107 protein-coding genes, 1 tRNA gene, 1 other RNA gene and 1 pseudogene (2 of these 110 running past the window's edge) are annotated in these 112,648 nt (G+C 63.4%); 68 read left to right on the forward strand and 42 right to left on the reverse strand.

What is annotated here, in order from left to right; all coding sequences use genetic code 11:
• The 6 genes from PSV38_RS04370 to PSV38_RS04395 form a co-directional block, all read right to left on the reverse strand.
• A protein-coding gene (locus PSV38_RS04370) for a multidrug efflux RND transporter permease subunit (RefSeq protein WP_300545276.1) crosses the window boundary here: on the reverse strand, nt 1-1,540 show its 5' end (the start). 1,553 nt of this gene lie to the left of the window's left edge; only the first 1,540 of its 3,093 coding nucleotides appear in the window; the start codon lies at nt 1,538-1,540; the stop codon falls past the left edge of the window.
• A gap of 3 nt (nt 1,541-1,543) precedes the next feature.
• Entirely contained in the window at nt 1,544-2,551 is a 1,008-nt protein-coding gene (locus PSV38_RS04375; RefSeq protein ID WP_300545278.1) for an efflux RND transporter periplasmic adaptor subunit, read from the reverse strand.
• A 203-nt stretch (nt 2,552-2,754) separates the two neighbouring features.
• The gene (gene lspA / locus PSV38_RS04380) at nt 2,755-3,273 is read right to left on the reverse strand and encodes a signal peptidase II (RefSeq protein ID WP_300545280.1); all 519 of its coding nucleotides are present in this window, start codon (nt 3,271-3,273) and stop codon (nt 2,755-2,757) included.
• Nucleotides 3,274-3,275: 2 nt separating this feature from the next.
• Entirely contained in the window at nt 3,276-6,152 is a 2,877-nt protein-coding gene (ileS, locus tag PSV38_RS04385; RefSeq protein WP_300545282.1) for an isoleucine--tRNA ligase, read from the reverse strand.
• A 94-nt stretch (nt 6,153-6,246) separates the two neighbouring features.
• Nucleotides 6,247-7,233, reverse strand: a complete 987-nt coding sequence (locus tag PSV38_RS04390; RefSeq protein ID WP_300545284.1) for a bifunctional riboflavin kinase/FAD synthetase — start codon at nt 7,231-7,233, stop codon at nt 6,247-6,249.
• A gap of 13 nt (nt 7,234-7,246) precedes the next feature.
• Nucleotides 7,247-7,975 carry a 16S rRNA pseudouridine(516) synthase gene (locus PSV38_RS04395; protein WP_300545286.1) on the reverse strand — a complete coding sequence of 243 codons (729 nt, stop codon included), beginning with the start codon at nt 7,973-7,975 and terminating at the stop codon, nt 7,247-7,249.
• A gap of 223 nt (nt 7,976-8,198) precedes the next feature.
• Here PSV38_RS04395 and PSV38_RS04400 point away from each other — a divergent pair, with 223 nt between their 5' ends.
• The 5 genes from PSV38_RS04400 to PSV38_RS04420 are packed head-to-tail and all read left to right on the forward strand — an operon-like array spanning nt 8,199 to nt 12,346.
• Nucleotides 8,199-9,041, forward strand: coding sequence for a glutamate/aspartate ABC transporter substrate-binding protein (locus PSV38_RS04400; RefSeq protein ID WP_300545560.1), 843 nt, complete (start codon nt 8,199-8,201; stop codon nt 9,039-9,041).
• Between the two features lie 27 nt (nt 9,042-9,068).
• The gene (locus PSV38_RS04405) at nt 9,069-10,154 is read left to right on the forward strand and encodes a type II asparaginase (protein WP_300545288.1); all 1,086 of its coding nucleotides are present in this window, start codon (nt 9,069-9,071) and stop codon (nt 10,152-10,154) included.
• 2 nt (nt 10,155-10,156) lie between these two features.
• A complete protein-coding gene (locus PSV38_RS04410; RefSeq protein WP_300545290.1) occupies nt 10,157-10,894 on the forward strand; it encodes an amino acid ABC transporter permease in 738 nt (245 codons plus the stop codon).
• Nucleotides 10,895-10,911: 17 nt separating this feature from the next.
• A complete protein-coding gene (gene gltK / locus PSV38_RS04415; RefSeq protein WP_300545292.1) occupies nt 10,912-11,595 on the forward strand; it encodes a glutamate/aspartate ABC transporter permease GltK in 684 nt (227 codons plus the stop codon).
• 22 nt (nt 11,596-11,617) lie between these two features.
• Nucleotides 11,618-12,346, forward strand: coding sequence for an amino acid ABC transporter ATP-binding protein (locus tag PSV38_RS04420; RefSeq protein ID WP_300545562.1), 729 nt, complete (start codon nt 11,618-11,620; stop codon nt 12,344-12,346).
• A gap of 15 nt (nt 12,347-12,361) precedes the next feature.
• On the opposite strand, the gene PSV38_RS04425 is transcribed toward PSV38_RS04420, so the two are convergent.
• The 4 genes from PSV38_RS04425 to PSV38_RS04440 are packed head-to-tail and all read right to left on the reverse strand — an operon-like array spanning nt 12,362 to nt 16,005.
• Nucleotides 12,362-13,549: an acyl-CoA dehydrogenase family protein gene (locus PSV38_RS04425; RefSeq protein ID WP_300545295.1), complete on the reverse strand. Its 1,188-nt coding sequence runs from the start codon at nt 13,547-13,549 to the stop codon at nt 12,362-12,364.
• Between the two features lie 30 nt (nt 13,550-13,579).
• On the reverse strand, nt 13,580-14,779 hold the full coding sequence (locus tag PSV38_RS04430; RefSeq protein ID WP_300545297.1) for an acyl-CoA dehydrogenase family protein: 1,200 nt from the start codon (nt 14,777-14,779) through the stop codon (nt 13,580-13,582).
• A 23-nt stretch (nt 14,780-14,802) separates the two neighbouring features.
• Nucleotides 14,803-15,477, reverse strand: coding sequence for a retropepsin-like aspartic protease (locus PSV38_RS04435; RefSeq protein WP_366526638.1), 675 nt, complete (start codon nt 15,475-15,477; stop codon nt 14,803-14,805).
• Nucleotides 15,478-15,519: 42 nt separating this feature from the next.
• Nucleotides 15,520-16,005, reverse strand: coding sequence for a YajQ family cyclic di-GMP-binding protein (locus PSV38_RS04440; protein ID WP_300545299.1), 486 nt, complete (start codon nt 16,003-16,005; stop codon nt 15,520-15,522).
• A gap of 45 nt (nt 16,006-16,050) precedes the next feature.
• On the opposite strand from PSV38_RS04440, the gene murB reads away from it, so the two are divergent.
• From murB to PSV38_RS04465, 5 genes are all read left to right on the forward strand, one after another.
• Nucleotides 16,051-17,067: a UDP-N-acetylmuramate dehydrogenase gene (gene murB, locus PSV38_RS04445; protein WP_300545567.1), complete on the forward strand. Its 1,017-nt coding sequence runs from the start codon at nt 16,051-16,053 to the stop codon at nt 17,065-17,067.
• Between the two features lie 79 nt (nt 17,068-17,146).
• Complete coding sequence (locus PSV38_RS04450; protein ID WP_300545301.1) at nt 17,147-18,820, forward strand: FecR domain-containing protein; 1,674 nt, start codon at nt 17,147-17,149, stop codon at nt 18,818-18,820.
• Entirely contained in the window at nt 18,817-21,141 is a 2,325-nt protein-coding gene (locus PSV38_RS04455) for a CHASE2 domain-containing protein (protein WP_300545303.1), read from the forward strand. The genes PSV38_RS04450 and PSV38_RS04455 overlap by 4 nt, the downstream gene beginning before the upstream one ends.
• 119 nt (nt 21,142-21,260) lie before the next feature.
• Nucleotides 21,261-22,109: a CsgG/HfaB family protein gene (locus PSV38_RS04460; RefSeq protein ID WP_300545305.1), complete on the forward strand. Its 849-nt coding sequence runs from the start codon at nt 21,261-21,263 to the stop codon at nt 22,107-22,109.
• Nucleotides 22,106-22,582 (forward strand): hypothetical protein, encoded by a 477-nt coding sequence (locus tag PSV38_RS04465; RefSeq protein ID WP_300545307.1) that lies wholly within the window; start codon nt 22,106-22,108, stop codon nt 22,580-22,582. Before PSV38_RS04460 ends, PSV38_RS04465 begins: the two co-directional genes overlap by 4 nt.
• Nucleotides 22,583-22,612: 30 nt before the next feature.
• On the opposite strand, the gene PSV38_RS04470 is transcribed toward PSV38_RS04465, so the two are convergent.
• Complete coding sequence (locus tag PSV38_RS04470; protein ID WP_300545309.1) at nt 22,613-22,930, reverse strand: pyrimidine/purine nucleoside phosphorylase; 318 nt, start codon at nt 22,928-22,930, stop codon at nt 22,613-22,615.
• Between the two features lie 71 nt (nt 22,931-23,001).
• The gene (locus tag PSV38_RS04475) at nt 23,002-24,408 is read right to left on the reverse strand and encodes an argininosuccinate synthase (RefSeq protein WP_300545311.1); all 1,407 of its coding nucleotides are present in this window, start codon (nt 24,406-24,408) and stop codon (nt 23,002-23,004) included.
• A gap of 166 nt (nt 24,409-24,574) precedes the next feature.
• On the opposite strand from PSV38_RS04475, the gene PSV38_RS04480 reads away from it, so the two are divergent.
• Nucleotides 24,575-25,285, forward strand: a complete 711-nt coding sequence (locus tag PSV38_RS04480; protein ID WP_300545313.1) for a glycine zipper 2TM domain-containing protein — start codon at nt 24,575-24,577, stop codon at nt 25,283-25,285.
• A gap of 25 nt (nt 25,286-25,310) precedes the next feature.
• On the opposite strand, the gene dnaE is transcribed toward PSV38_RS04480, so the two are convergent.
• Nucleotides 25,311-28,856 carry a DNA polymerase III subunit alpha gene (gene dnaE, locus PSV38_RS04485; protein ID WP_300545315.1) on the reverse strand — a complete coding sequence of 1,182 codons (3,546 nt, stop codon included), beginning with the start codon at nt 28,854-28,856 and terminating at the stop codon, nt 25,311-25,313.
• A gap of 38 nt (nt 28,857-28,894) precedes the next feature.
• Nucleotides 28,895-29,929, reverse strand: a complete 1,035-nt coding sequence (locus PSV38_RS04490; protein WP_300545318.1) for an AraC family transcriptional regulator — start codon at nt 29,927-29,929, stop codon at nt 28,895-28,897.
• A gap of 124 nt (nt 29,930-30,053) precedes the next feature.
• Between PSV38_RS04490 and PSV38_RS04495 the strand changes: the two genes are divergently transcribed.
• Together PSV38_RS04495 and PSV38_RS04500 are read left to right on the forward strand one after the other, a co-directional pair.
• Nucleotides 30,054-31,262, forward strand: coding sequence for an alkane 1-monooxygenase (locus tag PSV38_RS04495; protein WP_300545321.1), 1,209 nt, complete (start codon nt 30,054-30,056; stop codon nt 31,260-31,262).
• A gap of 33 nt (nt 31,263-31,295) precedes the next feature.
• Nucleotides 31,296-32,045, forward strand: a complete 750-nt coding sequence (locus PSV38_RS04500; protein WP_300545323.1) for a sulfurtransferase — start codon at nt 31,296-31,298, stop codon at nt 32,043-32,045.
• Nucleotides 32,046-32,067: 22 nt separating this feature from the next.
• Here PSV38_RS04500 and PSV38_RS04505 read toward each other — a convergent pair whose 3' ends face one another.
• The 4 genes from PSV38_RS04505 to PSV38_RS04520 form a co-directional block, all read right to left on the reverse strand.
• Nucleotides 32,068-32,196 carry a hypothetical protein gene (locus tag PSV38_RS04505; protein ID WP_300545326.1) on the reverse strand — a complete coding sequence of 43 codons (129 nt, stop codon included), beginning with the start codon at nt 32,194-32,196 and terminating at the stop codon, nt 32,068-32,070.
• Nucleotides 32,197-32,217: 21 nt separating this feature from the next.
• Complete coding sequence (locus PSV38_RS04510) at nt 32,218-32,823, reverse strand: HNH endonuclease signature motif containing protein (RefSeq protein ID WP_300545328.1); 606 nt, start codon at nt 32,821-32,823, stop codon at nt 32,218-32,220.
• Nucleotides 32,820-33,785, reverse strand: a complete 966-nt coding sequence (locus PSV38_RS04515) for a DNA cytosine methyltransferase (RefSeq protein ID WP_300545330.1) — start codon at nt 33,783-33,785, stop codon at nt 32,820-32,822. Before PSV38_RS04515 ends, PSV38_RS04510 begins: the two co-directional genes overlap by 4 nt.
• Nucleotides 33,786-33,857: 72 nt before the next feature.
• Nucleotides 33,858-34,520 (reverse strand): helix-turn-helix domain-containing protein, encoded by a 663-nt coding sequence (locus PSV38_RS04520; RefSeq protein ID WP_300545332.1) that lies wholly within the window; start codon nt 34,518-34,520, stop codon nt 33,858-33,860.
• Nucleotides 34,521-34,602: 82 nt separating this feature from the next.
• Between PSV38_RS04520 and PSV38_RS04525 the strand changes: the two genes are divergently transcribed.
• From PSV38_RS04525 to PSV38_RS04540, 4 genes are read left to right on the forward strand one after another with little or no spacing between them, the layout of a single operon-like run.
• Nucleotides 34,603-36,117 (forward strand): NAD(P)/FAD-dependent oxidoreductase, encoded by a 1,515-nt coding sequence (locus PSV38_RS04525; protein WP_300545334.1) that lies wholly within the window; start codon nt 34,603-34,605, stop codon nt 36,115-36,117.
• Nucleotides 36,114-37,022 carry an alpha/beta hydrolase gene (locus tag PSV38_RS04530; protein ID WP_300545336.1) on the forward strand — a complete coding sequence of 303 codons (909 nt, stop codon included), beginning with the start codon at nt 36,114-36,116 and terminating at the stop codon, nt 37,020-37,022. The genes PSV38_RS04525 and PSV38_RS04530 overlap by 4 nt, the downstream gene beginning before the upstream one ends.
• Before the next feature lie 5 nt (nt 37,023-37,027).
• Nucleotides 37,028-37,891, forward strand: a complete 864-nt coding sequence (locus PSV38_RS04535; RefSeq protein ID WP_300545338.1) for an SDR family NAD(P)-dependent oxidoreductase — start codon at nt 37,028-37,030, stop codon at nt 37,889-37,891.
• Between the two features lie 7 nt (nt 37,892-37,898).
• Entirely contained in the window at nt 37,899-38,867 is a 969-nt protein-coding gene (locus tag PSV38_RS04540) for an alpha/beta hydrolase (protein ID WP_300545341.1), read from the forward strand.
• Nucleotide 38,868: 1 nt separating this feature from the next.
• On the opposite strand, the gene PSV38_RS04545 is transcribed toward PSV38_RS04540, so the two are convergent.
• Complete coding sequence (locus PSV38_RS04545; RefSeq protein WP_300545344.1) at nt 38,869-39,474, reverse strand: NAD(P)H-dependent oxidoreductase; 606 nt, start codon at nt 39,472-39,474, stop codon at nt 38,869-38,871.
• A gap of 86 nt (nt 39,475-39,560) precedes the next feature.
• On the opposite strand from PSV38_RS04545, the gene rlmJ reads away from it, so the two are divergent.
• On the forward strand, nt 39,561-40,424 hold the full coding sequence (gene rlmJ / locus PSV38_RS04550) for a 23S rRNA (adenine(2030)-N(6))-methyltransferase RlmJ (protein ID WP_300545346.1): 864 nt from the start codon (nt 39,561-39,563) through the stop codon (nt 40,422-40,424).
• 16 nt (nt 40,425-40,440) lie between these two features.
• On the opposite strand, the gene PSV38_RS04555 is transcribed toward rlmJ, so the two are convergent.
• A complete protein-coding gene (locus tag PSV38_RS04555; RefSeq protein WP_300545348.1) occupies nt 40,441-41,142 on the reverse strand; it encodes a pirin family protein in 702 nt (233 codons plus the stop codon).
• 116 nt (nt 41,143-41,258) lie between these two features.
• Here PSV38_RS04555 and PSV38_RS04560 point away from each other — a divergent pair, with 116 nt between their 5' ends.
• The 3 genes from PSV38_RS04560 (at nt 41,259) to PSV38_RS04570 (ending at nt 43,975) form a co-directional block, all read left to right on the forward strand.
• The gene (locus tag PSV38_RS04560; RefSeq protein WP_300545350.1) at nt 41,259-42,203 is read left to right on the forward strand and encodes a LysR substrate-binding domain-containing protein; all 945 of its coding nucleotides are present in this window, start codon (nt 41,259-41,261) and stop codon (nt 42,201-42,203) included.
• A complete protein-coding gene (gene gluQRS, locus PSV38_RS04565) occupies nt 42,200-43,096 on the forward strand; it encodes a tRNA glutamyl-Q(34) synthetase GluQRS (protein WP_300545352.1) in 897 nt (298 codons plus the stop codon). Before PSV38_RS04560 ends, gluQRS begins: the two co-directional genes overlap by 4 nt.
• 117 nt (nt 43,097-43,213) lie before the next feature.
• Entirely contained in the window at nt 43,214-43,975 is a 762-nt protein-coding gene (locus tag PSV38_RS04570) for a PEP-CTERM sorting domain-containing protein (protein ID WP_300545353.1), read from the forward strand.
• A 77-nt stretch (nt 43,976-44,052) separates the two neighbouring features.
• On the opposite strand, the gene orn is transcribed toward PSV38_RS04570, so the two are convergent.
• A complete protein-coding gene (gene orn, locus PSV38_RS04575) occupies nt 44,053-44,634 on the reverse strand; it encodes an oligoribonuclease (RefSeq protein WP_300545356.1) in 582 nt (193 codons plus the stop codon).
• A gap of 59 nt (nt 44,635-44,693) precedes the next feature.
• Between orn and PSV38_RS04580 the strand changes: the two genes are divergently transcribed.
• From PSV38_RS04580 to PSV38_RS04595, 4 genes are read left to right on the forward strand one after another with little or no spacing between them, the layout of a single operon-like run.
• Nucleotides 44,694-45,956, forward strand: coding sequence for a M48 family metallopeptidase (locus tag PSV38_RS04580; RefSeq protein ID WP_300545358.1), 1,263 nt, complete (start codon nt 44,694-44,696; stop codon nt 45,954-45,956).
• A 2-nt stretch (nt 45,957-45,958) separates the two neighbouring features.
• Nucleotides 45,959-46,312, forward strand: a complete 354-nt coding sequence (locus PSV38_RS04585; RefSeq protein ID WP_300545360.1) for a 4a-hydroxytetrahydrobiopterin dehydratase — start codon at nt 45,959-45,961, stop codon at nt 46,310-46,312.
• 5 nt (nt 46,313-46,317) lie between these two features.
• Nucleotides 46,318-47,307, forward strand: coding sequence for a ribosome small subunit-dependent GTPase A (rsgA, locus tag PSV38_RS04590; protein ID WP_300545363.1), 990 nt, complete (start codon nt 46,318-46,320; stop codon nt 47,305-47,307).
• Nucleotides 47,308-47,329: 22 nt separating this feature from the next.
• Nucleotides 47,330-47,596, forward strand: coding sequence for a hypothetical protein (locus tag PSV38_RS04595; protein WP_300545365.1), 267 nt, complete (start codon nt 47,330-47,332; stop codon nt 47,594-47,596).
• A gap of 40 nt (nt 47,597-47,636) precedes the next feature.
• Here the strand turns inward: PSV38_RS04595 and PSV38_RS04600 are convergent, their stop codons facing one another.
• The 6 genes from PSV38_RS04600 to rpsP all read right to left on the reverse strand — a co-directional run bounded on the left by PSV38_RS04600 (nt 47,637) and on the right by rpsP (nt 51,556).
• Entirely contained in the window at nt 47,637-48,632 is a 996-nt protein-coding gene (locus PSV38_RS04600) for a CobD/CbiB family protein (RefSeq protein ID WP_300545368.1), read from the reverse strand.
• Nucleotides 48,633-48,686: 54 nt separating this feature from the next.
• Nucleotides 48,687-49,379: a CoA pyrophosphatase gene (locus PSV38_RS04605; protein WP_300545370.1), complete on the reverse strand. Its 693-nt coding sequence runs from the start codon at nt 49,377-49,379 to the stop codon at nt 48,687-48,689.
• Between the two features lie 68 nt (nt 49,380-49,447).
• Complete coding sequence (gene rplS / locus PSV38_RS04610; RefSeq protein WP_300545372.1) at nt 49,448-49,801, reverse strand: 50S ribosomal protein L19; 354 nt, start codon at nt 49,799-49,801, stop codon at nt 49,448-49,450.
• A gap of 78 nt (nt 49,802-49,879) precedes the next feature.
• The gene (trmD, locus tag PSV38_RS04615) at nt 49,880-50,647 is read right to left on the reverse strand and encodes a tRNA (guanosine(37)-N1)-methyltransferase TrmD (RefSeq protein ID WP_300545374.1); all 768 of its coding nucleotides are present in this window, start codon (nt 50,645-50,647) and stop codon (nt 49,880-49,882) included.
• Nucleotides 50,648-50,663: 16 nt separating this feature from the next.
• Complete coding sequence (rimM, locus tag PSV38_RS04620; RefSeq protein WP_300545377.1) at nt 50,664-51,290, reverse strand: ribosome maturation factor RimM; 627 nt, start codon at nt 51,288-51,290, stop codon at nt 50,664-50,666.
• A gap of 5 nt (nt 51,291-51,295) precedes the next feature.
• Nucleotides 51,296-51,556: a 30S ribosomal protein S16 gene (gene rpsP / locus PSV38_RS04625; protein ID WP_230181851.1), complete on the reverse strand. Its 261-nt coding sequence runs from the start codon at nt 51,554-51,556 to the stop codon at nt 51,296-51,298.
• A gap of 228 nt (nt 51,557-51,784) precedes the next feature.
• Here rpsP and PSV38_RS04630 point away from each other — a divergent pair, with 228 nt between their 5' ends.
• From PSV38_RS04630 to PSV38_RS04675, 10 genes are all read left to right on the forward strand, one after another.
• Nucleotides 51,785-52,261, forward strand: a complete 477-nt coding sequence (locus PSV38_RS04630; protein ID WP_300545383.1) for a hypothetical protein — start codon at nt 51,785-51,787, stop codon at nt 52,259-52,261.
• 73 nt (nt 52,262-52,334) lie between these two features.
• On the forward strand, nt 52,335-53,453 hold the full coding sequence (locus PSV38_RS04635; RefSeq protein ID WP_300545385.1) for an AIR synthase-related protein: 1,119 nt from the start codon (nt 52,335-52,337) through the stop codon (nt 53,451-53,453).
• Between the two features lie 162 nt (nt 53,454-53,615).
• Entirely contained in the window at nt 53,616-54,302 is a 687-nt protein-coding gene (locus PSV38_RS04640; RefSeq protein WP_300545387.1) for a response regulator transcription factor, read from the forward strand.
• Between the two features lie 14 nt (nt 54,303-54,316).
• The gene (locus tag PSV38_RS04645) at nt 54,317-56,089 is read left to right on the forward strand and encodes a hybrid sensor histidine kinase/response regulator (protein WP_300545389.1); all 1,773 of its coding nucleotides are present in this window, start codon (nt 54,317-54,319) and stop codon (nt 56,087-56,089) included.
• 2 nt (nt 56,090-56,091) lie between these two features.
• Nucleotides 56,092-57,210, forward strand: a complete 1,119-nt coding sequence (locus PSV38_RS04650; RefSeq protein WP_300545391.1) for a GMC family oxidoreductase N-terminal domain-containing protein — start codon at nt 56,092-56,094, stop codon at nt 57,208-57,210.
• A gap of 401 nt (nt 57,211-57,611) precedes the next feature.
• The gene (locus PSV38_RS04655; RefSeq protein WP_366526640.1) at nt 57,612-60,020 is read left to right on the forward strand and encodes an alpha/beta fold hydrolase; all 2,409 of its coding nucleotides are present in this window, start codon (nt 57,612-57,614) and stop codon (nt 60,018-60,020) included.
• A 105-nt stretch (nt 60,021-60,125) separates the two neighbouring features.
• Entirely contained in the window at nt 60,126-61,652 is a 1,527-nt protein-coding gene (locus PSV38_RS04660; RefSeq protein ID WP_300545394.1) for an alkaline phosphatase D family protein, read from the forward strand.
• A gap of 22 nt (nt 61,653-61,674) precedes the next feature.
• Nucleotides 61,675-61,772, forward strand: an RNA gene (ffs, locus tag PSV38_RS04665) — signal recognition particle sRNA small type.
• A 102-nt stretch (nt 61,773-61,874) separates the two neighbouring features.
• Nucleotides 61,875-62,996: a 3-dehydroquinate synthase gene (aroB, locus tag PSV38_RS04670; RefSeq protein ID WP_300545397.1), complete on the forward strand. Its 1,122-nt coding sequence runs from the start codon at nt 61,875-61,877 to the stop codon at nt 62,994-62,996.
• Nucleotides 62,997-63,003: 7 nt separating this feature from the next.
• Nucleotides 63,004-64,131: a deoxyguanosinetriphosphate triphosphohydrolase gene (locus PSV38_RS04675; protein WP_300545399.1), complete on the forward strand. Its 1,128-nt coding sequence runs from the start codon at nt 63,004-63,006 to the stop codon at nt 64,129-64,131.
• A 4-nt stretch (nt 64,132-64,135) separates the two neighbouring features.
• Here the strand turns inward: PSV38_RS04675 and PSV38_RS04680 are convergent, their stop codons facing one another.
• Entirely contained in the window at nt 64,136-66,274 is a 2,139-nt protein-coding gene (locus PSV38_RS04680; protein WP_300545402.1) for a methyltransferase domain-containing protein, read from the reverse strand.
• Nucleotides 66,271-68,148, reverse strand: a complete 1,878-nt coding sequence (locus PSV38_RS04685) for a tetratricopeptide repeat protein (protein WP_300545404.1) — start codon at nt 68,146-68,148, stop codon at nt 66,271-66,273. Before PSV38_RS04685 ends, PSV38_RS04680 begins: the two co-directional genes overlap by 4 nt.
• A gap of 425 nt (nt 68,149-68,573) precedes the next feature.
• Between PSV38_RS04685 and PSV38_RS04690 the strand changes: the two genes are divergently transcribed.
• From PSV38_RS04690 to PSV38_RS04750, 13 genes are all read left to right on the forward strand, one after another.
• Nucleotides 68,574-69,419 (forward strand): flagellin, encoded by an 846-nt coding sequence (locus PSV38_RS04690; RefSeq protein ID WP_300545407.1) that lies wholly within the window; start codon nt 68,574-68,576, stop codon nt 69,417-69,419.
• Nucleotides 69,420-69,645: 226 nt separating this feature from the next.
• Nucleotides 69,646-70,491: a flagellin gene (locus PSV38_RS04695; RefSeq protein ID WP_300545410.1), complete on the forward strand. Its 846-nt coding sequence runs from the start codon at nt 69,646-69,648 to the stop codon at nt 70,489-70,491.
• A gap of 101 nt (nt 70,492-70,592) precedes the next feature.
• Nucleotides 70,593-72,053: a flagellar filament capping protein FliD gene (gene fliD, locus PSV38_RS04700; RefSeq protein WP_300545412.1), complete on the forward strand. Its 1,461-nt coding sequence runs from the start codon at nt 70,593-70,595 to the stop codon at nt 72,051-72,053.
• A 126-nt stretch (nt 72,054-72,179) separates the two neighbouring features.
• Entirely contained in the window at nt 72,180-73,373 is a 1,194-nt protein-coding gene (fliD, locus tag PSV38_RS04705) for a flagellar filament capping protein FliD (RefSeq protein WP_300545414.1), read from the forward strand.
• Nucleotides 73,374-73,510: 137 nt separating this feature from the next.
• Nucleotides 73,511-73,978 carry a flagellar export chaperone FliS gene (fliS, locus tag PSV38_RS04710; protein WP_300545416.1) on the forward strand — a complete coding sequence of 156 codons (468 nt, stop codon included), beginning with the start codon at nt 73,511-73,513 and terminating at the stop codon, nt 73,976-73,978.
• Nucleotides 73,975-74,322, forward strand: a complete 348-nt coding sequence (locus tag PSV38_RS04715) for a flagellar protein FliT (protein WP_300545418.1) — start codon at nt 73,975-73,977, stop codon at nt 74,320-74,322. Before fliS ends, PSV38_RS04715 begins: the two co-directional genes overlap by 4 nt.
• A gap of 12 nt (nt 74,323-74,334) precedes the next feature.
• Nucleotides 74,335-75,048, forward strand: coding sequence for a flagellar brake protein (locus PSV38_RS04720; RefSeq protein ID WP_300545422.1), 714 nt, complete (start codon nt 74,335-74,337; stop codon nt 75,046-75,048).
• 47 nt (nt 75,049-75,095) lie between these two features.
• Nucleotides 75,096-76,061, forward strand: a complete 966-nt coding sequence (gene hemC / locus PSV38_RS04725) for a hydroxymethylbilane synthase (protein WP_300545424.1) — start codon at nt 75,096-75,098, stop codon at nt 76,059-76,061.
• 6 nt (nt 76,062-76,067) lie between these two features.
• On the forward strand, nt 76,068-76,889 hold the full coding sequence (locus tag PSV38_RS04730; RefSeq protein ID WP_300545426.1) for a uroporphyrinogen-III synthase: 822 nt from the start codon (nt 76,068-76,070) through the stop codon (nt 76,887-76,889).
• Entirely contained in the window at nt 76,886-78,016 is a 1,131-nt protein-coding gene (locus tag PSV38_RS04735) for a uroporphyrinogen-III C-methyltransferase (protein ID WP_300545428.1), read from the forward strand. The genes PSV38_RS04730 and PSV38_RS04735 overlap by 4 nt, the downstream gene beginning before the upstream one ends.
• 26 nt (nt 78,017-78,042) lie before the next feature.
• Nucleotides 78,043-79,296 carry a heme biosynthesis HemY N-terminal domain-containing protein gene (locus tag PSV38_RS04740; protein ID WP_300545430.1) on the forward strand — a complete coding sequence of 418 codons (1,254 nt, stop codon included), beginning with the start codon at nt 78,043-78,045 and terminating at the stop codon, nt 79,294-79,296.
• Nucleotides 79,297-79,358: 62 nt separating this feature from the next.
• A tRNA-Arg gene (locus tag PSV38_RS04745) sits at nt 79,359-79,435 on the forward strand.
• A 189-nt stretch (nt 79,436-79,624) separates the two neighbouring features.
• Nucleotides 79,625-81,346 (forward strand): diguanylate cyclase, encoded by a 1,722-nt coding sequence (locus PSV38_RS04750; protein ID WP_300545432.1) that lies wholly within the window; start codon nt 79,625-79,627, stop codon nt 81,344-81,346.
• 9 nt (nt 81,347-81,355) lie between these two features.
• Here PSV38_RS04750 and PSV38_RS04755 read toward each other — a convergent pair whose 3' ends face one another.
• Complete coding sequence (locus tag PSV38_RS04755) at nt 81,356-81,859, reverse strand: DUF1993 family protein (protein ID WP_300545434.1); 504 nt, start codon at nt 81,857-81,859, stop codon at nt 81,356-81,358.
• Between the two features lie 137 nt (nt 81,860-81,996).
• Here PSV38_RS04755 and ylqF point away from each other — a divergent pair, with 137 nt between their 5' ends.
• Together ylqF and PSV38_RS04765 are read left to right on the forward strand one after the other, a co-directional pair.
• Nucleotides 81,997-82,965 carry a ribosome biogenesis GTPase YlqF gene (gene ylqF / locus PSV38_RS04760; RefSeq protein WP_300545436.1) on the forward strand — a complete coding sequence of 323 codons (969 nt, stop codon included), beginning with the start codon at nt 81,997-81,999 and terminating at the stop codon, nt 82,963-82,965.
• Nucleotides 82,962-84,917 carry an ATP-dependent helicase gene (locus tag PSV38_RS04765; RefSeq protein ID WP_300545438.1) on the forward strand — a complete coding sequence of 652 codons (1,956 nt, stop codon included), beginning with the start codon at nt 82,962-82,964 and terminating at the stop codon, nt 84,915-84,917. The genes ylqF and PSV38_RS04765 overlap by 4 nt, the downstream gene beginning before the upstream one ends.
• A gap of 27 nt (nt 84,918-84,944) precedes the next feature.
• On the opposite strand, the gene PSV38_RS04770 is transcribed toward PSV38_RS04765, so the two are convergent.
• Nucleotides 84,945-85,451, reverse strand: coding sequence for a hypothetical protein (locus PSV38_RS04770; RefSeq protein WP_300545440.1), 507 nt, complete (start codon nt 85,449-85,451; stop codon nt 84,945-84,947).
• 15 nt (nt 85,452-85,466) lie between these two features.
• Nucleotides 85,467-86,174: a hypothetical protein gene (locus PSV38_RS04775; RefSeq protein WP_300545443.1), complete on the reverse strand. Its 708-nt coding sequence runs from the start codon at nt 86,172-86,174 to the stop codon at nt 85,467-85,469.
• Here PSV38_RS04775 and PSV38_RS04780 point away from each other — a divergent pair.
• Both PSV38_RS04780 and PSV38_RS04785 read left to right on the forward strand, forming a co-directional pair.
• Nucleotides 86,146-87,573: an NYN domain-containing protein gene (locus PSV38_RS04780; protein ID WP_300545445.1), complete on the forward strand. Its 1,428-nt coding sequence runs from the start codon at nt 86,146-86,148 to the stop codon at nt 87,571-87,573. The genes PSV38_RS04775 and PSV38_RS04780 overlap by 29 nt on opposite strands.
• A 55-nt stretch (nt 87,574-87,628) precedes the next feature.
• The gene (locus PSV38_RS04785) at nt 87,629-87,877 is read left to right on the forward strand and encodes a DUF3297 family protein (RefSeq protein ID WP_300545447.1); all 249 of its coding nucleotides are present in this window, start codon (nt 87,629-87,631) and stop codon (nt 87,875-87,877) included.
• A 66-nt stretch (nt 87,878-87,943) separates the two neighbouring features.
• Here the strand turns inward: PSV38_RS04785 and PSV38_RS04790 are convergent, their stop codons facing one another.
• The gene (locus PSV38_RS04790; protein WP_300545450.1) at nt 87,944-89,440 is read right to left on the reverse strand and encodes an NYN domain-containing protein; all 1,497 of its coding nucleotides are present in this window, start codon (nt 89,438-89,440) and stop codon (nt 87,944-87,946) included.
• Nucleotides 89,441-89,579: 139 nt separating this feature from the next.
• Between PSV38_RS04790 and PSV38_RS04795 the strand changes: the two genes are divergently transcribed.
• From PSV38_RS04795 to PSV38_RS04810, 4 genes are all read left to right on the forward strand, one after another.
• Entirely contained in the window at nt 89,580-90,269 is a 690-nt protein-coding gene (locus tag PSV38_RS04795) for a lamin tail domain-containing protein (RefSeq protein WP_300545452.1), read from the forward strand.
• A gap of 21 nt (nt 90,270-90,290) precedes the next feature.
• Nucleotides 90,291-91,292, forward strand: a complete 1,002-nt coding sequence (locus PSV38_RS04800) for an SdiA-regulated domain-containing protein (protein ID WP_300545454.1) — start codon at nt 90,291-90,293, stop codon at nt 91,290-91,292.
• Nucleotides 91,293-91,397: 105 nt separating this feature from the next.
• The gene (locus tag PSV38_RS04805; RefSeq protein WP_300545456.1) at nt 91,398-91,613 is read left to right on the forward strand and encodes a hypothetical protein; all 216 of its coding nucleotides are present in this window, start codon (nt 91,398-91,400) and stop codon (nt 91,611-91,613) included.
• Entirely contained in the window at nt 91,606-91,761 is a 156-nt protein-coding gene (locus tag PSV38_RS04810) for a hypothetical protein (RefSeq protein ID WP_300545458.1), read from the forward strand. The genes PSV38_RS04805 and PSV38_RS04810 overlap by 8 nt, the downstream gene beginning before the upstream one ends.
• A gap of 27 nt (nt 91,762-91,788) precedes the next feature.
• Here the strand turns inward: PSV38_RS04810 and PSV38_RS04815 are convergent, their stop codons facing one another.
• On the reverse strand, nt 91,789-93,585 hold the full coding sequence (locus PSV38_RS04815) for a glutamine--tRNA ligase/YqeY domain fusion protein (protein ID WP_300545461.1): 1,797 nt from the start codon (nt 93,583-93,585) through the stop codon (nt 91,789-91,791).
• Nucleotides 93,586-93,602: 17 nt separating this feature from the next.
• A complete protein-coding gene (locus PSV38_RS04820; RefSeq protein WP_300545463.1) occupies nt 93,603-94,088 on the reverse strand; it encodes a MarR family winged helix-turn-helix transcriptional regulator in 486 nt (161 codons plus the stop codon).
• 236 nt (nt 94,089-94,324) lie between these two features.
• Here PSV38_RS04820 and PSV38_RS04825 point away from each other — a divergent pair, with 236 nt between their 5' ends.
• Complete coding sequence (locus tag PSV38_RS04825; protein WP_300545465.1) at nt 94,325-95,098, forward strand: hypothetical protein; 774 nt, start codon at nt 94,325-94,327, stop codon at nt 95,096-95,098.
• Here PSV38_RS04825 and PSV38_RS04830 read toward each other — a convergent pair.
• A complete protein-coding gene (locus PSV38_RS04830; RefSeq protein WP_300545468.1) occupies nt 95,086-95,532 on the reverse strand; it encodes a DUF3717 domain-containing protein in 447 nt (148 codons plus the stop codon). The two genes, PSV38_RS04825 and PSV38_RS04830, sit on opposite strands and share 13 nt — an antisense overlap.
• An 8-nt stretch (nt 95,533-95,540) precedes the next feature.
• The gene (locus PSV38_RS04835) at nt 95,541-96,848 is read right to left on the reverse strand and encodes a tryptophan--tRNA ligase (protein WP_300545470.1); all 1,308 of its coding nucleotides are present in this window, start codon (nt 96,846-96,848) and stop codon (nt 95,541-95,543) included.
• A gap of 93 nt (nt 96,849-96,941) precedes the next feature.
• Here PSV38_RS04835 and purN point away from each other — a divergent pair, with 93 nt between their 5' ends.
• Nucleotides 96,942-97,592, forward strand: coding sequence for a phosphoribosylglycinamide formyltransferase (gene purN / locus PSV38_RS04840; RefSeq protein WP_300545472.1), 651 nt, complete (start codon nt 96,942-96,944; stop codon nt 97,590-97,592).
• Nucleotides 97,589-98,308, forward strand: coding sequence for a site-2 protease family protein (locus PSV38_RS04845; protein ID WP_300545474.1), 720 nt, complete (start codon nt 97,589-97,591; stop codon nt 98,306-98,308). The genes purN and PSV38_RS04845 overlap by 4 nt, the downstream gene beginning before the upstream one ends.
• 80 nt (nt 98,309-98,388) lie before the next feature.
• Here the strand turns inward: PSV38_RS04845 and PSV38_RS04850 are convergent, their stop codons facing one another.
• The 3 genes from PSV38_RS04850 to PSV38_RS04860 form a co-directional block, all read right to left on the reverse strand.
• Nucleotides 98,389-98,694 carry an addiction module antidote protein gene (locus PSV38_RS04850; protein WP_300545477.1) on the reverse strand — a complete coding sequence of 102 codons (306 nt, stop codon included), beginning with the start codon at nt 98,692-98,694 and terminating at the stop codon, nt 98,389-98,391.
• Nucleotides 98,695-98,799: 105 nt separating this feature from the next.
• Entirely contained in the window at nt 98,800-99,408 is a 609-nt protein-coding gene (locus tag PSV38_RS04855; protein ID WP_300545505.1) for a DNA-binding response regulator, read from the reverse strand.
• Nucleotides 99,392-102,859 (reverse strand): ATP-binding protein, encoded by a 3,468-nt coding sequence (locus PSV38_RS04860; RefSeq protein WP_300545507.1) that lies wholly within the window; start codon nt 102,857-102,859, stop codon nt 99,392-99,394. The genes PSV38_RS04855 and PSV38_RS04860 overlap by 17 nt, the downstream gene beginning before the upstream one ends.
• 202 nt (nt 102,860-103,061) lie before the next feature.
• On the opposite strand from PSV38_RS04860, the gene urtA reads away from it, so the two are divergent.
• From urtA to PSV38_RS04900, 8 genes are all read left to right on the forward strand, one after another.
• On the forward strand, nt 103,062-104,318 hold the full coding sequence (gene urtA / locus PSV38_RS04865; RefSeq protein WP_300545510.1) for an urea ABC transporter substrate-binding protein: 1,257 nt from the start codon (nt 103,062-103,064) through the stop codon (nt 104,316-104,318).
• A 91-nt stretch (nt 104,319-104,409) separates the two neighbouring features.
• A complete protein-coding gene (gene urtB / locus PSV38_RS04870; RefSeq protein WP_300545513.1) occupies nt 104,410-105,324 on the forward strand; it encodes an urea ABC transporter permease subunit UrtB in 915 nt (304 codons plus the stop codon).
• Nucleotides 105,325-105,371: 47 nt separating this feature from the next.
• The gene (urtC, locus tag PSV38_RS04875) at nt 105,372-106,589 is read left to right on the forward strand and encodes an urea ABC transporter permease subunit UrtC (protein WP_300545515.1); all 1,218 of its coding nucleotides are present in this window, start codon (nt 105,372-105,374) and stop codon (nt 106,587-106,589) included.
• A 23-nt stretch (nt 106,590-106,612) separates the two neighbouring features.
• A complete protein-coding gene (urtD, locus tag PSV38_RS04880; RefSeq protein ID WP_300545517.1) occupies nt 106,613-107,356 on the forward strand; it encodes an urea ABC transporter ATP-binding protein UrtD in 744 nt (247 codons plus the stop codon).
• Between the two features lie 29 nt (nt 107,357-107,385).
• Nucleotides 107,386-108,075: an urea ABC transporter ATP-binding subunit UrtE gene (gene urtE, locus PSV38_RS04885; protein WP_300545520.1), complete on the forward strand. Its 690-nt coding sequence runs from the start codon at nt 107,386-107,388 to the stop codon at nt 108,073-108,075.
• An 18-nt stretch (nt 108,076-108,093) separates the two neighbouring features.
• On the forward strand, nt 108,094-109,323 hold the full coding sequence (gene fmdA / locus PSV38_RS04890) for a formamidase (protein WP_300545523.1): 1,230 nt from the start codon (nt 108,094-108,096) through the stop codon (nt 109,321-109,323).
• Nucleotides 109,324-109,325: 2 nt separating this feature from the next.
• Nucleotides 109,326-109,688, forward strand: coding sequence for a zinc ribbon domain-containing protein (locus tag PSV38_RS04895; protein WP_300545526.1), 363 nt, complete (start codon nt 109,326-109,328; stop codon nt 109,686-109,688).
• 180 nt (nt 109,689-109,868) lie between these two features.
• A complete protein-coding gene (locus tag PSV38_RS04900; protein ID WP_300545529.1) occupies nt 109,869-111,629 on the forward strand; it encodes a methyl-accepting chemotaxis protein in 1,761 nt (586 codons plus the stop codon).
• Here PSV38_RS04900 and PSV38_RS04905 read toward each other — a convergent pair.
• A complete protein-coding gene (locus PSV38_RS04905; RefSeq protein WP_300545531.1) occupies nt 111,562-111,999 on the reverse strand; it encodes a hypothetical protein in 438 nt (145 codons plus the stop codon). The two genes, PSV38_RS04900 and PSV38_RS04905, sit on opposite strands and share 68 nt — an antisense overlap.
• A 220-nt stretch (nt 112,000-112,219) precedes the next feature.
• Between PSV38_RS04905 and PSV38_RS04910 the strand changes: the two are divergent.
• Nucleotides 112,220-112,350, forward strand: a pseudogene (locus PSV38_RS04910) (zinc ribbon domain-containing protein); the annotation flags it as partial.
• Nucleotides 112,351-112,379: 29 nt separating this feature from the next.
• On the opposite strand, the gene PSV38_RS04915 reads toward PSV38_RS04910, so the two are convergent.
• A protein-coding gene (locus tag PSV38_RS04915; protein ID WP_300545534.1) for a DUF4435 domain-containing protein crosses the window boundary here: on the reverse strand, nt 112,380-112,648 show its final stretch. Its footprint extends 646 nt past the window's final position; the window shows 269 of its 915 coding nt (coding positions 647-915); its start codon lies beyond the right edge, outside the window — the gene reads right to left on this strand; it ends in the stop codon at nt 112,380-112,382.

The following is a 112,648-nucleotide window of genomic DNA, read 5'->3' on the forward strand; positions in this document are numbered from 1 at the left end:
AATCATCTTCATTGTGGGCCGGGGCGCTCTTCATGAAACGCGAGGCCATCATGGGCGCCAGCGTGAGCGAAGCCAGCACCGACACGAGGATGGCCAACGTGACGGTGACCGCGAACTCACTGAACAGGCGCCCCACCACGCCCCCCATGAACAGCAGCGGGATGAAGGCCGCGATCAACGAGATGCTGATGGACACCACCGTGAAGCCGATCTCGGCCGAGCCCTTGAGCGCGGCCTCTCGCATGGGCACGCCCATTTCCAGGTGACGGTGGATGTTCTCGACCACCACGATGGCGTCATCGACCACGAAGCCCACCGCGATGATCAGCGCCACCAAAGTCAGGTTGTTCAGGCTGAAGCCCAGCGCGTGCATGCCGGCGATGGTGGCCACCAGGGCCACGCCCAACACCGCCGTCACGATGAGGGTGGCGGACAACTGCCGCAGGAACAAACCCATCACGACCACCACCAGCACCACCGTCAGGCCCAGGGTGATCTCGACCTCGTGCAAGGACGAACGGATGGTGCGGGTGCGGTCGTTCAGCACGCTGACCTCGACGCTGGCGGGCAGGCGCTCTTGCAAACGCGGCAAGGCCGCCAGCACGCGATCGACCGTGTCCACGATGTTGGCATCCGGTTGGCGGCGAACAATGATGTTCAGGCCCTCGCGGCCGTTTTGCCAGGCTTTCACATAGTCGTTCTCGGCGCCCTCACTCACCTTGGCCACGTCAGCGATGCGCACGGGCACGCCGTCCCGGTCGGCCACCACCACGTCGGCATAGTCGTTCGGCTTGAAGAGTTGGTCGTTGGTGGCCAAGGTGGCGTTGCGCTCGGCGCCCACCAGCGAGCCCTTGGGCTGGTTGACGCTGGCCTTCTGCACGGCGGCGCGGATGTCGGCCAGCGTGAGCCCCTGGGCGGCTAGCTGCGCGGGCGAAGCCTGGATGCGGATGGCGGGCTTTTGCTGGCCCACAATGCCCACGTCGGACACGCCCTGGATCTGGCTCATCTGGCGCGTGAGCACCGTTTCGGTCAGGTCACTGAGCTCGGTCATCGACAGCACGTCCGAGTTCACGCCCAGCACCAGGATCGGGCTGTCAGCCGGGTTCACCTTGCGCCAGGTGGGCTGCGAAGGCATGTCGGACGGCAGCCGACCAGCCACCGCGTTGAGCGCCGACTGCACCTCTTGCGCGGCGGCGGTGATGTCCTTGTCGAGCGTGAACTGCAGCGTGATGCTGGTGGCGCCCAGCGAGCTGGTGGACGTCATCTCGGTGATGCCGGCAATGCCGCTGAGTTCGACCTCCAGGGGGGTGGCCACGGCCGCGGCCATGGTGTCTGGGCTGGCACCCGGCAAGCGCGCCGAGATCTGGATGGTGGGGAACTCGGCCTGCGGCAGCGGCGCCACCGGCAGCTTGGGGAAAGCAAAGAGGCCCAACAGCACCAGGGCCAGGGTCAGCAGTGTGGTGGCCACTGGGTGGTCGATGAACCACGCCGAGGGGTTGAATCGGGATCGGTCATCCTGGGGCGGGAGGGCAGCTGACATGCGTCAACTCTTCGCGTCGGCGAGCACGCGCACCGTCTGCGCCGGTTTGAGGCGAGACTGCCCATCCACCACCAAGCGGTCACCCGGCTGGATGGCACCGGCGGCCAGCACCGCGCGCTCGTCGTTCTGCCAGCGCACCGCCACGGGCACCATGTCGGCCTTGTCGCCCGTCACGCGCCACACGAAGCTGCCTTTGAGACCGCGCTGCACGGCATTGGCGGGCACCACCAGGGCTTGCGGCATCTGGCCGGTCACCAGGGTCACGGCCACGAACTGGCCTGGCCAGAGGTTCTCAGCCACGTTGGGCACCTGGGCTTTCAAACGCAGGGAACCGTTGCCAGGATCGACCACGTTGTCGGCCGTCAACAGGCGACCCTGTGTCAAGGCAGTGCCGCGTTCACGGTCGGACACGCGAACGGTGGCGCCCCCGTTGACCTTCAAAGCTTCACGAACATCGGCCAGGCGGGTTTGCGGAGCCGAAAACACGATGCCCATGGGCTGGGTCTGGACCACGGTGACCAGCCCCGCCACATCGCTGGGCCTCACGAAATTGCCAGCATCGACCACCCGCAAGCCCACCCGGCCAGTCACCGGGGACGTGATGGTGGTGAACGACAACTGCACCCGGGCCGCGCTCAAAGCCGCGTCCTGGGCGCGGATCTGCGACTGCAGCTGCACCACGGCGGCCGCCTGCTGATCTCGTTGCTGCACTGGCACGGCAGACTGCGCCGCCAGGCCTTCATAGCGTCTCAAGTCAGCGCTGGCGAGCTGCAGCTGAGATTGAAGGCGTGTCAACTCCGCTTCGGCCTGAGCCAGTTGGGCTTTCAGCGCACGGTCATCCAGCCTGGCCAGCACGTCGCCCCGGGCCACGCGTTGGCCTTCGGTGAAACGCACCTCGGTGAGGACGCCCTCGATCTGGGGTCGCACCAGCACTTGGTGCAAGGACTGCACGCGGCCGATCATCCGCAACTCCATCGGCACATCTTGCTGAGCTGCCTGCGCGACCCTCACGGGCACACCTGGCGCCGACTTCGGCGCGGGCGCTGCCTGCAGACGCGGCGACCCAGGCATTGTCAAAGCGACCAAGCCTGCGCCAACAAGCAGACAGACCGCCCACCAGAATCTGGACATAGACATGCGCTTTCCGTGTGAACAACCAGCGCATGTTAAAGGAGCGCCTCGGGCACCTTGTTAAGGGCAGGTAAAGCCCTTTGTCAGGATTTTCGAACCCGGCGCAACTCATCGAGGATCAGCAAAGCTGCCCCGATGGTGATGCTGCAGTCGGCCACGTTGAACGCTGGAAAGTGCCCCCCCGGGAACAGCGGCGACATCCAGGACCAGTGGAAATCCAGGAAATCAACCACGTAACCGTAGACGAGGCGATCCACCACGTTGCCCACCGCACCGGCCAGGATCAGGGACAGGGCCCAGGCAAACATCTTTTGCTGCCCGTGCTGGCGCAGCATGTAGATGATGAACCCAGCGGCCAACGCCCCCAAGCCTACAAAGAACCAGCGCTGCCAGCCTCCCGCGTTGGCCAGGAAAGAGAACGCCGCACCGGAGTTGTGCGCACGCACCAGGTTGAAAAAGCCGGTGACGTGGCGGCTGTCGCCATGCTGGAAAAAACCCACGATCAAGGTCTTGGTGACCTGGTCCAGCAAGAAGATGATGAGGGCGATGCCCAGCCAAGGCCAAAGGCCGCCAGTGGCGCCGCTTGATTTGCGCGTGGCCATCGTCAAGCCACCTGGCGGGTTTCACCCTCGCCGTACAAGTTACTGACACAGCGGCCGCAAATGGTGGCGTACTGGGGATCGCTGCCCACGTCATCGCGGTAATGCCAGCAACGCTCGCACTTGGCCTGGGGGGAGGGCGTGACCGACACGGACAGGGCATCACCCTCGGCCAGGCTGGCCTTGGACGTGATCAGCACGAACTTCAGATCCTCGCCCAACGAGGCCAGCAAGACATGGTCGGCGGCACCAACTGTGACCGTGACATCGGCCTGCAAGGAAGCACCGACCAGACCTTGCGTGCGCACGGCTTCGATGTCCTTGTTGACCAATTCTCGGATCTCTTTGACGCGCGCCCACTTGCTCAGCAGCGCCGCGTCGGTGTCGCCAAACGCCCAATAGGTTTCGGTGAAGATGGTCTCGCCTTGCTTGAGCACTTGCCAGGCTTCCTCGGCCGTGAAGCTGAGGAAAGGCGCCATCCAGCGCAGCATGGCTTGCGTGATCTGGTAGAGAGCCGTTTGCGCGCTGCGGCGGGCCAGCGACTTGGGCGCCGTCGTGTAGAGGCGGTCTTTCAGCACATCGAGGTAGAAAGCGCCCAGGTCTTCGGAGCAGTAGACCTGCAGCTTGCCGACCACGGGGTGGAACTCGTAGCGCTCGTAGTGGGACAGGATGTCGGCCTGCAGCTCGGCGGCGCGCGCCAAGGCGTAGCGGTCGATTTCCAGCAACTCGCTGGCGGGCACGGCATCTTGCTTAAAGTCGAAATCGCTGGTGTTGGCCAGCAAAAAGCGCAGGGTGTTGCGGATGCGGCGGTAGCCATCGACCACGCGGGCCAAGATCTTGTCGTCGCCCGCGATGTCGCCGGAGTAATCGCTGGACGCGACCCACAGGCGGATGATCTCGGCGCCCAGCTTCTTGGACGTTTCTTGCGGATCGACACCGTTGCCGGTGGACTTGCTCATCTTTCTGCCCTGGCTGTCCACCGTGAAGCCATGGGTGAGCAGGCCCTTGTAGGGCGCGCGGCCGTACATGGCGCTGGCCACCAGCAGCGAGCTGTGGAACCAGCCGCGGTGCTGGTCGTGCCCTTCCAGGTAGAGATCGGCCTCGGGGCCTTGGGCGTGGCCGGCGTTCGGGTGGCTGCCCGACTCGGGGTTGAGCACGTGGAAGAAGGACGAGCCGGAGTCGAACCACACATCGAGGATGTCGGTGGATTTGCTGTAGTGCTCGGCCGAATGTTCGCCCGAGGCGCCCAACCAGTCGGCCGGGTCGAGCTTGGCCCAGGCTTCAACGCCGCCCTGCTGGACCAGGTCCACCGCGCGGTCCACAAAGGCCATGGTGTCGGGATGCAATTCACCCGTCACCTTGTGCAGGAAGAAGGGCAGCGGCACGCCCCAGTTGCGCTGGCGGCTGATGCACCAGTCGGGCCGGTTGGCGATCATGTCGCGCAGGCGCACGCGGCCGTTCTCGGGGTAGAAAGCGGTCTGGTCGATGGCGTCGAGTGCGATCTGGCGCAGGGTTTTGTCGGCCTTGTTCGTGGTGAACACGCCCTCGCCTTCATCCATGCGCACGAACCATTGCGCGGCGGCGCGGAAGATCACCGGCTTTTTGTGGCGCCAGCAGTGCGGGTAGCTGTGGGTGATGTCGCTGGAGGCCAGCAGGCGGTGGTGCTCGCGCAGCGTCTCGCTGATGACGGGCGCGGCCTTCCAGATGTGCTGGCCGCCGAACAGGGGCAACTCGGCTTCGTAGACGCCGTGGCCTTGCACGGGGTTGAGGATGTCGTCGAAGCTCAGGCCGTGGGCCAGGCAGGATTGGAAGTCGTCCACGCCATAGGCGGGCGCGGCGTGCACGATGCCGGTGCCGTCCTCGGCGCTAACGTAGTCGGCCAGGTAGATGGGGGCTTCGCGGTCGTAACCCTTGTCCACGGCGGCCAGCGGGTGCTTGAACTTGAGGCCTTCGAGCTTGGCGCCCGTGGTGGTGGCCAGCACCTTCACTTGATCGGGCTCGAAGCCGAAGCGGGCCGTGGCCTTCTCGACCAGCGATTCGGCCAGGATCAGCAGGCCACGCGGCGTGTCGACCAGGGCGTAGCTCAGCTCAGGGTGCACGTTCAAGGCCTGGTTGGCGGGGATGGTCCAGGCGGTGGTCGTCCAGATCACGGCGAAGGCGTCCTTGCCGCTCAGCGAAGGCAGGCCGAAAGCGGCGGCCAATTCGGCAGGCTGGCTGCTCAAAAACTGCACGTCCAGCGTCTGCGACTTCTTGTCGGCGTATTCGATCTCGAACTCGGCCAACGACGAGCCGCAATCAAAACACCAGTACACAGGCTTGAGGCCCCGGTACACAAAGCCACGCTCGATGATCTTCTTGAGCGCGCGGATTTCGCCCGCCTCGTTGCCAAAGTCCATCGTGCGATAGGGATGGTCCCAATCGGCCAGCACGCCCAGGCGCTTGAAGTCGGCGCGCTGCAGGTCGACCTGCTCGCCCGCGTAGGCACGGGCCTTGGCCTGCGCATCGTCGCGGCTCAAGTTGCGGCCAAAGGTCTTCTCGATCTGGTTCTCGATGGGCAGGCCGTGGCAATCCCAGCCGGGCACGAGCATGGCGTCCATGCCCTTGAGCTGGCGCGCCTTCACGATCATGTCCTTCAGGATCTTGTTGACGGCGTGGCCCATGTGGATCTGGCCGTTGGCGTAGGGCGGGCCGTCGTGCAGCACGAATTTGGGCGCGCCACAGCGGGCGTCGCGCAGCTTCTTGTAGATGCCCTGGTCTTCCCACTGTTTCGTCCAGCCCGGCTCGCGCTTGGGCAGGTCGCCGCGCATCGGGAAGGGGGTGTCGGGCATGTTCAGCGTGGCGCGGTAGGCGCTGCCGGCTTGGCTTTTATCGTCTTGGCTCATGGGGGATTTCTGGCTGCGCGGGCGCTCTTTTCAAGGAAAGGCGAGCCCCGCGGACGGTTGTTCGGCTGGCGACAGGAAGGACGTGCAGCAACCGTCAAATTCGGTCGCGGGTGGTCTGGCGACCTTGCGACTCGAAGAACACGCGAGCGTCTGAAATGTCCTGGTGGATGGCCGCCTGCAAGGCCTCCAGCCCGTCATAGCGGGCTTCGTCTCGGAGTTTGTGCAGCAGTTCCACCCGGACGATTTTACCGTAGCCGCCCTCGGTGCCCAGATTGGCGGGCCAATCGAAGCAATGGACCTCGAGCAGGACGCGCCCGGCGTCTTCCACCGTGGGGCGCACGCCCAGGCTGGCGACGCCGTCCAGCGGGTGCGGGGCCAGGCCATGGGTGCGGACTGCGAAGATGCCCCGGGTGGCCGGTTTCTGGTGGCCGAAGCGCACATTCATGGTCCGGCAGCCCAGATCGCGGCCCAGTTTCTGGCCATGGATGACGTGGCCGCTGATGCTGTAGGGACGGCCCAGCAGGCCAGCCACCTGGTTCATGTCGCCGACGGCCAGGGCATCGCGCACGACCGAACTGGACACGCGTGTGCCGTGGACTTCGTAGCTGAGCATGCGGGCGACGTCGAAGCCGCGCTGGCCGCCAGCGGCGTCCAGGAAGTCGTAGTCACCGGCGCGCTTGGCGCCAAAGCGGAAGTCGTCGCCCACCAGCACGTATTGGGCGTGCAGGCCGTTGACCAGCACCTGGTCGATGAATTCGTCGGGCGTGAGGCTGGCCAGGCGACGGTCAAAAGGCAGCACCACGACCTGGTCGATACCGCAGCGTTCAAGCTCGGACAACTTGTCGCGCAGGGTGGCGATGCGGGCGGGGGCCAGCTCGGGCTTGCCTGCCAGCGCGGCGAAGAAGTCGCGGGGATGAGGTTCGAAAGTCATCACCGCGCTGGGCAGGCCGCGGTGCTGGGCTTCATTGCGCAGCAGGGCCAGCATGGCCTGGTGGCCCCGGTGCACACCATCGAAGTTGCCGATGGTCAGGGCGCAGGCTGGGGACAGGGCCGCATGGTGAAATCCGCGAAAGACTTGCATAAGTCCTTGATTATCAAGGCAACACCAAGGAGGCGTCTTCCAGCCAACGCCACTGGCCGGGGGCCAGGTCTTCAGGCAAGGTCAGTTGGCCGATGGAACTGCGGTGCAAAGCCTCGACCCGGTTGCCCACGGCCGCCACCATGCGCTTGACCTGATGGTATTTGCCCTGGGTCAAGGACATGCGCAGGTGGAACTCGGAGACCATCTCAGCGTGTTCGGCCAGCACGGGCGTCGGGTCGTCGTCGAGCACCACGCCCGACATCAATGACTGAATCTGCTTGTCCGTCAAGGGATGCTTGACGGTCGTTTCATAAACCTTGGGCACGTTGTGTTTGGGCGAGGTCAGCTTGTGCAGCAAGGCGCCGTCGTCGGTCATCAACAGCAAGCCAGTGGTGTCCTGGTCCAGGCGCCCCACGGGTTGCAGGCCACGGCGACGCAATGGTGGCGCCAGCAGGTTGTGCACGCCGGGCCAGGCGCCGGGCTTGAGCGAGCACTCATAACCGGCCGGCTTGTTCAGCATCACCAGGGCCTTGACGTGGGTGACCCAGGGCTGGCCGTCAACCACCAACTCCAGCCGGTCTTCCGGGAAAGCGGCATCGGGGTCATCCACCAACTCGCCGCGCACGCTGACCAGCTTGCTGACGATGAGGCCTTCGCACTCACGGCGCGCACCAAAGCCCTGCGCGAACAGAATCTGGTCAAGGGGCTGGTGACCAGCGGGCAAACGAGGACGTGGTGGCATGGAAAATGGCTTTGCTGAGGCGGGACGTGCGGGAATGACATGATGCCATCGACCCAGGCAGGGGCCGGGTGATGCTGGCACGCGACCTGCGAAGCAGAAAGTGCTTCCAAGACCGCAGTGTCTGCCTCACGATAGCAACCTTGCTCACTTCATCAAGCCACCCACCATGACGAACACGATCTTTCGGGCCACCGCCTTGGGCTTTTGCCTGACGGTGTGGGGCATGTCGGCCATGGCCCAGGCGTCGCCCACCCTGAAGAAGATCGCCGACACCGGCAGCATCAGCCTCGGTCACCGCGAGTCGTCCATCCCCTTCTCTTACTACGACGACCAGCAACGCGTGGTGGGCTATTCACACGAATTGATGCTCAAGGCGGTCGAGGCCATCAAGACCGAACTCAAAAAACCCACCTTGGCCATCAAGCTGGTGCCGGTGACCTCGCAGAACCGCATTCCCTTGTTGCTCAATGGCACGGTCGATCTGGAGTGCGGCTCGACCACCCACAACAAGGAACGCGCGCGGCAAGTGGGTTTTTCGACCACCATTTTCATCATCAGCACCCGCTTGATGACGCGCAAGGATTCGGGCATCCAGGACTTTGCCAACCTGAAGGGCAAGAACGTGGTGGTCACGGCGGGCACGACGTCCGAGAGGCTGCTGCGCAAGTTCAATGTCGACAGCAAGTCGGGCATGAGCATCATCTCGGCCAAGGACCATGGGGAATCCTTCCTGACGCTGGAGACCGGCCGGGCCGTTGCTTTCATGATGGACGACGCCTTGCTGTTCGGCGAGAAAGCCAAGGCCAAGAAGCCGGACGACTGGGTGATCGTGGGCAAGCCGATGTCCTTGGAGCCCTATGCCTGCATGATGCGCAAGGCCGACCCGGTCTTCAAGAAACTGGTCGATGGCGCCTTGACCAAGGCGATGGTGTCGGGCGAAGCAAAGAAGATTTACGACAAATGGTTTCACGCGCCCATTCCCCCCAAGGGCCTGAATCTGAACTGGTCGATCTCGGACGCGAACACCGCCCTGTTCCGCGCGCCCACCGACCAACCCCTGGACTGAACACCAGCCCTCGCCTTCACTCACATGATGAACCGCTCCCTGCTTCTGCACCGGCTTCTGGGCCTGGCCTTGACCCTGGGTTTCTTGCCTTGTTGGCAGCAGGTCCACGCGCAGACCGCGGCGAAAGCCCAGGTCGTGATCCTTGCCACGGGAGGCACCATCGCGGGGGCCGGTGCGTCCGCCTCCAACAGCGCCACGTACCAGGCCGCCAAAGTGCCGGTGGACAAACTGCTGGCCAGCGTGCCCGAGCTGTCGAACCTGGCCACGGTGCACGGCGAGCAGGTCTTCCAGATCGCCTCTGAAAGCCTGACCAACGAGCACCTGCTGACCTTGGCCAAGCGCGTGTCGGCCTTGTCCAAGCAGGCCGATGTTGATGGCATCGTCATCACGCATGGCAGCGACACGCTGGAAGAAACCGCCTACTTCCTGACCCTGACCGTGCACACCCGCAAACCCATCGTGTTGGTGGGCTCGATGCGGCCAGGCACGGCCTTGTCGGCCGATGGCGCCCTGAACCTGTACAACGCAGTGGCCACGGCGGCCTCGGCCAGCAGTGCCGACAAAGGGGTTCTGGTGGTGATGAACGACGAAGTCCACTCGGGGCGCGATGTCACCAAGTCGATCAACATCCGCACCGAGGCTTTCAAGAGCCCTTGGGGTGCGCTGGGCATGGTGGTTGAAGGCAAGACCTACTGGTTCAGGGCCCCGGTCAAACGCCATACCCTTCAGTCCGAGTTCAACATCGACCGCATCACCACGCTGCCCAAGGTCGACATCGCCTATGGCTACGGCACGGCCAACGACACCGCGCACAAGGCCTTCGCGGCGTCAGGCGCCAAGGCGCTCATCCACGCGGGCACCGGCAATGGCTCAGTGGCCGCCACGGTGGTGCCCTCCTTGCGCGAACTGCGCTTGCAAGGCATCCAGGTCATCCGTTCAGCCCGCGTGATGGGCGGCGGCTTCGTGCTGCGCAATGCCGAGCAACCCGACGACCAGTACGACTGGGTGGTGGCGCATGACCTGAACCCGCAGAAGGCCCGCATCCTGGCTTCACTGGCGCTGACCCGCACCAACGACAGCCGAGAGATCCAGCGCATGTTCATGGAATATTGACCATGGACTACCAATGGAACTGGGCGATGTTCTCGCAAGAAACCGCCATGGGCGATGGCAGCACTTACTGGAGCTGGATGTGGTCAGGCCTGCAGGTGACCCTCACCCTGGCCTTGAGCGCCTGGCTGCTGGCCTTGGTGCTCGGTAGCCTGATGGGCGTGCTGCGAACCGCACCCGTCAAATGGCTGTCGCGGGTGGCCACCGCCTACGTGGAAGTGCTGCGCAACATTCCTTTGCTGGTGCAGTTGTTCGTGTGGTATTTCATCGTGCCGGAGTTGCTGCCCCTGTCGTGGGGCAATGCCATCAAGCAGATGCCACCGTTGGTTCAGCAGTTCGGCGCGGCCTTCATCTGCCTGGGCCTGTTCACCAGTGCCCGCGTGTGCGAGCAGGTTCGCGCAGGCATCCAGAGTCTGCCGGTTGGCCAGACCCAGGCCGCGTTGGCTTTGGGCTTGAGCTTGCCGCAAACTTACCGGCATGTGCTGCTGCCCATGGCCTTCAGGCTGGTGGTGCCACCCTTGACTTCGGAGCTCCTGAACATCTTCAAAAACTCGGCCGTGTGCTCGACCATTGGCCTTCTGGAGCTGACCGCGCAAGGTCGGCAACTGGTGGACTACACCGCACAACCCTACGAATCCTTCATCGCCGTGACACTGATGTACGTGGCCATCAACATCGTGGTGATGGCCCTGATGCACCAACTGGAGCGCAAGCTCAGGGTGCCGGGCTACCTGGGCTCTTGAGCGGAGGTCGACACAGCATGGCTTACGAATTCGACTGGTCCTCCATCCCCAACGCCCTGCCCTTCCTGGCCGAGGGCATGGTGGTGTCGCTGAAAATCACCGCCACGGCCTTGGTGGTGGGCATGGTGTGGGGCACCTTGCTGGCGATGATGCGGCTGTCGGCTTCCGCACCGCTGCGCTGGTTCGCCGCGGGCTACGTGAACCTGTTCCGCGCCGTGCCCCTGGTGATGGTGCTGCTGTGGTTCTTCCTGGTGATCCCGCAATTGCTCACCGGGTTTTTCAGGCTCGACCCCGGCACCGATGTGCGCATGACCTCGGCCCTGGTGGGCTTTGCGCTCTTCGAGTCGGCCTATTACGCCGAGATCATCCGCGCGGGCATCCAGAGTGTGCCCAAGGGGCAGATGGCAGCGGCCTCGGCACTGGGCTTGAGCCATGGCCAGGCCATGCGCCTGGTGATCCTGCCTCAGGCCATGCGCAACATGCTGCCCTTGCTGCTGACCCAGGCCATCGTGCTCTTTCAGGACACCTCGCTGGTCTACGTGTCGGCATTGGCCGACTTCTTTGGCGCCGCCTACAAGGTCGGTGACCGCGATGGCCGCCTGATCGAGTTGCTGCTGTTCGCTGGCGCGGTTTACTTCGTCTTGTGCTTTGCCTTGTCAAGCCTGGTGCAGCGGCTGCAGCGCCGTCTGGCCCAGCCCTGAGCCCTGCTTTTTGAAAGCCTCAATGATCGACATCGACAACGTCTCCAAGCACTACGGCACCTTCCAAGTCCTGAACAATTGCAGCACCCAGGTGGCCAAAGGCGAGGTGGTCGTGGTGTGCGGTCCCTCCGGATCGGGCAAGTCCACCCTCATCAAATGCGTGAACGGCCTGGAGCCCTTTCAATCAGGCCGCGTCACCGTGGATGGCACCTCGGTGGGCGACCCCACAACCGACCTGCCCAAACTGCGCAGCCGGGTCGGCATGGTGTTCCAGCATTTTGAGTTGTTCCCACATTTGAGCGTCATCGACAACCTCACCCTGGCGCAGATCAAGGTGCTGGGCCGGGGTCAGGATGAGTCCGTGGCCAAAGCCCTGAGCCTGCTGGAACGCGTGGGCTTGAAAGCACAGGCAGCGAAATCACCGGGCCAGTTGTCAGGCGGCCAGCAGCAGCGCGTGGCCATTGCCCGCGCCTTGAGCATGGACCCCATCGTGATGCTGTTTGACGAACCCACCTCCGCGCTCGACCCCGAAATGGTGGGCGAGGTGCTGGACGTGATGGTGGAGCTGGCGCAGGAAGGCATGACCATGATGTGTGTCACGCACGAGATGGGCTTTGCCCGCAAGGTGGCACACCGCGTGGTCTTCATGGACGCGGGCAAAGTGGTGGAAGACCGCGCCAAGGACGCGTTCTTCGACCACCCTGAATCACCCCGGGCCCAGCAATTTCTGGCCAAGATCTTGAACCATTGATCGCCCAAGATCAGGTCAAGCGAACACCCCGGCCGTGTCTTCCATGCGGGCCGAGACCTCGCCCAGGTGGTGCAAGGTGTCGCCCAGGGTCAACTCGATGGTGGTGAGGCGTTTGACGTAATGACCCGCGCTGTACTCGTCGGTGACGCCAATGCCGCCATGCAGTTGAATGGCTTGCTGGCCCACGAAGCGCATCGACTGCCCCAATTGCACCTTGGCTTGTGACACCGCCCGGCGCCGCTCGGCCATGGGTGCGGTGAGCTTGAGCGTGGCGTAATAACTCATCGAGCGGGCCAGCTCCAACTGCATCTTCATGTCGGCCACGCGGTGGCGCAACGCCTGAAAGCTGCCGATGACCACGCCAAACTGCTTGCGCGTGTTGAGGTAATCCACCGTGGTGGCCAGCAGCTGCTCCATCGCGCCCACGGCCTCGGCGCACAGGGCCGCGATGCCGATGTCGGTGGCGTGTTCGAGCACGGCATGCCCACCCAGCGGATGCGCGCCCTGGCTGAGCGCAGGCACCAGCAGGGTCGAGGGTGACTGCGTCAGGGTCAGCTCAGCGGCGCGGCTGCCGTCTTGCAAGGGATGAGGCTGAACGCGCACGCCCGCCGCCCCGCGCTCGACCAGGAACAGGCCGATGCCTTGGTGCTCATCGACCGCCCCGCTCACCCGCGCCGGCACGATGTAGCCTTCGGCCACGCCATCGTGCTCGTCCCCCACCGGCACCAGGCTCTTGCTGCCATTCAGAACCCAGGTTTCGCCTTGCGCTTGCGCCGTGGTGGTGACGTGATCGAGCCGATAACGCGCCTGGCGCTCCTGGTAGGCCAAGGCCAGGCGTGCCCGGCCTTCGGCCATGCGCGGCAGCCATTGGGCTTGCACGGCGGCTGGCACGTGGTCACGCAACACCGCCACGCCCATCAATGCCACCGCCGCGTAAGGGGCCAGCACCAGCCCACGGCCCAACTCTTCCATCACCACCATGGCCTCGACCGGGCCCATGTCCATGCCGCCATGCTCGCCCGGCACCGCCAGGCCCAGCAGGCCTAGGTCGGCCAGCGATTGCCAGACCTCGGGCGAGTGGCCACCTTGCGTGCCGCCCGCCTTGACGATGGCACGGCGGCGCTCGAAGCCGAAATCCTTGCTCACCCATTTGCGCACCGCGTCGCGCAACTGTTCCTGGTCATCGTTGAAGTCGAAATCCATGGGGAAGGTCTCCTCGTCTTGGGTCGGCGCTCAGCCCAGCAGGGTCTGGGCCACGATGTTGCGTTGGACTTCGTTGGAGCCCCCGTAGATCGTGGTCTTGCGGTAGTTGAAATAGTTCGCAGCCAAAGGCGCCGCGTGCAGCGCCCCGCCGGGGAAGCCGCCTGCGAAATACTGATCGCCCTGCCAACCGGCCTCCATCGCCTCGAACAAAAACGGCACGGCATAGGGGCCCGCCGCCAGCATCATCAGCTCGGTGTAGCGCTGCTGGATTTCGCTGCCGCGGATCTTGAGCAGGCCAGCCACCTCCAGGGCCTTCTTGCCGCCTTTTTCGGCACCGAGCACGCGCAACACCATCATCTCCAGTGCCACGATGTCGACCTCCAGCAAGGCAATCTGGTCGCGGAAACGCAGGTCGTCGTACACGCCTTCTGTCACGGCGATGCGCTTGAGGCGTTCCAGCTCGCGCTTGGCCCGGTTCACATCGGCGATGTTGGTGCGCTCGTGCGCCAGCAAGTACTTGGCATAGGTCCAGCCCTGGTTTTCCTGGCCCACCAAGTTTTCGACGGGCACCTCGACGTTGTCGAAGAACACCTCGTTGACCTCGTGCTCACCATCAATGGTGATGATGGGCCGCACGGTGACGCCGGGGGATGTCATGTCGATCAACAGGAAGGAAATGCCAGCCTGCGGCTTGCCTTCAAAATTGGTGCGCACCAGGCAGAAGATCCAGTCGCCATGCTGGCCCAAGGTGGTCCAAGTCTTCTGGCCATTGACGATGAACTGGTCACCTTGGCGCTCGGCGCGGGTCTTGACCGAGGCCAGGTCCGAGCCCGAACCCGGTTCGCTGTAGCCCTGGCTCCACCACACATCGCCGCTCATGATGCCGGGCAAGAAGCGCTGGTGCTGCTCGGGCGTGCCAAAGGCCATGATCACGGGCGCCACCATGACGGGGCCGAAAGGCACCACGCGAGGCGCGCCAGCCAGGGCGCACTCTTCTTCAAAAATGTGACGCTGCACGGCATTCCAGCCCGGGCCGCCAAACTCTCTGGGCCAGGCCCAGCCATGCCAGCCTTTGGCGCCCAGGATACGCGCCCAGCCTTGCAGGTCGGCCTTGTCCAGGCGCAAGGCCTTGTGCACCTTGTCCGAGATGTGGGTCGGCAAATGGGCACGAACCCAGGCCCGCACCTCGCCACGAAAGGCCTGCTCTTCAGGCGTGAAATTCAGATCCATCGGATTGGCCTTTCAATCGGTGGTCAGTAGCGCTTGGTCAGGGTCAGGGTGTCGTTGTCCCGCTTCATCTGAAAGCGCGAGAGAAAACTGTTGCCCAACAAAATATAGGGCATGGACTGAGGCAACACTGCCGCGTCAACATTGAAGATTTCGACGTCCTGGATGCGCACGCTGGCCAGCTTGATGCCATAGCCCGTGACGATGCCATTGGCCGTGCTGCCCTGGAAGCGCTCACCATCCTGGTATTTGATGCCCATGCGCTGGGCTTCGGCCACGCCCATGGCGATGGTCGTGGCGCCGGTGTCCACCATGAACTGTGTCGCGCGACCATTGATCGTGCCCTGTGACATGAAATGCCCGCCCGACGCCGCCGACAGCACGATCTGATTGCCCGTGCCGCCGCCACCCGAGCCGCCCACGCTCACCGGCGCGCCGCCCATCACCACGGTGTGGCGCACGCCCTTCATCTCAACCACGGTCTTGTCGCTGTTGACGCTGATCACCTTGACGCCCTTGAAGGTGTCGCCCACGCCCACGGCTTTGGGCGGGCTGCCATCGACCACCAGCAAGGCCTTGCTGCCCATGCCACCGGTCATGGCCACGCTCTGCGCCTGGGCCGCCCCCAAGGTGAATGCGATCAAGGCGGACAAAGCCAGGACGTGGCGCAAAGACACAGGCATGGTGTGCAAAGTGGTCAAGAAGGTCTCCCTGTGGGCGGTCCGGCCGCCCTGGTCAAAAAATCAGTCGCGGAAATTGTCAAACGACAAAGGCGCCTCGGTGATCTCCTTGCGGATCAGGGCCATCGCCGTCTGCAAATCGTCGCGCTTGGTGCCTTGTACCCGAATGCTGTCACCCTGGATGCTGGAGGTGACCTTGATCTTGCTGTCTTTGAGCAGTTTGTTGATTTTCTTGGCCAATTCAGCCTCGATCCCCGCCTTGACGGTGATAACTTGCTTGACCTTGTCCCCGCCCATTTTTTCGGGCTTGCCCACGTCCAGGAAACGGGAATCGACGTTGCGTTTGCTCATCTTCAAGGTCAGCACATCGCGCACCTGGTCGAGCTGGAAATCGCTGTCGCCGAACACGGTGATCTCTTTTTCCTTGATCTCGATCTTGGCGCTGGTGCCCTTGAAATCGAAGCGCGTGACGATTTCCTTGGTGGTCTGGTCGACGGCATTGCGCACTTCAACCAGGTTGGGGTCTAAAACGGTGTCAAAACTGGGCATGAAAAGTCTCCTTTGGTCTGCGAAAATTCTGCCATGCACTTACCCCTGGTTGTCGATCGAGGCGCGAGCCTCAAACCCTACAACACCTTTGGCCTGCCCGCCGTGGCACGGACCCTGGTGCGGATCACGTCCGAGGCCGACGTGCGCAAAGTCGTCGACAGCCCCGAATTCGGCCGCGCCCACAAGTTCATCCTGGGCGGCGGCAGCAATCTGGTCCTCACGCAGGACGTCGATCAGTGCGTGCTGAAGATCGAAATCATGGGCAAGCGCCTGCTGGAAACCCGCAATGATGCCTTCATTGTCGAGGTGGGCGCCGGCGAGTCCTGGCACGACACCGTGGCCTGGACGATGGACCAGGGCTTGCCCGGCCTGGAAAACCTGGCCCTGATCCCCGGCACGGTGGGCGCCTCGCCCGTGCAGAACATTGGCGCTTATGGCGTCGAATTGCAAGACCGCCTGGAGTCCGTCGACGTGGTGGACCTGACCACCGGCCGCACCGTGACCCTGGGCGTGGACCGTTGCCACTTCGCCTACCGTGACAGCGTCTTCAAGCACGAACTGGCGGGCAAAATCGTCATCACCAAGGTTCGCCTCAGGTTGCCACGGCCCTGGAAGCCCCTGCTGGGCTACCTCGAACTGGAACGAAAGATCGCTGAGAGCGGCATCACCCAGCCCGATGCGCGCCAGATCTTTGACTGGATCTGCGACATCCGCCGCGCCAAGCTGCCCGACCCGGCCGTGATCGGCAACGCGGGCAGCTTTTTCAAGAACCCCGTGGTGACGGCAGAACAATGCCGCGACATCATCGGCCGCGACCCCGAGATCGTGCACTACGCCCTCCCCGATGGCAGCTTCAAGCTGGCCGCTGGCTGGCTGATCGACTCATGTGGCTGGAAGGGCAAGTCCATCGGCCGCGCGGGTGTCTATGAAAAACAGGCCTTGGTCCTGGTCAACCGAGGCGGCGCGATCGGGGCCGAAGTCTTGACCCTGGCACGGGCGATTCAGGAAAGCGTTTACGGCCGCTTCGGCATCCGGCTGGAGCCCGAACCCGTGGTGGTGTAAGGCCGCGTCACCCGCCTTGTGGCGCCCCGGGCTTTGACGTAAGCTTGTCCGAATATAAATACGGGGAAAGGTCTTGCCGATGCTGCACGCCAAGCGCTCAGCCCGGGCCATCATGCTGGCATGCTCTGCAGGACTTGGCGGCATTCACCATCAAGCCAGCGCCGCAGACGACGGTTCGCTCTACCACCACCAGGCCCGTGCTGGCGACACCTTGATCGGCCTTGGCCAAGCCATGCTGCTTCGCCCTGCCGACTGGCCGCGAATTGCCAGACTCAACCGAATCGACAACCCCCGGCGCATCCCCATCGGGTCCAGCATCCGCATTCCGTTGGCTTTGATGAAGTCCACACCGGTGCAGGGCGCTGTGTTGGCCGTGGTCGGAGATGCCACGCTAGCCCCAGCGCGCGGCAAAGCGATGCCCGCTCAAGTGGGGGCCCCCATCGCCCCTGGCACCGAGATCAAAACGGGCGCGAATGGCTATGTGACGGTTCAACTGGCCGATGGCTCGGTGCTGCGGATCCAGTCGGCCACCACCGCGCAAGTAGAGCGCAGCAACCACTACGAATCAGCCGGATTCTTTGCCTCCTCCTTGCGCCTGATCCAGGGTTGCCTTGAGGCCCTCGTGGCCCACATGACCGGTGGCGAGCCGCGCTTCGAGGTCAAGACACCACAAGCCTTGCTGGGCGTGCGCGGCACTTACTTTCGGATCACGGTCGATGAAGCGCAACAGGTGACCCGCAGCGAGGTGCTGGAGGGCGCCGTCTCGATCGGCACCCCATCGCGGCCCCGCCAATCCGCACAATGGTTGGCGGCTGGCTTTGGCACCCACGTGGATCAGCGCCAGGGCGCGGCTGCCCTGGTAAAGCTCCCGCCAGGCCCCGACCTGTCTGCGGTTGCGGCCCTGCACGAACGCATCGTGGTCCGCATCAACCTGCCATCGGTGCCGGGGGCCACCTTGTACCGTGCACAAGTGGCCAAAGACGACACCTTCCGGCAAGTGCAAGGTGAAGTCACCTCGCCCACGCCCGAACTCCGCTTTGCCAACCTGCCTGACGCCCACTACCACCTGCGCGTGCGCGTGGCCAATGCCCAGGGCATCGAAGGCCCAGACGCCTTTCGGCCATTTCACCTGAAAGCCCGACCTGAACCCCCCATTGCCTCCTGGCCCACCCCGGGTGGCAAAGTGCGCGCCACCGCCGTGCCCTTGGCCTGGGCCGAGCAGCCCGATGCTGCCCGCTACCACCTTCAGATCGCCCAGGACGGCAGTTTTGGACACCTGGTGCACGACAACGGCTTCATTCAAACCACCCGGCAGGAAGTGTCCCTGCCGGTGGGCGACTATGTGTGGCGCGTGGCCAGCATCCGCCCGAATGGTGACCAAGGCCCCTTTGGCGACGCCCAGTCTTTCCAGTTGAAAGCCCCGCCCCCACAACCCGAACCACCCCAGGTCGACGAGCAGTTCCTGCACTTCAACTGGTCGGCCGAACCTGGCCAGACCTTCGAGTTCCAGCTGGCCACCGATGAAGCGTTCGCGCACCAGCTGGTGACGCAAGCCGTGACCGAACCGACCATCAAAGTGGCCCGCCCCGACCAGGGCGGACGCCTGTTCATCCGCTACAAGGCCATTGACGCTGACGGCTTCGTCGGCCCGTTCACCGCCCCGCAAGTGGTCTCACTGCCTCAGTGTGTTCAAGACGGCAGTGGCCAGTGCCTGCGTGCGGGCCATGGTGGCCGGGTGGTCAGTCCGTGGTGAGCACATCCCTTGCTCGACACGCACGCTGGCGCCGAGAATGGCTGGGCGTGTCTACCGCCTTGGCGCTGCTGGCCCTGTTGCTGGGCGTCGGCTCCTGGACCTGGCGCCTGGACCAGGCCGCGTACGACACCGGGCTGTCGCTGTGGTCCCGCCCCGCGCCCAACGACATCGTTTTGGTCACCATTGACGAAGCCAGCTTGCGGCAGCTGGGCCAATGGCCGTGGCCCAGGGCCCTGCACGCCACGGTGATCCAGCAGATCAATCAGGCTCAGCCCAAAGCCATCTTGCTGGACCTGCTGCTGAGCGAACCATCGCCCGATCCCGAGCAAGACCAGGTGCTGGCGCAAGCCATTCAACAGTCGGGCAAAGTGGTCTTGCCATTGACCTTTGAAGCCCTGCCCCAGCGCCTGGTGCGCGAGTTGCAACCTGTCCCCGCCTTGCGCGAGTCTGCGCACCTGGCCCATGCCGATGCCGAACTGGACGTGGATGGCACCTTGCGCTGGGCCGCCTTGCACGCGGGCATCGCACCAGGCCGTCACCCCCACATGGCACTGGCCCTGCTTCAAGTGGCGGGAGAGCCCATGCACGCCTCGATCCAGGCCCAGCCAGCGCCATCCTCGGTCATGGGCAGCCCGGTCTGGCGGCGGGACGACCGCGTGCTGGTCCGCTACCTCGGGCCCCCCGGCACAGTCAAGCAAGTCTCCTTCGCGGCGGTGCTGCGGGGTGAGGTTCCGTCCAACGTCTTCAAGGGCAGGTACGTGTTGATCGGCGCCAGCGCCATCGGCCTGGGCGACTGGTACCAAACGCCAGTGTCAGGTTTGTCGCAAGCCATGCCCGCGGTCGAGATCACGGCCAACCTGCTGCAGATGCTTCGCACCGGGGACTGGGTGCGACCCACGCCCCCACTGGTGGTCGGCCTGGTTTCGGCAGGCTTGATCCTGGGTCTGATGTTTGCCTACATTCGCCTGTCGCCTAACCAGGCATTGCTGGCGACCGTGCTGTCGGCCCTCGGCGTGGCCCTGGCCTCCTGCGTGCTGTTGTCCGCAGGCCTGTGGTTCGCGCCCACCACCTACATGCTGACCGCGCTGCTGGCTTACCCGGTCTGGAGCTGGCGTCGGCTGGAGACCACCAAGGACTTCCTGGATGCAGAAATTCTGCGCCTGGCCGCCACGACCGAGCCGCCCAGCCCAGAACCACCAGACCAGCGCGTCCCCCGCGACCAGGTGGAACGGCGCATCGCCGCCATCCAAAGTGCCAACGTGCGCCTTCAACAAGCACGACAACTGCTGGTCAACACCCTGAAAGCCATGCCCGAGGCCGTGCTCGTGGTCGATGGCAGGGGGCAAGTGCGCCAGGCCAATCCCCAACTTGGCACCCTGCTGGACGTGGTGGACCTGGACACCGTGACCGGCCAATCCCTGGACGCCCTTCTGGCCCTGTGGATGCCCACCGATGCGCCGCGCTGGGCCATGCTGCTGGAGCGCGCCCTGGCCGAAGAGCGCGTCATCATCACCGAGGTCCACGGCCCGCAAGATCAGCACGTGCTGGCCCGCATCGCACCACTGCCGTCTGCCGTCGGCCAAGCGCCCTGGCTGGTGCTGTGCCTGGCCGACATCACCCCCATCCGCCTGATCGAACAGCAACGCGACGACCTGCTGGGATTCATCGCCCACGACATCCGCTCGCCCCAGGCTTCGCTGATCTCGCTGGTGCAGCTGCAACACATGACCAGCGCGGCCATGCCCCCTGAGGAAGTCCTGGAACACGTGGACATGCTGGCCCGCAGCACCCTGGCCCTGTGCGATGAATTGCTGCAAATCATGCGGGCAGAGAAGCACCCCATCTATCAGCAATCCACGGACGTGACGCAGGTGGCCGAACAAGCCTTGAAGGAGGTGGACCTGCAAGCCCGCGTCAAGGACATCACCCTGGTCAAGGATTGGCCCACCGAATGGACGCCCGTGCTGTCACTGGACCGTTCGCTGGTGCGCCGGGCGTTGATCAACTTGCTGAACAACGCGGTCAAATTCAGCCCCAAGGGCAGCGAAGTGCGACTGCAGTTGAGACCCCAACCAGGCTACTGGGTGATCGCCGTGATCGACCAGGGCCCAGGCATCCCGCCCGCCGAACTGAAAAAACTTTTCAGGCGCTATGAGCGACTGGAAGGCAGCACCCACGGGCGAATCACCGCGGGCGTGGGCCTGGGACTGGTGTTCATCGACACGGTCGCCAGACGCCACGGGGGCCGTGTTCAAGTCCACAGTGAAACAGGCCAGGGCTCGTGCTTTGAACTGTGGCTACCCAGCCCCACGCCTCCCTAGAGAGAGGGGTAGCCTCTTCCCAGGGGGCCCACCTATACTGCTTGCTGACCATCTCCAGTCCGCATTTTCACAGGGGTAATTTCATGCGCTTAGCCTCCCAAAAACGACTTGTCCCATCGATGGCGCTGGCCACCAGCCTGGTGCTGATGTCCGGTTGCTCAACCGGTCCAACCATGGGCGAGAACAAGGGCGTCGTGACCGGCGCCGCCGGAGGCAGCTCCGCAGAAGGCCAAAATTCAGCGCTCGAGTCCTGTGGTGAAACACTGGGCACCCTGGCGATCGAAGAAGACACCAATGCCCCCTGGTACTACCAGCTGCGCGAGCGCCAGTTGGGCTCCACCGTGCCCGTGCTGCGCATGATGATCCAGCAAAGCAATTGCTTCGTGATCGTTGAACGTGGCCGCAGCATGAACAGCCTCATGCGTGAGCGCGACCTGGCACGTGGTGAAGAAAGCCGCGCTGGCAGCAACTTCGGCAAAGGCCAGATGGTGGCCGCCGACTACACCATGGCCCCCTCCATCCAGTTCTCGGGCAAGACCGGCGGTGGCAACGCTTTCGGCATCGGTGGCACCCTGGGCATGATTGGCGCCCTGGCTGGCAGCGTGAGCCGCAATGAAGCCTCGACCACCCTGCTGTTGCTGGACAACCGCTCTGGCGTGCAGATCTCAGCCTCGGAAGGCAGCGCCAAGAATTTTGACTTTGGTGGCTTTGGCGCCCTGTTCGGCGGTGGCGGCCTGGGCGGCGGCGGTGGTTATTCGCAAACCCCGCAAGGCAAGATCGTGGTGGCGGCCTTTGCCGACTCCTACAACCAGATGGTCAAGGCCTTGCGCAACCACAAGGCGCAAACCGTCAAGGGTGGCTTGGGCACGGGTGGCCGATTGGGCGTGCAAGGTGGCGATACCGCCGCGTCCAAGGAACTCGACGCCAGACCCAAGCCCGTCGCCAAGCCCAAGAAAAAAGCCCAATGAACTGCGCCATCCGCCTTGCCAGCCTGGCTGGCGTCTTGTTGATCACCGGCCACGCCAGCGCGGCCGAGTTCAACCTGTACCTGAGCTGCGAAGGCAAATTGTCTGCGGGCCAGAAAAGCAAGGCCGCCACGCTGGACCTGGCCATGCGTGACAACAACACCACGGCCTTGATTCAAAAGTCCAATGTGTTGCCTATGGGCGAGCGCCTTCGCTACAAGGCCTCGCAAGTGGCCTACACCCTGCTGTACAAGCTGCCCTTGCCGGGCACCGAGTACTACAACGACTGGGTGCACGGTCAATGGATCGTCTGGCAGCCCAACCTCAAAAAGCTGGCCACCATCCGCTTGTCCATCGACCGCCAGAGCGGTGAGCTGGAAGGCGAATTGCTGGACCACAACGACACGTCCTTGGGCACACTCGCCATGGCCTGTGAACCTCAGTCCATGGACGAGGCCCCTGAACCGCGTTTCTGATCCGCGTTTCTGATCAGCCGCTTGGTCTGATCAGCCGAAGTGGCAGATGTAGTGGTAGGCCTCGCCTTCCACCTTGATCTCGAACGACGAATCGCCGGGCACGTTGTAGCTTTCGCCCGGGCCGTAGGTTTTCCACTCGGTCTCGCCCTTCAGCTTGATCGAGCATTGGCCGGCCACGGTTTCCATGATCTCGGGCGCGCCGGTGTTGAAGGTCAAGGCGGCGGGCAGGATCACGCCAACGCTCTTGCGCGTGCCATCGGCCAGCGTCACGGTGTGTGACACGCACTTGCCATCAAAGTAAACATTGGCCTGCGTGCTGACGGTGCCAGCCAGGGTGGTGGTGGTCATGAAGAAATCTCCGGATGAAATTCAGTGAAGGGTGACCACCACGCGGTGGTCACCCGGGTCAATCACGCCAATCAAGCGGCCTTTTTGGCGGCGGGCTTGGCCACGGATTTCTTGGCCGCAGGCTTCTTGGCAGCCGTTTTGCGGGCCGCTGATTTGTCGGCCTTGGCTTTGGCGGCGGCCGCACGCTGGGCGTTCACGTTGGCGCCAATGCGCAGGCGCAGGGCGTTCAGCTTGATGAAGCCAGCCGCGTCGGCTTGGTTGTAGGCGCCGCCGTCGTCGTCGAAGGTCGAGATCTTGGCGTCGAACAGGCTGTCGGTCTTGGATTCGCGGCCCGTGCAAAGGATGGTGCCCTTGTACAGCTTGAGCTTGACCGTGCCGTTGACGGTGACCTGGCTGGCGTCGATCAGGCCTTGCAGCAGTTCGCGCTCAGGGCTGAACCAGTAGCCGTTGTAGATCAGGCGGGCGTAACGGGGCATCAGGTCGTCCTTGAGGGACAGCACTTCGCGGTCCAGCGTGATCGACTCGATGGCGCGGTGGCCCGACAGCAGGATGGTGCCGCCCGGGGTTTCGTAGCAGCCACGGCTCTTCATGCCGACGTAGCGGTTCTCAACCTTGTCGAGGCGGCCAATGCAGTGCTTGCCGCCGATTTCGTTCAGCTTGGTCAGCACTTGCGCGGGCGACAGCTTGACGCCGTCGATGGCGACCACGTCACCCTTGGCGTAGGTCAGCTCGATGATTTGCGGCTTGTTGGGCGCCTTCTCGGGCGACACGGTCAGGCGCCACATATTGGCTTCGGGCTCGAAGTTCGGGTCTTCCAGCACGCCACCTTCGTAGCTGATGTGCAGCAGGTTGGCGTCCATCGAATAAGGGGCGCCGCCCTTGCGCTTCTTGAAATCAACCGGGATGCCGTGCTTGTCGGCGTAGGCCAACAGCTTTTCGCGGGACAGCAGGTCCCACTCGCGCCAGGGGGCGATCACCTTCACGCCGGGCATCAAGGCGTAGGCACCCAGTTCGAAGCGGACTTGGTCGTTGCCCTTGCCGGTGGCGCCGTGGCTGATGGCGTCGCCCTTGGTCTTGCGCGCGATGTCGATCAGGCGCTTGGCGATCAGGGGGCGGGCGATGGAGGTGCCCAGCAGGTATTCGCCTTCGTACAGCGCGTTGGCGCGGAACATGGGGAACACGTAGTCGCGCACGAACTCTTCGCGCAGGTCTTCGATGAAGATGTTCTCGGGCTTGATGCCCATCTTGATGGCCTTGGCGCGCGCCGGCTCGATCTCTTCACCCTGGCCGATGTCGGCCGTGAAAGTGACCACTTCGCAGTGGTACTCGTCCTGCAGCCATTTCAGGATGATGGAGGTGTCCAGACCGCCTGAATAAGCCAGGACGACTTTCTTGACTTGGGGCGCAGCGGCCACAGTGGGCGCGGCGGCTTTCACGGGTTGCGCGGGCTTGGCGGCGGGCTTGACAGTCTTGGACATGGTGATGATTGGCGATTGAGATAACCGCGCATTTTAGGCGCCCTGAGCGCCTGTGGCCTTCACCGATCTTTACGCAATTCACAAACAACCCTGTCCACCGGCCTTGAAGGCGACCCGTTGAAGGCTGTAAGGTCGGTTCAGTGCCGTCCGCAATGGAGAGCTCAACATGAACCACCGCCCCACCCTGAACACGCTGCTAGCCTTGGCCTGCGCATTGGCCACGGGCGCCGCGACCGCCGGGCCCCGCGTGGGCTCCGTGATGGGCGCACGCAGTTCGACCTCGTCCACCGTGCAGGCCAAGGTCATTTCGGCGACGCCGGTGGTGGCGCAGGTGGCCGTGCCCCGCCAGATCTGCCGTGATGAGTTGTACCAAGAGCCTGCGCGCTCATCTGGCGCGGGGGCTTTGCTGGGCGCCATTGCCGGAGGTGTGGTGGGCAATGCGCTGGGCAAGGGAGGTGGCAACGCGCTGGCCACGGGCGTCGGAGTGATCGGCGGCGCGGTGCTGGGCAACCACATCGAAAGCGACGGCCGCCAAGACATGACACGCTCGGTGCGCCGTTGCGAGCAGCAGGCCTCCTACGAAAACCAGGTGGTGGCCTACGACGTGGTCTACGAATACGCTGGCCAGCGCTACAGCACCCAGATGGATGAAGAGCCCGGCCGAACCATCCCGTTGCAAGTGACGGTGAACCCGGTGGGCTACCCCGGCCCCGTGGCGATGGCGCCGCAGCCCGAGCCCTACTACGAGCCCGGCGTGGGGTCGGCCACCTACTACCAGCCCAATCCGGGCGTGGTGATCTATGGCGGTGCGCCCGCCCGTGGCTGGCATGGGGAGCGCCGTTGGCATGACCGTGGCGGGCACCACCGCTGGGATTGAGCCGCCACGCGGTTCGCCCCGGGCCTTAGCCTTCGCCGTACACGATCTGGGCCTGGCCCAGCGGCATCAGCTCCTTGAATCGCGCCAGGGCCTGATCACTGGGGTACACGCGGGCTGATTCGCCCAGGTCCAACTCGCCCCGGGCCGTCAACTCGGCCGCCTGGCGCTCCACCACCACACGGATCGGCAGGCCTTGGATGGTCTCTGGCTGATCGGGCTGGGCCGAGGGCACACGCCGCGCCGGGAACTCGCGCAACACATCGGCCACCGGCAAATGCTGACTCTTGGCGGTCACCCGCACGAAGCGCGCAAAGCGGCAACGCGCCGCCGCCAGGCTCCACACCTGCTGCACGTTCAGGCGCAGGCCACCCGAGAAACGATCGGTCTGCACCTTGCCCTGGATGATCACCAGTTCATCGTCCTTGAGCAACTCCTTGTTGGCGTCCAGCGTGTCCTGGTTGGCCACGGCCTCGATGCTTTCGCTCTTGTCGTCCAGCTTGAACAAGCCGACGCGGCCCCGCGTGCCATTGATGACGCGCAAGTCGCTGATGATGCCGGTCACCACCTGCACCTCGCGGCTGTCCTGCAGGTCGGCGATGCGCTGCTTGGCGAAGCGGCGCACCTCAGCCTCCGCCTCGTCAAACAGGTGGCCCGACAGGTAGAAACCGATGGCGGTTTTTTCCAGCGTGAGTTGTTCCTTCAAACCCCAGGGCTCGCTGAGCACCAGGTCGGGCTCGTTGGTGGACGCCGCGTGTGAATCGCCAAAGTCGAACAGGCCGCCTTGATCGGCATTGGCCAGTTGCGTGTCGGCGTAGTCAAAAGCCAGGGCCACACTGGCGAACAGGCCCGCGCGGTGCGGCTCCAGCGCGTCGAACGCACCGGCCTTGATCAGGGCTTCGACCACGCGTTTGTTGACGCGAGAGCGGTCCACCCGCGCGCAAAAATCGAAGAAGCTGGTGAAGGGGCCGCCCTCGTTGCGGCAGGCCACGATGGCCTCGATGGCGCCTTGCCCCGTGCCCTTGATGGCCCCCAGCGCATAGCAAATCGTCTTGTGGTCGATCGGCTCGAACTTCCAGGCGCCCGCGTTGACATTGGGCGGCGTGAAGGTGATGTTGAAGTTCTGCGTGGCGTCGTCGTGGAAGATCTTGAGCTTGTCCGTGTCGTCACTCGACACGCTCATATTGCCCGCGAAGAATTCGGCCGTGTAGTGCACCTTCAGCCAGGCCGTGTGGTACGCCAGCAAGGCATACGCCGCGGCGTGCGACTTGTTGAAGCCGTAGCCCGCGAACTTCTCCATCAGGTCGAAGATTTCATCGGCCTTGGCGGGCTTGATGTCGTTCTTGGCCGCACCTTCCGCGAAGATCGTGCGGTGCTCGGCCATCTCCTCGACCTTCTTCTTGCCCATGGCCCGGCGCAGCATGTCGGCGCCGCCCAGCGAGTAGCCGCCCACCTTCTGGGCCACCTGCATCACCTGCTCCTGGTACACCATGATCCCGTAGGTTTCCTTGAGCACCTCGGCCATCAAGGGGTGGGCGTACTCCACCTCTTCGCGGCCGTGCTTGCGCGCGCAGAACGAAGGAATCAGGTCCATGGGGCCGGGGCGGTACAAGGCCACCAGGGCAATGATGTCCTCGAAGACGCTGGGCTTGGCATCCCGCAACATGCCCTGCATGCCGCGTGATTCAAGCTGGAACACGGCCACCGTCTTGCCTTCAGAAAGCAGCCGGTAAGTGGCCGCGTCCTTCAGCGGGATCTTGGCGAAGTCGAAGTCCTTCTGGTCCGGGTGCCGCGCGATGATGAAGTCTTTGGCGGTCTCCAAAATGGTCAGCGTGGCCAGGCCCAGGAAGTCGAACTTGACCAGGCCGATGGCTTCGACGTCGTCCTTGTCGTACTGGCTGACGGCGCTGTCGCTGCCCGGCTGCATGTACAGCGGGCAGAAGTCGGTGATCTTGCCCGGCGCGATCAACACACCCCCGGCGTGCATGCCGATGTTGCGCACCATGCCTTCCACGCGCATGGCCAGGGTCAGCAACTCGGCCACCTCTTCTTCGGCGGCCTCGCGCTGCTCCAGCTCGGGCGCTTCCTTGCGGGCGTAGATGACGCCGGGGTCGGGGTTGGCGGGCACCCTGGCCAGCGTCACGCTCTTGCCGGGTGGCGCGGGGATCAGCTTGGCAATGCTGTCGACGTGGCCATAGCCCATGCCGAGCACGCGGCCCACGTCGCGCAGTGCGGCCTTGGCGGCCATGGTGCCGAAGGTGGCAATTTGCGAAACCGCTTCGCGGCCGTATTTGTCCTTGACGTAGTCAATGACGCGGTCGCGGTTGCCTTGGCAAAAGTCGATGTCGAAGTCGGGCATCGAGACCCGTTCGGGGTTCAGGAAACGCTCGAACAGCAGGTTGTACTGCAGCGGGTCCAGGTCGGTGATCTTCAGCGCGTAGGCCACCAGCGAACCAGCGCCGGAACCCCGGCCCGGGCCGACGGGGCAGCCGTTGTTCTTGGCCCAGTTGATGAAGTCGGCCACGATCAGGAAGTAGCCCGGGAAGCCCATCTTCAGGATCGTGTTGATCTCGAACTCAAGCCGCGCCACGTACTCGGGCCGCCTGCCCTCGCGCACCGCTTCATCGGGGAAGAGGTGCCTCAGGCGCTCTTCCAGGCCTTCGAAGGACAGCACGCGGAAGTAGTCCGACATGGGCATGGGCTTGCCCTGGTCCGGCCCGTCTTCCAGGATGGGCGTGGGGAAGTCGGGCAGTTGCGGCTTGCCCAGCACCAAGGTCAGCCCACAGCGGCGGGCGATGGCCGAGGTGTTGGCCACGGCCGAGGGGATGTCGGCGAACAGGGCCTCCATCTGCGCTTGCGTTTTGAAGTACTGCTCGCGCGTGAACTTCTTGACCCGGCGCGGGTTGCCAAGGGTTTCGCCCTCGGCGATGCACACGCGCGCTTCATGCGCCTCGAAATCATCGGGCGTCAAAAACTGCACGGGGTGGGTGGCCACCACGGGCAGGCCCAGGCGCGAGGCCAAAGGCACGGCGACCCGGATGTAGGTCTCGTTGGCGCCATGGCCCGAGCGCTGCAGCTCGATGTAGAAGCGCCCTTCGAAAATGCCGCCCAGGCGCTGTGCCAAAGCTTCCGCACGCGCCAGATCGCCTTGCGTGAGGGCTTGACCAATGACACCCATCTCGGCGCCAGACAGGGCGATCAACCCCGCTGACTTGGCCTGCAGATTGGCCCAGCTCACGGTGGCGTGCGTGCGCTGGCCGGGGGCCGTCCAGGCGTCACCCAACAGCTCGCTCAAATGCAGGTAACCCTGGCTGTTCTGGATGAGCAGCAATAAACGCGAGGCGGGGCGCTGGGGCTCGTCGGCCTCCAGCCAGACGTCGGCGCCGATGATGGGTTGCAAGCCTTTTTTCCGCGCTGCGGAATAAAACTTGACCGCACCGAACAGGTTGCTCAGGTCGGTGATGGCCAGGGCGGGCTGGCGGTCGTCTTTGGCGGCAGCGACCAGGTCGTCGATGCGCAAGGTGCCATCGACGACAGAAAACTCGGTGTGGGTGCGCAGGTGAATGAAGGGCATGGGCGGGATTGTAGAGAGCGCCCGGGGTTGGCTGTCCGTTAACCCATGCTGTTCACATCGTCCCGGGCATCGCGGAAGGCCTTGGGCGTCATGCCCAGCCAGCGCCGGAAGGTGCGGCTGAAGTTGGAGGTGTCTTGGTAGCCCAGGCTGTCGGCGATGGCCTCGATGCTCAGCGTGGTGTGCACCAACTGCCAGCAGGCCAGCTCTTCACGCACGGAGTCCAGCAGGCGCTGGTAGCTCATGCCTTCGTCCCCGAGGTGGCGGATCAGGGTGCGCGGGGAGACGTGCTCCAGCTTGGCCATGTCGACCAGCGAGGGATACTGGCCCGCGCCATCCAGCAGGCGTTGCTGCACGCGCGAAGCCACCGTGCCCAAACGCTGCTGGGCGAGTTGGCGTTCGCAGTCGCGCAAGGCGAGGCGGTAGGCCTCGGGGTCTGACGCCAGGCCCGGGCAATGCAGCAACTGCATCGGCAAGTCGATGCGCAACTGGTCTGACCCGAACTCGCTGCGCGGAAAGAAACGGCGGTAGTGCTCGACCCCGGCAGCCTCGGCGAAGGGCCAGTGCACGGTGACATGGGCGCGCACGTCCTGACCGGTGATGGTCTCCAGCACCCGCGTCACCCCGGCGGTGAAATGGCCCATGAGGTACTCGCGCACCTCGGGGGCGGACAGCAACTCAACCATCGTCAGCGTCAGCCCGCTCGCGATGCTCACGTCGAAGCGCGCCACACGCTGGCGCACCTCAAAAAACCGTTGCATCAGTTCCAGCACCTGCGCCACATCGCTGGCGGCCATGCCCGCATAGCCCAGCGCACCGTGGGCCGACACCTGCGTGCTTTGGCCCACCAACAAGCCCAGCCAAGGCCCTCCGACCAGGGCCTGCGCCCGAACGATCAAACGGCGGGTGTGTTCGAAGCTCATGAACAGATTGCCGCCGTGCAAGGTGGCCCAGTCCAGCCGGGTGCCATGCAGGATCTCGGCCTCGCTGAAGCCCTGGCGGCGCAGTTCGGCGCAAATCAAGCGGGCGTAGACCGGGTGCAATGCCGGCTTCAGCCAATCCACAGGCGTGTGCATTGCCATTCCTTCGCTCGACCGCAGTGTCACCAAATGACGAAATTCTGCCAGCACAGGCGGTGTCGCGTCTGTAGAGGAAAACGCACAGTCGCACCACGGACCACCGCATCTGAGGAGACACCCCATGCCCGCCGCCCTGCCAATGGCACCCACCGACCCGACCACCTACCGTGACCGCAAAAAAGCCCTCTGGCTGCTGTCCGTGCTCTTTCCGCTCACGGCCATGATTGGCCCTGCCGCCTACCTGCTGGGCCACAGCCACCCGCTGTGGTTCTTCGCCGGCCCGATCATGGTGTACCTCGGCGTTCCGCTGCTGGATGCCATCTTCTACGAAGACAAGAGCAACCCACCGGAGGCCGCCGTGCCCCGGCTGGAAGCCGACCGCTATTACCGCTGGATCACCTACGCGGTGGTGCCGGTGCTGTGGGGCACCACCCTGTTCAACGTGGTCTTCCTGGCCACCCATGAGCTGCCCTGGTACGCCTGGCTGGCCACCGCCCTGTTCACAGGTTCGATGCAGGGCGCGAGCCTGACCCTCAGCCACGAACTGGGCCACAAGAAGGACTGGTTGGGCCGCAAGGTCGCTTTGTTCAACTCGGCACTGTGCGCTTATGGGCACTTCTCGATCGAGCACAACCGGGGCCACCACCGCCATGTGTCGACCCCGGAAGACCCCGCCTCGTCCAAGATGGGCGAAAGCATCTACCGCTTCGTGTTCCGCGAAATGCCCGGCGCCTACTTTCGCGCCTGGGACCTGGAAGCAGAGCGCCTGGAGCGCAAGGGGCAATCTGTCTGGAGCCTGGACAACGAGATCATTCAGGCGGGCTTGCTGACCATCGGCCTGTATGGTGGGCTGATCGCCGTGTTCGGCCCGAAGATGGTGCCCATCCTGGCCATCGTGGCGTTCTGGGGCGCTTTCCAGCTGACCTCGGCCAACTACATCGAGCACTACGGCTTGCTGCGTCAGAAACTGCCCAATGGCCGCTACGAACCTTGCCAGCCGCATCACTCGTGGAACAGCAACCACTTGGTGTCCAACCTCGTGGTCTTCCAGTTGCAGCGCCATTCGGACCACCACGCCAACCCCACGCGCAGCTACCAGTCGCTGCGCGACTTCCCGGACCTGCCCACCCTGCCCTCCGGCTACTTCGGCATGTTCCTGGTGGCCTATGTGCCGCCGCTCTGGTATGCCGTCATGGACCCCTTGCTCCTCAAGGCCACAGGCGGTGAAGTGAGCCGCATCAATTTCCTGCCCGCCAAGCGGGCCAGGCTGATGCGCCGCCATGGGCTGAGCGAGGGTGGCGCAGAAGGCGATCGGCTCGCGGCCGCTTGAGTGTGCTGCGGCCGACCTTTCTACAATGGGTCCATGCAGCACGCCATCCTGAACATCTCGTCTTACCTGTTCGTGACCCTGAATGACACGGTCGCACTGAGGGAGCGCCTTCACGAGCGCGCCCACACACTCGGCTTGAAGGGAACCGTGCTGATCGCCGAAGAGGGCATCAACCTCTTCTTGGCCGGACCGGCAGAAGCGGTGCGAGCCTGGGTGACTGACCTGCAGTCCGACCCGCGATTCACGCACATCGCGCCCAAAGAAAGCTGGTCAGAAACGACGCCGTTCAAAAGGCTGCTGGTCAAGGTTAAGAACGAGATCATCCGCATGAACCACCCCACCATCCGCCCGGATGTGGAAGGGGCAGAAGGCCGCGCGCCCGCCGTGGACGCGCCCACTCTGAAGCGCTGGCTGGACCAGGGCCATGACGACGACGGCCGCGAGGTCGTCACGCTGGACACGCGCAATGCCTTCGAGGTGGATTTCGGCACCTTCGAGGGCGCCATTGACTGGCGCCTGGGCAAATTCAGCGAGTTCCCGGACCAGGTGCTGGCCCACAAGGATGGTTTCCAAGGCAAGACCGTGGTGAGCTTTTGCACCGGCGGCATCCGCTGCGAAAAAGCGGCCCTGTTCATGGCCGAGGCCGGCGTGGACCATGTCTACCAGCTGGACGGCGGCATCCTCAAGTACTTTGAGCTGGCGGGCGGGGCGCACTACCAGGGCACTTGCTTCGTGTTCGATGAGCGAGAAGCGCTGGGGGCGGATTTGGCGCCAGGCCGCTGACAAACTGACCCACCGTCAAAGTTCAAGGCGGCGTGGGGTCAAAGTCATCGTCCAAGGCGAATTCGCCCCGCTTGTAGGCGTCGATGATGGACAGGGCTTCTTCCACGAAGGCCTGCCGCACGCGCAGCTTGGCACCACCCACCGGACTCATGGCCCTCTCCAAGCGCCTGCTTCAACCCAGTGGGTTGGATGCCTCGGCCGCCTGCTTCGGAAATTTCTTGATCAGCCACTTCAGGACCTCCAGCTGATCCTGCGATGTGGCACGGCGCACCTGGATCAACAGTTTCTGCAAATCAGGCCTCGTCAGGGTGGCGTTGGACGCGCCTTCATTGCACACAGAACAAATGGCTCGAAGATTGGAGGGGTCATCTGTGCCACCCACGCTTTTGTCAATGACGTGACCTAAATGCAGCCTGGTTTTTCTGGTGCTGTCATAAGGGTGCGTCTCACCAGCCACCGCGCCACACATCTGACAGGTGAATCCATTGCGATCTAATACAAAAGCCCGCGTTTCTTTTGAAATGCCACGTGCAAATGCCGGTTGGGGCTTCGCAATTTCCAGAAGGTATTGCCCGGGCTTCAACTCGCTGCGGTCGTTGTGCGTCAGGATCAAAAAGCCTTCCTCGGTGCGGAGTTCACGGACGCGCCGCCCCCATTCCGACTGATTGTCGGCAATCACGCGCAACTCTTCCGAATCCATGACGCGGCCAATGTTAGCCAGGAAGTGGGCACGCAATTTACCGCGTGCGCCGCCCCGAGCCACCTTTGCCTTGCTCATGCCGCGGCTCTTTTCAGTTTTGGCTTTGCCGCAGCATCGAAGGCCGCGTGGATTTGCAGACCGACTGCGCAAGCCACCGGTGGCGGAAAGGCATTGCCAATTTGGCGGTAGGCAGAAGTTTTCTTGCCGCTGAATTGCCAGCTGTCGGGAAAGCCCTGGATCCGGGCCGCCATTCGAACGGTGAGCCGAGGCATGCCCACGAAATCTTTGTCGGGCACCTCATTGGCGATGCCCATACCGTCAACACCCAGGGCAGCCCATGCTTTTTTGGCACGAGTCGGGCCAAGATCCGGACCCCCATGTTTTTTGCTGCCCCCCACCAAGGTGGGACCAATGGCACAGGCCCGCTCTCGCCAGGGCTTGGCGCCCCGCCAGCCATTGGAGGCCATGAGGTCAAAAAGTGCATCGCCCACCGTGGGCGCCGGAACAGGGTGGGCAGAAGGCCAGATGAAGTGCTCCCAGACCTTCTTCTTCAAAGCGACAAAAACCACCCTGGGGCGCAACTGAGGCACGCCAAAATCACTGGCATGCAGTAGCCGCCACTCTGCCACATACCCTAGTTTATTCAGATCATTGACGATCTTGGCGCGGTATTCATCGAAAACGGAATCCAGCAAGCCACGAACATTTTCAAGCATCACTGCCTGAGGCTTGCATTCAGACACCAAGCGAATGGCCTCGGGAAACAGATCTCTCTCGTCTTCCTGGCCAAGTTGTTTGCCTGCTTTTGAAAATGGAGGGCAAGGCACGCCGCCCGCCAAAAGCTCAACGCCCTTCCATTTTTCAGCTGAATAGTGGCGCAGATCACCTTCGGTCACATTCCAACCGATGCGGTTGATGCGCAGCGTTTGACAGGCAGCCGCCTCAAGCTCCACCAAGCTGACGTGGTCGAACCCGGCTTGCTCCAAGCCCAAGGCTTGGCCACCAGCACCCGCACAGATTTCTATAGAGCTCAAGGCCATGGCATACGATCATTCAAAATTCACCCATGAACACTGTGTAACTATACAGTGCTTATCAGCGTACCCATCAGGTCATGCTGACTGCGCCTGCAGCAGCGACACCAGCCCTTGGTAAGGCAGCAAATTGGTCCGAACCACCTTGTCAATCGGCTCGACAAACCCATCCTGCATCCAGCGCGCCGCCAGCAGCACATTCATGCCGATCATGCCCTCGGCCAGCAAATCAAGACTGAGCTCGGGCAGATCACTGGCCGGAATCATGCGCCCCAAGTGCAGCTTGAGCAGTTCGGAGTAATCGCGCGCCGTGGCGCCGCTGAAAGCCGCCACCTCGTTGTCAATGCTCAATGAATCGACCAGCATGATCCGACCCCGCCGGGGATCGTCGCGGATGAACTCCAGGAACACGCGGATGGCGGGCTCCAGCAAGCCCAGGGGCGTCTTCTCCGCCGAGGCCATCACCGCCAGGGTCTTGGCCATCAGCTCTTCGCGCAAATGCGCGTACACCGCGATGAACAACTGCGGCAGCGTCTTGAACGACTCGTAAAAGTAGCGCTCCGTCAGATGCGCGGCCACGCACACCTCGCGCACGGTCGCGGCGTGGTAGCCCTTCGTGCCGAACACCTCGATGGCGCCGTCGATGAGCTTGACCCGCCGCTGGCGCTGGCGGTCCTCGGGCAAGACACCACCGTAGCGGCGCTTGTTCGGGGGGCTGGTGTCAGAAATTAGTCCGTCCATAGGGATCACTATATTGACATGGATCATTGTCAAAGTTAATCTGACATGATTCTTTGTCACAAAAACGGATTTGACAAGTCTCATGAACCCCCATTCGAACCTGGCTTACAAGCCCCCCGCCGATGCGCAAACTGCCCCCGTGCAGCGCCACAAGATCCTGGTGATCGGCACCGGTTTTTCCGGCCTGTGCATGGGCGTGAAGCTGCGCGAAATGGGCGAAAACGACTTCGTGCTGCTGGAGCGCGCCGACGACGTGGGCGGCACCTGGCGTGACAACACCTACCCGGGCTGCGCCTGCGATGTGCCCTCGCATTTGTACTCTTTCTCGTTCGAGCCCAACCCGAACTGGTCGCGCATGTACGCGCCGCAACCCGAGATCTACGCCTACCTCAAGGGCGTGGCCACCAAATACGACCTGCTCAAGCACATCCGATTCAACGCCAACCTGAACAGCGCGCGCTTCGATGATCAGCGCAAGCTGTGGGTGGTCGAGGCCGACGATGGCCGCGTCTTTGAGGCCGACATCCTGGTGTCCGGCATGGGCGGCCTGAGCAACCCCGCCACGCCCAACATCAAGGGCCTGGACAAGTTCAAGGGCGCCACTTTCCACTCCGCCACCTGGGACCACGACTACGACCTGGTCGGCAAGCGCGTGGCCGTGATTGGCAGTGGCGCCAGCGCCATCCAGTTCGTCCCCAACATCGCACCCAAGGTTGAGCAGCTGTACTACTTCCAGCGCACGCCGCCCTGGGTCGTGCCCAAGGACGACCGCCCGCTGACGCAGCGCGAGCAGGCCGACTTCAGCGCCAACCCCTGGCGCCAAACCTGGGAGCGCACCAAGCTGTACTGGACCATGGAGCTGCGCTTCCTGGCCTTCAAGTTCAAGCCCGAGTGGATGGGCCTGGTGGCCAAGGTCGCCAAGCACAAGATCCGCCAGGCCATCAAAGACCCGGTGCTGCAAAAGAAGCTCACGCCCGACTACACCCCCGGCTGCAAACGCCTGCTGATCTCGAACGACTACTACCCGGCCCTGGCCCGCACCAACATCGATGTCATCACCGAAGGCATCCAGGAAGTGACGCCACGCGGCGTGGTCACCAGCGATGGCGTGGAGCGCCCGGTGGACGCCATCATCCTGGGCACGGGCTTCAAGGTGCAGGACCCGATCCCGCGCCAGACCATTTTCGGCAAGGGCGGCATCGACCTGGCCGACGTGTGGAAGCAAGGCCCTGAAGCCTACCTGGGCGTGGCCGTGTCGGGCTTCCCCAACTTCTTCATGCTGATGGGCCCGAACACCGGTCTGGGCCACAACTCCATGGTCTTCATGATCGAGTCGCAGGCGCATTACATCGTCAGCGCGATCAAGGCCATGAAAGAGCACCGCATCAAGGCACTCAACGTCAAACCCGAAGCGCAAGCGCAGTTCATCGACAAGGTGCAAAGCGAGTTGAAGCAAACGGTTTGGAGTTCAGGTTGCAAGAGCTGGTATGTGGACGACAAGGGGCGAAACTCCTTGCTGTGGCCAGGCTTTACATTTGCGTACCGTTTGAAGACGCGCCACTTCAATCTTTCGAAATACACCGCGGACAAAGCATGAGCATCCAAGCAGTCATCGCCAACATGATTCTTCGTTGGCAGTTCAAAAGCAAGGGCCGTGGTCCGATTGATGTGCCCAAAGTCCGCCACATGATCACCAAGGCGGCCAGTCGCTACCCCGCGCCCCCGAAGGAGATCAAACACACTCCGGTGGCGGCCAAGGGCGACTCGGGCTTGTGCGCCGCCGAATGGCTGAGCGTGGCCAACCCGCAGCGCACCGTGTTGTATTTCCACGGGGGCGGTTACTTTTTCTGTGGCCTGGACACCCACCGCCCCACCTGCTCCTACCTGGCCCGCAGTGCCCAGGCTCAGGTGCTGTCGGTCGATTACCGCATGGCCCCCGAGAACATTTTCCCGGCCGCCGTCGATGACGCCGTGGCCTGGTGGAAAGAGCTGCTGAGCCAGGGCATCTCGCCTAAGAGCGTGGTGTTCGCGGGCGACTCGGCCGGGGGTGGCCTGGCCATGGCCTGCCTGGTGGCCTCGCGCGACCAAGGCCTGCCGATGCCCTCGGGCGCGGTGCTGTTCTCACCCTGGGCCGACTTGTCTTGCTCTGGTGAAACCATGAAGACGCTGGCCGATGCCGACGTGATGTTCAACCCCGAATCCCTGCCGCAAGCCGCGACGTTTTACCTGGCAGGGCAATCGGCCACGCACCCGCTGGCCTCGCCGCTGTTCGCTGACCTGAAGGGCCTGCCGCCCCTCATGATCCACGCCAGCAAGCACGAGATCCTGCTGTCCGACTCGACCCGCCTGCACGACCGCGCGCGCCAGCAAGGCGTGCAAAGCGAGATTCACCTGAAGGCCAAGATGCCGCACGTTTGGCCCACGATGGTGATGTTGCCTGAAGGGCGCCAGAGCCTGAAAGAATCCGCCCAGTTCATCACGCGCGTCACGACCGGAGCCTGATCGCCATGAAGTCCTTCAAGAACAAGGTTGCCGCCATCACCGGCGCGGCCTCCGGCATGGGCCGCACCCTGGCCGTTGAGCTGGCCAAGCGTGGCTGCCACCTGGCCCTGAGCGATGTCAACGAGGCCGACCTGGCCAAGACGGCCCAACTGGCTGGCGTGCACGGCGTCAAGGTCACCATCGCCAAGCTGGACGTGGCCAACCGCGACGCTGTCTTCGCCTGGGCCGACCAGGTCGCCCAGGACCATGGCCGGGTCAATTTGATCTTCAACAATGCGGGCGTGGCGCTGACGGCCCCCGCCGATTCGGTCTCGATCACCGACTTCGAGTGGATCATGGGCATCAACTTCTGGGGCGTGATCCACGGCACCCAGGCCTTCATGCCGCACCTGAAAGCCTCGGGCGATGGCCACGTCATCAACACCTCCAGCCTGTTCGGGCTGATGGCCGTGCCCACGCAAGGCACCTACAACGCCAGCAAGTTCGCCGTGCGCGGCTACACCGAAGCTCTGCGCATGGAGCTTGAAATGCAAGGTTCGTGCGTCAGCGCCACTTGCGTGCACCCGGGCGGCATCGCCACCAACATCGCCATGGCTGGCAAGATCGACCCGGCGATGGAAAAACTCACGGGCGTCAGTGCCGAGGCGCAAAAGCGCCGGGCCAACAAGTTGATCAACGTCACCACCGCCGAATCGGCGGCTTTGCAGATCCTCGCTGGCGTTGAGAACAACGAGCGCCGTGTGCTGGTCGGCCCGGATGCCAAGCGGCTGGACAAGTTGGTTCGCCTGCTGGGCTCCTGGTACCAGCCGCTGGTGATGCGCCAGCTGAAGCGCATGAACAAGCCACGCACCCAGGCCACCACGAACTGACACCCGCATGACCTGGCTCAATCGCATTTGGTGGTCGTGCGTCCTGTTGGGACTCGGCCTGGCAGTCGCTGTGACCGTCTCATGGGAGCCTGATCGCCAGATCGGGCCGCTGGTGGCCAACTGGGCGAAGGAGCCATCCACTTTCGTCGAGCTGGACAGCATGCAGGCCCACATCCGCGACACCGGGCCGCGCAATGATCCCGTGCCCATCGTGCTCTTGCATGGCATGGCCTCCAGCCTGCACAGCTGGGAAGGCTGGCAGCAGGAACTGCAAAAGACGCGGCGGGTCATCTCGGTCGACCTGCCGGGCTTTGGTCTGACTGGCCCCAGTCCTCAAGGCGAATACCACATTGATGCTTACACGCGCTTCGTGCTGCGCCTGCTGGATTCCCTGGGCGTCAAGCGGGTGATGCTGGTGGGCAATGCCCTGGGGGGTGAAGTGGCCTGGCAGACTGCCATCCTGGCGCCCGAGCGCGTGCGCAAGCTGGTGCTGATCGACTCCGACGGCTATGCGCAATCAGCGCTGTCCATGCCCGTCGCCTTCCAGATCGCCAGCGCGCGCAGTTGGCGATGGATCGCAGAGCGCATCCTGCCGCGCGCCGTGGTCGAGTCCAGCGTGCGCAGCGTGTTTGGCGACCCCAGCAAAGTCACGCCGGAAAAGGTTCAACGCTATTTCGAGTTGGCTTTGCGCGTGGGCAACCGGCGTGCGCTGTTCCAGCGCATGGACCAGGCGCAATGGGGCGCCAGCTCGCACATGATTCGGCGGGTGCAGCAACCCACGCTGGTGCTGTGGGGGCTGAAAGACGGGATGGTCTCGCCCGCCAATGGGTCGCAGTTCTGCCGGGAAATCCAGCACTGCACGCTGGTCACCTTTCCCGGCCTGGGCCACATTCCGCAAGAGGAAGATCCTCAGCAGACCTTGAAGGCAGCCATGCCCTTCCTGGCCCAATCAGCCAGCACAGCCCCCCGCAAGTAATTCAGGCCGTGAGGCGCCAACGGGCCTGCTGGATGACCGAAGCCACCACTTTGCCCAGGATCTTGTCGTAGCCCGCGCTGTTGAGCGCACCGGTGTCGTCAAAAGCCTGGTCGGCCTGCGAAATGCCCAATTGCTCAGGAACGACGACCATCGCAAAATTGGTGCTGAGGAAGGTGCGCACGATGGGCAAGGCCCGGATGCCACCCAGCGCCCCGGGTGAAGCTGCCAGCAATCCCACCGGTTTGCTGGCCGTGGTGGCAGCGCCACCTGGGTGGCCCTCGCCTTCGGGCACGGTCGACAGCCAATCGAAGCTGTTGATCAGCAAGGGCGTGGGCAGCGCGTTGTATTCAGGGCAAGCCAGCAGCAGGCCGTCGTGCGAGGCGAACAGCTCGCGCAACTTCAAGGCACCGGGTGGCACGCCGTGCTGGGCATCCCAATCGGCGTGGAAGATCGGCAGCTCAAGCGCGGCGAGGTCGACCGAGGTCGTATGAGCACCCAGCGCCTGCGCCTTGCGCTCGGCCAGGTCGGCCAATTGGCGGTTGTAGGAGCCTTGGCGGGCACTGCCAGCGATCACCAGCAGGCGGACAGGAGCAGAGACTTGGGTCATGGTCATCCAGTTAATGCAAATCGTTCATCAAAGCGAATCGTTGGGATCATGCCGGGAATTTGTCGAAAAGCCGCTACCCTTGGCGGATGTTCAGTTATCGACACGGCTTCCACGCGGGCAACCACGCCGATGTGCTCAAGCACATGGTTTTGGTGCAGCTGCTTTCGCACCTGCTGCTCAAAGACAAACCTTTCTGGGTCATCGACACCCACGCCGGTGGCGGGGTCTACGACCTGACCAGCACCTACGCGGCCAAGAGTGGTGAAGCACTCGACGGCATCGTCAAGGTCTGGCAAGCGCGCAATGCGGCCGACCTGCCCCAGGGCGTGGCCGACCTGCTTGAGCAGATCCGCGCCACCAACACGGGCGACCGCCTGGACTGGTACCCGGGCTCGCCACAGATCGCCGCTCAAATGCTGCGCGAGGGCGACCACCTGCGCCTGTTCGAACTCCACCCCAGCGAAATCAAGAACCTGCAAAACCACTTCTCGTCCGTCAAACGCGGCGTGAGCATCCAGGCAGCCGATGGCTTTGGTGGCCTGAAGGGCTGCGTGCCCCCGCCCCCGCGCCGTGGCTTGGTCCACATGGACCCGTCCTACGAGATCAAAGAAGACTACCGCCGCGTGGTGCAGGCCCTGAAAGACAATGTGCCGCGCTTTTCCACGGGCGTGTACGCCATCTGGTACCCCGAAGTCGCGCGCCGCGAATCCAACCAATTGCCAGCACAGCTCAAGCGCGCCGCAAGCGAGTTGTCGGTCGATTGGCTGCACGCCACCCTGCGGATCAAGGGCGCTTCGAAAGACGGCCTGGGCCTGCATGGCAGCGGCATGTTCGTCATCAACCCGCCGCACACGCTGTACGACACCCTGGCCGAGGCGCTCCCTTGGCTCGTCGAAACCATCGGCATCGACGAGCACGCCGCCTACTCGCTGGAAGTTCAGCAGCGCTGACACCACGTCACTCGGCTCAGGCGGCCAAGTCAAACACCAGCACTTCGGCCGCCTGGCCTTGCTCCACCTTCAAGGCGGATTCTCCGTCCAGCAGCAAGGCGTCACCGGTTTCCAGCACCTCGCCATTCACCACCACCTGGCCGCGTGCCACATGCACGTAAGCCTTGCGTGATGGATCAAGCGCCAACTCGGCCTGCTCATCACCATCAAACAAGCCCACCGACAGCGTGGCGTCCGCGTGGATCGTCACCGAACCCTCGCGGCCATCGGGTGAGGCGACCAGGCGCAGGCGACCGCGCTTGTCTTCGGCGGAAAAGTTCTTCTGCTCGTAGCCCGGCTTGATGCCATCCTCGGACGGCATGATCCAGATCTGCAGCAGGTGCGTGCGCTCGCTCAAGCTCTGGTTGAACTCGCTGTGCAGGATCCCGGTGCCCGCGCTCATGCGCTGCACGTCGCCCGGCAGGATGTTTTCGCCATTGCCCAGGTTGTCCTGGTGGCGCAACACGCCCTCCAGCACATAGGTCACGATCTCCATGTCGCGGTGGCCGTGCTGGCCAAAGCCACGCCCAGGGGCGATCACATCGTCGTTGATCACGCGCAGCGGGCCAAAGCCCATGTGGGCCGGGTCGCGGTACTCGGCGAAGGAAAAACTGTGAAAGCTTTGCAGCCAACCATGGTCGGCATGGCCGCGGTCTTGGGATCTGCGAAGGGTCTTCATGGTGGGCTCCTTTCAAAGCATCTCAACGGGAGAGCCTCCAATGTAGATCGCCCGCCACCGTTCATCATTCACCCCGATCTGATGGCATCATTCGATTTATTTGAATGGCATTTTTCATGTCTGAACGCCGCCACGCCCTCACCCCCGATGCCCTGCTGATGATGGACACCATCGACCGCACCGGCAGCTTCGCGGCGGCGGCGCGTGAGCTCGGCAAGGTCCCTTCGGCCCTGACCTACAGCGTGCGTCAACTGGAAGAAGCGCTCGACGTGTTGCTGTTCGACCGCCGCTCGCGCCAGGCCAAGCTCACCGCCGCCGGCGAAGAGCTGCTGCACGAAGGCCGCCTCTTGCTCAAGCAAATGGACGCCGTCGCCAACCGCGTGCAGCGCGTGGCCTCCGGCTGGGAAACCCAGTTGACCATCGCCATCGACAACGCTGTGGCGCCCAGTGCCATTTTCGACCTGATTGAAGCCTTCTACGCCCTCAACCCGCCCACGCGGTTGAAGCTGCGCAGCGAAGTGCTCAATGGCACCTGGGAAGCGCTGGTCTCGGGCCAGGCCGACCTGGCCATCGGCGTGCCGGGCGATCGGCAGTCGTCGTCCAGCCTCCGCTTCGAACCGCTGGGCGAACTGGAGTTCGTGCTGTCCGTGGCCCCGCATCACCCCTTGGCCAATGAAACCGAGCCCCTGCCCGTCAGCACCCTGGCCCTGCACCGCATCATCGCCGTGGCTGACACCGCCCGCGACCTGCAACCCATCACCGTCGGCATCCAGCCAGGGCAGGATGTGCTCACCCTGCCGTCCATGTCGGGCAAGCTGCAGGCCATGCTGCGAGGTTTGGGCTGCGGCTTCTTGCCCGAACCCATCGTGCGGCCCCACATCGAGGCCGGTCGGCTGGTCCTGAAAACCGTGGATCAACCAAGGCGCCTGAACCAGACCTGCTACGCCTGGCGGCAGCAATCGACCCGACCCGGCCATGCCCTCGACTGGTGGCTCCAGCAACTCAGCCGGCCCGCAACGCGCACCGCCCTGTTGTCCCTGCACGGAGACATGCTGCTGTGACCTCTCCTGCGCCGAGCCCCTACGTCGGTCGCTTCGCGCCATCGCCCACGGGCCCTCTGCACGCCGGCTCGCTGGTGGCGGCCCTGGCCAGTTGGCTGGATGCCCGCGCCCAAGGCGGCCGCTGGTTGTTGCGCATTGAAGATGTGGACACGCCGCGCTGCGTGCCTGGCGCCGATCAAGTCATCCTTGCGCAACTGGCCGCCCTGGGCCTGGTGCCAGACGAGCCGCCGGTCTACCAAAGCCAGCGCGGCTTGCTTTACCAAGCGGCGCTGGACTCGCTGGTGGCCCGCAACCTGGCCTACCCCTGCGCCTGCACGCGGGCCGACATCGCGCAGGCCAATGCCGCATTGGGCCTGGTCAAACCCCGGCACGGCGAGCTGGTCTACCCCGGCACCTGCCGACCTGAAAATGGCGGGCTGCGCGGACGTGCACCCCGCGCCTGGCGCTTGAGGGTGCCCCAGGGCCAGGCGGCGCGGTGGGGCTGGCAGGACCGGCGCCTGGGCGCGCAGACGCAAGCACTGGACACCACGGTGGGCGACTTCGTGGTTCGACGCGCCGATGGACTGTGGGCCTACCAGCTGGCGGTGGTCGTGGACGACGCCGCTCAAGGGATCACCCACATCGTCCGTGGTGAAGACCTGGCCGACAACACGCCGCGCCAGCAATGGCTGCAGCAATGCTTGGCGCTGCCCACACCGGTGTATTTGCACACCCCGCTGGTGTTGGGTCCGCATGGTGAAAAGCTGTCCAAACAGCACGGCGCCAAGGCACTTCAAGCATGCGACGCCCTGACCGATATTCACGGTGCTGGCCTGGTCTTGGGTTTGGATGCGTCCGAAATTACCCTTGAAAACTGGCTGAAAACCGCTGTAAATGCCTGGCCTTGGGCCTGATGCGGGCCCATCCCCTCAGCCAAGGGGTCAGATTTTTCCCGCAGGCGACCTGGCACTGCAACAATCTGTATCAATTTGGAAGTCAAGTGGTGTTCACGCACCACGCAGGAGTTATTCATGTTGTACCGCATCACCGCCGCCAGCTTGCTGGCCCTGGCCACGGCCACCTTGGCCCAAGCCGCCCCCATCGCCGACTACTCGGTCCAGTTCAACAGCCAATTCGACGCCGCTGCCCACCCTGAATTGGGACTGGTCAATGCCGACGTGACAGCTGATGGCTTGCAGACCCACGGTTTCTACAACGACCAGGGCGTCCCCTCCCAGATCACGCTGGACACCAGCGGCATCCTCCCATCCGCAGGCGACTACACCATCAAGATGGATTTCGGCGGAGTGGCCGTCACTCGCTGGTCGGTCAAGCTGCTGGACTTTGCCAACAGGACCCAGGACATCGGCCTGTACATCGACAACCACAACATCAGTTTTTACGACTATCAAGGCGGCTGGAACATGGGTTCAAGCCCACTGATCCAGGACAACACGGCCTTCAGCGTGACCATGAGCCGCAGCAGCGCCACCAAGCTGGTGGTCGGCTACATCAATGGCGTTCAACAGTTCAGCTTCCTGGACACCCTGGGCCTGGCCGTCTTCAACCCCAGCCAGTTCTACCTTTTCACCGATGACGTGGCGACCCCCGGCAGCGGCGGAGACGCCTACGAAAGCCGTGCGGGCATCATCAAGAGCATCGACCTCTACCAGACGGCTTTGAGCGCCACCGACGTGGCCTCCATCAGCGTCGTGCCGGAACCCGAGTCCTACGTCCTGGCCCTGATCGGCCTGTTGACGGTCGGCAGCCTGATGAAACGCCGTCGTGCCTGATCAAGCCATCGGCTGACTTCTGAACCTCTCCCAAACGCCCCTTCACCGGGGCGTTTTTCATGGGCCGGGCACTTGGATCACTTCACCAGAAAGTGCTCGCGGTAGTACGCCAGCTCGTCGATCGATTCGTGGATGTCGGCCAGCGCGGTGTGCATTTGCGCTTTTTTGAAGCCCTCGGCCAAGCCGGGTTTCCAGCGCTTGGCCAGCTCCTTGAGCGTGCTCACATCCAGGTTGCGGTAGTGGAAGAACGACTCCAGCTTGGGCATGTAATTGGCCAGGAAGCGCCGGTCTTGGCAGATTGAGTTGCCGCACATCGGCGACTTGTTGGTGGGCACGTACTGCTTTAAAAAGGCGATCACGGCCTGCACGGCCTGGTCCTCGTCCACGGTAGAGGCCTTGACCCGGTCGATCAGGCCGCTGCGGCCGTGGGTGCCCTTGTTCCAGGCGTCCATGCCATTGAGCATCTCGTCCGACTGGTGCACCGCGAAGACGGGCCCCTCGATGCGCACCGTCAGGTTGGGGTCCGTCACCACCACGGCGATTTCAATGATCCGGTCGGTGTCCGGCTTGAGCCCGGTCATTTCCAGGTCGATCCAGATCAGGTTCTGATCACTGGAGACCAGTGTGGGGGCAGCGTTGGAAAGCGTCGTGTCGATCATGAGGGGCAAACAATGGGTGAGCGAGTGCGGATTGTCGGGCAACTCGTACACTTGCAGCCATGCAATCAAGCACCCTCTCTCTGGTTTTTGCCGCTTTCCTGCTGGCGTCCGTGGTCACCAAACTGTGGCTGGCCAACCGCCAGGTTCGGCACGTGGTCACCCACCGTGGCCAGGTTCCCGCTGGTTTTGACATGGCCGTGGGCCTGTACAACCACCAGCGCGCCGCCGACTACACCGTCGACAAACTGCGTTTCGACCTGGTCGGCATGGCGATTGGCACAGCGGTCTTGGTGGGCTGGACGCTGCTGGGCGGGCTGGATGCCCTCAACGGTGTTCTGCGCGATGCCCTGGTGCCGAGCCATGGCCCACTGGTCTACCAACTGGCCTTGCTGCTCAGCTTCGGCCTCATCAGCAGCCTGGTCGACCTGCCCCTGGCCGCCTGGAGCACCTTCCGCATTGAGCAGCGCCACGGGTTCAACCGCATGAGCCTCAAGATGTGGATCGGCGACCAGCTCAAGGAAGCCCTGCTGGGCTTGCTACTCGGCGCCCCGATCGCGGCCCTGATCCTTTGGCTGATGGGCGCGGCCGGGCCGCAATGGTGGTTGTGGGCCTGGGGCGCCTGGGTGGGCTTCAGCCTGCTGTTGATGATCGTGTTCCCCATCTTCATCGCGCCACTGTTCAACAAATTTGCGCCGCTCGAAGACGACACCTTGAAGAACAAGGTTGAATCGCTCATGACCCGCTGCGGCTTCGCCGCCAAAGGCCTGTTCGTGATGGACGGCAGCAAGCGCTCCGCCCACGCCAATGCCTACTTCACCGGCCTGGGATCGTCCAAGCGCGTGGTGTTCTACGACACCCTGCTCAGCCGACTGAGCCATGGCGAGATCGAAGCCGTGCTGGCCCACGAACTGGGCCACTTCAAGCACAAGCACGTGCTCAAACGCATGGTCGGCATGTTCGCCATGAGCCTGCTGGGCTTTGCCTTGCTGGGCTGGTTGTCGCGCCAGGTCTTCTTCTACCAAGGCCTGGGCGTCACGCCCAACCTCAGCGCACCCAACGATGCACTCGCTTTGCTGCTGTTCATGCTGGCCGTGCCGGTGGTGATGTTCTTCGTGGCCCCGGTGTTCGCGCACTTCTCGCGCCGTGACGAGTTCCAGGCCGATGCCTATGCGTGCGCCCACGCCCAGGCCGACGACTTGCGCCAGGCCTTGATCAAGCTGTACAAGGACAACTCGTCCACCCTGACACCCGACCCGCTGTACGTGCGCTTTTACTACTCACACCCGCCCGCGTCCGAGCGCATGGCGGCCATGGGCCTGTGACCTTGAGCCCCCAGCCGCCGTCCTCCCTGCCCTTGGCCCAGCAACACTGCGAACACCGCAGTGGCACCGCCTTGTCCGAGCGGGGCGGCCAGATGATGCTGACTCAGGTGCCCGGCTGGGCCATCGACCACTGCGTGCCCGGCGGCGTGCTACAACGCAGCTTTGCCTTCAAAAACTTCCATGCCACCATGGCTTTCGTGAACGCCGTGGCCTGGATTGCGCACCAACAAGACCACCACCCCGACCTCAACGTCGGCTACAACCGCTGCACCCTTCGCTGGTCCACCCACTCGGTGAACGGCCTGTCCCTGAATGATTTCATCTGCGCCGCCCGCGTTGATGCACTGAGCCTCTAGCGCCCATGCGATCCCATCAACGCATCTCCACCCGTTCCCCGGCCACCAACAAACGCCACGATGTGCCCGAGGGCACCGAGCTTGAAACCGGCTTGGTCGTGTCCACGCATGGCCGCCATTGCTTCGTCGAAACACCTGACGGGCGCCGCCTGATCTGCCATCCGCGCGGCAAGAAGAGCGAGGTCGTCGTGGGCGACCGCGTCACCTGGCACCTCACCCAAGAGGGCGCCAATGAGGGCGTCATCGTGCAGATCGAAGAGCGCAGCAACCTGCTCTACCGCCAGGACGAATGGCGCAGCAAATCATTCGCCGCCAACCTTGATCTGTTGCTGATGTGGATCGCGGTGGAGCCCGTGTTCAGCGAAGCGCAAGTCACCCGCGCGCTGATCGCCGCCGAAGTGGCGGGCATCAAACCCTGCATCGTGCTGAACAAGACCGACCTGCCCGGCACCGACGTGGCCCGCGAGCGCTTGCTGCCCTACCGAGCCATGGGCTACGAGGTGATCGAGCTGTCGCTGACGCACCAGGGCGAAGCCGCCAAAGAGATCATCCTGCCCATGTTGCGCGGCAAAGCCACGCTGGTCTTGGGCCCCTCGGGCGCGGGCAAAAGCACCCTGATCAACACCCTGGCGCCGCACGCACGCGCCGAGGTCGGTGAGATCTCGCAGGCGCTCAATTCAGGCAAGCACACCACCACGCACTCGACCTGGTACTGGGTCGAAGGCGAAGCCACCAGCGCCGCCGAAAGCCGCGCTGCCGTGATCGACTCGCCGGGTTTTCAAGAGTTCGGCCTGCACCACGTCACACCGGTGCAACTGGCCCACCTGATGCCCGACATCGCCAAACACGCCACCGACTGCCGCTTCGCCAACTGCACGCACCGCCAGGAGCCGGGCTGCGGCGTGCAGGCCGCCGTGCAAAAGGGCGAAATCAGCGCCATGCGCATCAGCCTCTACACCGCCTTGTTCGACGAACTCAGCGAGACCCGCTGGTGACCTCAGCACCACACCAATTGCCATGTCAGACCAGCTCAGCCCCCTGCCCGCCACCCTGGACGCATTTCGCCAAGGCACCTTGCCCTTGAACACGCTGGTCCAAAAGTGGCGCTGCGCAGCCGCAGAGCATCAACCCGCCTTGCCCCAACGCTACCAGGACGTGTTGGAACGCATCCTGACGCAGCTTGAATCCAGCGCTTTGTTCTCGGAAGAAAGCTGCTCGTTCAGCCAGACCGACATCGTCAATGCCTTGGGCGACTGGCTGGCCAAGGCCCGAGCGCTGGGCTGAGCAAACTCAGGCGAAGGCCACAAACCCCTTGCTTGCTTGATCAGCCAATCAGGTTGGCCAGGGACAGCAGTGCCAGCAGCAACATCCACAGCACCACCGACCGCCAGATCAGGGCCACGACGCTGCGCAGGTGGGCCATCTGGGGTGGCGCACCTGAGGTGCTGCCGGCGGACGATGTGTGGTCGGGGTCGTCACCACTGCTGAGCGTGCGGCTCACGTCCAGTGACTCCGACGCAGCGGGTGGCGCCTTGCCGCCCAGACGCACGCCCACGGCGCCCGAAGCCGCCGCCAGGATCGTGCCTTCGTTGCCGCTGACCCACAACTTGGCATGACGGCGCCAGGCCTCGACCGCCTCTTCGAAATTGCCAACCACCGCAAAACCAAAGGCCGTGAGCCGGGCCGGCACGTGGTCTAACCAGGAAAACAGCTTTTGCGACAGGTTCATCAACCCATCATGGGTGGGCGCACCGGTGACGTGGCTCTTGTAGGCCCAATAGCGGCTGGTGAACTCGGCCATGCGGTACAGCACCGCGCCCATCGGGCCCAAGCCCAGCGTGGACAAAGCGACGAACCAGAAAAACACGCCAAACACATGGCGATGGGCCGCCAGCAGCGAATGCTCGATCACATGGCGCAGCAGTTCGGCACGGGGCAGATCACTGGCATCCACGTGACGCCACTCGGCCAGCAACTCCCGCGCGCGATCTTCGCGGCCGTTGTCCAGGGCATCGCGGATGTGGGTGAAATGGTGACTGAACTGGCGAAAGCCGAGAGTGGTGTACAGCACGGCCACATCCCACACCAGCGCCAGCACCGTGCTGTAACGGTTCAGCAGCACATAGACCAGGCCCAACGCCAGGGCTGGCCCCAGCACCGTGATCGCCCAGACCACCTTGGAGTGCGAAGGCGCCCCGGCGTCAAAATTGCGCCCAGTCCAGAGCACCCAGCGCGTCAGGCTGTGGTGAATGGGATTGCGGGTCGACAAGGGCTTGAGCTGCTCAATCAACAAGGCGAACAGCACGGCGAAGAAACTCATGCGGCGATCATAGCGGTGCGCCCGTGCACCGATGTAAAAAAGCCCAGCCGCGCGTCATGCGGCCAGGAATCGGTACAAATTTCGCAACATCGCGGCGGTGGCGCCCCAGATGAAATACGGCTCTTCTGCCAGCGTTGACGACCAGGGCATGGCCAGGAACTCGACGGGGGCACCCGCGATGATGATCATGCGCCGCTGGTGGTGCGCGGGGTTCATCAAGAACCCCAGCGGCACCTCAAAGATGTCATCCACCTCGCCGGGCTGGCGCTCCAGCTTGAGCAGATCGTCGTCCAGGTCCCAGGGCTGCAAGAGGCCCACCACTGGCGTCACCACGAAGCCCGAGTTGGTGGTGTAGGTGGGCAAGCTGCCCAGCACCTCGACCCGCTCGGGGTGGAGGCCCACTTCTTCGTGGGCCTCACGCAAAGCCGTGTTCACCGGCGTGATGTCGGCGGGCTCGTGCCGCCCTCCGGGAAAGCTGATCTGCCCCCCATGCGCTTTCAAGTGCATGGAGCGCTGCGTCAACAGCACAGTGGGTTCCGGGCGCATCACCAAGGGGATGAGCACCGCCGCCGGCCGTGGACTGGCGGGACTGAACCAGCGCTCGATTTCCACATCCGGCGTCCACTCCGGCGGGTGCTTGAAGCGCTGGCGCAAGGCGTGCGCGGTGAGGCTCGCGGCGGTCACGGCCGGCAAATGCTGGTCGTATCCGAGCACTTCAGTGGCTTGAGGGTCAAACGGCAGGACCATGACGAGAGTTTGAAAAGCAAAAAACCGCCTGAGCGTGAGCAACAGGCGGTTGATGGGAGTTGCTGCGATTAAGCGAGCTTCTCTTTGATCCGAGCCGACTTGCCGCTGCGTTGACGCAGGTAGTACAGCTTGGCACGGCGGACATCGCCGCGGCGCTTGACTTCGATCGTCGCAATCAGGGGGCTGTACAGCTGGAACGTGCGCTCCACGCCTTCGCCGCTGGAGATCTTGCGCACGATGAAGCTGCTGTTCAGGCCGCGGTTGCGCTTGGCAATCACGACGCCTTCGTAAGCCTGCACGCGCTTGCGGGTGCCTTCAACGACGTTCACGCTGACCACCACGGTGTCGCCAGGGGCGAACACGGGGATGGTCTTGTTCAGGCGAGCAATTTCTTCTTGCTCAAGCTGCTGAATCAGATTCATGGATAACTCCTAAGTGATCTTGTCTGCGCTCAGTACGCCATTATGGCGGGCCAGATAGAGGATCGGAAAAGACCGCGATTATAGCAGTAAAGTTTTGAGAAAGCGCTCATCTTCTTTGCTGAGCGCGCCAGACTGGCGGGCAATCTCGATCAATTCGGGCCTTCTGCGCGCCGTGATCGTCAATTGCTGCTCGCGCCGCCACTTGGCGATGTGGGCGTGGTGACCCGACATCAGTGTTGGCGGCACGGCCATTTCAATGCCCTCCACCGTCAGCACTTCGGGGCGGCTGTAGTGCGGGCAATCGAGCAAGCCGTCCGAAAAACTGTCTTGCTGGTGCGAGGCTGCGTCGTTCAGCACGCCGGGCTGCAAACGCGCCACGGCGTCGATCAGCGTCAAGGCGGGCAACTCGCCACCCGATAGCACGTAGTCGCCCAGGCTGATTTCTTCATCCACGTGAGCATCGATGAAGCGCTGGTCAATGCCTTCGTAGCGACCGCACAGCAGCACAGCGCCAGGGCTTTGCGCCAGCGATTGCACGCGCGCCTGAGTCAGGGGCTGGCCGGTCGGGCTGAACAGAATCACGGGCAAGGCCTTTTGCAGGCCACTCGCAGCGTGATCGGCCTGGATGGCAGCCAGTGCCTTGCAAAGGGGCTCGACCAACATGACCATGCCGGGGCCGCCGCCATAAGCGCGGTCGTCCACCCGCCGGTAGGTGTCCTCCGCGAAATCACGAAGTTGCCACAGGCGCAGCTCGATCGCCTTGCTGTCAAAAGCACGGCGGTTCACGCCCACCGACTGGAAGGGCGCGAACAATTCGGGAAACAGGGTGATGACGTCAAAGCGCACGAACGTGCCGCCTTGTTCAGTAGTCCAGACCCCAATCGGCCACGATGCGCCGATCTTGCAGGCTGACGCTGTCGATGTAGGCCCCGACAAAGGGGATCAGGCGCTCGGTATTGGCTTCATCGACGCAACGCAGCACGCTGTGAGCGCCGGTATCGATCAGATCGGCCACGGTGCCCAGGACTTCGTCTTGGCGGTTCACCACGGTCAGGCCCAGGAGGTCGATCCAGTAGAACTCGTCGGAATCAGGCGTGGGGAATGCGGAGCGCGACACGAACACGCGGGCGCCGCGCAAAGTCTCGGCACCATTGCGATCGGTGATGCCATCGGCGGTGGCGACGATGGTGTCGCCCTGCTCACGGGCATTTTTGATCTTCAGGGTGCGGGGCGCGCTCAGGCGGGCCACGGCCGGAGCCGCAGGCTTGGCACCAGGAGGACGCACGGCCACGCCCGGCTGAACCTCAGCAGGACGCAAAAACCAGCGTTTGGTGCAGAACAGGGCCTGGGGGTCACCCGAAAAAGGCTGGACTTTGAATCCACCCTGGATGCCCCAGGCCTCGCCGATGCGCGCGACTTCTACCGCGTCCTCGGGCCAGGCGACATCATCGTCCAGCCCCAAGGAGGGCACAGTCACGCGATCGTTCATGCCAATCAAGCAGCCGCGACGGCCTTGGTCTTGGCTTCGCGGAACAGGCGTTCCACGGTGGGCGACACTTGTGCGCCGTGGCTCACCCAGTGTTCCACGCGGTCAAAAGCGACGCGCAGCGATTCGGCTTGGCCAGAAGCCACGGGGTTGTAGAAACCCACGCGCTCCAGGAAGCGGCCGTCACGGCGGTTGCGCTTTTCAGCGGCAACGATGTTGAAAAAGGGGCGCTTCTTGGAGCCACCGCGAGCAAGTCGAATCACGACCATGATGTGTCCTTCAAATGAATGGGGCGGCTGCCATTCCCGGGAGACACTCGGGGTCCGGCGACCTGTCGGCCGGCTTGGGGCTTTTTGCCTTGGGCCGACACCTGATCGTTCCAGCACATTTAGATACGCGCCCTGCCTGGCAGCAAACCGCCGGGCAAAACACATGCTGGAAAACCGAGCATTATAGTCCGAGCAATTCGTTTTGTGCGCATTCAATGGCGCCGCCCCATGAGCAACACCACCGCCAACGTCCAAAATTACAAGTCCAAGACCCTGGCCACCTGGGTCACCCTGATCGGCGGGCCGCTGGGATTGCACCGGTTTTACCTCTACGGGTTTGGTGACGTCTGGGGCTGGTTACACCCGATTCCAACCTTGTTGGGCGTGCTGGGCCTTCAGCGTGTCGAAGAACTGGGCCAGGATGACAAGCTCGCCTGGTTGCTCATTCCCATCCTGGGTTTCATGGTGGCCTACACGATGTTGCAAGCCATCTACTACGGGCTGATGGCCGATGAGAAATGGCATGCGCGCTTCAACCCGTCCTTGCGCGCAGACCCGAACGCCCCTGCCAGTGGCTGGGCGGCTGTGATCGGCGTGGTGCTGGCGCTGCTGCTGGGCGCCACCGTGCTGATGGCCACCATCGCGTTCTCAGGCCAGCGTTACTTCGAGTACCAGGTCGATGAAGCGCTGAAGATCAGTCAGTGACCGGATTGAGTTCATGCCGCAAGTGCAGGCAAGTGCCGGATAATCGCGCTTTTGCCTTTCCCCACGCTGCGCCATGACTGCTGAAAATCCGTCCACCCCCCTCACCTACGACCAGGCCGGCGTCAATTACGACCTGATCGACCCGCTGAAGGTGGCCGCGCAACGTGCCGCCGCCCAGACCGGCGCGCACCTGGCCAGCCATGGTTTCAGCGAAGTGGGCGCCTCGCGCGGCGAATCGGCCTACGTGGTCGATGTGGGCCCGATGTACCTGGCCAGCATCGTCGAATGCCTGGGCACCAAGCCCCTGGTGGCCGACGACATGGCCAAGCTCACCGGCAAAAGCTACTACGACGGCATCGCCCAGGACACCATCGCGATGGCGGTGAACGACCTGATCACGGTGGGCGCCACGCCTTTGGTGGTGCAAGCTTACTGGGCCGCAGGCGGCTCGGATTGGTTTGCCGACAAGGTGCGTGCCAATGCCCTGGTGGCAGGCTGGAAAAAGGCCTGCGACATCTGCAATGTGGCCTGGGGCGGTGGCGAAACGCCCGCACTGGCTGGCATCGTGGCCGATGGCCGGGTCGACCTGGCCGCGTCCTGCACCGGCATCATCAGCCCCAAGACCCGCCTGTCGGTGGGCGACAAGATGGGCCCCGGCGATACGATCGTGCTGCTGGCTTCCAGCGGCATCCACGCCAACGGCCTGTCGCTGGCGCGCAAGCTGGCCGAGCGCTTGCCCCAGGGCTACCTGACCGACATCGGCAACGGCGAAAGCTATGGCGAGGCCTTGCTGGCACCCACCACGCTCTACTCGCCCGTGACCGAGGCCCTGGCCGCCGCAGGCATCAACCCACATTACTGCGCCAACATCACTGGCCACGGCTGGCGCAAGCTGTTGCGCCACCCCAAGCAACTGACCTACCGCATCACGCAGGTGCCCACCGTGACGCCCGTGCTGGCTTTCATGCAGCGCGAATGCCAGCTGGACGACCAAGAGGCCTATGGCACCCTGAACATGGGCGCGGGCTTTGCGTTGTACGTGGCAGCGGGCGATGCCCAACGCGTCGTCGAGATCTCGAAAACGCTGGGCATTGAGGCGATCATCGCGGGCCGGGTCGAAGAGGGCCCCAAGCAGGTCGTGATCGAACCCTTGAACGTGGTTTACGGCGCGGATGAGCTGCAACTGCGCTGATCAGGCCCCCAGCTAAACTGAGGTTTAGGCCCCGGTTTTGTGTGATCAACCTCGTTACCATTTGCCCAACGGATTGTTCAAACGCTGTCCGTTCATGACAATAAAGGCATTTGCTCAGGGAACGTCAGGGGTCTCCGCTAGCCGGTTGGAGAAGTTGCAGCCGTGCGTGTATTGATCATTGACGACCATCCTCTCTTCCGAGAGGGTTTGCAGAGTCTGCTGCTCTCGCTGGATGCCAACAACCATGTGGTCCAGGCAGCGAGGGTGGCAGATGCTTGCAAACACCCCACCGATGGATTTGACCTGATCCTGCTGGACCTGAACCTGCCCGGTCAGACAAGGCTGGACGCCTTGCGCGAAGTGCGCCAATGGTTTGACTGTGCGTCGGTGGTCATCATCTCTGCCGACGATGAACTGGACACCATCCAGGCTTGCATCCAAGCGGGAGCTTCCGGCTTCATCCCCAAAGACACCGACTCCGACGTGACCATCGAGGCCCTGCGAATCGTGCTGGCCCAGGGCATATACCTGCCGCCCAAGGCGGTGGCCGCGCCACCCTCCAGTCACGACGCAAGCGCGCAGCCGGGTGCGTCCGTACCGCCCACGGTCACCTTCAGCGACCGGCAACTGGCCGTGCTTCGCAGCCTGCTGCAAGGCAAGTCCAACAAGATCATCGCCCGCGACATCGGCATCGCCGAAGGCACGGTCAAGGCGCACCTGTGGGCCGTCTACCAAACGCTGGGCGTGAGCAGCCGTGCCCAGGCCATGTACAAGGCCCATGAATTGGGCCTCATGCGGCAACTGGACACCTTGCAACGCCCCGCCCCCCGTAAAAAGCGCGACTGGTGATGATGAACGCGGGTGTGCAAACTCCCACCAATGCGCCCCTGAGCCCACCCCATTCAGCGGTGCACGAGGTGCTCAGCCTGGTGGCCCGCCAGGTAGGCTTGATACCCTGGCCCGTGTTCCTGGTTGCCGCCCTGATCGCGTCCATTGCCATGCGCAGCTACCCGGGCTGGCTGGTGAGTGGATGGCTGCTGATGGTTGGGTGCGTGCTGACCCTGCGCTGGCGGCTGTTGACGTTTCCCGCTGATGATGCCGACGACGAAGCCTTGGCCCCCGAGTTGCGCAAGGCCATCGTTCTGAGTGGTGTCAACGGCCTCACACACGCGATGTGCGTGCTCTTCTTTCCGCTCATGACCGAGCTGGAAAGGTCGGTGCTGACCATGCTGCTCGCAGGCTTGTCCAGCGGCGCGGTCGGCAGCACGGCCGGGCACCCCGCGATCTATTCTGCCTATGCTGGGCCGGTCATGGGCGGACTGGCGTTGGCGTGGCTCATCGTGCCATCCAATGCGCAACAGGGCTGGCTGGGCACCTCGATGTCGGTGCTGATCGTGATGTACTTGCTGGTCCTGATGTCACTGGCGCGGGGCAACCACCAATCCCTGCAACGGGCCGTGGGCCTTCGCCAGAAGGCCTTCCAGCTCAACCGTGAACTGCGTGACGCGTTGGAGGCGGCCGAGCATGCCAACATCGCCAAGACACGCTTCCTGGCCTCGGCCAGCCACGACTTGCGCCAACCACTGCACACCCTGACGCTGTTCAGCGCCGCCCTGAACACCGAGAATTTGTCCGATCGCGCCCATGAGATCGTGGGCCACATGAACACCGCCATCCGGGCGCTGGGCGAACAACTCTCAGGCTTGCTCGACCTGTCAAAGCTGGATGCCGGCATCATCCAGACCCAGGCCTGTGCGATGCACCTGGCGCCCTTGCTCAGGCAGCTGCACCACGAGTTCACCCCACTGGCCCACAGCAAAGGCCTGCGCCTGGCGCTGACCTGCCCCGAATCGCTCGGCGTTCACTCTGACGGCGTGCACCTCAGCCGGGTGGTGCGCAACCTGCTGGACAACGCCATCAAATACTGCGATGCCGGCACGGTCTGGCTGGGCGCCGAAACCTTGCCCGGGCAAGACGGCTTGCCTGGCCGGGTATTGATCAAGGTGCGGGACACTGGCCGTGGCATCCCAGCTGAACACCACCGCCAGGTGTTCGAAGAGTTTTTCCAACTCGACAATCCGGAACGCGACCGCACCAAGGGCCTGGGCCTGGGCCTGTCGATCGTGCAAAGGCTGTCTCAACTGCTGGACATCCGGGTCTCACTGGAATCAGAAATCGGCGTGGGCACCCAGGTGACCTTGAGCTTGGGCGTGGCCACGTCGGCGCTGCCCCCAAAACCGGCGCATGAAGAGCCGGAAGCCTCCATGCCGATGTGCCACATGCTGGTCATTGACGACGAGACCGAAGTGCGCGCGGCCATGAAAGCCTTGCTGACCTCGCGAGGTTGCCGCGTCACCCTGGCGGCCAGCACGGACGAGGCCATCCGCCTGATCGCCGAGGACCCGCCGGACATCGCCCTGGTGGACTTCCGCCTGCGCGCCGAAGAAAACGGCATCAGGGCCATCCGCAAGCTCAGGCAACTGCAGCCCAGCCTGCCCGCCCTGCTGGTGAGCGGCGACACCGCGCCCGATCGCTTGCGGGAAGCCCAAGAAGAAGGCCTGCTTTTGTTGCACAAACCGGTGTCTGCCGACACCTTGCTTCAGGCCATTCGGCTGGCGCTTGAGGAAGAAAACTGACCATGCCCCCAGACGCCGCCGAACATCTTTTTTCCATGGGATTGGAATCACTGATGGCCCGGCATGAGGGCATCAGGGTTGAAGGGGCCAAATCCTCGGCGGAACGATTTGACTGCGATGTTCTGATCGTGGGCAGTGGCTATGGCGCCGCCGTGACCGCAGATGCCCTGGCCGGCGTGCTCGATGGCCGCACCGGCCAAGCCAGCCGGGTGTGGGTGCTGGAGCGCGGCCAGCACTACGTGCAAGGCAGCTTTCCCGCTCGGCTGGCCGAACTGCCAGGCCACGTGCGCTTCACCACACCCGACAACACAACAGCGCAAGGGGTGCGCACGGGCCTGTTCGACGTGCGGGTGGGGCCCGATGTGTGCGCCGTGGTGGCCAACGGCCTGGGTGGCGGCTCGCTGATCAATGCCGGGGTGATGGCCATGCCCGAGCCTCAGGTGTTCGAGCAAGCTGCCTGGCCGGATGCCTTGCGTCAAGACGCAGCGTTGCTGCGCGAACTGGCACAAGGCTTGTCCACACGGCTGGGCGCACAAACCTGCCCTCCGGACCAGCCAAGACTGGCCAAGCACGCCGCGCTTGAAGAACTCGCCGGTGCATTGCCCGGGCATGGCGGCACGTTCAAATCGTTGCCCATCACCGTGGACTGGTCAAGCTGCCAACGCTGCGGTGACTGCGCCACCGGCTGCAACCACAACGCCAAACGATCGCTGGACAAGACCTTGCTGGCCTCGGCGCGGCGGCGAGGCGCGAGCTTGGTCACCGGTGCCAGCGTGCAACGTTTGGAGGCGCTGTCGGGTGGTCGGTGGCGGGTCTGGATCGAACACACCAACCCCTTGCTCGCGGCGCAAACCGACCAGGCGTTCACCGTTCGGGCCAGGCGGGTGGTGCTGGCCGCGGGCACTTTCGGTTCCACCGAAATCCTCATGCGCTCACGGGCCCACGGGCTGCCAACCTCGGGCCGCCTGGGCGAGCACTTTTCAAGCAATGGGATGTGCTCGCCGCCGTGTACGGGCAGGCCTCGCCGGTCAATGCGGTGGCCGATGAGCACCAGGCCTCTGGCGAACGCGAGGTGGGCCCCACCATCACGGCGATGGTCGATCTGCGCCAGGCCAACCTAGCCGGTCAAGCCACGGCGCCCGGCCTGGGCCACGTGGTTCAGGAGCTGGCCGTGCCCGGGCCCCTCAAGCAGCTTTTCGCAGAGCTGTTCACCACCGCCAAGGCCCTGCACGATCTGGCCCGCTTCGACCTGACCCGCCACCAGCCACACGACGACGACCCCCTGGTGTTGCGGGAGCAGCAACTCCGGCACACCCAGGTTCTGGCGATCATTGGTCACGACAGTGCCAACGGCCACCTTCGCCCGCCCGACCTCATCGACTGGAAAGACCCGAGCCGTGGCGAAGGGCTGCTCACCGTGTCCTGGCCAGAGCTGAAGGAAGACCCGCGCCCCGATCAGCAACTGGCGGCGCTGCGCCAATGGTGCGAGGCCTCTGACCACCCCCTCGGCCAGGTGCTCCCCATGCCGTTGTGGCAACCCCTGCCCGCCAGCATGCGCGCCTTGACCGGCGATCAAAAAGGCCCGGCCGTGAGCACCCACCCGCTGGGCGGCTGTGCCATGGGCGCTTCGGGCACCCATGGCGCGGTCAACCACCTGGGTCAGGTTTTTCAGGGGCAGGGCACCGACGTGCACCCGGACCTCGTCGTGCTAGACGGCTCGATCATCCCCACCTCACTGGGCATCAACCCGGCCTTGACGATCGCCACCGTGGCTCAACGGGCCATCGATCGGCTTCGCGTTTTGTGGCGACTCACCGACGCAGACCCCACCCCTCCTACCCCCGTGACCGCGCCGCGCGTCTACCGTCAGCCATCGACCTTGTACGCCACCGCCGCGCGCCAACGCATCCCCACGACCATTGAAGTCACCGAGCAGCTGCATGCTTGGGTGAACCCCGACGACTGGACACACGCCCTATGGCCCGAAGGACACCGCTTGGCTTTGCGGCTGACCTTGCGCTTTCAGCCGGTGGAGGCCCTTGCCCTGCTGAAGCCGAACCCCGATGCCCGCACCCTGCGCCTGGACCCGCAGCACAGCCGACTGGAATTTGCCCTGATCAACGGCCAGGAGTCGCGCGTGGGATCGGCTTTCGAACGGGGCGAGGTGGTGTTGACGGCACCCTTGTCGGGCCAATTGCGCTTCATGTACCGCGAGGCCTCGACAGCCTGGCAGCGCGCCACGCGCGCGGGCTGGGCCTGGCTCATCAACCGGGGCCTGCGGGACACCGTGCTTCACCTGTTGGGCCGGGATTCGCCATCTTCATCGTCCGCCCATCTGAGCACGGCTGAACGGCTCCGCGGGCTGCTTCAACTGGCCACCCGGGCCGGTGAGGTGCGCCGCTTTGACTACAGCTTGCGCACACTCAACGCCACAGCGCAAAGCCAGGCCCCCTGGGTCCTGCAGCTCCAGCAAGCTTGGCAAGGCCAGGACCTGGCGGGCCACAAACGCCTCACCTATGCACGGCGTGGCAACCCCTGGACACAGCTGATGAGCATGCGCCTGACCCAGCACCCGGGGCGCCCCGCCTGGTCCAACGCCGACATCCCGATGCAGGTGAACCTGTCGTACTTCGCAGAGCAAGGCGTGCCTTTGCTGCGATTGCTGCGCTTTGACACCATGCCCGACGCCCTGGCCGACCTGGGCAGCCTGGCGGCCTGGGTCTCGCGCGTGCTGCTGCACACCCATGTGTGGACCTTCCGCAAGCCCGACACACCGCCATCGCGCCCGGTCCACCGGCTGCCCGGTCCCATCCCCGACCTCCCAGCGCCGGAGATCATCGACCTGGACGTGGGACCAGCTGCGGTGCGCATCCGGCTCACACGGTACGCCCGGCACCACAGCCGTCCGGTGCTGATGATCCACGGCTACAGCGCCAGCGGCACCACCTTTGCCCACCCTGCGGTGCGCCCCAACCTGGCCGAGACCCTGTGGAAGCAAGGTCATGACGTGTGGATCCTGGACATGCGCACCAGCCCCGGCCTGCCCACGTCGAGCCAGCCCTGGACCTTCGAGGAAGTTGCCTACAACGACATCCCCGAAGCGGTGGACCACATCGCGCGCGCCACGGGCCACGCCCAGATCGACATCGTGGCCCACTGCATGGGCTCGGCGATGCTGTGGATGGCTTTGCTCGGCGACCTGCCGACGCAAGCCACACCCACCGATGCCCGGCCCGCCTTGCGCGCCGCCCTCAAGGGCCGCATCCGCCGCCTGGTCATCTCGCAGGTTGCCCCCAAGGTGGCTTTCAGCCCCGCCAACGTCATGCGGGCTTACCTGGCCCGCTACCTGCGCCAGTTCATGCCCCTGGGCCGTTTCGACTTCCGCCCGGAGCACCCTACCCTGGCCGACACCTTGCTGGACCGCCTGCTGGCCTCGCAGACCTACCCCGACGCTGAATTCAGCATGGAGAACCCGTTCTGGCCACCCTGGCGTCAAGCCAGCTGGATCGGCACACGGCACCGCATGGACGCGCTGTATGGCCGGGACTTCAATGCCCTGAACCTGTCGGTGGGCATGCTGGACGCCATTGACGACCACTTCGGCCCCATGAACCTGGCCTCGGTCAGCCAGGCCATCCACTTCGCCCGCTGGCGTTGCCTGACCGACCATCAGGGCAACCCCGTCTACGTGACGCCCGCCCGGATGGCCGCCGCGTTCACCTTCCCGTGCCTGTACGTGCATGGCGAGGAAAACGGCCTGTCCGACATCAGCGGCATGCACTTGTTCCGCGATTTCGTGGACAGCCTGGGGCCGCAATTTTCCGAACGCTTGGTCTGCGCCCCCATTCCTGGCTACGGGCATCAGGACTGCCTGATCGGAAAGCGGGCCCATCACGACGTTTTTCCACACATCACACGCTTCTTGCAATGAGCAAGCTCAAGGACTTGTTGTCGTCGTTGTGATGTTGGTATGCAAAAAATCACCCCTCGGGGTTCGGGGGGGCTGGTCTGCACATCGCCTGGCCATGGTCCGTTCATGGTGTTGCACCAAGGGTCGGACGATGTCGTGCGGGTGGGCGTGGGGCCGTCACCGGGTGAATGCCCCCCCACTTTTGCGGTGCTGGTGGCCCCCGCACTGCCCGGCTCGGACCGTTGGCACCTCCAAGCCTGGTGCTGGCCAGCCACCCACGCTACCGTGCATTTTTTCGACATCCCCGACGGCTGGCTGCAGGCCCATGACCGCTGTGCCGCCCTGCTGCTGACCGATCCATCGAGCACACCGGACTGCGTGCCCGGGCTGGATCATCCCGGCATCGCCGAAGAGATTCAACGCCACCTGGAAGGCAGGCGCTTCCAAGACCTGGCACCGCTGAACCTGCTCTCGGCCCGCCAAACCCGGTGGCCCAACCAACACCGCGACCCCGACGCACAAGGCATCCAAATCGCCGTGGCCAGTTGCCAATACGCCAGCGGCATGATCGATGGCCAACCACGTGTCGGTCAGTGGGCGCCCGGACCGGCCGACCTGTCTTACCACCGCCTGGGCCAATGGCAAAAGCACAGCCCTCTGGACGCCATTCTGCTGGTCGGCGACCAGGTCTACAGCGACGCCACGGCGGGCCTGTTCGACCCGACTGCGGTGGATGACCGCTACCACGGGCCCTATCGGCACTGGTTGTCCCGCCCGGTGGTGCGTCAGGCGCTGGCGGGCCCCATGGTGCACACCCTCCCGGACGACCACGAGTTCCACGACAACTGGTCACCCATCGGGGCCCTGCACGCCCGCTTCGGCGACAACAACCGGGTTCGGCGAAGCGGCCTGGCTGCCTACTTTGCCCATTTGAGGGGCCACACCGCTGACCATCACGCACCGCCGGTCTGGTACCACTTCCAGCAAGGCCCCCTGGCCTGCTTCATGATGGACACCCGCACCGAGCGGGAACGCCGACAGGCGCGCACCTTGGGGCAGGCTCGCATCATGTCCAGCGCACAAAAGCAGGCCCTGAATGACTGGCTGGCGACTCACGCCAGCACCTGGACGCCCAAGGTGTTGGCTGGCCCCTCGATGCTGCTGCCCCGCAGGCACACCAGCCTGGCCGACGAGGCCGGCGCCCTCCAATCCGATGCCTGGGACGGCTACCCCGCCGCCCTGCACGGCCTGCTCGCCCGGCTGTGGCATCACCAGGCCAGGCACGTGGTGTTCGTGTCGGGCGACGAACACCTGGGCTGCGTGTGCCAGATCACCATCAGTTGCCCAGAAGCCCCCGAACGGGACGTCACTGCCTGGTCCGTGCATTGCCCGGCCCTGTATGCGCCCTTTCCTTTCGCCAACTCGCGGCGCGAAGACTTCGTGCCACGTGAATCCTTTCGCTTGCTCGCGCCTCAAAACGACGCCAACCTGGTTTGCCACGTCGACACCTGGTACCCACGCTCGGGCGATGGGTTTAGCGTGTTGGACTTCCAATGCCAGCAGGGCCGCTGGCAAGGGCAAGTGAGCTTCGTCCAGGATGATCTGACGACAGGACTGCCCCAGTCGCCAGAGGTCTGCCGCACTCTGTTCTAAGACCTCGTTTACAATGGTCGGTGACGGGCCTCCCCGCATGGGGGCGCGGCCAACCGGGTCAGATTGGGAACGAAGCAGCCCTAACCGTTTGCCTCCAGTGCCGGGGTAAGGCTCGTCACCTTTTTCTTTTGATTGATGCCCCCTGCGTCGCGGCCGGGACCGCTGGGAACCCCACCCACTCTTGCGCGGGCTTGGGGCCCTTGTTGGGACCTCCAAGCGCTCATGGCATCGACTTCCTCCAGCACATCCCCCACGAGCACGGCCACCACCACGGTCGCCATCGACCTGGGTGACCGCAGCTACGACATCCTGATCGGCGAAGGCCTGCTCGGCCAGCCCGGCACCTACGCCGGTTTGCCCAAATCGGCCACGGCCCTGATCGTCACCAACACCACCGTGGGGCCGCTTTACACGGCCAAGCTGACCCAGGCCCTGCAGGCCCACCACCGGCGCGTGCTGTCGGTCGAGTTGCCCGATGGCGAGGCGTTCAAGGACTGGCCTTCGCTGAACCAGGTGTTCACCACCTTGCTCGAACAAGCCTGCGACCGCAAAACGGTGCTGTACGCCCTGGGTGGCGGCGTGGTGGGCGACATGACGGGTTTTGCGGCCGCCTGCTACATGCGCGGTGTGCCCTTCGTGCAGGTGCCCACCACTTTGCTGGCGCAGGTCGATTCCAGCGTGGGTGGCAAAACCGCCATCAACCACCCGGTGGGCAAAAACATGATCGGGGCTTTTTACCAGCCCCAGCGCGTGATCTGCGACATCGACACGCTCGACACCCTGGCGCAAAGCGAGTTGCTGGCCGGCCTGGCCGAGGTCATCAAATACGGCCCCATCGCGGATGCCGAATTTTTGACCTGGCTGGAAGACAACCTGGACGCGCTGCTGGCGCGCGACCGCACCGCCCTGCGCCACGCCATCCGCCGCTCGTGCGAGATCAAAGCCTGGGTGGTGGGCCAGGATGAGAAAGAAGCCGGCCTGCGCGCCATCCTCAATTTTGGCCACACCTTTGGTCATGCCATCGAAGCGGGCATGGGCTATGGCGAATGGCTGCACGGCGAAGCCGTGGGTTGCGGCATGGTGATGGCGGCGGACCTGTCGCACCGCCTGGGCTTGATCGACCAGGCCACCTCGTTGCGCATCAAAGACTTGATCGAGCGCACCGGCTTGCCAGTCGTCGGCCCGGCCCTGGGCTTTGAGCGCTACTTGGAGCTGATGAGCGTGGACAAGAAGGCCGAAGACGGCGAGATCCGCTTCGTGGTGATCGACCAGTTGGGCAAAGCCAGCATGCGACCCGCGCCCGATGCCATCGTGCGCGAAGTCATCGCGGCACACACCGCCTGACATCGCGATGTGGCTCGCCCATTACGCCAGCGACCCGGCGCACACCAAAGGCCGCCTGCACGCCGAGGCGCCAGCGCCCACGCGCAACGATTTTCAGCGCGACCGCGACCGCATCGTGCACAGCACGGCTTTTCGGCGCCTGGTCTACAAGACCCAGGTGTTCTTGAACCACGAAGGTGACCTGTTCCGCACCCGGCTGACGCATTCACTGGAGGTGGCGCAACTGGGCCGCTCCATCGCGCGGGCATTGGGTTTGAACGAAGACCTGGTCGAGGCCATCGCCCTGGCGCATGACCTGGGCCACACACCCTTTGGCCACGCGGGTCAGGACACGCTCAACGAGTGCATGAGCACCTATGGTGGCTTCGAGCACAACCTGCAATCGCTGCGCGTGATCGACGAGCTGGAAGAACGCTACCCCGCCTTCAACGGCCTGAACCTGAGCTTTGAAACGCGCGAAGGCGTGCTCAAGCATTGCTCACGCAAGAATGCCGAGTTGATGGAAGCGCGCGAGCCGGGCGGCGTAGGACACCGCTTCCTGCAAGGCACGCAACCCAGCCTGGAAGCGCAGCTGTGCAACCTGGCCGACGAGATCGCCTACAACGCCCACGACATCGACGATGGCGTGCGCTCGGGCCTGATCACGATGGAGCAGTTGGAAAGCGTACCCCTGTTCACGCGCTTTCGGGATGAGACCTTGTCGGAATTCCCGGACGTGAAAGGACGGCGCCTGTTGTTCGACACCATCCGCCGCATGCTGTCGCAGCAGGTCTACGACGTGATCGACGCCACGCGCGATGCCCTCACTGAGCATGCACCCAGCTCCGCGGACGCGGCGCGCCTGTGCCCGTCCCTGGTGCGTTTCAGCCAACCAATGCGGGAAGCCAGCACGCAGCTCAAGCGCTTCCTGTTCAAAGAGTTGTACCGGCATCCCCAGGTCAACGAGACCACGGCGCGGGCCAAGCAGGTGATTGCCGAGCTGTTCGCGGCCTATGTGGACAAGCCAGGTGAGATGCCTTTGGAGCATGCGCAGCGCGAAGACGCGCACCGCGCGGTGGCGGACTACATCGCCGGCATGACCGATCGCTTTGCCATCCGCGAACACGAACGGCTCACGGGGCGGCGGCTGTTCTGAGCTCTCAAGCGTGAGTTGCTTCGAGCACTGGCGCCACGATGCGGAACCTCTGGACCAACGCTTCAATCGCGGCCAGTGTGGGCTGTGCACTGAGGATCTCGGCGATCTGAAGAATGTCTTCCTCAGGCAGCGCCCACCATTGCAACCTGGACAAGGCTCCTCGAACATCTTCATCGAATCGGAACTTGAGGTGCTTGGCCGGATTGCCGCCCACGATTTCGTAGGGAGCCACATCCTTGACCACCTGGGCATTGGCCGCGATGACCGCGCCATCTCCGATGGTGACGCCCGACATGATGGTTGCCCCATGGCCAATCCACACGTCATGGCCAATGACGACATCCCCGTTCGTGGCGGGATGTCCCTTGATGCCCTGGCCACCGAGTTCATCGGCGTACAGGTGCCCGAAGGGATAGGTGCTCACCCAATCGACCCGGTGATTTCCGCCCAGAAAGATGGTCACGGAAGATGCAATCGAGCAGAAGCTTCCAATGTTCAGCGTGGCGCCTTCGCCCCACTCCCGGACGCTGAGGTGCTCCATGCCATAGGTGAAACGGCCAATGGTCACGTCACTGCGCCCCACTTTATCGCGCACACCCGACTTGTTGACCACGTGCTTCTTGCCCGGCTTGTGCAGGACCATGCCCGGCCGCACCTCGTCCGCCCCGACATCGGCAGCGGGCAAATCATCGGGCAGCGCAAAGTCAGCACGCATGACCCGCGCAGTCGTGCGCTCCTTCATGGTGGTCACCACCTTGGTCAGCACTACGCGCATGAAGGCGGCCTTGTCCTTGGCGCACTCTTTCAGCTTGTCATCAAGGTAGCCGAACTGCTCCACCGTGAAGCGGTGCTCGAACCAACCCAGGTACCAGAACCAGTCTGTGTAGTAAAGCCATGATTTTTCGTTCAGGGCCCGAAGGTGGGTGGGATCCTGCCAGGCGGTTGCGGCATGTTCGTAAGGCACCTCAAGCAGAAATTTGCCACCCGTCTTCAGCAGCTTCAGGCAATTGCCCATCAACTCCGGCAGGTCCGGCACATGCTCCAGCACATTGTTGGCGTAGATCAGTTCGGCACCGCCCTCCTCAAGGCACACGTGGCCACCGTAGGGTGTTTTGACCTTCACAGGCCATGACACCGGCCGCCCCAAGTCCAGAACCAGATCGGGCTGAGCGCGGTCAAGCACATCGATGTTCAACCAGCCAGGCTTGTAGTCCTTGCCCGACCCCAGGTTGATCCGGGCAGGTCGCCAATCATCGCTGGGTCTCGCCAACTGGTGCGCGCGCCCAAAACCAACCGCGAATGCCATCAGGTCGGCATAGGCCTCGATCGGATCGGCATCCTGGAAATTCACCAGGCTCTGGATCGCCATCTCGTAAAAATATGGCGAGCCGAACTGCTCAGCAAAATAGGTGTCCAGGTTCGACTCATCCACCCAGATCACGCTGTTCTCGAACGCGGCATGCGGCATGCTCTGCGGGGCCCGCTCAGAAATGACCGGCGTGCCCACCGAAAGGCAATGCGACACGCGCGCCTGCTCGAAACGACTGGTGGGATAAAAGTGCGCATTGAACACGGCTTTGGACTGCACGATCATCTGATCGCGCTCGGGGCCGTACAAGGGGCTGTCAAACAGACTGACCTTCACGCCCTGGGCTTCGATGCGGTTGATCATCGCGCGGCGGCGATCATTCATGCTGCCAATGAACAGGAGGTCGATCGGACGGTCTTCCAGAGGCAGAAACTCAAGCTGAGACAGATAGGGCGCGTACAAGAAGGGCACGATGGGTACTTCTGCGGGCACGGCTGCATAGGCCGCGACGTTGTCGGCGTCATAGTCCACCACGGCCGAAGTGGCCAGCAACTGCAAGTAATCGCGCGAGACCGCCGCTCCACCTTGGCCCAGTTGCTCCAGATTCACGAAGACGCAGCTGTAGCGTTGGCGAAGCGCCGCGTCGAAGCCCAGGTGCGCGCCGAAAACGAAGTTCACAGCGTCATGGCGCAGGCGGTTTTTTGCCAAGCTGACCTGCGCGCCCATGCGGCGGAACTGGTGGCGGAAGTACCGTGCCTGGTCCAGGAAGCCCAGCGAGTGCACATAACCACTCGGCTGCACGATGCACAGGTGGACATGGGGGAGCTGGGTCATGATGAAGGTCCGTCAATGAGGGAGATGTGATCGCACGGTTGGCCTTGCGACCAACGCTCTGCCATGGCCCACAGCAAGCGGCCGAAGTCACGCGTGTAGCTCTGGCTGTCGAACAGGGGCGCGGTCTCGCGGGCATGAGCCAGGTGGTCCCGGATGGCCTGACGCCGGGCAGGGTCGCTGGCCAGTTGCATGACTTGCGCCTCGTAGTCCGCCAGCGTGGTGGTGGCCAGCTCGGGCAGACCCACGTCGGTCAGCAAACTGGCAGCCACCCGCGAAGCGAAGGTCGTGCCCGCATAGGTGACCAGGGGCACCCCCGCCCACAAGGCATCGCTGGCGGTGGTGTGCGCATTGCAAGGCCAGGTGTCGATGAAGACATCTGCCAGCGCGAGGCGGCTCATGTGCTCCTTGGCCCCCACCCTGGGCGCGAAGAACAGCCGGGCAGGGTCCACCCCTCGGGCTTCGGCCTCGGCGCGCAAGGGAGCCGAAGATTGATCGTTCCATTGCAACAGCCAGAGCACCGAACCAGGCAGTTGGCGCAGAAGGCGGCACCAAACATCGAACACCTCGGGCGAGAGTTTGAAGGGTTGATTGAAGCCGCACAGCACCAGGGCATCGCGCGGCAGCCCCACTTCTTCACGCGTGCAAGGTTGAGGTTTGGAACGCTGGCGATCATTGGGCTGATAGCAGCGCGGCATCAAGGCCAGCTTCTCGCTGTAGTTGTTGGCGTGATCCAGGGGCGACGCGATGGCGTCACCAATGAAGTAGTCCATGTAGTCGGCGCCCGTCGTGCCGGGAAAGCCCAGGAAGCTGGCTTGCACTGGGGCGGCCCGGTGGCCAAAGATGCCCAAGCGGCTGCCGCGTGTGTGACCTTTCAGGTCCACCAACACCTCGATACTGTCCTGGCGAACCATCTGCGCCACCTGCAGATCGCTGAATGCATCGATCTTGACGAACTTGGCACAAGCCCGCTTGAGCCGCTCGCGCATGGGGCTGCCATCCTCCGGACCATGCGAGTACATGGTGACTTCAAAGCGAGGATCGGCGTTCAGCTGCTCGAACACCTCGGCCATCAGGATGGCGGTAGCGTGCTGGTGAAAATCGGCGGACACAAAACCCACACGAAGACGTTCGCCCAACGCTCGGGGTGCCAAAGGCGCGAATGGCTCAACCAGTCGCGCCTGGAAGCGCGCGCACGAACGGGCAACACGCAGATGCTCCTGCGCATCATCCGTGACCGTGACATGGGCAAACACCGAGGCCCAGGCGATGGCATGGGCTGGCAGCTTGGCGGCCAATCCACGCAGGACCACCAGGTCGGTCTTGGCATGCTGCCAAGAGCAAATCTCTCGCTCGATGAACGTCAGCATGCCTTGTGCAGCCAGATCGCCAGGCCCCATGCCCAAGGCCAGCGCTGTGCGAAAGCATTCGATGGCTTCGTTCTTGAGCCCCAGTGCGTTGAACGACAGACCCAGTCGGTAGTGAGACAGGACATGGTCCATCTCCAGCGCCAACCCTTCGAACAAGGCACTGATGGCCTTCTCATACTGGCTGGAGTTGAACAGTGACTCGCCCAGCAACTGCCAATACTGAGCAGAGCGCGTCACATGCTGCGGTAGGCGCTCCAGCAACCCGACGCTTTCGACATGGCGGTTTTGCCGATTCAGGCACTCACAGGCAACCTCCACCGCGATGGCGTTGTCGGGCTGAAGTGCGATCACCTTCATCGCTGTGAGGTGAGCCTGATTGACCGTGCCATTCTTCATCTGGGCACGGGCCAGGTTCAAAAGGTACAGCGCATCCTGTGGTTGGACTTTCACCGCCTTGTCGAAAGCGGCCTGCGCCTTGGGCCAGTCGCCAGACTTGGCGTATTTCACACCCGACTCCCAATTTTGATGGGCCACCCTCAAGACTTCGGCCCCCGGGCCGTTATGAGTCTTGTGAGGAGTTTTGACGGGTTTTTGGTGAATAGCCATGAACCGCAGTCTAGAGAGAGGTCCTGGGAAGCGGGTTCGGAAGTAGGCGGCCACAAAGCGCTTTTTTCACTGGATCTAAAACTTCCTAGTCCCTTTCAAAAAAAAACTCAAGTCCCTGCAAGCACGTTCCGATAAGTAAACCAACGGCCTTCACATCATTAAGTAAGTAGGCACGTGGTCCGGTTAGCCGGCCGATGGTTCTGGTGGCCAAGCCACTTGGGCAATGCGGTTGACTAGCGTCGGGCAGGCGAGCTGCAGTAGCTGTATCGCTGCACCAATCTTGTTAGGCGCTTTCCGCCGTCTTTTTTTACCATTAGGAGTACACCATGGCTTCCATCATCAACACCAACCTGAACTCGCTGAACGCTCAGCGCAACACCTCGACATCGCAAATGTCGCTGGCCACCTCCATGCAGCGTTTGTCGTCGGGTCTGCGCGTCAACTCCGCCAAGGACGACGCCGCCGGTCTGGCCATCGCCGAACGCATGTCGGCACAAATCAAGGGCATGAACGTCGCGGCGCGCAATGCCAACGACGGCATCTCGCTGGCTCAAACGGCTGAAGGCGCGTTGGGCAAGGTGGGGGAATCGCTGCAACGCATGCGTGAATTGGCTGTTCAAGCCCGTAACGCCACCAACAGCGACGGCGACAAGGACTCGCTGGACAAGGAATTCCAGCAACTGTCCAAGGAAATCCAGCGCGTTCTGGGCGGTACCACCTTCAACGGCAAGGCCATCATCGGCAGCGATGCAGACACCCTGACCTTCCAGGTTGGCGCCAACACCACGGACAATGACATCATTGAGGTTACGACCACCGACATGACCGGAGACGCCAGCATCACCGCCGTGACCGACGCCACGGTGGTGATTGACAGCACGACCGATGTCGCTGGCCTGGCAACCGTGATCGACGACATCGATGCCGCGATTGACCGCGTCAACACGGAGCGCGCTGTCTTCGGTGCCACGCAAAACCGTTTTGACTCGGTGATCTCGAACCTGCAAGTCTCGGTTGAAAACCAGACCGCCGCCAAGAGCCGGATCATGGACGCCGACTTCGCCACAGAAACGGCCAACCTGTCTCGTGCGCAGATCCTGCAGCAGGCTGGTAACGCGATGATTGCTCAGGCCAACCAGTTGCCTCAGCAAGTGCTGTCGCTGCTGCGCTGATCAGCCAGGAAAAGGGGCCTCACCGCCCCGGTTCTTCCAAGAGCCACCTTCGGGTGGCTTTTTCTTTTGATTAAGGCCGTTTTCACTCCTCACATCCCACGATTGCGCCTCGCAGAAGTCTCAAACAATTGGGGCACAGGTCAAAGCTTTCAAACAGTCCCTTTGACCAGCTTTCTAGCAGGCCGGCGTGCGCGCCGGAAGTCATCGGATTTCTCAGGAGTGCCCCATGGCCCAAACGATCAACACCAATCTGAATTCGCTGAACGCACAGCGGAATCTGAACATGTCTCAGACCGCCCTGTCTGTGTCGATGCAGCGTTTGTCTTCGGGCTTGCGAGTCAACTCCGCCAAGGACGATGCTGCCGGCCTGGCCATCGCCGAGCGGATGAACTCGCAAATCAAGGGCATGAATGTCGCAGCGCGAAATGCCAATGACGGCATTTCGCTGGCGCAGACGGCTGAAGGCGCCTTGGGCAAGGTCAGTGATGCGCTGCAACGCATGCGGGAATTGACGGTTCAGTCACGCAACGCCTCGAACAGCGACAGCGACCGCGACTCGTTGAACAAGGAATTCCAGCAGTTGTCCGCAGAAATCGTGCGGGTCACGGCGGGCACCACCTTCAACGGCAAGCCCATCCTGGCCACCGATGCCGCGCAAGATTTCCAGATCGGGGCCAACACCACGGCCAACGACATCATCACGATCAGCACCACCGACATGACGGCGGATCCCAGCATCGCGCTCGTGACGGATGCCCTGACCGTGATCGACAGCACATCGACCACCACCACCCTGGGCGACGTGATCAACGCGATCGACGGAGCCCTGGACCGGATCAACAGTGAACGTGCCGTCTACGGTGCCACGCAAAGCCGTTTCGACGCCATCATTTCGAACCTGCAGGTATCGGCCGAAAACCAGACCGCCGCCCGCAGCCGCATCATGGACGCCGATTTCGCCTCAGAAACCGCGGCCATGTCGCGCGCCCAGATCCTGCAACAGGCCGGCAACGCCATGGTCGCCCAGGCGAATGCCCTGCCGCAGCAGGTGCTCAAGCTGCTGCAAGGTTGATGGTTGAGGGCTCAAGTTCCTGGCAGCTTGTGCCGATACAACCTGTGTCGAGCCTTGTCGTGTGACGGGTCAAGACGTTTCGCAGGCTGAAGGAGCAACACATGGCCAGTAGCATCACATCCTTGGGTATCGGCAGCGGCCTGGATGCCAACACGATCGTGACCAAACTGGTCGCGCTGGAAAGCCAGCCGATCACCAACCTGCAAGCCGCGTCCGACAAGCTGCAGACCAAGATCTCGGCCTATGGCCAGGTCCAGTCTGCCGTGTCTGGCGTGCGCGATGCCGCGCGAAAACTGACTTCGGCCGATCTATGGGGCGCCACAGCCGCTGCCTCCGCCGACGCCACCGCCGTGAACGCCACCACCTCTGCAGGCGCCCAGGTGGGCACCTACGCCGTGGATGTGACTGTTCTGGCCAAGACCCAATCGGTGGTGACCAAGACCTCACTGGCTTCCGGTGCCAGCACCCTGGGATCGGGCACCTTGACCATCGACCTGGGCACGTGGACCGGCAACAGCTTTGCCGCCAAATCAGGCACCACCCCCGTGACGATCAACGTGGAAGCCACCGACACCCTGGCCAACATCCGCGACAAGATCAACGGCAGCAACTCAGGTGTCAAAGCCTCGATCATCACGGACTCATCGGGTTCGCGGCTGGTCATGCAGTCGGCCGCCACCGGCGAGGCCAATGGCTTTCGCATCACCGCCGCCGACGCTGGCGATGGGAACAACATTGACGATGCGGGACTGTCTGCCCTGGCCTATGACCCCGGCAGCACGACGGCCGGCACAAACTTGAGCCAGGCGGCGACTGACGCGGAAGCGACGATCAACAACGTCCCCATCAAATCGGCCACCAACACCTTGAGTGAGGTGATCTCAGGCCTGACCATGACCCTGAGCAAGGTCACCACCGGCCCGGGCATCACCACCGGCCCGATCAACATCACCGTCAGCCAGGACACGGCCGCCATCACCAAAGCGATCACCGACTTCGCCACGGCGTATTCGTCAATGGCGACCTTGCTGAAAACCAACACCAAGTACGACGAGAGCACCAAGACCGCCGGCAACTTGCAAGGCGACAGTGGCGCCTTGAGCGTTCAGAACCAGTTCCGATCCATCCTGGGCAGCAGCTCGGACGCGTCCAGTACCTTTGGCACCCTGTCGTCGATCGGCCTGGAAATCCAGACCGATGGGACTGTCAAAGTCAACAGCAGCAAGCTGACCAGCTCGCTGGGCAATCTGGCAGAGGTGAAAAAGCTGTTCTCGAACTCGGATTCGGTGGATGCCAACAAGGACGGCATCATGACCCGCTTGCGGGTACTGAGCGACAACCTGTTGAGCACCGACGGCATCTTGACCGTGCGCACCAGCGGCCTCAAACAGACGATCACCGACAACCAGGCTCGACAGGAGTCCTTGCAGAACCGCGTCGATTTGTACGAGAAGCGCCTGAAGGCGCAGTACACCGCGCTCGACACCATCATGGCCGGGCTGAGCAGCCAGGGCAATTACGTGACCCAAATGATCAACTCGCTGAACAACAGCAGCAATTGATCAGGGCCTGCCACGGCAGGAATTCACGAGTGACTCACGATTGCACTCAAGACTGAGCAAAGCCTGCCGAAACCCATGGTGAATGGGTTTTTTGTGCAGGTTTTTTGCAGTACCGGGAGCAATATCATGGCTTCAATCTCCATCGCGGGGACGGGCAGTGGCATTGATGTCAGTTCGTTCGTCACACAGCAGCAACTGTCGGTTGAGAGACCGTCGGCTGATCCACCACGAGCGCTCCAGGTCGAACCTGCACAGACCAATCTGTCGCCTCAAGGCAAGCTGCAAAGCGCGCAATCAACCTACGTGAATGCCGCCCAGAAGCTGGCCGATGACATCAGCTGGGCCAACACCATCGCCAACTCCAGCCAGCCATCGGCCGTCTCGGCCGCCAGCGACAGCACCGCCGCGGCAGGCAACTACAGCGTTGAAGTGAACTCCCTGGCCACGGCGCAGGCCACCACCTCCGCATCGTTCTCCGGCGTGGGCACTGTGATCGGCCTGGGTACCCTGCACATTGAACTGGGCAGCATCAACAGCTCGCAAACCGCCTTCTCCACCAACCCCAACTGGCCCAAGTCGGACGTGCGCCTTGGGCCCCACGACAACTCGCTGGAGAAGATCCGCGACAAGATCAACGCCGCTGGCGTGGGCGTCGTGGCCTCGGTCATCAGTGACGCCACAGGCTCCCGCCTGGTGCTGCGCTCGACTGGTACCGGCGCCGAGAATGGATTCAAGGTGTCTGCCTCGGGCGAGGAGGGCAAGCCCCCCAGCCCCGACCTGGCGGCACTGGGATTTGACCCCATGCTTGCTCAGCAAAGCACCCAGCAAACGCAAGCGGCGGCAGATGCCAAAGCCAAGATCGATGGCCTGGACGTTCAATCGCCCACCAACACCGTGTCCGATGCCGTGCAGGGCGTCAGCTTCAAACTGGGCAAGGTCACCGATGGCCCGGTCAACGTGTCGATCGGCATGGACCAGGAGGGCTTGAAGAAATCCATCAACGAGTTCACCCAGTCTTACAACGAACTGAACGCCCAGGGACAGGCCCCCAAGGTGCCAAGCCAGCGCCTGGCCGACATTGGGATCGCCCAGGATGCCGATGGCGCCATGAAGATCGACAGCGCCCGGCTGGACAAAGCCCTGGCCACCCAGCCAGAGAAGGTGCGGGACGTGTTCGCAGAGGCCCGGGACGAGGCCTCTGCCACCAAGACCAGGGAGCAGCAGCCCGAGCGCAGCTCAGAGCAACCAGCGGCCGCCTACGCCCAGAAGCTGCTGGACCAGTACAAGTCGCTTGAGTCCAGCGAAACCGCCGCGCATTGATTTTTCGTGTTGGAAAACAGAGGCCAAAACACCCTCCATTTCGTGCATTCAGGATGGCGTTTGAGGTTCAAGCTGATCAGGGAAGTGTCGATAAATAGCTCAACGCTGATTGCAGCATCTTCCGAGAGTATTTTCAGATGTACGCCACCATCACAGCCTCCTCTGCCAACGTCTTTGGTCCCCGGACCTCAGGCAACATGTACCGCCAGGTCGGCCTCGAAACCGGGGTCAGCGGCGCCTCGCCACATCAACTGATTGGCATGCTGCTCAATGGCGCACTCGAAGCCATTGCCCAAGCGCGCGGCGCCATCAAATCCAAACAGATCGAAGCCAAGTGCAAGGCCATCAGCAAGGCCGTGAGCATCGTCGACGAAGGCCTGAAGGCCAGCCTTGACCTGAAGACCGGCGGCCCCCTGGCCGCCAACCTGAACGACCTGTACGCCTACGTGACCACCCGTTTGACGCAGGCCAATCTGCATTCGGATGACGCGGCCCTGGAGGAATGCGCCAACCTCCTGAGCCCCTTGCGTGATGCCTGGAGCACCATCGGCTCCAGCAACGCTGAACAAGCGCGCAACACCTACCTTGAAGGGGTTCGCCCATGAACGCCCCAGAACTGATCACCGCCCCTGACGAAGACATCCAAGCAGGAAGCCTTTTGAGTTACTACGAAGCCATCGAAACCGCCAGCCATGACATGCTGGAAGCCGCCCGCACGGGCGATTGGGACACCGTGGTTCGCCTGGAAGGCGCCTGCGCCGTGCTGATCTCTCAGCTCAAGCACGCAGCCGACCAGTACCCACTGGGCGCTGATGAGCGGGCCCTCAAGAGCCGCATCATGCAGCGCATCCTGATCAACGATGCTGAGATCCGCCACCTGGCCGAACCCTGGATCAATGACCTGAGCAAGATGATGGGCAGCAAGTCGGACCCTTCCCAAATGCATTGACCACGGCGGCCCATGGACGACTACCGAATCACCTCGCCGGTTGAAGTCGATGACTTCCTCAAGCGCTTGCTCAATGCCAATGCCTTGATGACGCTGAGCGGCCCGGGCGGGACCAGCTACACCACCATGCTGTGGGCGGTTGACTCAACGCGCGGCATCGTGTGCTTCAGCGCCGAGACGGGTGACACCCGCCTGCAAGCCCTGCTGGAAACCGAAGAGGTGGTGGCCGTGGGCTACCTGGACAGCATCAAGCTCCAGTTCGATCTGGACGGCGTGGTGCAGGTTCATGGCAATGGCACCGTCGCCCTCAATGCGCAATACCCGCGCACGCTGTACCGCTTTCAACGGCGCTCCAGCTTCCGGGTCAAACCCCTGGTCAGCAGCACGCCAGTTGCGCACATGCGCCACCCTGCCCTGCCCGACATGAAACTCGACCTGCGCGTGCTGGACATCAGCCTGGGCGGTGTAGCGCTGTTCTTGCCGCACAACGTGCCCATGGTGTCGCCTGGTGTCAAGATCGGCCAGTGCTTCCTCGACCTGGACTCCGACACGCGCCTGGAGATCGGTCTGATCATCCACCACGTCAGCGTGATCAACCCCGAATCCCAAGGCGCCCGCCTGGGCTGCGAGTTGATCAACATGAACGGGGCCACCGAACGCGCCCTGCAGCAGTACGTCAACCAGACCGAAAAAAGGCGCCTGGCACTGGCCATGAGCCCGGACTGAGCCCGGCGGTATGCCACTGGCGCTCCGAGCGCTGATAGCATCGCCGGATGACTGCTCCTGACACGACCCCCTCGGCGTGGGTGATCGCCACCCGCGAAAGCCGCCTGGCCCTCTGGCAGGCCGAACACGTTCGTGACCTGCTCCACACCCGTTTCAACCGCCCCGTCACCCTGCTGGGCATGACCACGCGCGGTGACCAGATCCTGGACCGATCCCTCTCCAAAGTGGGCGGCAAAGGCCTGTTCGTGAAAGAACTGGAAGTGGCCCTGGAAGAAGGCCGCGCCGACCTGGCCGTGCACTCGCTCAAAGACGTGCCCATGGAGCTGCCCGAGGGCTTCGCGCTGGCCTGCGTGCTGGAGCGTGAAGACCCCCGTGACGCTTTTGTCTCCAATGACTTCGCCAGCCTGGACGCCCTGCCCCAGGGCGCCGTGGTGGGCACCTCCAGCCTGCGCCGCCTCACGCAATTGCGCGCCCTGCGCCCAGACCTGCAGATCGACCCCCTGCGCGGCAACCTGGACACCCGCTTGCGCAAGCTGGACGACGGCCACTACGCCGCCATCATCCTGGCCGCCGCCGGCCTCAAACGCTTGGGCCTGGCCGAGCGCATTCGCCAAGTCATCGACACCGACGTGATGCTGCCCGCCGCCGGGCAAGGCGCCCTGGGCATCGAGGTTCGACTGGACCACCCCGACCTGCTGCCCTCGCTGGCCACGCTCACGCACACCCCCACCTGGCTGGCCACGCTGGCCGAACGCGCCGTGTCACGCACCCTGGGTGGCAGCTGCTCCATGCCCTTGGCCGCTCACGCGCAATGGTCGTCCACCGAGGCCCAGGCGTCAGGCACCATGACGCTGCGCGCCCTGCTGGGCCACCCCACGCAAAACGTGCAAGTGCGTGCTCAAACGCAAGGCTCACCTGCCACGCCCGCCGAGGCCGAAACTCTGGGCCAGCAAGTGGCGCGGCAGCTCCAGGCCCAAGCCGGCCCCGAGTGGCTGGCCGCATTGGTGGCCTGAGCCCGCATGAGGCTGCTGGTCACCCGGCCCGAACCCCAAGCCAGCGCCTGGGTTGAGCAACTGCGAACCCTGGGCCTGGATGCCCAGGCATTGCCTTTGATCGCCATTCAGGGTCCCGCCAACCCCGAGCCCGTGCAGGCCTTGTGGCGCCAGCTGCACCAGGCCCGGCTGCTGATGCTCGTCAGCCCCAGCGCGGTTGAATGGTTCTTCCGCCTGCGCCCAGCTGCTTGCCTTTGGTCAGAGCACACCCTGGCGGCCGCCCCCGGCCCCGGCACGGCACGAGCCTTGGTGCAAACCGCCCTGGAAGCCGGGCTGATCCTGCCCCAGGTCATCTGCCCCGATGAGGATGCCGCCCAGTTCGACTCCGAAACCTTGTGGCCACTTTTGCAGGCCTTGGATTGGCAAGACCAGACCGTCTGGACCATCAGTGGCGGTGACCGGCAGGATGCCAAAGGCCGCGCCTGGCTCAGCGAGCAACTGCGTTCGCGCGGCGCCCAGGTCACCTCATTGCTGACCTACCAACGCAGCGCGGCGCATTGGTCGCCCGAGCAACAGGCCCTGGCCCACGTCGCCGCTCAGAACCCGCCAGACCACCGCTGGCTGTTCAGCAGCTCCGAAGCCATCGACCACCTCACCGACACCCTGATGCCCGGCCAATCCTGGCAGGCCGCCACGGCCTTGGCGACCCACCCGCGCATCGCTGAGCGGGCCAGGCTGGCCGGCTTTGGCCAGGTCATCGCCACGCGCCCCACCCCCGAGGCAGTGGTGGCCACACTACGACCGGCAAAATCAGGCCCGGCCCACGTCGATACAATGAATCCATCGTGAGCGAAACCGACGTCATCCTTCCGCCTGAACCCGACTACCAACCCGTGGCCACCTCGGACTGGATGCGTTGGGCCGTCCTGGTCCTCAGCGCGGTCTGCGTGGGCGGGGCCTGGCTGGCCTGGACCACCCAGAAAAAGGTCGACACCCTGGAGCAGGAGCTGGTGCGCCGCCAGCAAGACAGCCAGGGCCAGGCGACCGAAGCACGCCTGCTGGCCAAACAAGCGCAAGAAATCTCGCGTGAAGCAGCAGCCCGCACCACTTTGCTTGAAACCCGGCTGAACGAAGTCACCTTGCAGCGCAGCCAGGTTGAAGACCTCATCAAGTCGATGTCCCTGTCGCGCGATGAAAACCTGGTGGTGGACATCGAAGCCGCACTGCGCGTGGCCGTGCAGCAATCGGCCCTGACCGGCAGCGCCGAGCCCCTGATCATGGCCATGAAATCGGCGGAAGATCGCCTGAGCCGCGCCAGACAACCGCGCCTGGACGGCGTGCGCCGCTCGCTGGCCAAAGACCTGGACCGCCTCAAATCCACCCGCGTGGCCGACCTGTCGTCCCTCACCATCCGACTGGACGAGGCCATCCGCTTGGTCGATGAGTTGCCGCTGATCAGCCAACCCGTGGACCAATCCGGGCGCGCACTGGCACGGCCCACGGCACCGGCGCCCAAGGTCAACAAGGCCGCACAGCGTGCCAGGCAAGCCGCCAGCAGCGCCTCCAGTGCCGACACAGCTCCCTTGGATGTCCCGCTGGGCGATCAGTTCATGCAATGGGGCCAAAGCACCGCGCGCACGGCCTGGCAGGAAGCACAGGCACTGGTGCGCATCACCCGCATCCGCCAGCCCGAGGCCATCCTGATCACGCCCGAGCAATCGTTCTTCCTGCGCGAGAACCTCAAGTTGCGCCTGCTGAACGCCCGATTGGCCTTGCTGAGTCGGCAATCGGCCTCCGCCGTGGCCGACGTGAACGTGGCCCAGGCCGCCTTGACCAAATACTTTGACACCCAATCGCGCAAAACCCAGTTGCTGCAAAGCCTGCTGACCGACGTGGCCACGCAAAGCCCGCAGACCCTGGTGCCCCGCCCGGACGACACGCTGGCCACCCTGGCCGCCATCGCCGGCGGGCGCTGAACCGCCGCTGAAAGACACCGCCCTCCATGCGCACCATCGTCTGGCTCCTGTTGCTCGCGGTCGTGGCGGTTGTCGCCGCCTCCGGCCTGGGCGGCAACGACGGCCTGGTCAGCATTTACTGGCTGGGCTGGCGCACCGACCTGTCCTTCAACCTGTTCGTGATCAGCATGGTGCTGCTGTTCCTGGCCATCTATTCCACGATCCGTGGTCTGGATTCGCTGATTGGACTGCCCCAGCGTGCCAAGCGCTGGCGCCTGACGCAGCGTGACCGTGCCGCCCAGACCGCTTTGCGCGAAGCACTGGCCCTTTACCTGGCGGCCCGCTACACCCGCGCCCACCGCGAAGCCCAGCGCGCCATTGCCATCCAGGCCGACACCCCCGACCTGACGCTGGACGCCGAGTTCACTGCCTTGGCGCACCTGCTGTCCGCCGGTAGCCTGCACCGGCTGCAAGACCGCAAGCACCGCGACGAACACCTGCAGCGCGCCCTCGACCTGTCCCTGCTGACCCGTCGGCCGCGCGCCACGGAAGAAGGCGCCCGCCTGCTTGCCGCAGAGTGCGCCATCGACGACCGCGATCCCACCCGAGCCTTGCGCGACCTGGGCGAATTGGCCCCGGGCGTGGCCCGCCGTACACAAGCCCTGCGCTTGAAGCTGCAGGCCGCCCGCCTGGCCCGTCAGCCCCTGGAGGCGCTTAAAACCGCTCGCCTGCTGGCCAAGCACCAGGGTTTCACCGAAGGCGCCGCAGAAGGCCTGTTGCGCACCCTGGCGACCGAAACGCTGGAAACCGCCCGCGACGCCGAACAATTGCGCAAGATCTGGCAGCAACTCGACCCCGCCGACCGACGCGATCCCATCGTGGTGGCGCGGGGCGCCACACGCATGTCCGAGTTGGGCGCCCACAAGGAAGCCCGTCAATGGTTGGCGCCCTTGTGGGACCAGATCAGCCGCCAAAGGCCAGAAGCCAGCGAGGCCCTTGCCCAGGCCTTGTCGAACAGCCTGCTGGGCCTGGAGCCCGAATGGCTGCCCCGCCTGGACGCCGCCACGCCCGCGGCCTTGCGCAGCGCGGGGCTGGCCCTGGCCGTGGGACTGGCGCTGGCAGAGCGGCAACTGTGGGGCAAGGCCCGCAGCCTGTTGCTGTCAGCCGCCAATGACCTGCAACTGGACAGCCACCGCCGCCGCCGAGCCTGGACACGCCTGGCACAGTTGGCCGAACAAGAGCACCGTGCCGATGAAGCCGCGCGTTTTTACCGCTTGGCGGCCTTGGCCGACGCCGCGTGATTTCAAATATTTTGCGCCTGGCTTTACAAGGCACCTAAATCAATGCTACATTATTGGTCTTGGCGGCTGTAGCTCAGTTGGATAGAGTACTTGGCTACGAACCAAGGGGTCGTGGGTTCGAATCCTGCCAGCCGCACCAGAAATGACGAGGGTCAGCAAGTTAACTTGCTGACCCTTTTGTCATTTCGGGCGCCTCACCCAGGCAGGTCAAAATCGTTTCGAACCCTGGCAACGATTTTTTGCCACGGCCGTCACCGCTCAACTGGCCTCATTCAAGTGCTGCCCCCTTGCGCCGATAACCATGCATCAAGTCATGCAGACGGCGCACATGAGGTCTAAACTTTTCCCGCTTCTGAGCTTCAGAACGCACATCGCGATTGTCTTCGGGGGGCTGGTCATCGTGCTGGCTGGCGCGCTCACTTTCGCCCTGGGCCAGATGCTGACGTCCCAGATCCAACGGGACAAAGGCGGCGCGCTGAACGTCGTGGCCAACAACGCCTCCAAGATGCTGGCCGACGGCCTGTTTGACCGCAGCCGCGAAGTGCAGGTGCTGACCGAATCGGCCGCCGTGTGGTCCCAGGGTCTGGACTCTCCCGAGGTGGCCCAGAATCTGGCGCGCAGCCAGGCCATGCGGCCCAACAGCCTGTGGATTGGCGTGGCCGACACCGCCGGTGTGGTTCGCTCGGCCACTGGCGGCCTGTTGCTGGGTCAGAACGTGAAGAACCGCCCCTGGTTCACTGCCGGCATCCAACGCAATTTCGTGGGCGATGTGCACCCTGCCAAGCTGCTGGCTTCCTTGCTGCCTCGCGCCAGCACCGAAGAGCCCCTGCGTTTCGTTGATTTTTCAGCCCCCATCCGCGTGGGCGGCAAAGTGGTCGGGGTGCTGGGCCTCCACGGCAGTTGGGACTGGACGCGTGAGGTGGTGGAATCGCTGCACCCGGCCAACGCCAAGGCCTTGCGCATGGAAGTATTCATTTTTGACCGCACAGGCGCCGTCATCTACGCCCCCGACGGCAAGACCGCTGTCCATGTCGCGGCGGGCCTGCATTTGCCCTCCACCATCTCGCTATCCTCCAGCAATGACAACGCCGCCCAACGCGCCGCGGTCATCCAGTGGCAGGATGGCAAGGACTACCTGACCGCCGCCGCCAAGCTCAAGGCCCTCAGCGTGGCCAGCGATCTGGGCTGGACCATCGTGGTTCGCGAGCCCGTCGAGATCGCCTTTGCCGACAGCCACGCCGCCATGGTGCAGGCGATGGGCATTGGCTTACTGGCTGCCGGCTTTGCTGGCTTGATCGCCTGGTTCGCCGCCGGGCGCATCAGCGGCCACTTGTCCACCATTGCCACGGCCGCCCACGACGTTGAATCGGGCATGCCCGGAGCGTCGATTCCCTTGCTGGAAAGCAGCTCCGAAGTGCTGTCACTGGCCACCGCCTTGAACCGCATGACTCGGCGCCTGATCACGCTCAACGAGCAGATGGAAGACAAAGTGAAGCTGCGCACACAAGAGCTGGAAGCGGCCAATCGCGAGCTGGACCGACAGTCGCGCAGCGATCACCTGACCGGCGTGCTGAACCGCCGCGGCTTTGAAGCTCAGCTCAAAATTGCCTTGTCCTCGGCGCGACGCCGCAACAGCCCCGTCAGCGTCATCATGGTCGATCTGGACCACTTCAAACAGGTCAATGACACCCATGGACACGAGGCGGGTGACCAAGTGATCCGGCACCTGTCGGACACCCTTCGCCAACGCGTTCGTGACTCCGACATCGTGGCCCGAATGGGTGGCGAAGAGTTCATTGTGATGCTGCCGGACACCGACGCCAAAGGCGCGCAGATCCTGGCGGAAGAACTGGTCAAGGTGGTGGCCCTGCGCCCGGCCCCGGTCGCAGGCAAGGTCACCATCAGCGCCGGCGTGTCGCAACTGGACATGAAGCAGGAAGACCTGGCCGAGATGCTCAAAGGCGCCGACGAGGCGCTGTACGTGGCCAAACGCTCTGGCCGCAACCAGGCCGTGGTACACGATGCCAGCGCCATGGCATCGATGGCCTGATCTTCAAACTCAAGTGCCCAAGTAATCGCGCTTGCCGATTTCAACCCCGCCATGGCGCAACAGGTTGTAAGCCGTCGTCACGTGGAAAAAGAAATTGGGCAGCACGGCTTCCGTCAGGTATTGCTGGCCCTTTGACTCGACCACCCGGTCACGCATCTTGATCGAGATGTCGCGCCCCTCGCTGCCATCAATCTGCTCCGGCTTGAAGGTGGACAGGTAATCCACCGTCTTGGCGATGCGGGCCTGCAGTTCGGCAAAGCTGGCTTCAGTGTCTTCAAAGCGTGGAATCTCCACACCGGCCAGGCGCGAGGCGCCGCCCTTGATCATGTCGCAGGCAATCTGCACCTGGCGCGTCAACGGGAACATGTCGGGAAAAATGCGCGAGTTCAGCAGCGCCGCTTCGTCGATCTTGCGGGTCTCGCAATGCGCGGCGGCCTTGCCCAGGATGACCGACAGGTTGTTCAGGATGCGGATGGCCACGGGCACGCTGGCCGAGTACATGGAGAGGGACATGTGGTGCTTTCGAAAGGGATGGGGAGTCGCATTACACCCCAAGCGCAAAAGGCCTGCCTGAACAGGGGCCCTCTTGAAATCCAAGAGGAGTGGGACAATGGTGGGCCTCGTCCACCCCAGCCCTGAAAGTCAAAAAGATGCCCATTCAATGGTTTCCCGGTCACATGAACCTGACCAAAAAAGCCATCAGCGAACGCATCAAGGAAATTGACGTTGTGATCGAGTTGCTGGATGCCCGCCTGCCGGGCTCCAGCGCCAACCCCATGTTGCAGCAGTTGACGGGGCACAAACCCAAACTGAAGCTGCTCAACAAACAGGACCTGGCCGACCCGGTTCGCACCGAGGAATGGCTGGCGCACTACAACAGCCAATCCGACACCCGCGCCCTGGGCCTGGACGCTTCAGTGACGGCCCCAGCGCAGCGCCTCATCCAGGCCTGCCGTGCGCTGGCCCCGTTGCGCGGCGGCATGGCCAAGCCCATGCGCGTGCTGATTTGCGGCATTCCCAATGTGGGCAAGTCCACGCTGATCAACACCCTGACCGGCAAAAAGGCCACCAAAACGGGCGACGAGGCGGGCATCACCAAGATGGAGCAGCGCATCGCGCTGGCCAACGACTTTTACCTGTTCGACACGCCCGGCATGCTCTGGCCCAAGATCATTGTGGACAAGAGTGGCTACAACCTGGCCGCCAGCGGTGCCGTGGGCCGCAATGCCTACGATGAAGAAGAAGTGGCGCTGGAGCTGATCAACTACCTGCGCCAACACTACGCGCCTCAGTTGGAGGCACGCTTCAAGCTGAACGACACCAGCGCCCTGCACGACGACGAGTTGCTGACCGAGATCGGCCGCAAGCGCGGCGCGGTGCTGGGCGGTGGCCGCATCAACCTGCAAAAGGCCGGCGAGTTGGTGCTGACGGACTTCAGGGCCGCCACCATGGGCCGCATCACCCTGGAAACCGTTGACGAGTTCCAGGCCTGGTGGGCGGCTGGCATGGCGGTGGAGGCGGAAAAGGCCGAGAAGAAAAACAAGCGCAAAAAGGGCACCCGCGAGGCGCAAGCCGAGATCGACGCTGGTGAGGCCGACAACGAACCGGTCGGTGAATGACGGACGCCGTCTTCCAGCCCAAGGGCCTCACGCCCACCGCCGAGCAACGGGCGATCCAGCTTGAGCGCCACCGGCACGTGGTCGTCGAGGCCAATGCTGGCGCGGCCAAGACCACCACCCTGGCCCTGCGATTGGCCCAAGCTTTGGAGCGCGGCGCCAACCTCGACCACCTCCAGACCCTGACCTACACCGACGCTGCCGTGGCTTCACTGCGCCGGGCGCTGGACCGCATTGGCATCCCCGCCGCCGTGCGCAATCGCCTGCGCATCCAGACCTTCGACCAGTTCTGTGCCGAACGCCTGGCCAGCATCGAGGGGCCGGGCGTGACGCGCTACAACGCGCCCGAACAGCTCAAACCTCACGTGCTGTTGGCCATCGACCGGGTCTTGTCCAACGAAGACGAACGCCACCGAGATGAGTTCGCCATTGAAGGCTCTGGCGAAGGCGCCGTGGAAGGCCTGCTGGCCTCGTTTGCCCGCCTGAAGGGCACGATGCAGTTGACGCTGGAGGCGGCGGACCGCCCTTTGACACCGGCCTTGGCCGATGAACTGGGCCACGACTACCTCACGCTGCGCACCTTCTGGGCCTACGAACACCTGCGCCGGGGCGGCCACCCGGATCGCCACGCTTTCAGGGCGCCCGACGACGCCACGCACGACCTGGCCAAGCTGCTGATGACCGAGGATGCCCTGCTGGAAGGCGAGCACCCGATGGCCCTGGGCCTGCACCTGGTCCTGCTGGACGAAATGCACGACACCAACCGGGCCATGTTCACGGTGCTGCAACACCTGCTGGCGCAGAACCCCGCCGCCTTCATCGGCTTTGGCGACCGCGACCAAGTGATCCACGCCATGGCGGGCGCCGACGCCAGCTTCATGGGCAGCGGCTTTGACCGAGAGATCGGCCCGGCGCAGCGCTTGCCGCTGACCAGCTCCTACCGCTTTGGCCGAACCTTGGCGCACCATGTGGGTCGGCTGGCAGTGAAGGACTACTTGTCCCAGAGCCTGCACGACACCCCCGTGAACGTGGTGAGGTACGACAGCCTGAAAGACGCCCACCGGCACATCGCCCAGGTGCTTAAGAACCGCGAAGGCCTGGCCCCCAAATCACTGGCCTCTGAGATGGCCATCCTGCTGCGCCAACCGCACCAATCGGTCGAGCTGGAAAACCACCTGCTGGACCAGGGCGTGGACTACCGCACCGCTGGCTTCGACCCTTACCTGGTGCGGCCCGAAGTGCTGTTCGTGCGGGGCCTGATCGCCCATGCGCGCGACGAGTTCGCGGCCATCGAAGACGTGGACACGCGTGTGCGCATCCTCAAGTCCTTGCTGCTGTTTTGCGGCTCCTTCGTGGAAGCCGACACCACCGACCAAGCCCAGCAGCAACAGGCCGAGCAACTGGCCATCAAGGAAGTGGCCGCGCAGCCCGCGCTGGTGCCCCATTTCGTGCAAAACCAGGTGCTGCGCAACGCCCCACCCCACATCCGGGGCCTGATCTACGCCGCGCTGGATGTGATCCGATCCAACGCCACCGATGTGCTGATGGAGCGGTTCATCCAGGCCCTGGCACCCCAGCAACTGGCCGCGCGCGTGATGGTGCGCGCCGACGACATCGCGCAGGTGAGCGCCAACATCCAGGGCCTGATCCAGTCGGCCGCCACTTTTGACAACGTCGAATCGTTCTTCAGGGCCATGAACGGCCGCGAAGTGCGGCAAAAAGCCATGCGCAGCAAGCACTGCGTGGTGCTGTCCAGCATCGAAGCCGCCAAAGGCCTGGAGTTCGAACACGTCATCATGCCGGGCCTGAACAAGGGCGAATTCGCCGTGGGCGGCAACACCGCCGACAACCGCAATTTGCTGTACGTGGGCATGACCCGCGCCAAGCACCGGCTGACCATCCTGTACGACGCCGCCAAGCCCAGCAAGTACCTCATGGACGCCGGGCTGATCTAGCCAAGCGGTTGACCGGCAGACGATCGCTCACCTGGGCAAAGGTGTCAGCAGGTAGGCCCGCCCATGGTAGTAATCGTAGGCCACGACTTGCCCCTTGTCATTGACATCGTAGGCGTGCGTCAGGTATCCCTTGGGCAACTTCACCTCGAGCGTCAGATCACGCATTCCGATGCCATGAGGGCCTGTGATGAAGGCATGCATGCCGTCACCGTTCGTGGGGGAATCGAGAATGCCCACCACTTGACCGCGCCGGTTGATGCCAAGCGCGTCGCTGCTTTGAGCACCCAGCTGGCCCAGCTCCCTGACGCCCTTGCCCTGGGGGCCAGTGATGAAAGCACGCGGCAGGTTGTCGCCCTGGCGGCGCAGCTCTCCCACCACTTGGCCGTGGTCGTTCATGGCGACGGACGACATGTAATCCACCTGGCCTGCAGGCTTGACCTGGCGGGAACCGATGCCATTGGCCCCGGTGATGAAAACGCCTCCGGCCTGATCATCAAAAAGAATCTGGCCCTTGGCGTTGATGTCCTCTGGCAAGGCATTGGGCTGCGCCTACTGAACATGGCTCAGCCCCTGCCCGTTCGGCCCGGTGATGAACATCGATGATGCGGCCATGTCGTAGCCCAGCACCTGACCGCGGTCATTGATGCCGCCTTTGCCGTACAGGTAGAACTTGGGAACCAAGGCCTGAAGTTGAAGCTGACCAGCAACAGTGATCGCGTAGACGTAATCTGCTCGACCGGTCTCATCCGTGAGGCTGCTTTGAGCCACCACACGACCGGCATTGTTGATGCGGATCGCACTGGTCTCATGTCCCCCCAAAGGGCTCAAGTCAACGCGGTTGAGACCATTGGGCCCCGTCACGAAGCCCGTGCTCCTGCCATCGCCGTTGATGTAGTTTCCGATGACCTGACCCGCGTTGTTCAAGTGCAGGAACGATTGGTTGGAGGCCGGCCCCAGATCAACGACGGTCCATTTTCCGGCATGGGCCGACAGGGAAAAAACGCCCGTCAGAAGGGTGGCCAAAACCATTTTTTGAAAGTAACGCTTCATTCCATGTTCCTGTGAAGATGTCGACATGGCCCTCCCCTTGAAAGCCTGCGCCACTTTAGTTTTCAACTGTCCATGGCCGGAAAGTACATTCCCCAAGGCAATTGGGCGAAACTGGCAATACCGTGCATTTCGCACACCCGTGTGATGATGTCGGGCTGGATCCACCTGAGAAGACACCATGGCCACACCCCAAGACCACATCAGCATGGCGCTGTTCTGCGACTTCGAAAACGTCGCCCTCGGCGTGCGCGATGCACAGTACGACAAGTTCGACATCAAGCGCGTGCTGGAACGCCTGCTGCTCAAGGGCAGCATCGTCGTCAAGAAAGCCTATTGCGACTGGGAGCGCTACAAGGGTTTCAAGGCCACCATGCACGAGGCCAATTTCGAGCTGATCGAAATCCCGCACGTGCGCCAGTCTGGCAAAAACTCGGCCGACATCCGCCTGGTGGTCGATGCGCTGGACCTTTGCTACACCAAGTCGCACGTCAACACCTTCGTCATCATCTCGGGTGATTCCGACTTTTCACCCCTGGTGTCCAAGCTGCGCGAGAACGCCAAGTACGTGATCGGCGTGGGCGTCAAGCAGTCCACCTCCGACCTGCTGATCGCCAATTGCGACGAGTTCATCTTCTATGACGACCTGGTGCGCGAAAGCCAGCGCCAGGCCGCCCGCCGCGACACGCGCGACAACCGCGAGCCGCAACAGGCTCGCCGCACACCCGAAGAAGAAAACCGCCGCCGCGAAGAACTCCACGCGCACCGCACCAAGGCCGTGGAAATGGCCGCCGAGACCTACGAAGCGATGGTCACCGACCGGGACGAAGGCGGCCGAATCTGGGCCTCGGTGCTGAAAGAGGCCATCAAGCGCCGCAACCCCGGTTTCAACGAAAACTACTATGGCTTTCGCACCTTCGGCAACCTGCTGGAGGAAGCGCGTGCGCGCGGCCTGCTCGAGTTTGGCCGTGATGAGAAATCCAGCGCCTACGTGTACCGCAGCAGCGGCGCGGTGCCACGTACTGAAGACACCAGTGCCACCGAAGCCGGCGTAGCAGAACAGACCCGCGCCCAAACGCAGCAGAGCGAATCCGAGGCACCTCAAAGCGAGACCTCACCCCGCGAGGAGCGGGGCGAGGGGCGCCGCCGAGGCCGTGGGGGCCGTTCGGCTTCGGGCCGTGGGCAACAACCGCAAGGTGAACGCAGCGAGCGTGGTGAAGCACGCCGCCCACACAACGAGGCCGAGCCAGGAGGTCGGAGCCGCGATGGTCGCGAGGGCCCTCAAGCCGAGCGTTCGCCCTTCTACCCGGATCGCACCGCCCCCCTGACACCGGCCGCCCCGGCTCAGGCAAGCGCGCCCCCCGCCACTCCACACCAAGCGCAAGCCGAATCAGCCCCACCCGCCGCCAAGAAGGCCCCACGCGCCGCCGCCAAGAAGGCACCGGCTCGCAAAAGCGCGGCCAACAAGGCCAGCCCCCTGAGCGGTGACGCCGCCCCCCCGGAGCCGACCAAGGCACCCGCGCCAGCAGCCAGCGAAGCGGCCCCTGCCGCCCGCAAGGCGGCACCGCGCGCGCGCCGCCCCCGCAAGGCGGCCGACGGCACGGCGTGATCAAAGGGCAAAATCGCGGGCAGTTTGTCCGCATCAACCGAACCAGAAAACAACCATGAGCGAAGCCCCCCAAACCCCGGCCCTGCCCGACCGCCTGTCCATTGATCCACGCAGCGCCCACTACAACGCGGCCGTGTTCGAACACGACATCGGCATCCGCTTCAATGAGAAAGAGCGCTTCGATGTGGAGGAATACTGCGTCAGCGAAGGCTGGGTGAAAGTGCCCGCCGGCAAGAAAGTGGACCGCAAAGGCAAGCCGCTGCTGATCACTTTGAAGGGCAAGGTCGAAGCGTTTTACAAGTGATCGCGTGAACAAGCACAGCCGGACACGTGATGCCAGCTCGGGCCTCAGCGGGCTTGCAGATAGGCCTTAATGTTGCCCCTGAGGGACGGCGCTCAACACCCAGCTCAAGAGCGCCTCGCGGTCGGCCTCCACCAGGCTCATGCCCTCGCGCTCACACGCCGCCAGGGCCACGCCGCACGTGGCAGCCACCAAGTCATCGAACGATGAACCTGCCGTGGTCGGGTCAAAGCCATTGAACAGCAAGGCCCGCAGCAAAGCGTTGATGTCAGCCCGGGTCATGGGCACGCTGCGGTCCTGGCAGATGTCTCGCACGCGCTTGCTGGTGGCGGCCAGGGCATAAGGGCCTTCGCCCAAGGCCTGCGACAAGGCCTCCAGAAACGCCCGGTACTGGGGGCCCGACATCGATGGGAAATTGGCCACCTGCAAGATGGGCGCAACCCGGGGCCAACGCTCGTCGTGCTCGGGCAGGTCGTTGCCCATCTCGACAGACTGCGAGATGAAGTCGAGCGAATGCCGCTCGGGGTCAAAGGCATAGCCGCCCAGGTGCGACCACGATATCTGCACGCCAGCGGGGTGCACCGTGTCCAGCAACTTCTTGAAAGTGCCACAGCCGTTCCAATCGGTCTCGATGCCTGGGCAGCTTTGCCGAACCTGGTGCGCCAGGCGCGCCACGGCCACCGGACGGGCTGAGGCCGCCACTTCGTCGATCAGGATTTTTTCAAGCTGCTGGCGGATGTCCAGCGCGGGCTTGGGTTTGGGCTCCTCGACCGGATCGGCCTTCAGGCGGCGCGGGTCCAGCAGCCAGTTGTTCTCGCGGTCGATGCGCAAGGGGCTGAGCTTAAGCTCTCGCAGCAGAGCGGTGAAGGTGCCGCGACCAGCCCAGTTGCTGATGGCCAGGCCCGGCACCTGCGTGGCCAGGATCTTGGTCAGCGCGGGCAGCATCACGGGCGCCGAGGCCTTGTCCACCGTTTCCCAGGTCAAGGCCTCGGCTTGCGCGAGCATGCCTTCAAAGTCGGGCGTTGGTTCGCCAGTGGGCTCGTCGTCGCCAAAGCCCAACGCGTCGCTGATGAAGGCTTCAGGATCAATGATCAGGTCGGACGACGCGTCGTAAGACGCTGAGGTGGCGCCCGCCGCAAAGATCGTGGTGCGGCGGTCATCGCGGCGCAGCTTGCGCAAGACCGGGGTGAAGTCGGCATCGGCCGAGAACACGATGAACTCGTCGTAGCGGGTGTCGCTTTGCAAGACGTCCACGATGTCCAGCACCATGTGGATGTCGGTACTGGTTTTGCCCGCGGCGGTCATGGGTGGGCAATCCACAATCTCGAAACCAGCCTTGCTGAAACCGAACCGAAAGCGCTGATACATCACGGGGTTGAGGTAGCAGCGGCGCACGAGGATGCGTCGCTTGACGGGGGCCTCCGGATCGAGCGGCATGCGCAAACGTGTGGTGATCCAGTCCATCCAACGGAGAGGGTCGCTGGCGAAGCGCTCGGCATAGGCCACATCCAGGCGCCGCAAACCGGAATACACGTTGTCGAAGTCGACGAAAAGGGCAGATTTCATGGGGGTGCGAGAGCCGGTCAATCCGCAGCATAGCCCAGGCCTGCCGTCATAAGGCGGTCACACGAAGCACGCAAGCTGCCGGACTTACCTGTCTGCAGCGCCTGCCTTGGCGCGCTCGTTCAAATCGGAGTAGTACAAGATGACATCGTTCAAGAAAACCATGCTCGCCTCGGTGGCCCTGGCACTGACCCTGGGCACCAGCCTGGCGCAGGCCGCCGTGAGGATCACGGAAGTGGCCCCTTGGGGCAGCAGCGGCAACAACCCCGCCATTCCCTATGCCACTGACTGGTTCGAGCTGACCAACACCGGCGCTTCGGCCCTGAACCTCACCGGCTGGAAGATGGACGACAACTCCAATGGCAGCGAGAAGGTGGCCTTGGTGGGCATCACGACCATCGCAGCAGGCGAGTCGGTGATCTTCACCGAGACGGCCGCCTCGGCGAGCTTCCTCAGCACCTGGTTTGGTGGCGCAATCCCGCCCGGCTTGCAGATTGGCACCTACACAGGCATGCGCGTGGGGCTGAGCCAGTCAGGCGATGCGGTCAATGTGTTTGACGCCAGTGGCGTCCTGCAGGCCAACGTCAGCTTTGGCACATCCGACGGCACCTCGCCTTACCAGACCTTCGACAACGCCGCAGGCCTGAACAACACCGTCATCTCGCAACTGAGTGTGGTGGGTGTCAATGGCGCCTTCGCCGCGGCCAACCACCCGATCGAAATCGGATCGCCCGGCACCATCGCCGCCGTCCCTGAACCCGAGAGCTACGTGCTGGCACTGGCCGCACTGGGCCTGTTCGGGGTCATCGCGCGCAAGCGTCAGCAACGTTGATTGAGCGGCAAGGCATTCACCATGAACATCCAACAACTGACCATCGCCCTGGCAGCTTCAGCAGCCTGCTTCTGCGCACAAGCGGCCAACTCCATCAACCTCGCCAACTACCAGGTGACGGGCACGTACGCGCTCAGCACACTGGCGGGCACCGGCAACGGCGTCTCGGGCCTGGAGGCATCAGCAGTCACGTATGCGCGTGATCGCGGCACGCTGTTTTACGTGGGCGATGAAGGCACGGGCGTGGTCGAGATCTCACTCACCGGCCAGACCCTGGGCAGCATGGCCTTCAACTGGGCCAACACCGGCAGTTCCAACCATGACACCGAAGGCCTGACCTACCTGGGCAACGGCGTTCTGGTGGTGTCCGAAGAGCGCCTGTACGACGCCTACCGCTTCAACTACACCGCAGGTGGCACTGCCAATCTGGCCGCCAGTGGCGTGTCCATCAGCAATGCCACCGTGGGCAACAACGGCCTGGAGGGCATCAGCTACGACCCGAGCAACGGCGGCTTCGTGACGGTCAAGCAAGCGGGCCCGCAAGACGTCCGGGCGGGCACGCTGACTTTTGCGAACAACACCGGCGGCGTGGCCACGACATCGACCTTGTTCAACCCCACGCTGATGGGCCTGTCGACCTTGTCCGACGTGCAAACACTGTCACCAGTGGACACGCTCGCCGGCACGGCCGCCGCCAACAACCTGCTGATCCTGAGCCTGGGCTCGCGCAAGCTGATCGAGGTGAACCGCCTCGGCCAGACCTTGAGCACCTTCGATTTGTCGAACATCCTGCCCAACAACGGCATCGAGGGTGTGACGGTGGATGAGCACGGAACCATCTACCTGGTGGCTGAGCAACTCCAGGACGGCTCAGGCCCCGCGAACCCCATGTCGCAGCTGATCGTGTTGTCCGCCTCGCCCGTGCCAGAGCCCGAGTCATGGGCGATTGCCTTGACGGGTCTTGGCTTTTTGGGCTTGCTGGCGCGTCGCAAGAGAAAAGCCGTCATCACGCCCACTTCGTGATCTAGGGATGTGAGTTCTCAAGCGTGAGGCTTAGGATGAAACCACCCTGAGCACAATGAACGCTGGAGACTCTCGATGACTGCATGGGATCGACGGGATGCCGCAATGGCCATCGCTATCAAGGCGCAGTACGACGCCGAGCAGCACAACATCTGCCTGGCCCTGGTCCGCTTCAGCGATGGCAGCACCGATGCGCTGGCCGCCATTGAGCCCTCACAACGGTTTGGTTGCCAAGGCATGGGGCAATTCCACACCGAGCCCAAGCTGCTCAACTACCTGTGTGCAGCGCCGAATGTTCGTAAAACAGCGGTGGGTGCCTGACTACCCACCCTGCACCAAGTACGCGGTCAACCGGTTCCGGAGCAGGTTCCCCAACACCCCGCTGGAATTGATCGAGCTGGGCAAGGAAACGCAAGCCAAGGTGGCGCCCCAGTATCAAACCGTGACCGTCAGCACCATCAAGAAGTGAGCCGCCGCCAGAGGCACACTTACTCGCTCACTTGGCCCAGCTGTCCTTCAAGCCAGTCACCCGGTTGAACACGGGCTTGCCCGCCGCATGGTCCTTGCGATCGGCCACGAAGTAGCCATGGCGCTCGAACTGGAACTTCTGGTCCGCCACCGCTGCCGCCAATGAAGGTTCCACGAACGCGGTGACCACCTTCTTGCTGTCCGGGTTCAGGCTGGCCAAAAAGTCTTTGCCACCGGCATCGGGCTGCGCCTCGGTGAACAGGCGGTCGTACAGGCGCACTTCGGCGGCCACGCCTTCGTGCACGCTCACCCAGGTGATCACACCCTTGACCTTGACGCTGTCGGCGCCGGGCGTGCCGCTCTTGGTGTCGGGCACGACCACAGCCTGCACCTCCACCACGCGGCCATCAGCGTCCTTGGTGCAACCCGTGCACTCGATGACGTAGCCGGCCTTCAGGCGCGCCTTGTTGCCCGGGAACAGGCGGCGGTAGCCCTTGGGGGGCACCTCTTCAAAGTCTTCGCGCTCAATCCACACCTCGCGGCCCAGTGTGAAGTGGCGGGGTGCGGGCTCGGGCGTGCCTTCGGGTGGGTGCGGCAAGGCCGGTGCGCTGCAAGGCTCAAGGTGGCCAGCGCCCATGATCTCTTCCCAGTTGGTGAGCACCAGCTTGATGGGGTCGAGCACGGCCATGCCACGGTGGGCCTTGTTCTCCAGGTCCTCGCGCAGGGCGATGTCCAGGGTGCTGTAGTCGATCCAGCTGTCGGCCTTGGTCACGCCAATGCGCTCGCAGAACAGCTGGATGGCCTCGGGCGTGTAGCCACGGCGGCGCAGGCCCACGATGGTGGGCATGCGTGGGTCGTCCCAGCCCTCAACCGTGCCTTCGTCCACCAGTTGCTTGAGCTTGCGCTTGCTGGTGATGACGTAGGTGAGGTTCAGCCGCGCGAACTCGTATTGCTGGGGCGTGGGCTGTTGCAGTAGGCCCAACTCGGCCAGGCGATCGAGCAACCAATCGTAGAAGGGGCGTTGGTCTTCGAACTCCAGCGTGCAGATCGAATGCGTGATCTGTTCCAGCGCGTCTTCAATCGGGTGCGCGAAGGTGTACATCGGGTAGATGCACCACTTGTCGCCCGTGTTGTGGTGGGTGGCGCGGCGGATGCGGTAAATGGCCGGGTCACGCAAGTTGATGTTGGGCGCGGCCATGTCGATCTTGGCGCGCAAGACCATGCTGCCGTCGGCATGCTGGCCATCGCGCATTTCACGGAAGCGGGCCAGGTTCTGCTCGGGCGTGCGCGAACGGAAGGGGCTGTCCTTGCCGGGTGTGGTGAAGTCGCCCCGGTTGGCGCGCATCTCTTCGGGCGTTTGCTCGTCCACGTAGGCCAGGCCCGCGCCGATCAGGCTTTCTGCCGCGCGGTACATGAAGTCGAAATAGTTGCTGGCGTAATACAAGTGATCGGTGCCGTTGGCTTTCCAGCCAAAGCCCAACCACTTCACCGAATCCAGGATGCTGTCGACGTATTCCTGTTCTTCTTTTTCAGGGTTGGTGTCGTCGAAGCGCATGTGGCAGACGCCGCCGTAGTCGCGCGCCAGGCCGAAGTTCAGGCAGATGCTCTTGGCATGGCCCACGTGCAGGTAGCCATTGGGTTCGGGCGGGAAACGGGTGCGGATGCGGGCCGGATCGGCCTGGCCTGCCTGATGGTGGACCGCGTCGCCGGGGGTGCCTGCCCAGTGGCGGCTGGCATAGGTGCCCTGCTCCAGATCGCGGTCGATGATGCCGCGCAGGAAGTTGCTGGGTTTGTGAGGGGTCGAATCTTCAAGGGGAGCGTTCATCCCCCGATTCTATTCACTCACCGGTTCGGGTTGGCCAGCTGCTGGAGCATGGCCAGCAACTGCTCCGACCCCGCCGCCCCCAACGGCCGCGCGGCCAACTGGTCTTGCTGAACCACGGCCTGGGTGATCGCGACCAGGTCGGTCTGGCCCTTGGCGGTCAGGGCCAGGCCAAAGGCGCGGCGGTCTTCGGGCACGTCCAGGCGCTCAACGTAGCCGAGGTCTTCCAACGCATCTACCAGCATCACCGCACCAGAGCGGGCAATGCCCAGCACTTTGGCCAATTGGGTCAGTTTCAGGCCGGGGTTGCGCGAAATGACGATGAGCGCCGAAAACCTGGGCGGGGTGATGTTCCAGGGTGCCAGGGACTGGATGAACAGGTCGTTCAGGGCCAACTGAGCACGTCGCACGCCGTAGCCCACCAGGGAATCAAGCACGCCGTAATCAATGCCCGGCACGTGGGGATTGAAAAACACATCGATGGAGACTTCGTTCTTGTTGTTCATGGGGACCCGGATGACGTTTGCGGCGGATTTTAGTCGCTGCGCAGAGTCACCAGTTTCAAACATCACTCATACAAACACTTATAGATAAATGAAGCTTGTTTCAAACAAATACCCCTCAAACAAGGGGGTGAACGCCCAAGCCGAGGGTTCGCCCTCGAAGGTGATCCAGGGGTGACTTCGAGAATAGGCCAAGACGCGAAATACATCACACAAAATTGCCCGAGACCGGCCCCCCAATGCTCAGCACCCATTACCAAAAAGTCCGATCACTCAGCGTGTTCGACATCATGCGCATGCACGCCATCTTCGAGGCCAACTACGCCAACGGCCCCATCGGCACCTTCATGACCGATCTGAGCAAGAAGGACGGCGTGTTCCTGGTCCGCAAAAAATCAACGGATGAGATCGTGGGGTTCTCAACGCTCGGCATCCACGAGTTCCAGCACCAGGGGCGCACGGTGCGGGGCTTGTTCAGCGGCGACACGATCATCGAAAAGGCCTACTGGGGCTCGCGCACCTTGCAAACGGCTTTTGCGCTGAAGCTGTTCACCGAGGCCCTCAAACGCCCCTTCTCGCGCCAGTACTGGCTGCTGATTTCCAAGGGCTACAAAACCTATTTGCTGCTGTCCAAGAACTTCCCGGAGCACTACCCCCGGCGCGGGCAAGACGACAACCCGCACCTGAAAGCCTTGGTGATCAACTACTGTGAGGCCCTGTTCCCGGGCAAGCTGGACCGCGCCTTGATGACGCTGGACTTCGGCGACCACGCCAATTGCCTGAAGCAGGACGTGGCGGGCATTGACGAAGCCCTGCGGGCGCGCGAGCCCGACGTGGCCTTCTTTGAAGAGCTCAACCCGAACTGGCAGCGTGGCACCGAATTGCCTTGTATTGGCCGCGCCGACCTGGCGATCTTCTTGTGGGCGATCTGGCCCTTCTTGTGGAAGGCCCTGGTCAAGCCCGCCAAGAGGAAAACAGCCGCCTCGGCGGCCGGCGTCAATCAGGTCGTTTGACCGCCCTCATCAGACGCCAACGCGGTCACACCCTCCCGGGCCCGCTCTGAATAACGGTTGAAGCGCCAGGCGTTGGACTCCAGGGTGATGCGGCGCCAGGTGCCGCGCTTTTCACTGGGGGTCATCTCGGGCCACAGCTGGACCTCGTCAAAAGTGCGGCCACAGCCCTTGCAGATGTCGTCGCCCTGGCTGGTGGAGCAGATGGCAATGCAGGGCGTGTCGGGCGTCGTCTCATACCAATCCAGCCAGGCTTGTTTGGCCTTGGGGGGCATGGTGGCCTCGTCGCACGAGGGCTCGCGGTAATAGACCATGAGGGCGTAGACCTCGGCCAGGGCGCCCACCTGCGGACACGACTGGATGCCATCGACCGAGGGGCTGCGCTCGCGCCACCAGTTGATGGCCGATTCGATGTCCGTGATGTGGATGCCGGCCATGGTGGCGCTTATGACTGTGCCGCGACCAGCGCGCTCAAAGCCGCTTCCACGTCGGCTTTGGCCACACCCGAAGCCAACTCGACGGGGGCGCCGGACAGCGCCTGCGCACCTTCCTGCTTGAAGCGTTTGACCCAACTACCCGCCTCGCGACCCTCGGCGAAGGCCTGGCTTTGCAGCAGCAGCCCGCCATCGGCCGTGGTCAGCTTGAAATAGAACTGGCCATCGGCCTCGCGGTATTGCTTGAACACGGGCAAGGCTGATTTGCTGGCCTGCTCGGCCTGGGCTTTGGGCGCGGCCACTGCCACCATCTTGCGCAGGCCCACGGCATCGCGCAACTCGTTCAGGAAAGGCGTGGCCACGGCCCGCGCCTTGCGGGCGCCCAGCAGCAGGATCTCTTCGATCTGCTCCGGGTGGGCCATCAGGTGCTCGTACTTTTCGCGCATCGGGCCCACGTGGGCCTCGATCAGATCGACCACGCGTTGCTTGGCCTCGCCCCAAGCCAGGCCTGCGCGCAGGTCGGCGTGGAAAGCGGCGCGCGTGGCGGCGTCGGCAAAGGCATCGTGGATGGTGACCAGGTGCGCGCCCTCAGGCTCCTTCGCCTCGCCCGGCAGCTTCGAATCGGTGACGATGCGTGCAATGGCGTCCTTCAGGGCCTTGGGGCCCCCTTCGAACAAGGGCACGGTGTTGTCGTAGCTCTTGGACATCTTGCGGCCATCCAAGCCCGGCAAGGTGGCCACGGTCTCTTCGATCTCGGCCTGGGGCAGCACGAACAACTCCTTGCCGGCGCCAAAGACGTGGTTGAAGCGCTGGGCCACGTCTCGGGCCATCTCGATGTGCTGCACCTGGTCGCGGCCCACGGGCACGCGGTGGGCGTTGAACAGCAAGATATCGGCCGCCATCAGGATGGGGTAGCTGAACAGACCCATGTTGATGCCCGCGTCGGGCTCTTCACCCGCCGCCTCGTTAGCATCCACTGACGCCTTGTAAGCGTGGGCGCGGTTCATCTGGCCCTTGGCGGTCACGCAAGTCAGCAGCCAGGTCAGCTCGGTGGTTTCGGGGATGTCGCTCTGGCGGTAGAAGGTCACGCGCTCCGGGTCCAGGCCCGCCGCGATCCAGCTGGCCGCGATTTCGATGCGCGAGCGCTCGATCCGAGCCGGATCGGCGCACTTGATGAGGGCGTGGAAGTCGGCCAGGAAAAAGAAGCTTTCAACGCCGGACTCACGGCTGGCCGCGATGGCAGGCCGGATGGCCCCGACGTAGTTGCCAAGGTGCGGGGTGCCGGTGGTGGTGATGCCGGTGAGAACGCGTTCGGTCATGGCTGGCTCGGGTGGGCGGTTGCGTGGTGGCGGGAAAGAGGCGCATTGTAGAAGGGGCCCCCAAAAAAGCGCCCCCGGTACACTCTACGCCGCATGAAAAACATCGTCATCCTGATTTCCGGACGCGGCTCCAACATGGAAGCCATCGTCGAGGCCTGCGCCTCGCAGCACTGGCCGGCGCGCATCGCCGCCGTCATCAGCAACAAGGCCGAGGCCACGGGCCTGCGCTTTGCGGCCGACCGGGGCATTGCCACAGCGTCGGTGGACCACCGCCAGTTCGACACCCGCGAGGCCTTCGACGCCGAGCTGGCACGCACCATTGATGGCTTCAAGCCTGACCTGGTGGTGCTGGCCGGTTTCATGCGCATCCTGACCGAAGGCTTTGTGCGGCACTTTGAGGGGCGCATGCTGAACATCCACCCCTCTCTGTTGCCCGCGTTTCCGGGCTTGCACACGCACCAGCGCGCAATTGACGCAGGCTGCAAGTTGGCCGGTGCCACGGTGCATTTCGTGACGCCGGAGCTGGACCACGGCCCGATCGTGGCGCAGGCTGCGGTGCCGGTGTTGGCTGGCGACACGCCCGCCAGCTTGTCGGCGCGGGTGCTGAAACAGGAGCACGCGGTCTACCCACGCGCCGTGCGCTGGTTCGTGGAAGGCAGCTTGAAGGTCGATGGCCACCAGGTGGTGCAGACCGAGGGCGAAGCGCAATTGGTGGTGGCCGCCGGGACAACGACGGCGCCATGATCAAGTGGTTGCTGCTGCTGTTCGGCGCGCTGAAGTTCAGCAAGCTGTTGACGACGGGCGGCACCATGCTGCTGTCGGTGGGGGTGTACGCCTGGATCTACGGCTGGCGCTATGCCGTCGGCTTTGTGGGCCTGCTGTTCGTGCACGAGATGGGGCACTTCATTGCTGCGCGCCAGCGGGGCTTGAAGGTCGGCGCGCCCACCTTCATCCCATTTCTGGGCGCGTGGATCGAGATGAAAGACCTGCCGCACAACGCCGAGACCGAGGCCTACGTGGGCCTGGGCGGCCCCCTGGTCGGCACCCTGGGCGCCCTGGCCTGCTATGCCGTGGCGCGCGATGGTGGGCCGGAGTTGATGTGGTTGCTGGCGGTGTCGTACGCGGGTTTCTTCTTGAACCTGTTCAACCTGATCCCGCTGTCGCCGCTGGATGGTGGGCGCATCACCGCCGTGCTGTCACCCAAGCTGTGGTTGCTGGGCGCGCCCATCCTGGTCGGCCTGTTTTGGCTGAACCCCAACCCGGTGCTGCTGATCGTGGCCTTGCTGGCGGCACCTCAGGTGTTCAAGGCCTGGAAGTTCCGGGCTGCAGACCCTGCCCACGGCGATTACTACGTTGCGTCACCCCAAACACGTTGGGTCTATGGCCTGGCCTACCTGGGCCTGCTAGTGTTCCTGGCGGTGATGACGCACGATGTGCATGAGGTGCTGAAGGCGGGTTAGGCGAGCACTAAACCAAACCGGACCGTGGTCATCGAGAAGCAAGTGGCCGACGAAGAACTCCCCATCTGCTCGTTTCAGATTCAACCGTGAACCGGTTGCACTACCAAACGAACGCCCAGCGCGGCGCAAACGCGACTGATGGTGTCAAAACGTGGTTGGGCATCCGCGCGCAGTGCTTTGTAAAGCGCCTCGCGCGTGATTCCAGATGCTTTGGCGATTTCACTCATGCCTCGCGCACGCGCAATGTCGCCCAATGCTGCGGCAAGCAACGCAGGATCATTCGCTTCAAGGATGTCGGTCAGGTAGGCCGCAATGGCGGCCTCGCTGTCGAGGTAGGGTGCAGCGTCGAATTCGGACAGCTCGTCAACTTTGATGCGTGCGGTCATTATCTTTTCCTTGCGTCAGTCCAAACATTGAGCCATCGACAGCATGTCAAACTGTAATCATTCGATTACGAACCGTCAAGTGCACCTGCTTCATTGACCCGACGCTTAAGCCAGCACCGCCCGGCTGGCCAAGGCCGCCGCCGCAGCGCGCGTCTCCACCCCCAACTTTTCAAAGATGTGCTCCAGGTGCTTGTTCACCGTGCGGTGGCTCAGGCCCAGGATCTCAGCGATGTCGCGGTTGGTCTTGCCTTTGGCCAGCCACGACAGCACCTCGGTTTCGCGCGGCGTGAGCGCGGCCAGGTCCAGGCGGGGCCGCGTGCCCCAGGCGTTGCGCAAGTGCGTGGCCAGGCGCGCCAGCACTTCTTCGATGCGCACGGGCTTGACCACGTAGTCCACACCGCCCGCGTCAAAACCGGCCACCACGTCAGCGGTTTCAGACAGGCCGGTCATGAAGATCACCGGGATCTTGCACCAGACCTCGTGGGCCTTGATCTGCTTGCAAGTCTCGAAGCCCGACAGGCCCGGCATCACCGCGTCCAGCAAGATGGCGTCGGGCAGGATCAGCGACAAGCGCTCCAGCGCCTGCAATCCATCGCGGGCCACCAGCACGGTGTAGCCCTCGTTGGCCAGCGCATCGCACAGCATGCGCAAGGTGTCGACGGCATCGTCCACCACCAGCACGGTGCCCAGGTGGGGTTCAGGCTTGGGGCTCATCCAGCACATCCTCAGAAATCACAGGGTTCAAACGCTCGATCAAGGTGTCAAACTCGAATTGGTCGGCCAGGTGGGACAGGTTCACCCACTCGCTTTGCCATTGCGGGTAACGCTCGCCCAGTTGCGTCAGTTTTTGGCGCAAAGCGCGCAGGTGGCCGATGCGGGCCAGGCGGCACAGCTCTTCAACGATTTCGGCGGGCAGGTCGCTGACGGTCAGGCGGGGTGCGCCGATGGCCTCGGCATCGTTGCTGAGCTGGGTCAACAGGTGAAGCGGCAAGGCGGCGGGCTCGGTGCTCCATTCAAGCGCCAAGTGTTCGCCCAAAGTGTCCAACAGCTCTGATTCGATCACCGGTTTGGCCACGAAGGCCTGGCATTGCGCGGCCTGCAGGTTCTCGGGCCGGTTCTCGAACACATTGGCCGAGACCATGATGATGGGCACATCGGTGAAACCGGCCGCTCGGATCTGCCGGGCCACTTGCCAGCCATCGACATCGTCCATGGTGATGTCCAGCAGCACCGCATCGGGGCAGGCTTCGCGCACGCTTTCAAGGCACTCCTGGCCGCTGGCCGCCTCGCGCAGCACAAAACCCAGTGGCAGCAACATGCCGGCCAGCATCTGGCGCTGGATGGGTTGGTCATCCACCACCAACAAGGTGCGCCGTGGGCCGATGTAGCCCGTGATGGGCAGGTGACGCGGGCGCGCGGCCAGGGCCGATTGCGGCGGCATGGCGGGCTCGGCGATCTCGCGCAGGTACATGCGCACGGTGAAGGTGCTGCCCTGCCCCAACTCGCTCTTCACGCTGAGTTCGCCGCCCATCAGCTCGGTCAACAGGTGGGTGATCGTCAGGCCCAGGCCGGTGCCAGGCTCACTGCTGCGGCGGCCCGCGCTGCCGCGCTCAAAGGGCAGGAAGATGCGGTCCAGATCCTGAGGCGCGATGCCGATGCCCGTGTCGATGACCTCGAAGCGCAGCACCTCGCGGCGCGCATCGACCATTAGCGTGATGCGGCCTTTGTAGGTGAAGCGCGCGGCGTTGCTCAGCAGGTTGAGCAGGATCTGGCGCAGGCGCTTGGCATCGGCGTAGACCCAGGCGGGTACGCGGCCGCGCGTTTCCAGCGCAAAGTCCAGGCCCTTGGCTTCGGTCTGCGTTTGCACCATGCGGACCACGTCGTCCACGAACTCACGCAAAGGCAGTGGCACCGGGTCAAGCCGCAGGCGGCCAGCCTCAATCCGCGCCAGGTCCAGCAGGCCATCGATCAGGCCCATCAGGTGTTCGCCGCTGCGCTGGATGGTGTTCAAAGCCTCGCGGCCCGAGCCTTGTCGCTGCTCATCCTTCAGCAGGATCTGCGCATAACCCATGATGCTGTTGAGCGGCGTGCGCAGCTCGTGCGTCATGCCAGTCACGTAGCGCGTCTTGGCCTGGTTGGCGGCCTCGGCCAGGTCTTTGGCGGCTTGCAAGGCGGCATCGGTGCGGCGGTGGGCATCGATCTCCAGCTGCAGCAACTGGTTGTGCCGGTTGCTTTCATCTTGCGCCAAATGCCTGCTCTCAGACGCCAGCACCACCCACCAGGAGCACACCGCCGCGGCCAGCAGCAACAGGGCATAGACCTTGATGAAGGGCCCTTCCAGCATGGCCAAGGCGGGCCCGTTCACGGCATCGACCACGTGGTTGACCACCCCCTCCTGGTAATAGACCACGCCCAGCACCATCGCCAACAGCGCGGCCAGCGACAGGAACACCACGAGGTAATGGCCCACGCGAAAATTGATGCGGCTGGACAGCTGCAGCGGTAGCACCGCCGTCAGCGCATCCGACACCTGCTCGGCCGCACTCGATCGGCTCTTGCAACGATCATGACAACGCGATTCCAGCGTGCAGCACAGCGAGCAGATGGGCGCATCGTAGGCGGGGCAGGTGGCCATGTCTTCAGATTCGAACTGGTTCTCGCACACCGAACAAGCCACCATCTGGCCAGGTGCCCAGGGCGTCTTGTTGGGCCGGGCCAGGTAATAGCGGCCCTTGGTGGTCCAGGCCAGCAAAGGTGAGGCGATCAGGGCGGTGATCAAAGCGATGAAGGGCGATCCCGCCTGGGCCAGCTCGCCGAACATGCCCGCGTGCGCCGCGAAGGCCATCACCGTGGCCAGCAAGGTGGCGCCCAGGCCCACGGGGTTCAGGTCATACAGGTAAGCGCGCTTGAACTCGATGTGCTTGGGGCTCCAGCCCAGCGGCTTGTTGATGACCAGATCAGCCACCAGTGCCCCCACCCAGCCGATGGCCACGTTGCCATACAGGCCCAGCACGCGCTCCAGCGCGCCGAACACGCCCAGCGTCATCAGCATGACCGCGATCAACACATTGAAGACCAGCCACACCACGCGGCCCGGGTGGCTGTGCGTGAGCCGCGCGAAGAAGTTGGACCAGGCCAGCGAACCCGCATAGGCATTGGTCACGTTGATCTTGACCTGCGAGACGATGACGAAGAGCACCATGCTGCCCAGCGCCCAGGTGGGGGAGGTGAAGACTTCGCTGAACCCGGCCAGGTACATCTGCGTGGGCTCCATGGCCTTGTGGGCGGGCACGTGGTGCTGCAAGGCCAGAAAAGCAAGGAAGCCGCCGCCCACCATCTTCAGCATGCCGGGCACCACCCAGCCGGGCCCGGCCACCAGCACGGCGGCCCACCAACGCACGCGGTTCTCTTTGGTCTTCTCGGGCAGAAATCGCAAGAAATCAACCTGCTCGCCCACCTGCACGATCAGCGAGAACACCACCGTGGCCGCCATGCCAAAGGCCATCAGGTTGAAATCACTGCTACCCGAACTGCGGCCCACCATGCCCGTGAACTCGACATAGGCCTCAGGCCGCTTGATGGCCACGAACACGAAGGGGCACACGAACATCAACGCCCACAAAGGCTGCGTCCACAACTGCAAGCGCGAGATCAAGGTGATGCCGTGCGTGACCAGCGGCACGATCACCAGCGAAGAGACCAGGTAGCACACGGGGAGAGACCAGTCGAACACCATCTGCAAGGCGAGCGCCATGATGGCCGCCTCCAGCGCAAAGAAGATGAAAGTGAAGCTGGCGTAGATCAGCGAGGTGAGCGTGGAGCCCAGGTAGCCAAAGCCCGCGCCACGCGTGAGCAGGTCCAGGTCGAGCCCGTACTTGGCCGCGTAGTAGCTGATGGGCAGGCCCGTCATGAAGATGATCAGGCCCACCACCAGCGTGGCCCACAGCATGTTCGAGAAGCCGTAGTTCAGCGCGATGGCGCCGCCAATCGCCTCCAGGGCCAGGAAGGACACCGCGCCAAACGCCGTGTTGGCCACGCGGAACTCCGACCACTTGCGGAAGGTGCGTGGCGTGTAGCGAAGGGCGTAGTCCTCCAGGGTTTCGTTGGCCACCCAGGAGTTGTAGTCACGACGAATGCGAAAGATCTTCTGCGGGGCAACGGACACAGACAGGCTCCGTGGAATGAAGACTCTAGGGCAATTGCAAGAAGCGATCCACCAGCCCATCTACGTTGAATGACGTATTCAAGGAAGCCCGACTCTTGCTTACTGTGAAGGCCATGGTCACACCGGCAGCGCATGCACGAATTCATGCACGCACCAAGGTGTGGCATCCGTAGTCCCTTTTTTGTGCGCAAGGAGCTTTTCCATGTCGAATGACCGTGACGATTCCAATCAGCAAAACCGCCGCCGCCTGTTGCAGGGCATTGGTGCCCTTCCCCTCGTGGGCATGACGGGGCTGAGCCACGGAGCCGCCCCCGCCACTGCTGCGATCAACACGACGAAGCTGGCCATCACCGACACCGAAGTCACCGTGGGCCAGTTGCACTCCGCAACCGGCACCATGGCGATTTCGGAAACCGGCTCCATCCAGGCCGAGCAATTGGCCATTGACCAGATCAACGCCATGGGCGGCATCCTGGGCCGCAAGATCAAGGTCATCAAGGAAGACGGCGCCTCTGATTGGCCTACGTTTGCCGAGAAGTCCAAGAAGCTGCTCGTCAACGACCACGTGGCCGCCGTGTTCGGTTGCTGGACCTCGGCCTCGCGCAAAGCCGTGCTGCCGATCTTTGAAAAGGAAAACGGCCTGCTGTACTACCCCACCTTCTACGAAGGCCTGGAGCAGTCCAAGAACGTGATCTACACGGGGCAAGAAGCCACGCAGCAAATCATCTGGGGCCTGGACTGGGCCTCGAAAGAGAAGAAGGCCAAGACCTACTTCCTGGTCGGCTCCGACTACATCTGGCCCCGCACCTCGATGAAGATTGCGCGCAAGCACATCGAGTCCGTCGCCAAGCTGGGCAAGGTCGTGGGTGAAGAGTACTACCCGCTGGGCAACACCAACTTCAACTCCCTGATCAACAAGATCAAGGTGGCCAAGCCAGACTGCATCTTCGCCGCCGTGGTGGGTGGCTCCAACGTGGCCTTCTACAAGCAGCTCAAGGCCGCCGGCATCACGGGCGCCAAGCAGTTCCTGCTGACCCTGTCGGTGACCGAGGACGAAATGCTCGGCGTGGGTGGCGAAAACTTCGCGGGCTTCTACTCGTCGATGAAGTACTTCCAATCGCTCGACAACGACAACAACAAGAAGTTCGTGGCCGCGTTCAAGGCCAAGTACGGCCCCAAATCGGTGATCGGCGACGTGACGCAAGCCGGTTACCTCGGCCCCTGGTTGTGGAAGGCCGCCGTTGAAAAGGCGGGCAGCTTCGACGTGGACAAGGTCGTGGCCGCATCCCCGGGCATCGAGCTGAAGATCGCACCAGAAGGGTACGTGAAGCTGCACGACAACCACCACTTGTGGAGCAAGGCCCGCATCGCCCAAGGCCAGCCTGACGGCACCTTCAAGGTGGTGGCCGAATCCAAGGACTTGATCGAACCCAATCCTTTCCCCAAGGGCTATCAGTAAGGCAGTACCCCCTCGCCATTGGTCCAGCAGTAAGGACCAACCCGGCGAGGGGTTTTTTCATTCGATCAGTGAGTTTGGTCAGGAGCGCGTGATGACTCTTTCAGAAATACTCAACATCAGCGTGATGCAGGGGTTCGCAGGCTTGAGCCTGTTTTCCGTGTTGCTGCTCATGGGCCTCGGCCTGGCCATCATCTTTGGCCAGATGGGGGTGATCAACCTGGCCCATGGCGAGTTCATGACCATTGGCGCCTACACCATCTACATGGTGTCCAGCTATGTTGAAGTCAAGTACCCCGGCTTCATGCCCTACTACTTTCCCTGTGCCATCGTCCTGGCCTTCTTCATCGCCTTCGCGGCAGGCTACCTGGCCGAATGGGCTTTGATCCGCCACCTGTACAAGCGCCCGCTCGACACCCTGCTCGCCACCTGGGGCTTGAGCCTGGGCATGCAGCAATGCTTTCGCACCTTCATCGGCCCCAAAGAAGTGAGCCCCACCCTGCCTGAATGGCTGATGGGTTCGTGGGCCCCCAAAGAAGGCCTGGACATCCCCATCAACGGCATGTTCGTGATGGGCTTGACCGCCTTGGTCACCGCTGGCGTGATGCTCGCGCTCTACAAATCGCGCTGGGGCTTGCGGGTTCGCGCCTCGGTGTCCAACCGCATGATGGCCAACGCCATCGGCATCAACACCAGCCGCACCGACCGCCTCACCTTTGCCATCGGTTGCGGCATCGCAGGCATCGCGGGTGCGGCCTTCACCACCATCGGCTCCACGGGCCCCACCTCCGGCTCGCTCTACATCGTGGACGCCTTCCTGGTGGTCACCTTCGGTGGTGCGGCCAGCCTGCTGGGCACCGTGGCCTCGGCCTTCGGCATCGCCCAAACGCAGTCCATCGCGGAGTTCTTCATCACGGGCTCGATGGCCAAGGTGCTGACGCTGTCGCTGATCGTGCTGATCCTGATGGTCCGTCCGCAAGGCCTGTTCGCCTCCAAGGTGCGTCGCTGAGCTTGTCAACGCGCACCCGACTTGACTGATACACGGAGTACTTACTCATGAAGAGTCTATTGAACTGGTTGAAAACGTCGAGTCTGGGCAGCATCCTGTTGCTGGCCCTGGTGATCCTGGTGGTGTTCCCGCTGTCGATGGACATCTTCCGCCTGAACCTGGTGGGCAAGTACCTGACCTATGGTTTCGTGGCCATCGGCCTGGTGATGCTGTGGGGCTGGAGCGGCACCCTGAGCCTGGGCCAGGGGGTGTTCTTCGGCTTGGGCGGTTATTGCATGGCCATGTTCCTGAAGCTGGAAGCATCTGATCCGGAGACCACCAAGATCCAGTCCACGCCAGGCATCCCTGACTTCATGGACTGGAACCAGATCACCGAGCTGCCCATGCTGTGGAAGCCTTTCCAAAGCCTGCCACTGACCCTGATCGCCGTGATCGCGGTGCCCACCTTGCTGGCCTTCATCATCAGCTACGCCATGTTCAAGCGGCGCGTGGGTGGCGTGTACTTCGCCATCATCACGCAGGCGGTCGCCCTGATCCTGACGGTGCTGATCATTGGCCAACAGGGCTACACCGGCGGCGTCAACGGCATGACCGACCTGAAGACCGTGCTGGGTTGGGACACCCGCACCGACAGCGCCAAGCTGATCCTGTACTTCGTGAACGCGGGCTTGCTGCTGGCTTGCATCCTGTTGTGCAAATGGGTGCAGACCAGCAAGCTGGGCACCCTGCTGCTGGCCATGCGAGACAAGGAAGACCGCGTGCGCTTCTCGGGCTACGACGTGTCGATGTTCAAGGTCTTCACCTTCTGCCTGGCGGCTGGCATCTCGGGCATTGGTGGCGCCATGTTCGCCTTGCAAGTGGGCTTCATGTCGCCGTCCTTCGTGGGCATCGTGCCGTCGATCGAGATGGTGATCTTTGCTGCCGTGGGTGGGCGCATGAGCCTGGTCGGCGCGGTGTACGGCACCTTGTTGGTGAACGCGGGCAAGACCTACTTCTCGGAGACCGCCCCTGACCTGTGGCTCTTCCTGATGGCCGCGCTGTTCATCGGTGTGGTGATGGCCTTCCCCAACGGCCTGGCCGGTTTGTACGAAGAGAAGATCAAGCCCTGGGCCGCCAAGCGCCGTGTTGATCTGGCCGCCGAGAAGGCACGCCGCAAGGCCCGCGATGCGGAGGATGCCAAGCCGGTTGCGGCGGTCCCTGCACCAGCAGTCGCTTCTTCGCCCACCCCGCAAATGCCCAACGGCATGAGCAACCAGCAAGCCTGATCGCCACAAGGAACGACTGAATCATGAGCAACACTGACTTCGTCCTCGCGGTGGAAGACCTCACCGTGTCCTTCGATGGTTTCAAGGCCATCGATGCCCTGACCTTGTACGTGGACCGTGGCGAGCTGCGCGTCATCATCGGCCCCAACGGCGCGGGCAAGACCACCTTGCTGGACCTGATCTGCGGCAAGACCCGCGCCTCGGGTGGCAGCATCAAGTTCAAAAACAAAGAGATGACCAAGATGCAGGAGCACAAGATCGTGCGCGCTGGCATCGGCCGCAAGTTCCAAACGCCCTCCATCTACGAAAACCTCAGCGTCTTCAAGAACCTGGAAGTGTCCTTTCCACGCGGTCGCAGCGTGTTCGGCGCCCTGTCATTCAGCTGCACCGACGAGGTCAAGGCCCGCATCCAATCGGTCGTTGAAGAGATCGGCCTGAAAGATCAACTGCACACCGAATCCGGCCTGCTCTCGCACGGCCAGAAGCAATGGCTGGAGATCGGCATGCTGCTGATGCAAGACCCCGAACTGCTGATGCTGGACGAGCCCATCGCCGGAATGAGCGTGCGCGAGCGCGAGCTGACCGCCGAGCTGCTGCAACGCATCGCCAAGAACCGCTCGCTCATCGTGATTGAGCACGACATGGAGTTCGTCAAGCGCATCGCCGACAAGGTGACCGTGATGCACCAGGGAAAGATCCTGGCGGAAGGGTCGATGGACAAGGTCCAGAACGATCCCAAGGTCATCGACGTGTATCTGGGCCATTGAGCCAAGCACTGAACAAGGAAACACACACCATGTTGTCAGTCAACGATCTGTTTGTCGCTTATGGCCAAAGCGAGGCGCTGCACGGCATCTCGTTCGAGGCCAAGTCCAAGGAAACCGTGGCCATCATGGGCCGCAACGGCATGGGCAAGACCACGCTGTTCAAGAGCCTGATGGGCGTGCTGCCCACCAAGTCGGGCAAGGTTGAAGTGGGCGGGCTTGATGTGACCAAAGATGAGAGCTATCGGCGCGTGGCCAAGGGCATCGCCTATGTGCCGCAAGGCCGCATGATCTTCCCCACGCTGACGGTGGAAGAGAACATCCAGACCGGCCTGGAGAACGCCAAGCACAAGCGCATCCCCGATGAGATCTACGCGCTCTTCCCCGTGCTGTTCGACATGCGCGCGCGCAAGGGCGGCAACCTGTCGGGCGGCCAGCAACAACAGTTGGCCATTGCGCGCGCGCTGGTCACCAACCCCAAGGTGCTGCTGCTCGATGAGCCCACCGAGGGCATCCAGCCTTCCATCATCAAGGACATCGCCAAGGCCCTGAACGAGATCAGAAAGATGCGCGACATCACGATCATCGTCTCCGAGCAAGTGCTGTCTTTTGCGCTGGACGTGGCCGACCGCCTCTTCGTGATCGAAGGCGGCCGCCTGGTCCATGAAACCAACCGCGCCGACACCGATGTCGCGCGCATCAAGCAATACCTTTCCGTGTAAGCCCAAAGGAGCCAAGCCATGCCTGATACCCTGATCAAAGTCGACCTCAAAGAATCCCCTTACGCCAACGAGAACATCCACAACCGCTGGCACCCCGATGTGCCGATGGCCTGCTGGGTCAACCCCGGCGATGACTTCGTGCTGGAAACCTACGACTGGACCGGCGGCTTCATCAAGAACGACAACAGCGCCGACGACATCCGCGACATTGACCTGTCAATCGTCCACTTCCTGTCCGGCCCCGTGGGCGTCAAAGGCGCCGAGCCGGGCGACCTGCTGGTGGTTGATCTGCTGGACATCGGTGCCAAGCCCGAGAGCCTGTGGGGCTTCAACGGCTTCTTCAGCAAGAAGAACGGCGGCGGCTTTTTGACCGACCACTTCCCGCTGGCCCAGAAATCCATCTGGGACTTCAACGGCATGTTCACCAAGAGCCGCCACATCCCCGGCGTTGAGTTTGCCGGCCTGATCCACCCCGGCTTGATCGGCTGCCTGCCCGACCAGAAGATGCTGGACATGTGGAACGAGCGCGAGATCGACTTCATCGCCACCGAACCCAACCGCGTGCCCCCTTTGGCCAACGCCCCCTTCGCGCCCACCGCCCACATGGGCAAGCTGACCGGCCCGGCGCGCGACAAAGCCGCCGCCGAAGGCGCCCGCACCGTGCCCCCGCGTGAACACGGCGGCAACTGCGACATCAAGGATTTGTCGCGCGGCTCCAAGGTCTTCTTCCCGGTGTATGTGGACGGCGCCGGCCTGAGCGTGGGCGACCTGCACTTCAGCCAGGGCGACGGCGAAATCACCTTCTGCGGCGCCATCGAGATGGCCGGCTGGGTGCACATGCGCGTCAGCCTCATCAAGGGCGGCATGGCCAAGTACGGCATCAAGAACCCCGTGTTCAAGCCCAGCACCATCACGCCCAACTACAAGGATTACCTGATCTTTGAAGGCATCTCGGTGGACGAGCAAGGCAAGCAGCACTACCTGGACGTGAACGTGGCCTACCGCCAGGCCTGCCTGAACGCCATCGAGTACCTGAAGAAGTTTGGCTACAGCGGCGCGCAGGCTTACTCCATCCTGGGCACGGCCCCCGTGCAAGGCCACATCAGCGGTGTGGTCGACATCCCCAACGCGTGTGCCACCTTGTGGTTGCCGACCGAGATCTTCGAGTTCGACATCAACCCCAATGCCTCGGGGCCCATCAAGATGCTGGATGGCAGCATCGACATGCCTTTGTCACAGGACCTCTGACCATGCCGACCTACGAATACGACTGCCCCGGTTGCGGGGGTTTCGACGCCCTGCGCAGCATCTCGCAACGCAACGAGCCGTGCGCCTGCCCGGAATGCGGCAGCGCCTCGGGCCGCGTGTTCGCCACGGCCCCGAGCCTGGCGTGTGTCAGCAGTGACACACGCACGGCGATGGACCGCAATGAGAAGGCGCGGCATGAGCCGCGTTCTTCAAAGGACAAGGATGGGAGCTATGGCCGGTTGAGCCACCCGTCGGGGTGCGGGTGTTGCTCGACTTCTTCCAAGGGAATTCGCAGCGCGACAGTGACAGGGGCGAATGGAAACAAGATGTTTCCATCGAAAAGGCCTTGGATGATCAGCCACTGAGTTGCTCTGGGCTCCAAGACCGGAAATGCGCGACAGAACTGCCTCAACTTCCACCATGAAGTGCCGAAAAGCAACGCACCATTAGAGTGCTCCGCTCACCGCTTCCACCACGGTGCTGCATCGATGAGTCGCATGTGGACCGGAAGCTCCGGTCGAAACCCGGTGGACGGAGAAACAATGATGGAATTCTTTCGCAAAGCGCGCATCAGCAGCCGCATGCTGGCGCTCGCCCTTCTGAGTGGCTTATTGACCCTGGCCGTCGGCGTCGTCGGTCTGACGCAGTCGTCGAGGATCAACGGCATGCTCAACAGCATGTATGACGAGAACCTCGTGCCCGTTGCCGACATCGCCAATGCCAACATGGAGGCGATTTACCACCACCGCGCCACGATCACGTACGTGGCGCAGCCCGACCGGGAAGTGATGAAACGCATCGCGGCCGGTGCGGACAAGAACCTGGTCAAGATGAAGGAGTTGCTGGACAAGTACCGCAAAACGCAGCTGACGCCTGCGGAGACCAGCTTGCTGGCCAAGCTGGACGACGTGTGGCAACCCTACTTGGCCGCCGCAAGCAAGGCCGCCAAAACCTCGCTGGACGGTGACGACGCTGCCGCGATGAAGCTGATGCTTGACGAGGTGCAGCCCCTGTTCCAAAAAGCAGACGATGTGCTGACTGACCTCGTCGACTTGAACATGGCTCTTGGAAAGAAGGCTTACGACGACAGCGACGTGGTCGTGGCGGAGGTGCGCTGGCTCCTGGGCTGCGTGATGCTGGGCGCCGTGTTGCTCTCGGTCGGTGGGGCCTTGCTGATCAGCCGCAGCATCACCCGGCCGCTGGGTGGTGAGCCCGACGACCTGGTCCGGGCGGCCGACGCCGTCGCCAGTGGTGACCTGAGCGTGGCGCTCGAGGTTCCTTCCGGCGACACGAGCAGTGCCATGGCGCGCATGTCAGCCATGCAGTCGGCGCTGGCCAGTGTGGTGGCCAACGTCCGCGCAAACTCTGAGAGCGTGGCGACGGCCAGTGCTCAGATCGCCCAAGGCAATCAGGACCTGAGCCAGCGCACCGAAGAGCAGGCCAGCGCGCTGCAGCAGACGGCTGCCACCATGGAGCAGCTGAGTACCACGGTGAGCAACAACACGGACAGTGCCAAGCAGGCAAATCAACTGGCCCAGGGCGCCTCAGCCGTCGCAGCCCAAGGCGGTGAGGTGGTGGGCCAGGTCGTCACCACGATGCAGGGCATCAGCGACAGCAGCCGCAAGATCGGCGACATCATCGGCGTCATTGATGGCATTGCGTTTCAGACGAACATCCTGGCGCTGAACGCCGCCGTGGAAGCCGCCCGCGCTGGCGAACAAGGCCGTGGCTTCGCGGTGGTGGCCAGCGAGGTGCGCAGCCTCGCCCAGCGCAGCGCAGAAGCCGCCAAGGAAATCAAGACGCTCATCGGCCGCAGTGTCGAGCAGGTCGAACAAGGCACGGTGCTGGTCGACCAGGCTGGCAAGACCATGAACGAGATCGTGGGCTCCATCAGGCGCGTGAGCGACATCGTGGCCGAGATCACCTCGGCCAGCGTCGAACAGAGTTCGGGCATCGCTCAAGTCGGCAATGCGGTGAGCCAGATGGACCAGGTGACGCAGCAGAACGCGGCCTTGGTGGAAGAGAGTGCCGCGGCGGCCGAGAGCCTGAAGGGCCAGGCGCAGCAACTGGTGCAGGCGGTGGCGGTGTTCAAGCTGTCCGCAGACGCGCACATGGTTCCGTCTTACGCGGCTTCGCCTCCAGCGAACGCGCCCACCGGCGAGCGCAGGGGCCCCGACCGCGCCAAGAATGTCAGCCGACCGGCGTTCAAGGCCAAGGCCAAGGCGCCTGAGGCGTCTGTCAAGGCTGCTGCAGAGCCAGCCTCAGCCAGCGCCAGCACGGGGACCGACGATTGGACTTCGTTCTGACTACCTTGCCGTTTTTCAACCGCCACGAGCCGTATGCCTGACCTGAGTGAGAAGCGACACGCAAGGATCGGTGTAAATCGGCCAAGGTGGCTTCCTTGGCCGGCCCGTCGCCGCTTTGCAAGACCTTGAGGTATTTTGCAAAGCGCGAGTTCATGTAGTCGGCGTCGATCTTGCCCGTGTCGATCTCGGTGATGTGGCTGTGATGTTGGCTGATGCCCAGCGTGACTTGCGCCTTGGGGTCTTCGCCGAACTCATACACCGTTTTGTCCCAGGTGAAGCCCTGGATCTTCGCGGCCTCCAACACGGCGCTGAACTGGTTGAAGTGCTTGGCAAAGGCCGCACTTGCCGCGAGGTCGTCCGGCAGCTTCACGAAATCCGCGATGCTGGCTGCGCTGAAGGCTCAGTTTTCGGTCGGCGTCAACAAGCCGACCGGCGTTCAAGGCCAAGGCCAAGGCGCCTGAGGCGTCTGAGGCGTCTGTCAAGGCTGCTGCAGAACCAGCCTCAGCCAGCGCCAAAACGGGTACCGACGACTGGACTTCGTTCTGAATCTACAAACCGCGGCATGGGCTGCGGTCTTCAAAGGTGATGGGCGATTGCGCCCCCCTTCGGGGTGCGGGTGTTGCTCGACTTCTTCCAAGGGGATCAGAAGTGCGGCGGTGACGGGGCCAATGGGAACAAGGCGTTTCCGCCGAAGAGGCCTTGGATGATTAGGGGGTTTTAAAAACTTGTAGGCGTGACCCTAAAAAACTGTCATAAAGCAGCAGTTCCGGCAACCAGCTTTAACTTATCTCTTATATATTCGAATTCAGGCATTTCAAAAAAATCCTGGAGAATTGTATATAGAGATTTTTTATTTAACCCATCCCTCATTTGAAATAGGCATGGCGCTCTATTGTCATATTTACAGACGCGACACTGCAAAATAGCGGAGTTTTTGCATTTACTCACAAGTTGCTCAATTTCAAAAAAAAGCTCTTCCGCATAAACGGTTAGCAACCACTTACCTTTGACAAACAATC

This window comes from Aquabacterium sp. (genome assembly GCF_029946005.1).
Lineage (GTDB): Bacteria > Pseudomonadota > Gammaproteobacteria > Burkholderiales > Burkholderiaceae_C > Aquabacterium.

What these genes read in the sequence shown, in the direction of transcription:
- PSV38_RS04465 (WP_300545307.1), top strand. Translation starts at nt 22,106, where the DNA reads ATGAACTGCGCCATCCGCCTTGCCAGCCTGGCTGGCGTCTTGTTGATC.
- fmdA (WP_300545523.1), top strand. Translation starts at nt 108,094, where the DNA reads ATGCCTGATACCCTGATCAAAGTCGACCTCAAAGAATCCCCTTACGCC.
- PSV38_RS04790 (WP_300545450.1), bottom strand. Translation starts at nt 89,440, where the DNA reads ATGAAATCTGCCCTTTTCGTCGACTTCGACAACGTGTATTCCGGTTTG.
- PSV38_RS04525 (WP_300545334.1), top strand. Translation starts at nt 34,603, where the DNA reads ATGAACCCCCATTCGAACCTGGCTTACAAGCCCCCCGCCGATGCGCAA.
- PSV38_RS04765 (WP_300545438.1), top strand. Translation starts at nt 82,962, where the DNA reads ATGACGGACGCCGTCTTCCAGCCCAAGGGCCTCACGCCCACCGCCGAG.
- PSV38_RS04595 (WP_300545365.1), top strand. Translation starts at nt 47,330, where the DNA reads ATGTCAGACCAGCTCAGCCCCCTGCCCGCCACCCTGGACGCATTTCGC.
- PSV38_RS04530 (WP_300545336.1), top strand. Translation starts at nt 36,114, where the DNA reads ATGAGCATCCAAGCAGTCATCGCCAACATGATTCTTCGTTGGCAGTTC.
- PSV38_RS04520 (WP_300545332.1), bottom strand. Translation starts at nt 34,520, where the DNA reads ATGGACGGACTAATTTCTGACACCAGCCCCCCGAACAAGCGCCGCTAC.
- PSV38_RS04780 (WP_300545445.1), top strand. Translation starts at nt 86,146, where the DNA reads ATGGCCACACCCCAAGACCACATCAGCATGGCGCTGTTCTGCGACTTC.
- urtC (WP_300545515.1), top strand. Translation starts at nt 105,372, where the DNA reads ATGAAGAGTCTATTGAACTGGTTGAAAACGTCGAGTCTGGGCAGCATC.
- PSV38_RS04480 (WP_300545313.1), top strand. Translation starts at nt 24,575, where the DNA reads ATGAACCACCGCCCCACCCTGAACACGCTGCTAGCCTTGGCCTGCGCA.
- PSV38_RS04410 (WP_300545290.1), top strand. Translation starts at nt 10,157, where the DNA reads ATGGACTACCAATGGAACTGGGCGATGTTCTCGCAAGAAACCGCCATG.
- PSV38_RS04430 (WP_300545297.1), bottom strand. Translation starts at nt 14,779, where the DNA reads ATGGATCTGAATTTCACGCCTGAAGAGCAGGCCTTTCGTGGCGAGGTG.
- PSV38_RS04495 (WP_300545321.1), top strand. Translation starts at nt 30,054, where the DNA reads ATGCCCGCCGCCCTGCCAATGGCACCCACCGACCCGACCACCTACCGT.
- PSV38_RS04720 (WP_300545422.1), top strand. Translation starts at nt 74,335, where the DNA reads ATGGACGACTACCGAATCACCTCGCCGGTTGAAGTCGATGACTTCCTC.
- PSV38_RS04655 (WP_366526640.1), top strand. Translation starts at nt 57,612, where the DNA reads ATGCCGTTGTGGCAACCCCTGCCCGCCAGCATGCGCGCCTTGACCGGC.
- PSV38_RS04545 (WP_300545344.1), bottom strand. Translation starts at nt 39,474, where the DNA reads ATGACCCAAGTCTCTGCTCCTGTCCGCCTGCTGGTGATCGCTGGCAGT.
- PSV38_RS04390 (WP_300545284.1), bottom strand. Translation starts at nt 7,233, where the DNA reads ATGCAAGTCTTTCGCGGATTTCACCATGCGGCCCTGTCCCCAGCCTGC.
- PSV38_RS04795 (WP_300545452.1), top strand. Translation starts at nt 89,580, where the DNA reads ATGACATCGTTCAAGAAAACCATGCTCGCCTCGGTGGCCCTGGCACTG.
- PSV38_RS04690 (WP_300545407.1), top strand. Translation starts at nt 68,574, where the DNA reads ATGGCTTCCATCATCAACACCAACCTGAACTCGCTGAACGCTCAGCGC.
- PSV38_RS04450 (WP_300545301.1), top strand. Translation starts at nt 17,147, where the DNA reads ATGCTGCACGCCAAGCGCTCAGCCCGGGCCATCATGCTGGCATGCTCT.
- PSV38_RS04405 (WP_300545288.1), top strand. Translation starts at nt 9,069, where the DNA reads ATGAACCGCTCCCTGCTTCTGCACCGGCTTCTGGGCCTGGCCTTGACC.
- urtA (WP_300545510.1), top strand. Translation starts at nt 103,062, where the DNA reads ATGTCGAATGACCGTGACGATTCCAATCAGCAAAACCGCCGCCGCCTG.
- PSV38_RS04515 (WP_300545330.1), bottom strand. Translation starts at nt 33,785, where the DNA reads ATGGCCTTGAGCTCTATAGAAATCTGTGCGGGTGCTGGTGGCCAAGCC.
- dnaE (WP_300545315.1), bottom strand. Translation starts at nt 28,856, where the DNA reads ATGCCCTTCATTCACCTGCGCACCCACACCGAGTTTTCTGTCGTCGAT.
- PSV38_RS04845 (WP_300545474.1), top strand. Translation starts at nt 97,589, where the DNA reads ATGATCAAGTGGTTGCTGCTGCTGTTCGGCGCGCTGAAGTTCAGCAAG.
- rsgA (WP_300545363.1), top strand. Translation starts at nt 46,318, where the DNA reads ATGCGATCCCATCAACGCATCTCCACCCGTTCCCCGGCCACCAACAAA.
- orn (WP_300545356.1), bottom strand. Translation starts at nt 44,634, where the DNA reads ATGATCGACACGACGCTTTCCAACGCTGCCCCCACACTGGTCTCCAGT.
- PSV38_RS04605 (WP_300545370.1), bottom strand. Translation starts at nt 49,379, where the DNA reads ATGGTCCTGCCGTTTGACCCTCAAGCCACTGAAGTGCTCGGATACGAC.
- PSV38_RS04630 (WP_300545383.1), top strand. Translation starts at nt 51,785, where the DNA reads ATGAGCAACACCACCGCCAACGTCCAAAATTACAAGTCCAAGACCCTG.
- rpsP (WP_230181851.1), bottom strand. Translation starts at nt 51,556, where the DNA reads ATGGTCGTGATTCGACTTGCTCGCGGTGGCTCCAAGAAGCGCCCCTTT.
- lspA (WP_300545280.1), bottom strand. Translation starts at nt 3,273, where the DNA reads ATGGCCACGCGCAAATCAAGCGGCGCCACTGGCGGCCTTTGGCCTTGG.
- PSV38_RS04580 (WP_300545358.1), top strand. Translation starts at nt 44,694, where the DNA reads ATGCAATCAAGCACCCTCTCTCTGGTTTTTGCCGCTTTCCTGCTGGCG.
- PSV38_RS04400 (WP_300545560.1), top strand. Translation starts at nt 8,199, where the DNA reads ATGTCGGCCATGGCCCAGGCGTCGCCCACCCTGAAGAAGATCGCCGAC.
- PSV38_RS04570 (WP_300545353.1), top strand. Translation starts at nt 43,214, where the DNA reads ATGTTGTACCGCATCACCGCCGCCAGCTTGCTGGCCCTGGCCACGGCC.
- PSV38_RS04680 (WP_300545402.1), bottom strand. Translation starts at nt 66,274, where the DNA reads ATGACCCAGCTCCCCCATGTCCACCTGTGCATCGTGCAGCCGAGTGGT.
- fliD (WP_300545412.1), top strand. Translation starts at nt 70,593, where the DNA reads ATGGCCAGTAGCATCACATCCTTGGGTATCGGCAGCGGCCTGGATGCC.
- PSV38_RS04650 (WP_300545391.1), top strand. Translation starts at nt 56,092, where the DNA reads ATGCCCCCAGACGCCGCCGAACATCTTTTTTCCATGGGATTGGAATCA.
- PSV38_RS04600 (WP_300545368.1), bottom strand. Translation starts at nt 48,632, where the DNA reads ATGAGTTTCTTCGCCGTGCTGTTCGCCTTGTTGATTGAGCAGCTCAAG.
- PSV38_RS04540 (WP_300545341.1), top strand. Translation starts at nt 37,899, where the DNA reads ATGACCTGGCTCAATCGCATTTGGTGGTCGTGCGTCCTGTTGGGACTC.
- PSV38_RS04820 (WP_300545463.1), bottom strand. Translation starts at nt 94,088, where the DNA reads ATGAACAACAAGAACGAAGTCTCCATCGATGTGTTTTTCAATCCCCAC.
- PSV38_RS04505 (WP_300545326.1), bottom strand. Translation starts at nt 32,196, where the DNA reads ATGAGTCCGGTGGGTGGTGCCAAGCTGCGCGTGCGGCAGGCCTTCGTG.
- PSV38_RS04660 (WP_300545394.1), top strand. Translation starts at nt 60,126, where the DNA reads ATGGTGTTGCACCAAGGGTCGGACGATGTCGTGCGGGTGGGCGTGGGG.
- PSV38_RS04715 (WP_300545418.1), top strand. Translation starts at nt 73,975, where the DNA reads ATGAACGCCCCAGAACTGATCACCGCCCCTGACGAAGACATCCAAGCA.
- gltK (WP_300545292.1), top strand. Translation starts at nt 10,912, where the DNA reads ATGGCTTACGAATTCGACTGGTCCTCCATCCCCAACGCCCTGCCCTTC.
- rlmJ (WP_300545346.1), top strand. Translation starts at nt 39,561, where the DNA reads ATGTTCAGTTATCGACACGGCTTCCACGCGGGCAACCACGCCGATGTG.
- PSV38_RS04395 (WP_300545286.1), bottom strand. Translation starts at nt 7,975, where the DNA reads ATGCCACCACGTCCTCGTTTGCCCGCTGGTCACCAGCCCCTTGACCAG.
- ylqF (WP_300545436.1), top strand. Translation starts at nt 81,997, where the DNA reads ATGCCCATTCAATGGTTTCCCGGTCACATGAACCTGACCAAAAAAGCC.
- PSV38_RS04785 (WP_300545447.1), top strand. Translation starts at nt 87,629, where the DNA reads ATGAGCGAAGCCCCCCAAACCCCGGCCCTGCCCGACCGCCTGTCCATT.
- PSV38_RS04825 (WP_300545465.1), top strand. Translation starts at nt 94,325, where the DNA reads ATGCTCAGCACCCATTACCAAAAAGTCCGATCACTCAGCGTGTTCGAC.
- rplS (WP_300545372.1), bottom strand. Translation starts at nt 49,801, where the DNA reads ATGAATCTGATTCAGCAGCTTGAGCAAGAAGAAATTGCTCGCCTGAAC.
- PSV38_RS04775 (WP_300545443.1), bottom strand. Translation starts at nt 86,174, where the DNA reads ATGCTGATGTGGTCTTGGGGTGTGGCCATGGTGTCTTCTCAGGTGGAT.
- PSV38_RS04740 (WP_300545430.1), top strand. Translation starts at nt 78,043, where the DNA reads ATGCGCACCATCGTCTGGCTCCTGTTGCTCGCGGTCGTGGCGGTTGTC.
- PSV38_RS04420 (WP_300545562.1), top strand. Translation starts at nt 11,618, where the DNA reads ATGATCGACATCGACAACGTCTCCAAGCACTACGGCACCTTCCAAGTC.
- PSV38_RS04830 (WP_300545468.1), bottom strand. Translation starts at nt 95,532, where the DNA reads ATGGCCGGCATCCACATCACGGACATCGAATCGGCCATCAACTGGTGG.
- purN (WP_300545472.1), top strand. Translation starts at nt 96,942, where the DNA reads ATGAAAAACATCGTCATCCTGATTTCCGGACGCGGCTCCAACATGGAA.
- PSV38_RS04805 (WP_300545456.1), top strand. Translation starts at nt 91,398, where the DNA reads ATGGCCATCGCTATCAAGGCGCAGTACGACGCCGAGCAGCACAACATC.
- PSV38_RS04895 (WP_300545526.1), top strand. Translation starts at nt 109,326, where the DNA reads ATGCCGACCTACGAATACGACTGCCCCGGTTGCGGGGGTTTCGACGCC.
- ileS (WP_300545282.1), bottom strand. Translation starts at nt 6,152, where the DNA reads ATGAGCCAAGACGATAAAAGCCAAGCCGGCAGCGCCTACCGCGCCACG.
- PSV38_RS04855 (WP_300545505.1), bottom strand. Translation starts at nt 99,408, where the DNA reads ATGAGCCCCAAGCCTGAACCCCACCTGGGCACCGTGCTGGTGGTGGAC.
- PSV38_RS04755 (WP_300545434.1), bottom strand. Translation starts at nt 81,859, where the DNA reads ATGTCCCTCTCCATGTACTCGGCCAGCGTGCCCGTGGCCATCCGCATC.
- fliS (WP_300545416.1), top strand. Translation starts at nt 73,511, where the DNA reads ATGTACGCCACCATCACAGCCTCCTCTGCCAACGTCTTTGGTCCCCGG.
- PSV38_RS04800 (WP_300545454.1), top strand. Translation starts at nt 90,291, where the DNA reads ATGAACATCCAACAACTGACCATCGCCCTGGCAGCTTCAGCAGCCTGC.
- PSV38_RS04555 (WP_300545348.1), bottom strand. Translation starts at nt 41,142, where the DNA reads ATGAAGACCCTTCGCAGATCCCAAGACCGCGGCCATGCCGACCATGGT.
- PSV38_RS04490 (WP_300545318.1), bottom strand. Translation starts at nt 29,929, where the DNA reads ATGCACACGCCTGTGGATTGGCTGAAGCCGGCATTGCACCCGGTCTAC.
- urtD (WP_300545517.1), top strand. Translation starts at nt 106,613, where the DNA reads ATGAGCAACACTGACTTCGTCCTCGCGGTGGAAGACCTCACCGTGTCC.
- PSV38_RS04440 (WP_300545299.1), bottom strand. Translation starts at nt 16,005, where the DNA reads ATGCCCAGTTTTGACACCGTTTTAGACCCCAACCTGGTTGAAGTGCGC.
- PSV38_RS04425 (WP_300545295.1), bottom strand. Translation starts at nt 13,549, where the DNA reads ATGGATTTCGACTTCAACGATGACCAGGAACAGTTGCGCGACGCGGTG.
- PSV38_RS04815 (WP_300545461.1), bottom strand. Translation starts at nt 93,585, where the DNA reads ATGAACGCTCCCCTTGAAGATTCGACCCCTCACAAACCCAGCAACTTC.
- PSV38_RS04470 (WP_300545309.1), bottom strand. Translation starts at nt 22,930, where the DNA reads ATGACCACCACCACCCTGGCTGGCACCGTCAGCACGCAGGCCAATGTT.
- urtB (WP_300545513.1), top strand. Translation starts at nt 104,410, where the DNA reads ATGACTCTTTCAGAAATACTCAACATCAGCGTGATGCAGGGGTTCGCA.
- PSV38_RS04535 (WP_300545338.1), top strand. Translation starts at nt 37,028, where the DNA reads ATGAAGTCCTTCAAGAACAAGGTTGCCGCCATCACCGGCGCGGCCTCC.
- PSV38_RS04695 (WP_300545410.1), top strand. Translation starts at nt 69,646, where the DNA reads ATGGCCCAAACGATCAACACCAATCTGAATTCGCTGAACGCACAGCGG.
- PSV38_RS04635 (WP_300545385.1), top strand. Translation starts at nt 52,335, where the DNA reads ATGACTGCTGAAAATCCGTCCACCCCCCTCACCTACGACCAGGCCGGC.
- PSV38_RS04460 (WP_300545305.1), top strand. Translation starts at nt 21,261, where the DNA reads ATGGCGCTGGCCACCAGCCTGGTGCTGATGTCCGGTTGCTCAACCGGT.
- rimM (WP_300545377.1), bottom strand. Translation starts at nt 51,290, where the DNA reads ATGAACGATCGCGTGACTGTGCCCTCCTTGGGGCTGGACGATGATGTC.
- PSV38_RS04750 (WP_300545432.1), top strand. Translation starts at nt 79,625, where the DNA reads ATGAGGTCTAAACTTTTCCCGCTTCTGAGCTTCAGAACGCACATCGCG.
- fliD (WP_300545414.1), top strand. Translation starts at nt 72,180, where the DNA reads ATGGCTTCAATCTCCATCGCGGGGACGGGCAGTGGCATTGATGTCAGT.
- PSV38_RS04510 (WP_300545328.1), bottom strand. Translation starts at nt 32,823, where the DNA reads ATGAGCAAGGCAAAGGTGGCTCGGGGCGGCGCACGCGGTAAATTGCGT.
- hemC (WP_300545424.1), top strand. Translation starts at nt 75,096, where the DNA reads ATGACTGCTCCTGACACGACCCCCTCGGCGTGGGTGATCGCCACCCGC.
- aroB (WP_300545397.1), top strand. Translation starts at nt 61,875, where the DNA reads ATGGCATCGACTTCCTCCAGCACATCCCCCACGAGCACGGCCACCACC.
- PSV38_RS04900 (WP_300545529.1), top strand. Translation starts at nt 109,869, where the DNA reads ATGGAATTCTTTCGCAAAGCGCGCATCAGCAGCCGCATGCTGGCGCTC.
- PSV38_RS04835 (WP_300545470.1), bottom strand. Translation starts at nt 96,848, where the DNA reads ATGACCGAACGCGTTCTCACCGGCATCACCACCACCGGCACCCCGCAC.
- urtE (WP_300545520.1), top strand. Translation starts at nt 107,386, where the DNA reads ATGTTGTCAGTCAACGATCTGTTTGTCGCTTATGGCCAAAGCGAGGCG.
- PSV38_RS04675 (WP_300545399.1), top strand. Translation starts at nt 63,004, where the DNA reads ATGTGGCTCGCCCATTACGCCAGCGACCCGGCGCACACCAAAGGCCGC.
- PSV38_RS04730 (WP_300545426.1), top strand. Translation starts at nt 76,068, where the DNA reads ATGAGGCTGCTGGTCACCCGGCCCGAACCCCAAGCCAGCGCCTGGGTT.
- PSV38_RS04850 (WP_300545477.1), bottom strand. Translation starts at nt 98,694, where the DNA reads ATGACCGCACGCATCAAAGTTGACGAGCTGTCCGAATTCGACGCTGCA.
- PSV38_RS04560 (WP_300545350.1), top strand. Translation starts at nt 41,259, where the DNA reads ATGTCTGAACGCCGCCACGCCCTCACCCCCGATGCCCTGCTGATGATG.
- PSV38_RS04500 (WP_300545323.1), top strand. Translation starts at nt 31,296, where the DNA reads ATGCAGCACGCCATCCTGAACATCTCGTCTTACCTGTTCGTGACCCTG.
- PSV38_RS04475 (WP_300545311.1), bottom strand. Translation starts at nt 24,408, where the DNA reads ATGTCCAAGACTGTCAAGCCCGCCGCCAAGCCCGCGCAACCCGTGAAA.